97 protein-coding genes and 1 pseudogene are annotated in these 99,489 nt (G+C 67.2%); 49 read left to right on the top strand and 49 right to left on the bottom strand.

What is annotated here, in order from left to right:
• The first annotated feature begins 514 nt into the window (after positions 1-514).
• Positions 515-697, top strand: a complete 183-nt coding sequence (locus ON20_RS37900) for an alpha/beta fold hydrolase (protein WP_218002491.1) — start codon at positions 515-517, stop codon at positions 695-697.
• A 336-nt stretch (positions 698-1,033) separates the two neighbouring features.
• Here ON20_RS37900 and ON20_RS10435 read toward each other — a convergent pair whose 3' ends face one another.
• The gene (locus tag ON20_RS10435) at positions 1,034-1,546 is read right to left on the bottom strand and encodes an ArsI/CadI family heavy metal resistance metalloenzyme (RefSeq protein ID WP_218002496.1); all 513 of its coding nucleotides are present in this window, start codon (positions 1,544-1,546) and stop codon (positions 1,034-1,036) included.
• A 96-nt stretch (positions 1,547-1,642) separates the two neighbouring features.
• Between ON20_RS10435 and ON20_RS10440 the strand changes: the two genes are divergently transcribed.
• A complete protein-coding gene (locus tag ON20_RS10440) occupies positions 1,643-2,002 on the top strand; it encodes an Rv2640c family ArsR-like transcriptional regulator (RefSeq protein WP_040834943.1) in 360 nt (119 codons plus the stop codon).
• 183 nt (positions 2,003-2,185) lie between these two features.
• On the opposite strand, the gene ON20_RS10445 is transcribed toward ON20_RS10440, so the two are convergent.
• Positions 2,186-2,404, bottom strand: coding sequence for a hypothetical protein (locus tag ON20_RS10445; RefSeq protein WP_157228780.1), 219 nt, complete (start codon positions 2,402-2,404; stop codon positions 2,186-2,188).
• A 298-nt stretch (positions 2,405-2,702) separates the two neighbouring features.
• Here ON20_RS10445 and ON20_RS10450 point away from each other — a divergent pair, with 298 nt between their 5' ends.
• Both ON20_RS10450 and ON20_RS38705 read left to right on the top strand, forming a co-directional pair.
• Positions 2,703-2,930, top strand: coding sequence for a hypothetical protein (locus ON20_RS10450; protein ID WP_040834945.1), 228 nt, complete (start codon positions 2,703-2,705; stop codon positions 2,928-2,930).
• A gap of 328 nt (positions 2,931-3,258) precedes the next feature.
• Entirely contained in the window at positions 3,259-4,083 is an 825-nt protein-coding gene (locus ON20_RS38705; RefSeq protein ID WP_157228789.1) for a sugar O-acetyltransferase, read from the top strand.
• Positions 4,084-4,211: 128 nt separating this feature from the next.
• Here ON20_RS38705 and ON20_RS10460 read toward each other — a convergent pair whose 3' ends face one another.
• Positions 4,212-5,411, bottom strand: a complete 1,200-nt coding sequence (locus ON20_RS10460; protein ID WP_040834946.1) for an acyl-CoA dehydrogenase family protein — start codon at positions 5,409-5,411, stop codon at positions 4,212-4,214.
• A gap of 157 nt (positions 5,412-5,568) precedes the next feature.
• Between ON20_RS10460 and ON20_RS10465 the strand changes: the two genes are divergently transcribed.
• Entirely contained in the window at positions 5,569-6,468 is a 900-nt protein-coding gene (locus ON20_RS10465; RefSeq protein WP_086008957.1) for a TetR-type transcription factor C-terminal domain-containing protein, read from the top strand.
• 410 nt (positions 6,469-6,878) lie between these two features.
• The gene (locus ON20_RS10470) at positions 6,879-7,649 is read left to right on the top strand and encodes an SDR family NAD(P)-dependent oxidoreductase (protein ID WP_040834947.1); all 771 of its coding nucleotides are present in this window, start codon (positions 6,879-6,881) and stop codon (positions 7,647-7,649) included.
• On the opposite strand, the gene ON20_RS10475 is transcribed toward ON20_RS10470, so the two are convergent.
• The 13 genes from ON20_RS10475 to ON20_RS10535 form a co-directional block, all read right to left on the bottom strand.
• Positions 7,598-8,659, bottom strand: a complete 1,062-nt coding sequence (locus tag ON20_RS10475; RefSeq protein ID WP_040834948.1) for an MBL fold metallo-hydrolase — start codon at positions 8,657-8,659, stop codon at positions 7,598-7,600. The two genes, ON20_RS10470 and ON20_RS10475, sit on opposite strands and share 52 nt — an antisense overlap.
• The gene (locus tag ON20_RS10480; RefSeq protein WP_040834949.1) at positions 8,656-8,991 is read right to left on the bottom strand and encodes an EthD family reductase; all 336 of its coding nucleotides are present in this window, start codon (positions 8,989-8,991) and stop codon (positions 8,656-8,658) included. Before ON20_RS10480 ends, ON20_RS10475 begins: the two co-directional genes overlap by 4 nt.
• A gap of 71 nt (positions 8,992-9,062) precedes the next feature.
• Entirely contained in the window at positions 9,063-9,686 is a 624-nt protein-coding gene (locus tag ON20_RS10485; RefSeq protein ID WP_040834950.1) for a TetR/AcrR family transcriptional regulator, read from the bottom strand.
• Between the two features lie 48 nt (positions 9,687-9,734).
• On the bottom strand, positions 9,735-11,249 hold the full coding sequence (locus tag ON20_RS10490; RefSeq protein WP_040834951.1) for a class I adenylate-forming enzyme family protein: 1,515 nt from the start codon (positions 11,247-11,249) through the stop codon (positions 9,735-9,737).
• Between the two features lie 81 nt (positions 11,250-11,330).
• Positions 11,331-12,104 (bottom strand): SDR family NAD(P)-dependent oxidoreductase, encoded by a 774-nt coding sequence (locus tag ON20_RS10495; RefSeq protein WP_040834952.1) that lies wholly within the window; start codon positions 12,102-12,104, stop codon positions 11,331-11,333.
• 11 nt (positions 12,105-12,115) lie between these two features.
• Complete coding sequence (locus tag ON20_RS10500) at positions 12,116-12,871, bottom strand: SDR family NAD(P)-dependent oxidoreductase (protein WP_040834953.1); 756 nt, start codon at positions 12,869-12,871, stop codon at positions 12,116-12,118.
• On the bottom strand, positions 12,871-14,073 hold the full coding sequence (locus ON20_RS10505) for an acyl-CoA dehydrogenase family protein (protein WP_040834954.1): 1,203 nt from the start codon (positions 14,071-14,073) through the stop codon (positions 12,871-12,873). The genes ON20_RS10500 and ON20_RS10505 overlap by 1 nt, the downstream gene beginning before the upstream one ends.
• Positions 14,074-14,097: 24 nt before the next feature.
• Complete coding sequence (locus ON20_RS10510) at positions 14,098-15,054, bottom strand: phosphotransferase family protein (protein ID WP_040834955.1); 957 nt, start codon at positions 15,052-15,054, stop codon at positions 14,098-14,100.
• On the bottom strand, positions 15,051-16,193 hold the full coding sequence (locus ON20_RS10515) for an acyl-CoA dehydrogenase family protein (RefSeq protein WP_245547164.1): 1,143 nt from the start codon (positions 16,191-16,193) through the stop codon (positions 15,051-15,053). The genes ON20_RS10510 and ON20_RS10515 overlap by 4 nt, the downstream gene beginning before the upstream one ends.
• An 81-nt stretch (positions 16,194-16,274) precedes the next feature.
• Positions 16,275-17,426, bottom strand: a complete 1,152-nt coding sequence (locus ON20_RS10520; RefSeq protein ID WP_040834956.1) for a thiolase family protein — start codon at positions 17,424-17,426, stop codon at positions 16,275-16,277.
• Positions 17,423-17,806 carry a Zn-ribbon domain-containing OB-fold protein gene (locus ON20_RS10525; RefSeq protein WP_051162127.1) on the bottom strand — a complete coding sequence of 128 codons (384 nt, stop codon included), beginning with the start codon at positions 17,804-17,806 and terminating at the stop codon, positions 17,423-17,425. Before ON20_RS10525 ends, ON20_RS10520 begins: the two co-directional genes overlap by 4 nt.
• A 36-nt stretch (positions 17,807-17,842) precedes the next feature.
• The gene (locus tag ON20_RS10530; RefSeq protein ID WP_040834957.1) at positions 17,843-18,631 is read right to left on the bottom strand and encodes an enoyl-CoA hydratase/isomerase family protein; all 789 of its coding nucleotides are present in this window, start codon (positions 18,629-18,631) and stop codon (positions 17,843-17,845) included.
• 108 nt (positions 18,632-18,739) lie between these two features.
• Positions 18,740-19,882 (bottom strand): acyl-CoA dehydrogenase family protein, encoded by a 1,143-nt coding sequence (locus ON20_RS10535; RefSeq protein ID WP_051162129.1) that lies wholly within the window; start codon positions 19,880-19,882, stop codon positions 18,740-18,742.
• A gap of 95 nt (positions 19,883-19,977) precedes the next feature.
• On the opposite strand from ON20_RS10535, the gene ON20_RS10540 reads away from it, so the two are divergent.
• A complete protein-coding gene (locus tag ON20_RS10540) occupies positions 19,978-20,358 on the top strand; it encodes a nuclear transport factor 2 family protein (RefSeq protein WP_040834958.1) in 381 nt (126 codons plus the stop codon).
• A gap of 484 nt (positions 20,359-20,842) precedes the next feature.
• Positions 20,843-21,211, top strand: a complete 369-nt coding sequence (locus ON20_RS40500; RefSeq protein ID WP_368853927.1) for a DUF6300 family protein — start codon at positions 20,843-20,845, stop codon at positions 21,209-21,211.
• Here the strand turns inward: ON20_RS40500 and ON20_RS36255 are convergent.
• Positions 21,110-21,349 (bottom strand): hypothetical protein, encoded by a 240-nt coding sequence (locus ON20_RS36255; protein ID WP_157228781.1) that lies wholly within the window; start codon positions 21,347-21,349, stop codon positions 21,110-21,112. The two genes, ON20_RS40500 and ON20_RS36255, sit on opposite strands and share 102 nt — an antisense overlap.
• Positions 21,350-21,534: 185 nt before the next feature.
• Here ON20_RS36255 and ON20_RS10555 point away from each other — a divergent pair, with 185 nt between their 5' ends.
• Complete coding sequence (locus ON20_RS10555) at positions 21,535-22,602, top strand: NAD(P)-dependent alcohol dehydrogenase (RefSeq protein WP_040834961.1); 1,068 nt, start codon at positions 21,535-21,537, stop codon at positions 22,600-22,602.
• Between the two features lie 115 nt (positions 22,603-22,717).
• A complete protein-coding gene (locus tag ON20_RS10560) occupies positions 22,718-23,314 on the top strand; it encodes an NADPH-dependent FMN reductase (protein ID WP_040834962.1) in 597 nt (198 codons plus the stop codon).
• A gap of 378 nt (positions 23,315-23,692) precedes the next feature.
• Here the strand turns inward: ON20_RS10560 and ON20_RS10570 are convergent, their stop codons facing one another.
• Positions 23,693-24,310: a lipocalin family protein gene (locus tag ON20_RS10570; RefSeq protein ID WP_051162131.1), complete on the bottom strand. Its 618-nt coding sequence runs from the start codon at positions 24,308-24,310 to the stop codon at positions 23,693-23,695.
• A gap of 238 nt (positions 24,311-24,548) precedes the next feature.
• Between ON20_RS10570 and ON20_RS10575 the strand changes: the two genes are divergently transcribed.
• Entirely contained in the window at positions 24,549-25,394 is an 846-nt protein-coding gene (locus ON20_RS10575) for a MerR family transcriptional regulator (RefSeq protein ID WP_040834964.1), read from the top strand.
• Positions 25,395-25,675: 281 nt separating this feature from the next.
• Here the strand turns inward: ON20_RS10575 and ON20_RS10580 are convergent, their stop codons facing one another.
• Positions 25,676-26,578: a hypothetical protein gene (locus ON20_RS10580; protein WP_040834965.1), complete on the bottom strand. Its 903-nt coding sequence runs from the start codon at positions 26,576-26,578 to the stop codon at positions 25,676-25,678.
• 526 nt (positions 26,579-27,104) lie between these two features.
• Between ON20_RS10580 and ON20_RS10585 the strand changes: the two genes are divergently transcribed.
• Entirely contained in the window at positions 27,105-28,910 is a 1,806-nt protein-coding gene (locus ON20_RS10585) for an alkyl/aryl-sulfatase (RefSeq protein ID WP_040834966.1), read from the top strand.
• On the opposite strand, the gene ON20_RS10590 is transcribed toward ON20_RS10585, so the two are convergent.
• On the bottom strand, positions 28,866-29,867 hold the full coding sequence (locus ON20_RS10590; protein WP_051162160.1) for a helix-turn-helix transcriptional regulator: 1,002 nt from the start codon (positions 29,865-29,867) through the stop codon (positions 28,866-28,868). The genes ON20_RS10585 and ON20_RS10590 overlap by 45 nt on opposite strands.
• A gap of 62 nt (positions 29,868-29,929) precedes the next feature.
• On the opposite strand from ON20_RS10590, the gene ON20_RS10595 reads away from it, so the two are divergent.
• The 5 genes from ON20_RS10595 (at position 29,930) to ON20_RS10615 (ending at position 36,113) form a co-directional block, all read left to right on the top strand.
• Positions 29,930-32,170, top strand: coding sequence for an ATP-binding cassette domain-containing protein (locus ON20_RS10595; protein ID WP_040834967.1), 2,241 nt, complete (start codon positions 29,930-29,932; stop codon positions 32,168-32,170).
• Positions 32,171-32,278: 108 nt separating this feature from the next.
• Positions 32,279-32,860: a DUF2165 family protein gene (locus ON20_RS33005; protein WP_169332329.1), complete on the top strand. Its 582-nt coding sequence runs from the start codon at positions 32,279-32,281 to the stop codon at positions 32,858-32,860.
• A gap of 67 nt (positions 32,861-32,927) precedes the next feature.
• A complete protein-coding gene (locus ON20_RS10605) occupies positions 32,928-33,764 on the top strand; it encodes a class I SAM-dependent methyltransferase (RefSeq protein ID WP_083864830.1) in 837 nt (278 codons plus the stop codon).
• Between the two features lie 167 nt (positions 33,765-33,931).
• A complete protein-coding gene (locus ON20_RS10610; protein WP_157228783.1) occupies positions 33,932-34,678 on the top strand; it encodes a hypothetical protein in 747 nt (248 codons plus the stop codon).
• Positions 34,671-36,113, top strand: a complete 1,443-nt coding sequence (locus ON20_RS10615) for an alpha/beta-hydrolase family protein (RefSeq protein ID WP_083864817.1) — start codon at positions 34,671-34,673, stop codon at positions 36,111-36,113. Before ON20_RS10610 ends, ON20_RS10615 begins: the two co-directional genes overlap by 8 nt.
• A gap of 195 nt (positions 36,114-36,308) precedes the next feature.
• Here the strand turns inward: ON20_RS10615 and ON20_RS40505 are convergent, their stop codons facing one another.
• From ON20_RS40505 to ON20_RS10625, 3 genes are all read right to left on the bottom strand, one after another.
• Positions 36,309-36,695 carry a cytochrome P450 gene (locus ON20_RS40505; protein WP_157228784.1) on the bottom strand — a complete coding sequence of 129 codons (387 nt, stop codon included), beginning with the start codon at positions 36,693-36,695 and terminating at the stop codon, positions 36,309-36,311.
• Entirely contained in the window at positions 36,602-37,546 is a 945-nt protein-coding gene (locus ON20_RS36265; protein WP_051162139.1) for a cytochrome P450 family protein, read from the bottom strand. The genes ON20_RS40505 and ON20_RS36265 overlap by 94 nt, the downstream gene beginning before the upstream one ends.
• Positions 37,547-37,866: 320 nt before the next feature.
• The gene (locus tag ON20_RS10625) at positions 37,867-38,328 is read right to left on the bottom strand and encodes an antibiotic biosynthesis monooxygenase family protein (RefSeq protein WP_040834968.1); all 462 of its coding nucleotides are present in this window, start codon (positions 38,326-38,328) and stop codon (positions 37,867-37,869) included.
• Between the two features lie 388 nt (positions 38,329-38,716).
• On the opposite strand from ON20_RS10625, the gene ON20_RS10630 reads away from it, so the two are divergent.
• On the top strand, positions 38,717-39,148 hold the full coding sequence (locus ON20_RS10630) for an SRPBCC domain-containing protein (RefSeq protein WP_040835018.1): 432 nt from the start codon (positions 38,717-38,719) through the stop codon (positions 39,146-39,148).
• Between the two features lie 117 nt (positions 39,149-39,265).
• Here the strand turns inward: ON20_RS10630 and ON20_RS10635 are convergent, their stop codons facing one another.
• Together ON20_RS10635 and ON20_RS10640 are read right to left on the bottom strand one after the other, a co-directional pair.
• Positions 39,266-40,291 carry a Rieske 2Fe-2S domain-containing protein gene (locus tag ON20_RS10635; protein WP_083864821.1) on the bottom strand — a complete coding sequence of 342 codons (1,026 nt, stop codon included), beginning with the start codon at positions 40,289-40,291 and terminating at the stop codon, positions 39,266-39,268.
• A 45-nt stretch (positions 40,292-40,336) separates the two neighbouring features.
• Positions 40,337-41,722 (bottom strand): cytochrome P450, encoded by a 1,386-nt coding sequence (locus ON20_RS10640; RefSeq protein ID WP_051162144.1) that lies wholly within the window; start codon positions 41,720-41,722, stop codon positions 40,337-40,339.
• Between the two features lie 488 nt (positions 41,723-42,210).
• Here ON20_RS10640 and ON20_RS10645 point away from each other — a divergent pair, with 488 nt between their 5' ends.
• The gene (locus ON20_RS10645; RefSeq protein WP_040835020.1) at positions 42,211-43,935 is read left to right on the top strand and encodes a DUF3556 domain-containing protein; all 1,725 of its coding nucleotides are present in this window, start codon (positions 42,211-42,213) and stop codon (positions 43,933-43,935) included.
• A 298-nt stretch (positions 43,936-44,233) separates the two neighbouring features.
• Here the strand turns inward: ON20_RS10645 and ON20_RS10650 are convergent, their stop codons facing one another.
• The gene (locus tag ON20_RS10650; RefSeq protein ID WP_040834970.1) at positions 44,234-45,631 is read right to left on the bottom strand and encodes an amidohydrolase family protein; all 1,398 of its coding nucleotides are present in this window, start codon (positions 45,629-45,631) and stop codon (positions 44,234-44,236) included.
• Positions 45,628-46,860 (bottom strand): CoA transferase, encoded by a 1,233-nt coding sequence (locus tag ON20_RS10655; RefSeq protein ID WP_040834971.1) that lies wholly within the window; start codon positions 46,858-46,860, stop codon positions 45,628-45,630. Before ON20_RS10655 ends, ON20_RS10650 begins: the two co-directional genes overlap by 4 nt.
• Before the next feature lie 44 nt (positions 46,861-46,904).
• Here ON20_RS10655 and ON20_RS10660 point away from each other — a divergent pair, with 44 nt between their 5' ends.
• Positions 46,905-47,957, top strand: coding sequence for an enoyl-CoA hydratase/isomerase family protein (locus ON20_RS10660; RefSeq protein WP_040834972.1), 1,053 nt, complete (start codon positions 46,905-46,907; stop codon positions 47,955-47,957).
• 23 nt (positions 47,958-47,980) lie between these two features.
• Here the strand turns inward: ON20_RS10660 and ON20_RS10665 are convergent, their stop codons facing one another.
• Together ON20_RS10665 and ON20_RS10670 are read right to left on the bottom strand one after the other, a co-directional pair.
• Positions 47,981-48,682: a dienelactone hydrolase family protein gene (locus tag ON20_RS10665; RefSeq protein WP_040834973.1), complete on the bottom strand. Its 702-nt coding sequence runs from the start codon at positions 48,680-48,682 to the stop codon at positions 47,981-47,983.
• Between the two features lie 231 nt (positions 48,683-48,913).
• Positions 48,914-49,291, bottom strand: a complete 378-nt coding sequence (locus tag ON20_RS10670) for a PepSY domain-containing protein (protein ID WP_157228785.1) — start codon at positions 49,289-49,291, stop codon at positions 48,914-48,916.
• 120 nt (positions 49,292-49,411) lie between these two features.
• Between ON20_RS10670 and ON20_RS10675 the strand changes: the two genes are divergently transcribed.
• From ON20_RS10675 to ON20_RS10705, 8 genes are all read left to right on the top strand, one after another.
• Complete coding sequence (locus ON20_RS10675) at positions 49,412-50,089, top strand: response regulator (protein WP_040834975.1); 678 nt, start codon at positions 49,412-49,414, stop codon at positions 50,087-50,089.
• Positions 50,082-51,683, top strand: a complete 1,602-nt coding sequence (locus ON20_RS10680; RefSeq protein WP_083864822.1) for a sensor histidine kinase — start codon at positions 50,082-50,084, stop codon at positions 51,681-51,683. The genes ON20_RS10675 and ON20_RS10680 overlap by 8 nt, the downstream gene beginning before the upstream one ends.
• Positions 51,684-52,172: 489 nt before the next feature.
• On the top strand, positions 52,173-52,853 hold the full coding sequence (locus ON20_RS10685; protein ID WP_040834977.1) for an HAD family hydrolase: 681 nt from the start codon (positions 52,173-52,175) through the stop codon (positions 52,851-52,853).
• Positions 52,854-52,932: 79 nt separating this feature from the next.
• On the top strand, positions 52,933-54,612 hold the full coding sequence (gene ilvD / locus ON20_RS10690) for a dihydroxy-acid dehydratase (protein WP_245547160.1): 1,680 nt from the start codon (positions 52,933-52,935) through the stop codon (positions 54,610-54,612).
• A 135-nt stretch (positions 54,613-54,747) separates the two neighbouring features.
• Positions 54,748-54,927, top strand: a complete 180-nt coding sequence (locus ON20_RS36270; protein ID WP_157228786.1) for a hypothetical protein — start codon at positions 54,748-54,750, stop codon at positions 54,925-54,927.
• Between the two features lie 282 nt (positions 54,928-55,209).
• On the top strand, positions 55,210-56,136 hold the full coding sequence (locus tag ON20_RS10695) for a cyclase family protein (RefSeq protein WP_040835022.1): 927 nt from the start codon (positions 55,210-55,212) through the stop codon (positions 56,134-56,136).
• 49 nt (positions 56,137-56,185) lie between these two features.
• Positions 56,186-57,706 (top strand): long-chain-fatty-acid--CoA ligase, encoded by a 1,521-nt coding sequence (locus ON20_RS10700; RefSeq protein ID WP_040834978.1) that lies wholly within the window; start codon positions 56,186-56,188, stop codon positions 57,704-57,706.
• 578 nt (positions 57,707-58,284) lie between these two features.
• A complete protein-coding gene (locus ON20_RS10705; protein WP_040834979.1) occupies positions 58,285-58,956 on the top strand; it encodes a GAP family protein in 672 nt (223 codons plus the stop codon).
• Positions 58,957-59,237: 281 nt separating this feature from the next.
• Here ON20_RS10705 and ON20_RS10710 read toward each other — a convergent pair whose 3' ends face one another.
• From ON20_RS10710 to ON20_RS10735, 6 genes are read right to left on the bottom strand one after another with little or no spacing between them, the layout of a single operon-like run.
• Positions 59,238-60,623 (bottom strand): phosphotransferase, encoded by a 1,386-nt coding sequence (locus tag ON20_RS10710; protein WP_040834980.1) that lies wholly within the window; start codon positions 60,621-60,623, stop codon positions 59,238-59,240.
• Positions 60,614-61,801 carry an acyl-CoA dehydrogenase family protein gene (locus tag ON20_RS10715; RefSeq protein WP_174361878.1) on the bottom strand — a complete coding sequence of 396 codons (1,188 nt, stop codon included), beginning with the start codon at positions 61,799-61,801 and terminating at the stop codon, positions 60,614-60,616. Before ON20_RS10715 ends, ON20_RS10710 begins: the two co-directional genes overlap by 10 nt.
• Positions 61,798-62,187, bottom strand: coding sequence for a nuclear transport factor 2 family protein (locus tag ON20_RS10720; RefSeq protein WP_040834981.1), 390 nt, complete (start codon positions 62,185-62,187; stop codon positions 61,798-61,800). The genes ON20_RS10715 and ON20_RS10720 overlap by 4 nt, the downstream gene beginning before the upstream one ends.
• A 57-nt stretch (positions 62,188-62,244) precedes the next feature.
• On the bottom strand, positions 62,245-63,159 hold the full coding sequence (locus tag ON20_RS10725; protein WP_040834982.1) for a hydroxymethylglutaryl-CoA lyase: 915 nt from the start codon (positions 63,157-63,159) through the stop codon (positions 62,245-62,247).
• On the bottom strand, positions 63,156-64,421 hold the full coding sequence (locus ON20_RS10730) for a CaiB/BaiF CoA transferase family protein (protein ID WP_051162146.1): 1,266 nt from the start codon (positions 64,419-64,421) through the stop codon (positions 63,156-63,158). Before ON20_RS10730 ends, ON20_RS10725 begins: the two co-directional genes overlap by 4 nt.
• Positions 64,422-64,448: 27 nt before the next feature.
• Entirely contained in the window at positions 64,449-65,084 is a 636-nt protein-coding gene (locus ON20_RS10735) for a TetR/AcrR family transcriptional regulator (RefSeq protein WP_040834983.1), read from the bottom strand.
• A gap of 128 nt (positions 65,085-65,212) precedes the next feature.
• Here ON20_RS10735 and ON20_RS10740 point away from each other — a divergent pair, with 128 nt between their 5' ends.
• From ON20_RS10740 to ON20_RS10755, 4 genes are all read left to right on the top strand, one after another.
• The gene (locus tag ON20_RS10740) at positions 65,213-65,779 is read left to right on the top strand and encodes a VOC family protein (RefSeq protein WP_040834984.1); all 567 of its coding nucleotides are present in this window, start codon (positions 65,213-65,215) and stop codon (positions 65,777-65,779) included.
• A gap of 100 nt (positions 65,780-65,879) precedes the next feature.
• Complete coding sequence (locus tag ON20_RS10745; protein ID WP_040834985.1) at positions 65,880-66,518, top strand: carboxymuconolactone decarboxylase family protein; 639 nt, start codon at positions 65,880-65,882, stop codon at positions 66,516-66,518.
• A 66-nt stretch (positions 66,519-66,584) separates the two neighbouring features.
• On the top strand, positions 66,585-67,331 hold the full coding sequence (locus ON20_RS10750; protein ID WP_040834986.1) for a trimeric intracellular cation channel family protein: 747 nt from the start codon (positions 66,585-66,587) through the stop codon (positions 67,329-67,331).
• Between the two features lie 35 nt (positions 67,332-67,366).
• Positions 67,367-68,620 carry an amidohydrolase gene (locus tag ON20_RS10755; protein ID WP_040834987.1) on the top strand — a complete coding sequence of 418 codons (1,254 nt, stop codon included), beginning with the start codon at positions 67,367-67,369 and terminating at the stop codon, positions 68,618-68,620.
• A 138-nt stretch (positions 68,621-68,758) separates the two neighbouring features.
• Here the strand turns inward: ON20_RS10755 and ON20_RS10760 are convergent, their stop codons facing one another.
• Positions 68,759-70,402, bottom strand: coding sequence for an ABC-F family ATP-binding cassette domain-containing protein (locus ON20_RS10760; protein WP_040834988.1), 1,644 nt, complete (start codon positions 70,400-70,402; stop codon positions 68,759-68,761).
• 368 nt (positions 70,403-70,770) lie between these two features.
• On the bottom strand, positions 70,771-71,271 hold the full coding sequence (locus ON20_RS10765; protein WP_040834989.1) for a general stress protein: 501 nt from the start codon (positions 71,269-71,271) through the stop codon (positions 70,771-70,773).
• 226 nt (positions 71,272-71,497) lie between these two features.
• Here ON20_RS10765 and ON20_RS10775 point away from each other — a divergent pair, with 226 nt between their 5' ends.
• From ON20_RS10775 to ON20_RS10795, 5 genes are all read left to right on the top strand, one after another.
• Positions 71,498-72,472 carry an MsnO8 family LLM class oxidoreductase gene (locus tag ON20_RS10775; RefSeq protein WP_040834991.1) on the top strand — a complete coding sequence of 325 codons (975 nt, stop codon included), beginning with the start codon at positions 71,498-71,500 and terminating at the stop codon, positions 72,470-72,472.
• Between the two features lie 27 nt (positions 72,473-72,499).
• Positions 72,500-73,702: an ArsB/NhaD family transporter gene (locus tag ON20_RS10780; RefSeq protein ID WP_218002493.1), complete on the top strand. Its 1,203-nt coding sequence runs from the start codon at positions 72,500-72,502 to the stop codon at positions 73,700-73,702.
• Between the two features lie 250 nt (positions 73,703-73,952).
• On the top strand, positions 73,953-75,188 hold the full coding sequence (locus ON20_RS10785) for a PP2C family protein-serine/threonine phosphatase (protein ID WP_040835026.1): 1,236 nt from the start codon (positions 73,953-73,955) through the stop codon (positions 75,186-75,188).
• Positions 75,185-76,852 carry a sensor histidine kinase gene (locus ON20_RS10790; RefSeq protein WP_086008959.1) on the top strand — a complete coding sequence of 556 codons (1,668 nt, stop codon included), beginning with the start codon at positions 75,185-75,187 and terminating at the stop codon, positions 76,850-76,852. Before ON20_RS10785 ends, ON20_RS10790 begins: the two co-directional genes overlap by 4 nt.
• Complete coding sequence (locus ON20_RS10795) at positions 76,849-77,292, top strand: response regulator (RefSeq protein ID WP_040834992.1); 444 nt, start codon at positions 76,849-76,851, stop codon at positions 77,290-77,292. Before ON20_RS10790 ends, ON20_RS10795 begins: the two co-directional genes overlap by 4 nt.
• 21 nt (positions 77,293-77,313) lie before the next feature.
• On the opposite strand, the gene ON20_RS10800 is transcribed toward ON20_RS10795, so the two are convergent.
• The gene (locus ON20_RS10800; protein ID WP_051162150.1) at positions 77,314-77,676 is read right to left on the bottom strand and encodes an STAS domain-containing protein; all 363 of its coding nucleotides are present in this window, start codon (positions 77,674-77,676) and stop codon (positions 77,314-77,316) included.
• Positions 77,677-77,907: 231 nt separating this feature from the next.
• On the opposite strand from ON20_RS10800, the gene ON20_RS10805 reads away from it, so the two are divergent.
• The 3 genes from ON20_RS10805 (at position 77,908) to ON20_RS10815 (ending at position 79,388) form a co-directional block, all read left to right on the top strand.
• A complete protein-coding gene (locus ON20_RS10805) occupies positions 77,908-78,342 on the top strand; it encodes an ATP-binding protein (RefSeq protein WP_040834994.1) in 435 nt (144 codons plus the stop codon).
• Between the two features lie 176 nt (positions 78,343-78,518).
• Positions 78,519-78,932: an ATP-binding protein gene (locus ON20_RS10810; protein ID WP_040834995.1), complete on the top strand. Its 414-nt coding sequence runs from the start codon at positions 78,519-78,521 to the stop codon at positions 78,930-78,932.
• Positions 78,933-79,007: 75 nt separating this feature from the next.
• Complete coding sequence (locus ON20_RS10815) at positions 79,008-79,388, top strand: Rieske (2Fe-2S) protein (RefSeq protein WP_040834996.1); 381 nt, start codon at positions 79,008-79,010, stop codon at positions 79,386-79,388.
• A 33-nt stretch (positions 79,389-79,421) separates the two neighbouring features.
• Here ON20_RS10815 and ON20_RS10820 read toward each other — a convergent pair whose 3' ends face one another.
• A complete protein-coding gene (locus ON20_RS10820) occupies positions 79,422-80,270 on the bottom strand; it encodes a thioesterase family protein (RefSeq protein ID WP_051162166.1) in 849 nt (282 codons plus the stop codon).
• A 313-nt stretch (positions 80,271-80,583) separates the two neighbouring features.
• Positions 80,584-83,133: a DUF4132 domain-containing protein gene (locus tag ON20_RS10825; RefSeq protein WP_040834997.1), complete on the bottom strand. Its 2,550-nt coding sequence runs from the start codon at positions 83,131-83,133 to the stop codon at positions 80,584-80,586.
• A gap of 453 nt (positions 83,134-83,586) precedes the next feature.
• On the opposite strand from ON20_RS10825, the gene ON20_RS10835 reads away from it, so the two are divergent.
• From ON20_RS10835 to ON20_RS10850, 4 genes are all read left to right on the top strand, one after another.
• The gene (locus tag ON20_RS10835) at positions 83,587-84,732 is read left to right on the top strand and encodes an NAD(P)-binding domain-containing protein (protein WP_051162152.1); all 1,146 of its coding nucleotides are present in this window, start codon (positions 83,587-83,589) and stop codon (positions 84,730-84,732) included.
• Between the two features lie 767 nt (positions 84,733-85,499).
• Positions 85,500-86,087: an LppU family putative lipoprotein gene (gene lppU, locus ON20_RS10840; protein WP_245547161.1), complete on the top strand. Its 588-nt coding sequence runs from the start codon at positions 85,500-85,502 to the stop codon at positions 86,085-86,087.
• Positions 86,088-86,199: 112 nt separating this feature from the next.
• Positions 86,200-86,538: a hypothetical protein gene (locus ON20_RS10845; protein WP_040835031.1), complete on the top strand. Its 339-nt coding sequence runs from the start codon at positions 86,200-86,202 to the stop codon at positions 86,536-86,538.
• Between the two features lie 217 nt (positions 86,539-86,755).
• Positions 86,756-87,214 carry an SRPBCC family protein gene (locus tag ON20_RS10850; protein WP_040835032.1) on the top strand — a complete coding sequence of 153 codons (459 nt, stop codon included), beginning with the start codon at positions 86,756-86,758 and terminating at the stop codon, positions 87,212-87,214.
• A gap of 213 nt (positions 87,215-87,427) precedes the next feature.
• On the opposite strand, the gene cycA is transcribed toward ON20_RS10850, so the two are convergent.
• The 6 genes and pseudogenes from cycA to ON20_RS40240 all read right to left on the bottom strand — a co-directional run bounded on the left by cycA (position 87,428) and on the right by ON20_RS40240 (position 91,851).
• Positions 87,428-88,906 carry a D-serine/D-alanine/glycine transporter gene (cycA, locus tag ON20_RS10855; RefSeq protein ID WP_438803400.1) on the bottom strand — a complete coding sequence of 493 codons (1,479 nt, stop codon included), beginning with the start codon at positions 88,904-88,906 and terminating at the stop codon, positions 87,428-87,430.
• Positions 88,907-89,112: 206 nt separating this feature from the next.
• The gene (locus ON20_RS10860; protein ID WP_040834999.1) at positions 89,113-89,400 is read right to left on the bottom strand and encodes a hypothetical protein; all 288 of its coding nucleotides are present in this window, start codon (positions 89,398-89,400) and stop codon (positions 89,113-89,115) included.
• A 96-nt stretch (positions 89,401-89,496) separates the two neighbouring features.
• Complete coding sequence (locus ON20_RS10865) at positions 89,497-90,795, bottom strand: NAD-dependent succinate-semialdehyde dehydrogenase (RefSeq protein ID WP_083864824.1); 1,299 nt, start codon at positions 90,793-90,795, stop codon at positions 89,497-89,499.
• 404 nt (positions 90,796-91,199) lie between these two features.
• Positions 91,200-91,364: pseudogene (locus tag ON20_RS38710) on the bottom strand (FCD domain-containing protein); the annotation flags it as partial.
• Entirely contained in the window at positions 91,361-91,624 is a 264-nt protein-coding gene (locus ON20_RS38715) for a GntR family transcriptional regulator (RefSeq protein WP_245547162.1), read from the bottom strand. The pseudogene ON20_RS38710 and the gene ON20_RS38715, both read right to left, overlap by 4 nt.
• Complete coding sequence (locus tag ON20_RS40240; RefSeq protein ID WP_306306841.1) at positions 91,621-91,851, bottom strand: hypothetical protein; 231 nt, start codon at positions 91,849-91,851, stop codon at positions 91,621-91,623. Before ON20_RS40240 ends, ON20_RS38715 begins: the two co-directional genes overlap by 4 nt.
• Positions 91,852-92,254: 403 nt before the next feature.
• Between ON20_RS40240 and ON20_RS10885 the strand changes: the two genes are divergently transcribed.
• The 3 genes from ON20_RS10885 (at position 92,255) to ON20_RS37345 (ending at position 93,749) form a co-directional block, all read left to right on the top strand.
• Positions 92,255-92,935 (top strand): hypothetical protein, encoded by a 681-nt coding sequence (locus tag ON20_RS10885; protein ID WP_040835002.1) that lies wholly within the window; start codon positions 92,255-92,257, stop codon positions 92,933-92,935.
• 182 nt (positions 92,936-93,117) lie between these two features.
• Positions 93,118-93,558, top strand: a complete 441-nt coding sequence (locus ON20_RS10890; RefSeq protein WP_218002494.1) for a hypothetical protein — start codon at positions 93,118-93,120, stop codon at positions 93,556-93,558.
• A gap of 35 nt (positions 93,559-93,593) precedes the next feature.
• A complete protein-coding gene (locus ON20_RS37345) occupies positions 93,594-93,749 on the top strand; it encodes a DUF6131 family protein (RefSeq protein WP_086008960.1) in 156 nt (51 codons plus the stop codon).
• A gap of 200 nt (positions 93,750-93,949) precedes the next feature.
• Here the strand turns inward: ON20_RS37345 and ON20_RS40955 are convergent, their stop codons facing one another.
• Positions 93,950-94,123, bottom strand: coding sequence for an MFS transporter (locus ON20_RS40955; RefSeq protein ID WP_218002495.1), 174 nt, complete (start codon positions 94,121-94,123; stop codon positions 93,950-93,952).
• Positions 94,124-94,532: 409 nt separating this feature from the next.
• On the opposite strand from ON20_RS40955, the gene ON20_RS10895 reads away from it, so the two are divergent.
• Positions 94,533-94,976 (top strand): hypothetical protein, encoded by a 444-nt coding sequence (locus tag ON20_RS10895; RefSeq protein ID WP_040835003.1) that lies wholly within the window; start codon positions 94,533-94,535, stop codon positions 94,974-94,976.
• A 1,170-nt stretch (positions 94,977-96,146) separates the two neighbouring features.
• Here the strand turns inward: ON20_RS10895 and ON20_RS10900 are convergent.
• A complete protein-coding gene (locus ON20_RS10900) occupies positions 96,147-97,421 on the bottom strand; it encodes a CynX/NimT family MFS transporter (protein ID WP_245547168.1) in 1,275 nt (424 codons plus the stop codon).
• Positions 97,422-97,815: 394 nt separating this feature from the next.
• On the opposite strand from ON20_RS10900, the gene ON20_RS10905 reads away from it, so the two are divergent.
• Positions 97,816-98,568: a hypothetical protein gene (locus tag ON20_RS10905; RefSeq protein WP_245547163.1), complete on the top strand. Its 753-nt coding sequence runs from the start codon at positions 97,816-97,818 to the stop codon at positions 98,566-98,568.
• 19 nt (positions 98,569-98,587) lie between these two features.
• On the opposite strand, the gene ON20_RS10910 is transcribed toward ON20_RS10905, so the two are convergent.
• Positions 98,588-99,489, bottom strand: a 902-nt coding sequence (locus ON20_RS10910) for a penicillin-binding transpeptidase domain-containing protein (protein ID WP_040835004.1), incomplete at its 5' end; no start/stop codon positions are given.

Below are 99,489 nucleotides of genomic sequence, written 5' to 3' on the forward strand. Positions count from 1 at the left end.
ACCGAACCGCACAGAAATCCTCGGCGATCAGGTGACCGTGGCGCAGCCGAACAAGGAACTCGGCACATGCCTACCCGTCAGGGGCTCCTGGTAGTACTCGCCGAAAGGCCACGGATATGCCCGTTGCGCCTGGTCGAAGGAGCCCCCACCGAAGGTCCGGAGAAATCCGAGCAGCGTCCGAGGTGGACTGCCGGCGCAGCGGATACGCGCCGTGACGTCACCCCCACCGGCCGCTTGCCGGCTTCGGGCGGACCGCACCGGCGCCGGCTGCGTATTTCTTCGGCCTGCGGAGTGAGCTCGGCGGTCTGCTCGGCGGAAGGGCGCCGCTGATTCCGACTGTCGGAATTGTGGTCAGGACTGCGGCGTGGCCTCGCCGGCCTTGCGAGTGAGCATGGTGAGCGCATCGAGGTGAGAGTGGTAGGCGGTGCGACCCTTGTGAGTGAGGGCGAGCCAGGTTTCGGTTTGCGGCCGGTGTAGCCCTTGGTGATGGTGAGGTATCCGGCGGCCTCCAGCAGTGTCATCGCCTTATCAGGTGGTGGCGGGCAGGTCTCTGCTGATGATCTCGTTGGTGGGCCATTCGTGGGGTGGCGCGTGGATCCCGAACGCGACCGCCACGGTACTGCCAGGGTGCGGTCACACAGTGCATGAGGACTGCCCGGCCGAGACCATTCCGCTGATCGAGAACTTCCTCCGCTGAATCGACGATGATGGCCCATCCTCGCTGGGGTGGGCCATCATCGATGGGTGGCGAAGGCGCCTGATGGGAGCTGATCGGTGAGTCCTTCTTGCTGCCGGTAACGCCCGCTCGAGCGATCAGCGGTCGTCCGACGAAACCAGCGAACGCACCGGTGATCACCGGTGCCGACCAACCGGTCTTGCCGTGATCGACAACACCGGAAACACGTAATGCAGAACCCCCCAACTCGAGATGTGGGTCAGGCGCAGCACCGCCAACGCCCGGCCGCGCCCCGCCCGCGGCAGCCCACCCACAGCCGCGGGCGCGGTCTCCACATCGATCACGGACCCCGAGCTCTTATCCGGCGGCGGCCGGCGCGCAGCACGCCACCCCCGACCCCGTCTCGGCCTCGGATGCGGTCTCACCGCGGCCGTCGGTGCCGCAGCACGCCTGTACCGCCTCCTTGTCGCCCATCTCGGCCAGTTCTGGGGCGGCGCCGAAGTGCTCGGTATCGACCAGCACCGTGTAAACCTCCCACCGCTCCTGATTCGGGCCGGTCACCCACACCTTGTCCTGGGTGGCGAAACAACACGTCGTCGCGATCTGCTCCTCGGTGAACAGGCCGGCCTCCGACAGACGCGCGATCTCGGCGTGCACCTTCTCCGAGGACTCCACCTCGACACCGAGGTGGTTCACACTGCCGCCGTGACCAGGATTCTCGATGAGCACCAGCTTCAACGGCGGCTCCACGATCGCGAAGTTCGCATATCCGGGCTTGCGTTTCGCCGGTTCGGTATCGAACAGCGTCGAGTAGAACTCGACCGCGGACTCCAGATCGTCCACATTGAGCGCGAGCTGAACGCGGGACACCATGACCACCACCTATGTGACATATATCGAATCATTGACAGTGGTCAGTCTGCCACCTTTTCGACATAAGTCAACATCATCGGTAGGATCGGTTTCATGCCCAAAGCACTGCCCGTCATCGACACAACCGCTCCCGTCTGCTGTCCGCCGGTGGCGGCCGGTCCGGTCGACGACGAGGCGGCCCTGCACGTCGCACTGCGACTGAAGGCTCTCGCCGACCCGGTCCGGGTGAAACTGATGTCACTGCTGCTGGCCGGTCCGGACACCGGGCGAAACGGTGGCGACCTCGCCGCCGCGGTCGGGGTGTCCGAATCCACGGTCAGCCACCACCTCACCCAGTTGCGCAAAGCCGGCCTGATCGCCTCCGAACGCCACGGCATGAACGTCATCCACCACGCCCACCGCGACGCCCTGGCTGCACTGTGTCTCGTCCTCGATCCCAACTGCTGCCGCTGACGGCCCGCGCCTCTCTCCAGTGCGCGCAGACCTCCCCGTCAAGGCTCGTTCAATTGTGTCCGCAAAAGAGATTTTATGGACATACGAAAGGCTGGAAACGCCTCTGGCCAGTGGTGATCGCCTGCGTAGGTGTCCAAGAACGCATCGTTTTACGACACCGCTGTTACTGCGCGGGGCGGCATATCACCTGCCGCTACTCCAGCGCGCGTTCTCACCCAGCCGATCCCCATCGGCGTCCAACTCCTTGTCGAGCGCCTTGCCGCCGTCGGGCTCGGTCCAGAAGTCGAAGCGCCGGCCGCGGTCGCTCATGGCACACGTCTGCATCCACACCGCGTGGGCTATGCCGGAATGCAGCTCCGGCGGCAGCTCCTTATCGAAGGCGCTGGCGATCGTCTTGCGCACTGCCGGGACATCCTTCGTGGCGGATGGGTAGTGGCGTAGAACGTATCGGCCGGGAAACCTCAGCGAGACAGCTCCGAGCACCTGAGCCCACGCCATCGGACGAATCGGCACACCGATAGGACCGCAGCGGCGTACCGCCCGGCTTTGGGCCCGGTCACTGTTCGATGTCGCCGATCTGCCACCATGAGGGCTGTCCCATCCGAACGGCGCCGGTCCGACCAGATGTCCTGCGGGAGGCATCATCATGACCGGTACCGATTGTGACGGCGTGACCGCAGCGACCTTTCGAAGGAGAGTCATGTCCTTTCCCGAACTTCCCCGGTCGGAGCCCGGTGAAGTGCTGTTGGTCTGTACGTGCTACGAGGACGGCATCGCACTGTGGGGCGGGCTGCTCGACGAGATCGGGGGCCGCCGGGAAGGCGATGTGCTCGTCGTCGGGGACAGCGGGGTGCGGCTGCGACCGGTCGAGGACTGCATCCTCGAAATCCATGGAGACGAAAGCCGCCGGCCGACCCCGGTTCACTGATGTCTGTCTGCAGGACCAGAGGCGGTGGGGCGAAAGTGACGGTGCGGGGCCGCCGTAGTATCGATCGAAAGTCCGAAAACACTGGTCAGAAGTGGTTTCCGGCCGGGCGGGCGCGGCTCGAATCCGCCCAACATCGGCGAGTTCTACCGAGATCTCGTATGACCGGGCGCCCCGACCGTGGTATCCGGAGCGGCAGCGTATGCCGTTGCTCGAACCATTGCCGCACCGGGGGTGCCGGTCGGAACGACCAATGATTCCTCCCGGATCGTCGCGGGCCGGTCCGACCGGGCTCGGGCAGATGTCCAGGCAGTCTTCGGATACCCGGTCCATGCGCGAGCGCATGCTTGCCGGAGACCTCTACCTCGCCGACGACCCCGAGCTGATCGAGCAGAACTTGCGCGCCATGGACCTGATGGAAGCGTTCGATGCCACGCCGATGCGCGATGCCGCTCGGCGGCGGACCCTGCCGGCCGAGCTGCTCGGTGCGATCGGCGACGCCACGGAGATCCGGCCGCCTTTGCGAGTCGGTTACGGTCGCCATATTGGTATCGGGGCTCGTACGTTCGTCAACTTCGGCCCGGTGGCCTTGGATGTCGCGCCGATCACGATCGGGAACGACGTACAGATCGGCACCAATGTCCAGTTGCTTACGCCGACTCATCCGCTCGATCCCGCACAACGCCGAGCGAAATGGGAATCCGCCGCACCGATCACCATTGCCGACAATGTCTGGCCGGGAAGCGGTGCGATCGTTCTGCCCGGTGTGACAATCGGTGAGAACACCGTGGTCGGCGCCGGTTCGGTGGTCACCGGCGATCTGGCGCCGAACGTCGTCGCGGTGGGGAACCCGGCGCGGATGGTCCGGACCCTTACACCCCCCGATACGGTCCGAGGCTCCCCGGTGGAGCCGAGCAAAGGTGTAGACATCATCGCTTCGATGGGCGCGTCGGTCCCGCGTGGTCGGCGGATCCGGGAGCACGGTGAAACGGTCGGACCCGGTAACTTCTTGCCGCAGCCGGATTCATATACGCAACAGGCGCGTTCGGTTCCGGAGCGTGTCCACCGACCGGGTGTCACCGCTGTGCCGACCCTGATCGTCGACCGGACATACGCACTCGTATCCCCTCGAACGATCGGCCCGTCGCCGCGCTGACAACCGGGAGGCCGTGATCACCCGACTCGGGTGGATGCCGATGTTCGTCGACCGGCCCGACCACCACGGCCCGAAGGTCGGTGTTCTTCGGTCGGAGACCGTACCGTCGAAAAGGAGAGCGGCTCTTGTCAACGGGCGGCGTGGCGCGCGGCGCCCACCGCGCGTTTGGCGATGGCCCAGCGGTGTACTTCGGAGGGGCCGTCGTAGATCCGGAAAGGTCGGACTTCCCGGGAGAGGCGGGCCAAGGGCAGGTCATCGGAGACGCCGAGACCGCCGCACAGTTGGATACCGCGGTCGACGATGCGGAAGATGGCCTCGGCGGCGAAGGTCTTCGCGATCGATGTCGCGTTGCCCGCGTGTTCGCCGTTGTCGAGTTCCCAACAGGCGCGCACGAGCAGTGCGCGGGTGGCAGCGATATCGATCTCGTTGTCCGCCACCATTTTCTGTGCCAGGCCGAGGTCACCGATCCGCGCGCCGAAACCTTCGCGTTCGGCGACGCGGGCGACCGCGATATCGTGCGCGCGTCGGGAGGCTCCGAGCCAACGCATCACATGGGTCATTCGAGCGGGGCCCAGGCGGACCTGCGCGTATTCGAAGCCGCGGTCGACGGCGCCGAGCACCGCTTCATCGGGGACGAACATATCCTCGAAGAAGACCTCGCAGTGACCGCCGATCATGGCACGGTCGAGCGTGCCGATATGCCGGCCGACGCGCAGGCCGGGGGTGTCGGCGGGGGTGAGGAACATGGTGGCCCCACCGCGCTGCCCCGGCTCGCCGGAGGTGCGGGCCATGACGATGAAGAACCCGGCGCCATCCGCGCCGGTGATGAAATGCTTGTGACCGTTGATGCGCCAGCCGCCGTCCACCTTCGCCGCGCGGGTGGCCAACGCGGACGGGTCGGAGCCGGCGCCGGGGGCGGGTTCGGTCATCGCGAAGGCCGAACGCACCTCGCCACGGGCGAGCGGCTCCAGATACCGCGACTTCTGCTCTGGGTCGGCGATATGGGCGAGCATATGCACATTGCCCTCGTCGGGTGCGGCGATATTGAGCGCCGTCGGGCCGAACAGCGAGTAGCCGGCCTCCTCGAAGACCGGCGCGCGATCCGACATCGACAAACCCTGTCCGCCGTACTCGATCGGGGCATGCGGTGCGAACACTCCCGCCGCACGGGCCTGTTCCTGCAAGGTGACGCGTATCCGGTCCCCGCCGGCGGCGGTGATGTCACCGTGGTGCTCGTCTTCGACCGGCAGCACCGTGGTACGCACGAACTCGCGGGTGCGTTCCACCAGGTCCTGCACATCGGCGGAATAAGTCAGATCGATCGGCATCGCAGTCCTCCTCGGCATTCGGAACGACGCTGTGCCAACCGAGCGATCGCTCCGGAGGAACCTTCGCATCGTGCCGGCACGTTGTCAAAGATAGTCTCTTGTACTGTCCTGTCGTCAGAGCGGATGCTTGTAGGAGTGTTCGGATAGCCTGAACACCATGTCGGAGGAACCCATGGCCGCGCCGCTATCACCCCATGAGGCGATCAGGGCAGCGCGCAGCGCGGCCGGACTCTCACTGCGCGAGGTTGCCCGCCGCATCGGAGTGAGCCCGGCAACACTCAGCGCCATCGAGAACGGGCGGACCGGCCTGTCCGTCTCTCGGCTGACCGGGCTGGCCGCCGCCCTCGGAGTGCCCGCACACCGGTTGCTCGGTACCGCCTCCGCCGCCTCCGTGCCGGTACGCACGGAGGTCGTGGACACCGCACGCGGGTCCTGGCGGGAATTCGGGCCTCTCGAGGCCGATCCGGCGCTGACGGCGGCCATCGCCTCGTTCGTGGAGATCGGGTATCACGGCACCACCGTGCGGGCATTGGCCCGCCGGGCCGGCACCAGTGTGCCGGGCCTCTACCACCACTACCGTGACAAGCAGGGAGTCCTGGTGCGAATTCTGGATCTCACCATGGACGATCTGCACTGGCGGGTGCGCGCCGCCCGCGCCGAGGGGCATGACGGCCTCGACCGGGTCCGGCTGATCGTGGAGGCGCTGGCGCTGTTCCACACCCATCGGCGGGAACTCGGTTTCATCGGCGCCAGTGAAATGCGCAGCCTGGTACCTGTCGAGCGTGCGCGGATCGCACGGTCGCGCAGTGAGATCCAGCGAATGCTGGACGAGGAGATCGCCGCGGCCCGCGCCGACGGTCGGATCACCACCGCGCATCCCCGGGCCGCCGGGCGGGCGATCGTCACCATGTGCACCGGTATATCCCAGTGGTTCCGCGAGGGAGGAGCCGACTCTCCCGAGGGAATCGCCACGCAATACGGGGAGTTCGCCCTCGACCTGCTGGGAGCGAATCGGCTCGGTTCCGACTCGGCGCCTGAGGGTCCAACCCGCGCGTGAGCCTGCGCGGCGGGTTACCGACGGTCTTATCGGTGAGTGGGACACCGGGCGGCTGTGGTCTGCCCTGGGTCTTCGAACACCGCCTTCCGGTACGCCGGTCGAACCCGGGTCGTGCTCGCCGAACTCTGGCGCACGCCGCGGGCCCGAGATCGATCACCATCGCCGCGTCGCCCGCGGTGCAGCGGTGTCGGCAGGCGTCGTCCTGGCCGTGTCGGGCCCGCATTGCGGGGTAGGAGGCGGGGCGGGCGGTGATTGACACCGCGACGGAAGCCTCTTACTGTCAAACTGACATCAGTTCAGTTTGGTGAACTGCGTGGCCAGAGCCGCGTGGCGCCCGCTCGCCCACCGTGATGGCGGCGGACGTAATGCGCCGAACACCCTCTGATTTCCCGAGAAGAAAGGCGGACACGATGGCGCCGGGAGCGGATCGACTCCGGGACAAGACCGTGCTGGTAACGGGCGCCGGTGGCGGAATCGGGGTGGAGATCGTGCGCCGCCTCGCCGCCGAAGGCGCGGTGGTGATCGCCACCGACCGGCCCGCGGCCGCGGCGGACTGCGCCGATCTGGTGGCCGGACTGGGCGAACCGGATCGGCACCTGGCGCTGGGGTTGGACATCACCGACGAGGACGCCTGGCGGACAGCCACCGCCACCATCGCCGGGCGCTTCGGCGGCCTCGACGTGCTGATCAACAATGGCGCCATCGGCAGCCTGGCGGGCGTGGTCGACGAGAAGCTGGACCGATACAACCGGGTGGTCGCGGTGAGCCAGACCGGTACCTGGCTGGGCATGAAACATGCCGGCGCCCTGATCGAACATAGCGGCGGCGGGTCGATCGTGAACCTGTGCTCGATCCTGGGCACGGTCGGCGGGCTCGGCGACAGCCTGGCCTACGCCGCGGCCAAGGGGGCGGTGCGGACGATGACGAAGAACGCCGCGCTGCACTGGGCGCTGCGGGGAGTGCGGGTGAACTCCGTCCATCCCGCATTCATCGGCACCGAGCAGTTGCTGGAGCGGTACGAGGGCGGCGAGCGGCATACCGCCATGGTGGCGGGAACCCCGATGGGTCGGCTGGGTCGCGCCGAGGAGGTGGCCGCCGCGGTGGCCTTCCTCGCCGGGGACGACGCCACCTATGTGACCGGCACGGAGTTGTACGTGGACGGTGGGTGGACATGCGCCTGATGTGCGGTGAAGACATCCACACCGTCGCGGTGCTCGCGGCCGGCCCGGCCGCGGGACACCAGCACGTCCAGGTGGGCCATCGTCTCGCAGGTCGCGATCATCCGGTTGAAGATGTCCAGCTCGGCGAAACGGCGGTGCCGCCGGGTCCAGGTCAGCGCACCGGCCACGGCCAGGCCGGTGGCCGCACCGAGATCGACCAGTACGCCCTCGATCTCGGCGAAGCGGCGTTCGTGGTGGGCCAGAAGTTCCCGCGCGCGCTCGGCCGCACTGCCACCGGTCGGCCCGTGCGCGGGAAGCATGGCGCGCTCGCAGTCGCGCAGCAGCCGCAGTGATTCCAGGAAGCGGCCCAGCGGCAGATCCCATTCACCGATCTCGAAACCGATCGAGGGGGTGATGGTGGGCAGGAGATGGTCGCCGGTGTACAGCAGGCCATTGCGGCGATCGTGAAAAACCAGGTGGCCCTTGGTGTGGCCCGGTGTGGCCATGGCGTGCAGGTCGTGTTCGGGCAGCGGGAGCGGTCCCGGACGTAACCAGGTGTCCGGCGGCTCCCAGTCGGCGACGTCGAAGGGTTCGTCCGCCGCCTGGGCGTACGCCGCGGCGGCCAGTTCGGCGGCGCCCGCCCGGCGCAGTTCGCGCAGTGAGCTCTCCGGCATATTGCTCCCGAGCTCCCGGACGCCGATGAGGCCGGGGGCCTCGTCGGCTCCCAGATGCACCCGGCAGCCGTGTCGTCTGCGCAGTTCCACCGCGAAGGTGTAATGGTCGCGGTGGATATGCGTGACGAAGACATCATGGATTTCGTCCGGGCGGCGCCCGATTCGGGCCAACCCGGCGGCCAGTTCCCGGTAGGTGTTCCCTCGATTCCATCCACCGTCGATCAGCGCGAGGCCCGCCTCGGTCTCCAGGGCGTAGATGTTCACCGCTCGCAGGCCGTCCTGGGGCAGGGTCAGCGGAATCCGGTGCACCCCGTCGATGACGGGGTGGCAGCCGGGGTCACTCCAGTGGCCGCTCATGGCGCCGTGCCGGTGAGCGGAACCATGGTCCGTTCGTCTCCGAACCAGATCATCCGCCGCCCGCGCATAGCGCCCACATGTGCGACGGCCGCCTTCCATTCGGGGCTTGCCAGTGCGGCGTCGAGCGCCTCCTTGGACGCGAAACTCAGGACCGAGAGCCCGTCCCAGCCCGCGGAGCGCTCGTCGCCGCTCTCCAGGATCTCGGTGTGCTGCCAGCGCAGCAGGCCCGGCAGCGGATAGGTCACTTCGGCGTGTTCGCCGCGCCACCAGTCGATGAACTGTTCACGGGTCCAGTTGCTCGGGCGGGCGGCCAGCACGATCAGGTTGTACACGGCTCTCCTAACTGAATTCTGTTCTGTTTCGCGGGGCGTGCGGAATCCCCGCAGTGCGGGGACTCCGGGCCCTACTTTCGGGCGATGCGGACTGCGGCCTCGCGGACGGACTCGGTGATCTGCTCGAGCGTGAGCGGCCCGTCGGGTCGATACCAACGCCAGACGCTGATGATCATGCCCAGAACCAGGCGTCCGATCGTCCGCGGATCGCCGTCGGCGAAGGCGCCGGCCGCCATGCCGCGGGCGAACAGGTCCGTCCAGCGGGCCTCGATCTGCTGCACCAGCTCCCGGGAGCGCAGCCGCTCGGCCTCCTCTTTCTCCGATTGACGCGGGCCGGACAGCAAATCCATGTGGTTCTGCAGGATTCGCCGCTGCAACGCGTCGCTCGGGGTGGCGATGAGGGCGCCGGTGACCGCGGCGCACAACGCCTCGATCGGATCCTCGACGCACTCGGTCGCGTTATCGAAGCGTTCGACCGAGTCGGCCAGTTCGAGGCGCATGATGGTCAGCAGGCAGTGCGCCTTGGACTCGAAGTAGTGATACAGTGCGGTCTGCCCGATGCCGACCTCGTCGGCGATCGAAGCCCATTTCGTATGTTCGTACCCGACGCGCCCGAACTGTTCGATCGCGACCGCGAGGATATTGCTCCGCTTGGATCGCGGGCTTTCGCGGCGGGTTCCGGTATCGACGGTCATCAGCGATTGCCCTTCAGGCGCATATGGTTTGTGGTCGGTGTAGGACCTCTACCGTACCCGAGATGAACTCGGGTCAAGCGAGGTCAAGTGTGTTGCCAGTTGTACCGCGTCCGGGCGCGACAGCTTGCCCACCCGGTTCTGCGGCAGGTCGGGCACGGTGAACACGTACTCCGGCCATTTGGACTTGGGAAAGTCCGCCGCCGCGAGTTGTACGGTCACATCCTCCAGCGCCAGCGGTGCGCCGCCGGTCACCACCAGCGCGGCCGCCCGCTCGCCCAGAAGATCGTCGGGCACCGGCACGACGCATACCTGCACAACTCCGGGAAGGGCGGCGATGGCCGCCTCCATCTCGTTGATGTCGATATTGCGCCCACCCCGGATGATGATCTGCTTCTGGCGTCCCATCACCTGGATCGAGCCGTCCGCCGCCACCTCGACCAGATCGCCGGTCGACAGGAAACCGTCCGGTGTCAGTTCCGGTGGCACCGCCACTCCTCCGCGAGCGTACCCGACGAACAACGACGGACCCTTCACCTGTGCGTCGCCGATTCCGCCGGGCGGCAACGGTTTTCCGTTCGCGTCGACGGCGCGGACCACCGTTCCCGGGAACGGCCGGCCGTCCCGGCCGAGCCTGACCGAGGGCGGGTCGTCCGAACCGGGGGTGGTGTGACCGAGGCATTCGGACATGCCGAACACCCGCAGGAACGTGGTGCCGAGCACGGACTCGGCCTCTGCCAGGGCCCGCTCGTTCATCGGTCCGCCGCCGACCGTCATGGCCCGCAGCGACGACAACCGGCCCGCCGAACCCTCCACCACCGACAGTTGCAGCGCCATGGTCGGCACCAGCATGGTCCAGGCGACACGATGGTCGGCCATGGCGGTCAGCGCCTCCGCCGGCGACCAACGGCCGATCGAGACCATATGTCCGCCCAGATGGGCGGGCAGGTACATACCGAAGCAGAACGCGGCCACACTCGACAACGGCACGAACGCGCCGACCGCCTCGCCCGGACGCAGTCCGACCGCCTCGATGGTACGGTCGCAGGCGTAACGGATCGCCTCCTCGGACTGCACCACGCATTTGGGCCGGCCGGTGGAACCGGAGGTCATGGCGATCGCGGTACCGCCGCGCCAGCGGGTGATATCGCCGAAACCCCTGGGCTTGGCCCGCAGCACCAGCGAATCGAAGGTCACGCGCCGCACCGGGAACTCGGTATCACCGATACCCCAATGGCGCAGCGATTCGGTATCGCCGACCACCACATCCGGATCGATGTCCTCGACCGCCAACCGGAACTCGCCCGCGGTGGCATGCGGGCTGAACACGGCGATCACGCCGCCCCGCAACCCCACGGCGAGAGCCGCGGCCAGAGTGCGCCAGGTGTTGTCCGCCTGCACGAGCACCGTGGGCGCCCTCTCATCGATCTTCGCCAGCAGTGCGGCAAGGTCGTCGGCGGCCGCCACGACCTTGCCCAGGGTGTGCTCGCCGAGCTCGTCGCGTACCGCGAGCCGGACCGGATCACGCCGGGCCCGCTCGACCATGTCCTTGGCCAGTAGTCTCATCGTTGGTTCCTCGTACCGCTCATCCTGCTCGATATCCGGGAGGTTCGGGCGGAAATAACCATCGCCTGCCCGCGTCCGCCATCAGCGTGCCGTCCAACCGCCGTCGACGACCAGCGTCTGCCCGGTGATATAGGAGGAGGCATCGGAGGCGAGGAAGAGCACCGCGCCATCGACCTCGCCGGCCAGACCGCCGCGGCCGAGCATGGTGTTGCGCCGCACCCATCCCGCCGACTTGTCGTCGGCGAACAGACCGTCGGTCATCTCGGTGTCGAACCAGCCCGGTACCACGGCGTTCACCCGGATGCCGCGTCGCCCCCACTGGCCGGCCAGCTCCCGGGTGAGGCCCACGGTGCCCGCCTTGGACGCCGCGTAGCTCGCACCGCCGATGGGGGCGGTGGAGACCAGCCCGACCACCGACGAGATATTGATGAAGGAGGCGCGCTCGCCTTCGGGCAGTCGGGTCGCCGCGTAGGTGGCGAGATGGAACCCGGCCACCAGGTTCACCTCGAGGACGGCGGCGAACCCCTCGGCAGTCTCCTCCTCGGCATGTGGCGGGCCGGGGCGTCCGGCATTGTTGACCAGTACGTCGAGGCGCCCGGACTGTTGGTAGCACCGGTCCACCAGGGCGCGCCGGTCGGTGTCGTCGGTGATGTCGCAGCGCACCGGCACGATCCGCGGCTGTTCGGCAGCCGGCGCGGTCAGCCGATCGAACCGGCGGGCCGCGGCGTACACGGTGGCACCGGCGCCCGCGAGAGTGCGGGCGAAGCCGAGGCCGAGCCCGGAGGAGGCCCCGGTTACCACGGCGACTCGTCCGTCGAGCCTGAAAAGCCTTTCCGGGGTGTATGTTTCGCTCATGGGATGCCTCCTCAGTACACCGCTGTCCGGCCGCCGTCGACCGGAATGATCGCGCCGGTGGTGTAACCGGCGGCATCGCTTGCCAGGTGAACGACGATCCCCGCGATCTCCTCCGGCCTGCCCAGCCTGCCGGCGGGCAGACGGTCCACGATCTTGCCCACGAACTCGTCGTCCCAGTGCTCGGCCATATCCGTGGCGAAACCGCCGGGCATAACACAGTTCACCCGCACCGTCGGTGCGTACTCCTGAGCGAATGCCATGGTCAGCGCGTTGAGACCATTTTTGGCGGCGGCGTACATCGCCTCCGGCGGACTCGGCCGCTGCGCTCCAATACTGGAGATGTTCACGATCGCGCCGCCGCCTGCTTCGGCCATCCGTGCCCCCGCCACCGCCATCAGGCGAAACGGTCCCTTGAGGTTGACCTCCAGGGTCTTGTCCCACAGCGCCTCGGTGACCGAGACGAGGTTTTGTGCCAGGGGTGCGATTCCGGCGTTGTTGACCACGATGTCGAGGCTGCCGAACTCCGCGATGATGCCGTCGACGGCGGGTTCGATGGTGTCCCAGTGTCCGACGTGCAGTGCCAGCGGATAGGCCGCGCCGGTGGGGATGTCCGCCAGGGTGGCGACGGCCCGCTCGCAGGCCTCGAGCTTGCGGCTGGAAACGATCACCGTCGCGCCGGCCGCTTTCAACCCGCGCGCGATGGCCAGCCCCAGCCCCCGGCGGGCGCCGGTGACAAGGGCGACCCTGCCGTTCAGATCAGTGCTCATCATCGGTACCTCTTCACCTCGAGACGCGCCATGGTGCGCAGATGGACTTCATTGGGGCCGTCGGCGATTTGCAGGGCCCGGGTGACGGCGTGCATTCGGGCGAGCACGGTGTCATCGCTCACCCCGGCCGCGCCGAAGGTCTGTACCGCACGGTCGACCACCTTGTGCGCAACTTCCATCGCGGCCACCTTGATGGCCGCCACCTCCGACCGGGCCGCGGCATTGCCCTTGGTGTCCATGAGCCAGGAGGCCTGCAGCACCAGTAGTCGGATCTGGTCGATCTCCATCCGGCTGCGCGCGATCCACTCGCGCACCACACCGCGTTCGGCCAGCGGCTGCCCGAACGCGACCCGCACCAGCGAGCGCCGGCACATGAGTTCCAGCGCGCGTTCGGCCATCCCGATGGCCCGCATCGCATAGTGCATGCGGCCCGGTCCCAGCCTGCCCTGGGCGATCGCGAAACCGTCGCCCTCATTGCCGAGCATGTTCTCCACGGGCACCCGCACATCGGTGAACTGCACCTCGCCGTGCCCGAGACGGTCGTGGTAGCCGAACATCGGCAGGTCGCGCAGCACTTCGATCCCGGGTGTGTCGGCCGGCACCAGAATCATGCTCTGCTGCCGGTAGGTCGGCGCGTCCGGATCGGATTTGCCCATGAAGATCAGCAGCCTGCAGTCCGGATCGAGGATGCCGGAGATGTACCACTTGCGACCGTTGAGGACGTAGTGGTCACCGTCGCGGCGGATGGTGGACCCGATATTGGTGGCGTCCGAACTGGCGACCGCCGGTTCGGTCATCGCGAACGCGGACCGAATACCGCAGTCCAGCAATGGTTTCAACCACTGCTCGCGCTGCACCTCGGTGCCATACAGCGCCAGGATCTCCATATTGCCGGTATCGGGCGCCGAGCAGTTGAACACCTCGTTGCCGATGAGCGAGCGGCCCATCACCTCGGCCAGCGGCGCGTACTCGAGGTTGGTCAGTCCCACGCCGCAATCGTCGTGCGTCATGAACAGGTTCCACAGACCCTGCGCCCGGGCTTCGGCCTGCAGCTCCCGCATGACGGGCGGCTGCTCGTGCGGGTTGCTCGCGGCGGCGATCTGCTCGGCGTAGACCTTCTCGGCCGGATAGACGTGCTTGTCCATGAAGTACTCGAGCTCGTCGAGCAACTCGTCGGTGCGTGCGGAATACGAAAAATCCACGGTGCGGCTCCTGAAGGATGACGGTCAACCCGCGAGCAGCGCGGTGCCGGTCTCGATGAGGCGTTCGATGGTGGCGGGCAGCTTCTCCTGGTCGGGGTCGTGGTGCCTGCCCTCGTGGTGCCGCCGCAGGTTGTGGCCCATGATCGCGGCCATCTTGAGGCGGCCGAGCGCATCGAACCAGGTGAGATCCCCGGGGAGCGGACGCACGGCACGGTAGCGTTCCACCAGTTCGGCGGCGCCGGGTAGGCCGGGAACCTCCCGACCCACTCCGGGAAAGCACGAGCCGTCGGTGAAGACCAGGAACCAGCCGAGCTCCACCCGCGGGTCGCCGATACTCCAGATCTCCCAGTCGATCAGCGCGACCGGTTCGCTGCCCGCGCAGATGATGTTGCCGAGCCGGTAGTCACCGTGGACCAGGGTGGGCGGTGCCGGGTCCGGGATATCGCGGCTCAGCAGGTCGAGCAGGTGCCGCCCGCCCGTCGCCAGTTCGGGCGGAACGGCGTCGAGTGTGCGCGCCCAGCGGGCGAGTTCATCGGTCGGAGTGAGTGGCCGCTCGTCGCCCGGCAGACCCGCCGGGTCCACGGCGTGCAGCAGGGGGAGCACATCGGCGGCCCGACGCGTCCGAGTGGCCGCCAGTTCGGGGGCCACGGCCGGATCGTCCAGGACCGGTTCCAGCGACTCGCCCACTACGAGTTCCATGGCGAACCAGGCGGGCTCGGCGCTGTCCTCGGTGACGATCCGGGGGACCGGAACGGGGGTGTCCGCCAGGGCGCGCATAATCCCGGCCTGCCGCAACATATCGTGTCGGCCGATCGGTTTGCGGCCCTCGGGCACCGCCTTCACCACGTATGCCGCGCGATCGGTGGCGACCCGGTAGGTGAGGCCCGAGTGGCCGCCGGGCAGCCGTTCGAAATCCGTGAGTGTCTCGCCGAATTCGGTTCGGAACCGTTCGGCGACCCGCGATTGTACGGTGGCCGTCATGCGCGGGGCTCCTTGGGCAGGCCGAGTACACGCTCGGCGATGATGTTGCGCTGGATCTCGTCGGTGCCACCCGCGATCCGGTAGCCGGGCGCGCCGAGCAGGTGCTCGGTCCAGGCGAACCGGCCCCAACGGCCGGAATCGGCGCCCACCTCGCGGCCGAGCAGCAGCCGCACCACCTCCGAGGTGCGGGCCATGGTGTCGGTGGCCAGCAACTTCCCGATCGACGCCTCGGGCCCGGGGTCGTTGCCCGCCACCACCGCTGCGGCCACCCGCATGGCGGCTACCCGCTGCACATAGCCGCGGGTCACCAGATCGGCCACGCGGTCGCGCTCCAGTTCGGTGAGCTCACGGCCCAGGTTGTGGGCGAGCTCCACCGCCCGGTCGGCGTTGGCCAGGCCCAGATGTGCCCCGTCCAGACGTTCGGCAGCGAGCACGGTGAGCGCCACCGGCCAGCCCTTGCCGACCGGACCCAGCCGGTACTCGTCGTCCAGGCGCACCTCATCGAGGTAGACCTCGTTGAACGAACTGCCGCCGGTCATCTGCCGGATCGGCCGCACGGTGACACCCGGGACGTCCATCGGCACCAGGAAGGCGGTGAGCCCCGCGTGCTTGGGCACGTCCGGGTCGGTGCGACACACCGCGACGCCCAGGTCCGCGACCCGCGCCCCGGAGGTCCACACCTTGTGGCCGTTCAGCACCCAGGTCCCGTTGTCGGCGCGGACCGCGCGAGTCCGTACCGCGGCGAGGTCGGAGCCCGCCTCCGTTTCGGAAAACAGTTGGCAGGCAATGCGGTCCGTACGCAGCATGGCCCGCACCCAGCGGTCGCGCTGTTTCTCGGTGCCCCACTGCGCGATGGCGGGCGCCACCAACTGCTGGGTCACCGAGAACATCTCGGTGCGGCGCGGAACCGCGAACTCCTCCTCGGTGCGGCGGAAGGCCAGCACATACGACATGGGCAGGCTGCGTCCGCCGTACTCGGCGGGCCAGTCGAGCGCACCCCAGCCGGCATCGAATTTGGCCTGTTCGTAGGCGCGGGTCTCATCGGTATGCGCGCGCTCCTCCTCGGCCGTCCAGTTCTCGAACACGGCCACGGAATCGGAGCCATCACCCCACGGCGCGGCGGTCCGCGGGGCGGCCATCCCGGCCAACCAGGCCCGCGCCTGGGCGGTGAACCGCTCGAGGTCGGACAGGGCTTGTGTCTGCACGGCTTCTGTCTCCTCTCACACGGCCAGTACGGTGCACGCGCTGATACCGGGCGCGCCGTAGACGTGGGTGAATCCGACCCTCGGCGCGCCGGGCACCTGCCGTGCGCCCGCCTCGCCGCGCAGCTGGGTCACGATCTCGTGCACCTGGCGCAGCCCTGAGGCGCCGATGGGCTCGCCATTGGCGATACAGCCGCCATCGGTGTTGACCGGCAGCCGTCCGGTGATCTCGGTATCGCCGGAGGCGATCCACTTCTCCTGCTCGCCGTGCTCGCAGAAACCGCATTCGGCCATATGCATGATCTCCGCGCCGCTCTCGGTGTCCTGGAGCTGCGCGACCCGCACATCCTCCGGACCGATACCGGCCAGTTCGAAGGCGGCGCCCGCGGCATCGGCGCTCACGCTGGTGGGTTCGCCGGTGCCCTGTACGGCGGGGCCGAACACCTCGAAAGAGCCGAAGCGGCGGGTGCGATGGCTGATCGCCCGCAGCCCCACAGCCCGGTCGCCGACCCGCTTGGCAGCCGACGGCGAGGCGACGATCACCGCCGCGCCGCCCTCACCGGGTGAGCAGAACATGAACTTGGTGAGCGGGTCGTTCACCATTTCCGAGGCGGCGATCTGCGCGGCGGTCAGCGGTTCGCGACGCCAGGCGTTCGGGTTGAGCGCACCGTTGCGGTAGGCCTTCTCGGCGACGGCGGCCAGCGCCGCGGTCGGGATACCGTGCCGGCGCATATACCGGTTGATCTTGGCGCCGAAGAACTGGGTGGTAACCATCAGACCCTCGGTGCCGTACCCCTCGGGCAGGCCCCACTCGGCGGGTGCCGGGTCGAAGGCGCCACGCGGATGCTTGTCGAAGCCCACCGCGAGCGCGATCTCGGCGGCGCCCGCGCGAATGGCGTTGACCGCGGAGAACAGCGCCGAACCGCCCGTAGCGCACCCGTTCTCGACGTTGGTGAACGGTATGCCGGTGAAACCGAGGTCGGCCACCAGGGTGTCGGCCAGTCCCGAGCCGTCGCTGCCGCCGAAGGCGACCTCGATATCCGGCCAGGACAGCCCGGCGTCGGCCAGGGCGGCGCCGATCGCGGTGACGGCCATCTGCCGGCCGGTGACGCCGGGCTGTCTGCCGAACTTCGACAGACCTACTCCGATGATGGAGACGGGCTGATTCATCGAGTCGGGCTTCCTTCCGTTTCGGTACCGCCGGGTTCGGTGATCACGGCGAACCGGGGCACCGGCGCGGCCGCGACGAGGCGCACCGGTGCCCGGTCCAGTTCGGTGAGGTCCGGACCCTCCAGTACGGCCTCCACCCGGATGCCGTCGGGAAGTTCCACCCAACCCACGGCGTAGGGCGAAAAACCCTCGGCGGGAACGACATAGGGCGGCGATTTGGGTGCGAAACGTTGCACCGTATACGCCCATACCACGCCCTCGCGGCTCAGCGGCCGAGGTCGGGCGGTGGGTGTGGCGCAGCGGGCGCACATCGTGCTCGCCGGGAAGCCGACGGTGCCGCATACGGTGCACTCGCTGCCTTCCCATACCGGTTCATGCATGTCGTCTGTCTCCGAGGTGGTCGTCGTGTTTGTGGCTCAGCGGCCGACCCATTTGGGCTCGCGCTTCTCCAGGAAGGCGTTGACGCCCTCGCGGGCGTCCTCCGACTGCAGCGCGTTGCCCACCGCGAGGTGCTCCATGACCATGAGCGACTGGATATCGGCGTCCAGACCGCGGTCGATGGTCATCTTGGTGAGCTTCATGATGAAGGGGCTCTTGTCGACGATCGGCGCGATGAAGTCGGCCACCAGTTGGTCCAGTTCCTCGGCCGGGGCGGAGGCGTTGATCAGGTCGAAGGCCGCGGCCTCCTTGCCCGAGAGCAGTTTGCCGGTGAGCATCAGCTCCTTGGTCTTGCGGATGCCGATCATGCGGGGTAGCCGGTAGATCGGGCCCGCGCCGCCGAACAGTGCCCGGCGGATATGGAAGTCGCCGATCTTGGCGTCGTCCGCGGCCACGGCGAAGTCGCAGGAGATCATCAGCTCGAAACCGCCGGCGGTGACGTAACCCTCGAGCACCGCCACCGAGGGAGTGTTCATGGAGTAGAGCCGGTCGCAGACCTTCGCCGAGAGCACCGCGACGTCCATCGCGTTGGTCCTGCCGACGTAGTTCGCGCGCAGTTCGTCGAGGTCGAAGCCGGAGCAGAAAGTGTTCGCCCGGCCACGCAGCACCAGCACCTTCAGTTCGGGGTCGTTGTCGACCTCGACGATGATCTCGTCCAGGCGGTGCAGCAGTTCGACGGTCACCGCATTCTTCTTGTGCGGGCGGTTGAGCCACACGCGGGCGATCTCGCCGTCCTTCTCGAGCACGATGTGGTCGGTGTCAACCATCTTGGCCTCTTTCGGGTCTCTTCGTTCGTAATTGAACTGGATTCAATTCAGTTCTACTGGGTGAGGTGCATCGCCGTCAACACGAAGCGACATCCTTTTCGCCGACGGTTACAGTCCGAGCAGGGCGGCGAGCCGAGCCCGGTGTGCGCGGGCATCGCCGTGCGCGGCCTCGTTGCCCAGTGCTCGGCGGTAGTAGGAATGCGCGGGATGCTCCCAGGTGAAGCCGACTCCGCCGTGCAGTTGCACGGCCTCCTCGGCCGCGGTCACGGCGGCCTCGGTGCATACCGCGCCCGCTACCGCGATCGCGGCCCGAGCGGAATCCGGGTCCTCGGCATACGCCGCCGCCGCGTAGCGCGAGGCCGACCGGGCCCGCTCCGAGAGCACCAGCAGGTCGGCCAGTCGGTGTTTGATCGCCTGGAATGAGCCGATCGGGCGGCCGAACTGGTGCCGGGTCCGGGTGTAGGCGATGGTGGTCTCCACCAGTCGGTCCACCACACCCGTGTTCTCACAGGCGACGGCCAGTGTTGTCAGGTCCCGCCGCCGCGCGGTCGCGGTCGGGATGCCCGCAGGTGTGGTAAGCGCGAGCGCGGGGCATCTCCGCAGCGTTGTATCCGCCTGTCGGCGCGTGGGGTCGAGTACCGTCCGCGGGCTGCGCTCTGTCCACGGACCTGCCCGGAAGGCGAACAGTCGACTCCCGTCGGGAGTGTCCGCCGTGGTCACGACGATATCCGCGGTCGCGCCCCCGAGTAGGTGGGTGATGGTTCCGTCGAGAGCCCATTCGCCTCCTTCGCGCTCGGCGCGCACGCGGTCGGTAGCCGGGTCGAGCGCGCTCACTGTGGCGAGGGACTCGCCGGTCAACACGCTCTCCAGCAGTTCGGCCACCGGCTCGGGATCGTCGGCGAGCAGCAGTGCCTGGGCGCCCAGGACGGCCGAGGTGAGCACCGGTTCGCAGACCAGCGCCCGGCCGCACTCCTCCAGAATCGTGGCGAGTTCCGCGGTGCCGTAGCCGAGCCCGCCTCGATCCTCCGGCACGGCGATAGCGGCCACCGACATGTCTTCGATCAGCATGCGCCACAGATCCGGGGAATAGCCGAGTTCGGTGGCCGATGTGGTGCGCACCTGTTCTATATCGCTGTGTCGGGCGAACAACGCGCGCAGCGTGTCGCGCAGTTCGATTTGCTCGGCGTTCGGGTTCAACGCGGCGGGCTCCGTGCGCGGCCAGGGGGCTTCGAGAGTGCCGGCTGGGGTCATGGCGATTCTCCACAAAGGTGAGTTCAGTTCGGTTGACTTGAGCGTAGTGCGGAAAACTCTCGACAAGAAGGGCTAAATCGAACTAAGTTCATTTCATGGGCTACGAGATCGAAGAGTACTACGCGAGGATCGACAGTGGCCGCCTCGACGACGCGACGAAGATGCTGGCCGCCGATGTCGAGTTCGTGATGGCGCTGCCTACCGGGGTGAACCGGGACAGCGGTCGGGCCGCCATGCTGGCCTATCTGAGCGGCAGGCCGAAGGTCGACCGTAAACACCGATTGGTCCGGGTCGCCGCCGACGGTGACACGCAGTTCGCCTACGGCGATGTCACCGAACACGGTGGGACACTCACGGGCCATTTCCTCGGCGCGATGCACCTCGACCGGGACGGGCTGATCGACCGCTACCAGGTGAGCTTCATCCCGGACCACGCGCTCGTCCCGCAGGTCGGTGATATCGAAGACCTGGAATGACAACGCTCGGAACGGTTTTCCCGGTTATCCGCGCGCGGTTCGAATACCTGGATTTCGACAACCCGATCCACCGATGAGCCGTGTACGCCTATCGGGCGATCTGGTATTACCCCGCCGGGGAGATCCTCGTTCGGGTCGCTGCGTCACGGCGTCGCGTGGCCGACGTTCCGTGAGCGGATTTTCGGCTCCATCGATCGCGCCGAGTTGCCGCATTTTGCCACTGTGGCCGACCACTGGGGGGCTCACCGAACCCGATATCCACGAACCGGGTCTGCGGGCCATGGTCGACGGTCTGCTCGCCCGGCATCGAACCCCGTTCGTCACCCGGACATTCCGCAACTGTCGGTTGTCCATAGTAAAAGTCGCTTGTGGGGCAACGGGTTTGGCGACCGAGTCCAATCGGTAACCCGATACCCGAGATAGGCGACGAAAGGTGGCAACCGTGGAGCGCGCCGAGGACGGGCGATACCGCCCATCGATCGATATGACGGATGTATCCGTGCCGGTGGAGGATTTTCCGTGTCATCGGTGTGGGGATGCGCTTGTTCTATCGGTGGAGATCCCGCATTCATTTCTCCGTGCCGACGGCTTCCAGGTGCACGGGACACGGAATATCGGACTGTGCGCGAACTGCGACCGGGAGAGGCCGACCGCGCGGGCGGTGATCGACCATTTTTCGGAAAGCGACGATATCGCTGCCGGGGATATGCCAACCGTGGCCGCCTCGTTACACGAGTGGCTGAGCGAAATGCTACCCGCGCGAGTGGATGACACGCAGGCGGCGCAACTGTTGTGTCGGCGTCCGGATCAGGGTCGCGGTGGTGTCGAAATGCGGGACGAAACGGCGTGTTGAGTCATCACCGTGATACCCCGAGCGGCCCGCGATTCCCCCGACGGTGCCGAGCCGGCCGGGAGCGGACGTCTGTCGATCGAGGAGGTTGCCCCTGTCCTCCTCGAAGAGCGCGCCGATTTTCGCCGCGCTATCCGACATCGAATATTCGGTGTACATGTGCGGGCGGACGAACGACGCTACCGCGGCCTCCGCGGGCGCGGGGTGGGCTCGGCAACGGTGATCGCCGGGGGCAGTCCTTGACGAAAAGACTTCGAGTCTCTAGCTTTCCGAACAGAACTTGGTTCAGTTAAGGGTTGTGGCCCTGTTCCCGAAAGGACGCTGCGATGGCGCAGGCTGTCATGATGGCCGTGCAACTCACCGAGTGGGGTGCCGAGCCGGAGGTTCGGGAGGTGCCCGTACCCCGTCCACGTGGAGCGCAGGTGCTGCTGCGGGTCGCCGCGGCCGGACTGTGTCGCTCCGATCTGCACGTCATGGATTCCCCCGCGGGTGTATTCGACTACCCGCTGCCGCTCACCCTCGGGCACGAGGTCGCGGGGACCGTGGTCGAGGTCGGTCCCGACGCCGACCCGGGCTGGCTGGGGGAGCCGGTCGTAGTGCACGGGATCTGGAGTTGCGGTACCTGTCGCAACTGCCTGCGCGAGCGGGAGAACTACTGCCTGCGGACCCGGCCGCGTCCGGACGGCCGCTTGGTTCCCTTGGGCAACGGGCTCGGCCATCATGGTGGACTGGCCGAGGCGATGGTGGTGCCTTCGGCCCGGTGCCTGGTACGTGCGGGCGGGATCGACCCGGTGGACTGCGCCCCGCTGGCCGACGCGGGCGCCACCGCCTATCACGCCGTGCGCGGGCATATGGACCTGATCGATGAGCGCGCGGTGGCCTTGGTCGTCGGGATCGGCGGGTTGGGGCATCTCGCGGTGCAGATTCTGCGTGATCTCGGCGTGCGCGACCTCGTCGCGGTGGACGAGCGTGGTGAAGCCCGCGAACTGGCCGTGCGGCTCGGTGCCCTTGCCGCCTTCGACGATGTGGCGGGTGCCGTGCCGACCGTGACGGCGGCGGGCGGGGCGGACCTGGTCCTCGATTTCGCGGGCGCGCCGTCGACGGTCGGGCCCGCGGCCCGGGTACTCGCCCCCGGTGGCCGACTGGTGCAGGTGGGCGGTGCCGGCGGGCGTCTCGAAGTGGGTAAGGACGTAGGGCTGGCTTCCGGCTGGCAGGTGGCGGCGCCGTTCTGGGCGGCTCGCGCCGATCTGGCCGCCGTCGTGGACGCCGCCCGTCGCGGTGCGTTGCGCACCACCACCTCGACATTTCCCCTCGCCGAGGCGCCGGCGGTGTACCGCGCACTGCGTGCGGGCGAGATCACCGGACGGGCGGTGCTGCTTCCGCCCGGGGCGTAGGCGTCATTGCCGGTGTCGACCGTTTCCGCCGAGCGGGCTTGACCTAAACAATAGTTGAGGAAGCAGGGTGGTGTGCGGGCGGCCGACGAGGCCGCCGGACGAAGGGAAGACATCGATGACGACCACACCGACCGCCACCGATATGTCCGCGCTGCCGCTGCGGGTAGCAGTGCTGATCGGCAGCAGTAGAGAAGGGCGATTCGCGCCGACCGTGGCCGACTGGTTTCTGGGCCGGACGAGTACACGGTCGGAGATCGCGGTGACCGTCGTCGATGTGGGAGAGGTGGATCTGCCGCGTTCGTTCGGGGCGCCGATACCGGGGGCCGACAGTACACGCGCCGCTCTCGCCGCCGCCGATGCCTTTGTGATCGTCACACCGGAGTACAACCACAGCTATCCGGGAGCCCTGAAAGACCTCATCGATAGGCATGGGCAGGAATGGCATGCCAAACCGGTCGGTTTTGTCAGCTATGGCGGACTGTCGGGCGGGTTGCGGGCGGTCGAGCATCTGCGCGGGGTTTTCGCCGAACTTCACGCCGTTACGGTGCGCGATACCGTCAGCTTCCACAATCCGTGGGGACAGCGCGATGAGCATGGCGCATGGGTGGCCGACGCGGGCGCCGACGCGGCGGCGAAAATCCTGCTGGACCAACTGGTGTGGTGGGGCGATGCGCTACGCGCCGCGCGCGCCGCCCGCCCATACGGTCGGTGAGCTCCACGACGCAGGACGCGGCGGTGGTGGCCGGTGTGGCGTGGGACGTCCGGCCGCTGATCGTCTTTCGGGTCCCTCAGGGATTCGGCGGTGGCCGGTCCATCCGGATGGACTCGGATTCGGGTGCCATCCGCGGCGATGTGCGTGCTCCGGGCGTGCACCGGGGTCCCTACCCGGCCCATCTCTGTGGCCATGTCACCGCGCCGCGGTACGAACCCGCCGCCGACGGCCCGCGGTTCGGCATCCGATTCCGCGAGCGCGGCGGTCGGAACCGGATTATCGCGCACTCGCAGGTCGCGGGTGAACGATTCGATCGTGACGGTCACCGTAACCGATCCCGGTGGGCGGTGCGGCCCGCACGGCCGTCGAACACGCCCATCACCGTACGCACAAGGGAACGATGCTCGACTCTCCGCCCGTCGTCGGCGAGATCAGGTAGAAGCATGGGTTCTGTCCCGCCGCCGTGATGGCCGTACGCACCTGCTGCCAGGCGGCCGCGTCCAACGCGGGCCCGCGAGCGAGGACGAAGCCCGACAGTCGGCTCGGGTCGGTGACGACCGCCCACGAGTAGTCCGGGCCGAGGGCGGTGACGATGTAGTTGGTGGGTCCGTTCAAGCTGTCCTGGGTCGGTACGCCGGGAAAGCTCACGTGCAGTTGCGCCCCGGTCTCGCGGTCGTTGACCACCGCGGTGCCGGTGATCTCATTGACCGTGTTCGCCCAGGTGATGCAGGAATTGCGCACCGCGATGTTTCCCTGGGGGTCGAGTGAATAGTTCGCCTGGGTGTCGCGTGCGCAGGGCAGATTGAAGTACTGCGGCACGGCGGCGAGTTGCCGCCAGGTGCCCAGGTACCGGTTCAGGTCGAGCCGGGGTACCGGCGCCGGACCGGCTTCCGCGGCCGCCGGACCTGCCCCACTCACGGTCAGGGTCGAGGCGGCCAGCGCCGCCGTTACCGCGAACAGGCGAGTGAGCGTACGTGCTGTGCGTCGGCTGGTCACGTCGGCTCCTCGGGGTCGGTTACCCGCACCACACTAACATGAAATGATGCATAAACGATGCAACGATTCTTTTCGAGAGGAATGGGCGACAATGCCGAGCGGCGTGTGCCGGGATCGGATGGCGTGTGCCGGGATCGGATGAGGTCGGCTTACCCCGTCTCGGCCACGCGAACCCGTGATGAAGCACCCTCGCCCGGATAGGACGCACCCCGCCGAGAACGGTGGGCAGAATGGGGCGATGCCTTCCGGTCCCACTCCTGTGCCCGAGGTGGCCGGGTATACGGTGCGCGCGGTCGCCGAACGTCTCGGTATCCCCACCGCGACGCTGCGCAGCTGGAACCGCCGCTACGATATCGGCCCGCGGCAGCATCGGCCCGGCAAACACCGCCTGTACACCGAGGCCGATATCGCCGTGCTCGAACGTATGCTCGCCCTGATCCGCGCGGGCGCCGGCGCGGCGGGGGCGGCGGCCGCCGTGCGCGGGCCCGCGCCCATGCTCGGCGAACACGCGTCGCTACTGGCCGCGGCCTTCGCGCTGGATGCAAGGGCAGTGTCGGATCGGCTCGAGGCGCATGTGCGCGCGTTCGGCGTGGTGGACACCTGGGAACTGCTGTGCCGGCCCGCTTTCGCCGAGATCGTCGAGCGTCAGCTCGGTGGGGAGGGCTGTATCGATGTCGAGCACCTGCTGTCCTGGTGCATCGTCTCGGTGCTGCATCGCACGAATCCGCCGCAGGAGCCGAGCCGCGACATACCGGCGGTGCTGGCCTGTACCGGCGGTGAGACGCATTCGCTTCCTTTGGAGGTGCTACGCGCGACCCTGGCCGACCGCGGCGTCGGCGCATACATGCTCGGCGCCGATGTGCCCGCCGCGGCCCTGGCCGACACCTTGGCCCGGCTCGACCGGCCCGCCGCCGTGCTGCTGTGGTCACAGCAGGAGACCACGGCCCTGACCTCCGCCGTACGCACCTGCCTGGACGCGAACGCCAGAGTCCTGGTGGGCGGACCGGGCTGGGAGGCGGTCTTCCTGCCCGAGAATGTCGAGCGGGTCGACAGTCTCGGCGAGACTGCCGATCGGCTCATGTAGTCGCTGGGGTTGCCTTTCGCGCCATTCTTCGAAGCGGTGAGGCGTGAGTCCCGGTGCGGCCGCTCCCTGGCTTCCGCTCCTCGATGTTCATTCCGGCAGGCAATAAATAATTCATAAACGATGCATTTATCGGATGCCGTAGGGGTGGACCCTTCCATCCCGGTCACCATGACGGGTGTTGATGCCGGCCGTGCCGGCATGCCGGCGAGGAACCTATCGAGAACACGGGTGAAGACACGGAACCGCCTCGAACCCTGGGATGAGACACCGGTGTCATCCGCTCAGCCGTTGACCCCCTCGTCGGGGGCGGCGGTGTCCGGAGCCGGGCCGAGGGCCTGCGGTGGCGCGCTGAGGGCGTGCACCGCACCGAGACCGGCCCCGATCCCCGCCCCGATGGCCGCGAGGGGAACGGCCATGAGGGCCGCCCCGTATGCGGCGCCGACGGGGGCCGCGGCGAGACCGATCGGCGCGAACGGCAGGCCGATGGCCAGGCCGAGCGCGCCACCGACACCCGCGCCGATGGCCGCGAACGGAAGCGCCGTGGCGGCGCCCGCCGCCGCGCCGATCGCGGCCGCGCCGACGGTCTGTCCCGCGACGCGGTCGGAGCGGGTGCGTTCCATACCGACCGAGTCGAGGAACGTCGCCAGATCGGCCTCGGTGACCGCCGCGCCGTCGTTGAGTTGGATGGCCTGCTCCCGCGGTAGCCACTCCGGTGAATCGACCTGCACGTCCCCGAACCGCAGGACACCGGGCGGTGGCGCAATCGGGGGCACCGGGTCGACCGGGACGGGCCCGTGGAGTGCCTCCACCGGTGACAGATATTCGTTTTTCGGCATCGGCCGTGCCCACTGCAGGGAACTCAGTGTGTCGTCCGGGATGCGCATTCCCCGGTACGGGCGCACATTCGGAGCTTCGGCATCGGGCCACCGCGGGGTCCGGTCCGTCTGCACCGGCTGCCCTGCGCGGACCGGCTCGTCGGGTGGAACCGTGTCATCGGCAACGGGGTCGGCACCTTCGGTGTGGTCGTTGTGCTCGGTCCGGCTCACCAGGATGTATCGGTCGGGTTCGGCTTTGGCCGCGCTGTTTCCCACCAGCGAGAGAACCACGGGAACGGCTCCCGCCACGACCATGGACCCCATCCGCTGTCTACGCGGGCTGACTGCTCTGTGCTTGCCGGTGCCCATCTATCACCTTTCATCCCGAAAGAGGTGCTGCCTGGAAGAGATGTTGTCCCTTCACATTCGGACCCGGCGGACACCTCGGATGGGTGGAACGTGCGCTGCCGCAAGCCGTAAAGGCCTGCCACAGGGCTTTCGGGACCGTTCGGCACCGTGGAGATCCGTGCCCCGGGCCCGTTGCGGGGAGCTCCCGGAGTACGCCAATGCCACGCGGGGTCCGGCGAAGAAGGCCGTACGCACCTGATTTCCGGCACGTCGTCGGGGTTGTGGGGCAAGCCGCGTGCTGTCGCGAAGCGTTCGGGCACCCGAGCGAGGCTGCACCGACTGTCGGCGGTCGTCCAGTAGTGTCGACGGCAGGCCACCGGTTGGGGGCGACGCGATCGCCGCGGTCCCCGGCTCGGATTGCTCCGAATGCGTTGTATCCATACGGTCTCGTCGAGTGGGCATCGCCCATGGCGGGTGATGAGGGAGAGGCCGCGGGCCGACACGGTCGGTAACGACCCAGGACACCGAACTCTGAGAGGGGATCGTGATGGGTGTGGATTTCGCGGATCATACGGATTTCGACAACGCCGACCGAGGGTTCATCGCGACCGTGGATCCTTTGACCATCAAGACCGCCGAGGGGCGGGTGGCATTCGATCTCACCGGTTACGGATTCTTGGACGGCCCCTGTCCGGACACGGTGAATCCGAGCCTGTTCCGACAGGCCCAACTGTGCCGTAAGAACGGGCTGTTCGAGGTCACCAACGGGATCTACCAGATCCGCGGCTTCGATATCTCGAATATGACCCTGGTCGAAGGCGAGCGCGGTGTCGTGGTGATCGACCCGCTCATCTCGGCCGAATGCGCGGCGGCCGGATTGGCCCTCTACCGGGAGCATCGCGGCGACCGTCCGGTCACCGGCGTGATATACACACACTCGCACGCCGACCACTTCGGTGGAGTCTTCGGCGTTCTCCCCGATAGCGCCGGGAATATCCCGATCATCGCGCCCGAAGGGTTCATGCGCGAAGCCGTATCGGAGAATGTCTACGCGGGTCCTGTGATGAACCGGCGCGCCGCCTACATGTACGGCGTCACATTGGGAGTCGGACCGCAGGGGCAGGTGAGCGCGGGCCTGGGAATCCAGGTCTCGCGCGGCTCGCTCGGGCTGATTCCGCCGACCCTCGATATCACCCACACCGGGCAGCGGGAAACCCTCGACGGGGTGCATATCGTTTTCCAGATCACCCCGGGTACGGAGGCGCCGGCGGAGATGAACTTCCATTTTCCCGACCACCGGGCGTTGTGCGTAGCGGAGAACGCCACGCACAATATGCACAACCTACTCACTCTGCGTGGTGCCCTGGTCCGCGATCCGCGGATGTGGTCCCGCTACCTCGACGAAGCCATCGAGTTGTTCGCCGCCGACTCCGATGTCGCTTTCGCCTCCCATCACTGGCCCACCTGGGGCACCGACCATATTGTCGAGTTCCTGTCCCAGCAACGCGACCTCTACATCTACCTGCACGATCAAACGCTGCGCATGCTCAACCAGGGTCTGACCGGGGTGGAGATCGCCGAAGAGATCACCCTGCCACCCGCGCTCGAAAACGCCTGGCATGCCCGCGGCTACTACGGGTCGGTCAGCCATAACGTCAAGGCGATCTATCAGCGCTACCTCGGCTGGTTCGACGGTCACCCCAGTTCCCTGTGGCAGCATCCGCCGCAGGCCCGGGCCACCCGCTACGTCGACGTCATGGGCGGTATCGAGGCCGTCGTCGACGCGGCACGCTCCTATATCGCCGCCGGCGATCTTCGCTTCGCCGCCGAATTGCTCGGGCACGCGGTATTCGCCGAGCCCGGCAATACCGCCGTCCGCGATACGCTGGCCGAGGTCTACACCCGCCTCGGCTACGGCGCCGAAAACGCGACCTGGCGCGGCTTCTACCTCATGGGGGCCCGAGAACTCCGGCACGGCATCACAACACCACCGGTGAATCTCGGTACGGGGATCGCCGCCGCCCTCACCGTGGAACAACTGTTCGACTTCCTGGCCATCCGTGTCAACGGACCGAGAGCGGCGGCGGAACACTTTCGTATCGAATGGCATTTCACCGACCTCGACACCACCATCCGGCTGACCCTGTCCAATGGCGCGCTGGTTCGGACGCCCGACCCGAGATCGAAGGCAGCCGCCGATCTCGTCATCACCCTCACCAAACCCCAACTGCTCGAACTGCTCGCCGGCAAGGGATTGGACGGTATCGCCCACACCGGTGACGCCACGGTGCTATCGCGGCTCTTCGCGCTACTGGACAGCCCCGACCCGGCCTTCCCGATCGTCACCCCTTAGGTCGCCCACGGCTTTCCCCAGTCGAGCGCCGAATCGTCGGCACGCGGTCCGGAAGGCGGCGGGTTCGTGAATGGTGAAGTCGGCGTCGAGGAAAGTGAGATTCAGGACGAGCCACTGCCATGAGTCGAGCATGACGAGGGCGCGGGTGCTGCTCTGAGTGATGGGAGTGAGCTCGACATCCTGCTCTCTGAGGGCGTCCGCTACCGCGGTCATCGGGGCGTCGATGGTCAATACGACTCGCTGTCGGTGTCTGTCGAACCCGCGGCGGAGGTAGTCGAAGCCTGTGTCGGCGGGCAGGTCGCGGGATGTGAAGGGGCGGCTCAGGTCTCGGAGGTTGGCAATGCGGTCGGTGCGGAAGACGCGCCAGTCGTGCTTGTCGGTATCCCAGGCGAGCAGGTACCAGCGCAGGCGGTGGCCGATCTGCCGGTGGGGCTCGACCCGGCGTGCCGTTGTGGGGCCGGTGGTGGGGGAGTAGTCGAAGGTTACGAGATGCCGGTGGTGGATCGCGTCGGCGAGCATGCTCAACGTCTCGGCGCTGGGGCTGGGGGCCGGGATCCGGCCGGTTTCGAGACCGGCGCGCAGGGCGGCCGCTCGCGGGCGGAGACGCTTGGGCAGATATTGGTCGACCTTGCCGTAGGCGCGGGTCGCCGCGTCGCCGAGGCTTCCCTCGCCGGCACTGCCGGTCGACGCGAGGGTGACCAGTCCCAGTAGGGTCGCGATGGCTTCGTCGTCCTCGAGGAGAAGCGGTGGCATGGCGCTTCCGGCCGCGAGCCGGTAGTGGCCGCCCGGCCCCGGCCGGGTCTGCACCGGATAGCCGTAGCCGCGGAGCCGGTCGACATCACGTCGTAGGGTGCGCGGGCTGATACCGAGGCGGACCGCCAGTTCGTCACCGGTGAACGCCCTACCCGTCTGCAGCGCCGCCAGTAGGGCGAGTGCTCGTTGCGTGACGTCGGCCATGACCTCATTCTCGCCGGAATCGCGGACATTTTCCGGCCACATCCGATCGTAGCGTCGTACTCATGTCACATCGAAGCATCCGTATCCGGGGAGCCCGGACCAACAATCTGAAGTCTGTGGACATCGACGTGCCGCGAGGACAGTTGACGGTGTTCGTGGGACTGTCCGGATCGGGTAAGTCGTCGTTGGTGTTCGACACGATCGCCGCCGAGGCCGGCCACCAGCTCAACGAGACATTTCCCCCCTTCACCCGGAACCGGCTTCCGAAATGGGCGCGTCCCGAGGTGGACGAGATCAGCGGTCTCTCGTCGGCGGTCGTGATCGACCAACGGCGCCTCGGCGGAAACGCCCGATCCACCGTCGGCACGATCACGGATGCGTGGACCTACCTCAGACTGCTGTTCTCTCGCGTGAGCGCACCGCACGTCGGTGAGTCGAACCACTTCTCCTTCAACGACCCCGCCGGTATGTGTCCCACGTGCTCCGGCCTCGGCGAAGTGGTTGTCAGCGCCGTCGAGCGGTTCCTCGACCCGGACAAATCGTTGCGAGCGGGAGCCATCCTGTTGCCCGGCTTCGGTCACGGAGGCTACTGGTATTCCCAGTACGCCGATATCGGAGCTTTCGACGCCGATACACCCCTGCGTGACTGGACCCGGGCCGAGCGTGACGCGCTCCTGTTCGGCGGGGAACACGCCGCGCGCCTCGGTACCCGGCCGCCGAAGGACTACGAAGGTGTCGTCGAACGATTCGAACGGATCTATCTGCACACCTCCGACAACCTGTCCGAGCGCAAGCAGGAGACCCTCGCCCGGTTCACCCGCTCCGCGGTATGCCCCGAATGCCACGGCGATCGGCTCAATCAGGCCGCCCGCACCGCTACCGTGCTCGGCCGCACCATCGGTGAGATGGCGCGAATGGAAATCAGCGAGCTCGCCGAACTGGTGAGCACGGTGACCGAGGTGAACGTGGCGCCGGTCGTGGCGGCGCTGAAGGACAGGCTCGACGCCATGGTCACCATCGGGCTCGGCTACCTTTACCTCGGCCGCGCCACCACTACCCTGTCCGGTGGCGAGTCACAGCGCGTCAAGACCGTCAAACACCTGGGCAGCAGTCTGATCGAGATGCTCTACATCTTCGACGAGCCCACTGTCGGCCTACACCCCCACGACATCTCCGCCATGACAACCCTGCTCAAACGGCTTCGGGACAAGGGCAACAGCGTCCTCGTCGTCGAGCACGATCCCGCGGTCATGTCCATCGCCGACCAGATTGTCGAGATAGGCCCCGGCGCGGGCGATCAGGGCGGCGCCCTCGTCTTCCAAGGCACCTTCGCCGAGCTCCGCCGAGCCGATACACCCACCGCGACGGCGCTGTCGAAGTATCGGCCCATCAAGGACCGCCCCCGAACGCCGCGCGGGAGCATCAGAGTCGCCGAGACCACCCGCAATAACCTCGCGAATGTGACGGTCGATATCCCGACAGGGGTGATGACCGTGCTCACCGGTGTCGCCGGTTCCGGGAAGTCCAGTCTGGCCGGTGAACTCGTCGCTCGGCACGACGCCGTCGTGATCGATCAGAAACCTGTCGGCACCACCCGTCGGTCGACCACCATCACCTACACCGGCATCGCCGCTCCCATCCGAAAGCTGTTCGCCCGTCACAACAATGTCCCGGCCACCCTGTTCAGCGCCAACTCGGAGGGTGCCTGCCCGGACTGTAAGGGCCTCGGCGTCATTCACACCGACCTGGCCTTCATGGAAGGCCAGGAGACGGTCTGTGAATCCTGCCGAGGACGACGCTTCACTCCGGAGGTCCTGCGCCACAAGGTCGACGGGCTCTCCATCGCCGATATCGACGAGCTCGCGATCACCGACGCTATCCACCGGCTCTCCGATCCGGCGATCTCGAGGGCCCTCGCTCACCTCGACGAGGTGGGCCTCGGCTACCTGAGACTCGGCCAGCCCCTGACAACCCTCTCCGGCGGCGAATGCCAGCGTGTCAAGATCGCCAAAGAACTCCGTGACACCGCCGGGCCGGCGCTCTACGTTCTCGACGAACCCACCACCGGGCTCCATCTGCGCGATATCGACACTCTGCTGTATGTTCTCGACAACCTCACCGACCACGGTCACACCGTGGTCGTCATCGAACACAATCTCGACGTCATCCGCCAGGCCGACTGGCTCATCGACCTGGGACCGGGAGCCGGCAAGCACGGCGGACGGGTCCTCTACCAAGGGCATGTCGCGGGCATTACCGGCACCGCTACCGCACAGGCGCTCCGCGAGACCGTCGCGACCTGAACTCCTTGCCTCGGAAGCGCAGGTGGTGCGGGCCCGGGGACCGCGCCTCGACGGCGGGCCGAGCGCGGTGATGTTGTGGCGGTGCCTGTCACGGGGAAAGGTGCCACTGTGAAGGCCACGGCGAAATCGACGTCTTCGGGCCGGACCGGGTTCCTCGCCGTGGCGGGTGGCCGGCGCATGGCGGTCGCCGTGTTGTCGATGGAACGGACCATCCATGGCGCGGGCACGGACTGGCGAGCCATCGGCGAGGATACGGTCGCGTTGGTGGTCTACATCCTCATCCTCGTCTGGGAATTCCGCATCGTGTTCGTGTCGTTCGCCGCGGCCTTCCTCTGGTTCCGCGCGCCGGCCGCCCGTTCCGGCCGTACCAGGGTGGGTGCCGACCTCGCGGCGAAACTGGTCGGTATGGGTTGGACCATGGCGGTGCTGTTGTTCGCGGGCGGGTTCTCGACCACCGGCGGTGAATGGTTTCGGATGTGGGCCAACGAAGAGGTGAACGTCTCGTACGCCGTGCTGCAGAACTTCCTGATCGCGGTCGTGGGGCCGACCCTCTCGTGCACTGCCGGAGGATTCTCGGCGGGCCGGGATGTCGGAGTAGTCGGTGGCGCCGATGTGCAAAGCATTCGAATACCCGGCATTTCGGCGCGCCGATATGATAAGTTACCGAAAAGAAATATTTGTGTGGTATAATGCCGGCAGCATTGAGAATTCCTGTCTAGCACCGGTTCTCCAACCGATGCCGATGAAGGGTTTTCCGATGCAGAACGGCACTCCGAGCCGGACCGCGCTGATGGCGGCGGCGGCACGCGCGGCCCACCTGGTGATCGACCGCGCACCATTTCTGTTCCACGACACCATTGCCGCGGTCCTGCTGGGCGAGCGGGCAGAGGAGTTGATCGGCTACCACCGGCGATACGGCGACCACCCGATTCTCTCCGGCGCCCGCGCCCAGGTGACCACACGCAGCCGGTACACCGAGACCAGGCTCACCGCGTCGGGGCACACCCGGTACGTGCTGCTGGGTGCGGGTCTGGACACCTTCGCCTATCGTTCGGGCGGCCACATCACCGTCTTCGAAGTCGACCATCCCTCCACGCAACCGTGGAAGCGAGACCTGCTGTCGGCGGCGGGAATCGCGCCCACCGACGTCGGATTCATCGGTGTCGACTTCGAAAAGGGTTCCCTGGCAGAGGGTTTGGCGGCCCACGGGCTCGACACGGGATGCCCCGCCCTGGTGAGCCGGCTCGGCGTGAGCATGTACCTGACCGAGCGCGCCATCGAGCGCACCCTGGGTGCCCTGAGCCACTGCGCGCCCGGCACCGAACTGATCATGGAATACGCCCTGCCGCCCCACCTGCGCGATGAGCGCGGCGCGGCCTATGCCGAACTCGCCATCGCCGCCTCCGCGGACCACGGTGAACCCTGGCTCGGCTATTTCACGCCCGACAAGCTCTCGGCGCTACTGACCGAATACGGTTTCACCGTCCTGGAACATATCTCACAGCGTGACGCCGTCGCCTCGGCATTGTGGCAGCGCTCCGACGGCCTGCGACCCGCCGACCTCTGCCGACTGGTCCGTGCAGTCGTGCGATGAGAGACCCACGGTTGTGTACCCGTTGGCCACCGCATCTCATACCGGGGGGTGAGTTCCCGGCACTACACCGGGGGTAGCCGTCGACCTCCCTCGGCTCGGAGAAGGGCGGGGAAAGCCCTCCCGAGCGGGACGGCCACGACCGCCTCGGATCCATAGCGTCCCCGGTCATGGCTCCATCGAAGAATGCCACCCGACGGCTGCGTCACCGGACTTTGCTGCGGGTGGCCCTCGCCGTCGCCGTGCTCGCCGGGACGGGCGCGATTCTGTCCGTCCCCACGGCCACGGCCGCCGATCTCGTTCCCACGCTCACCCCGGCAGCAGTGGCCGTGCGGGCACTGACCTCCGACGCGCCGGAGGCGGCCGCGGTGATACCGGGCGACTTCCGGGCCGTAACCGGGTACAGCCCGGTAATGGTCGACGGCCTGCCGGCCGCCCCGCACGGCTCGTGCTCGTCGCCGGTGACCTTGCCGGTGGAATTCGAGCCGGCCTGCCAGGCACACGATCTCGGCTACGATCTGCTGCGCTACGCCGAACACCGCGGTGGTCCGCTCGGCCCCTGGGCTCGGCAAGCGCTGGACCGGACTCTCGCCGACCGAATGCGGGCGGTCTGCGCACACCGTCCGGACCCGCTACCACGGGCACGCTGCGTCGCAATGGCCGAGGTGGCCACGGTCGCCGTCGATCTCAACTCGAGGCGGCAGGGCTACGGCGTTCCCGTGGTGGAGCGTTTCAGCCCTTTCGAGACGGCCACCACCTGGCTACCGCGTATTCTCGTCATGTTCGTACCGGTCCTCGCCGCCCTCCTGTTGCTGCGCGGCACGGCCGGGCCGCGACTGTCCACGCGGGCTCTGGCGGAGCGTCGGCGGTCCGGGGCGCACCCGCTCACCCCGCACGGCGGGAATTCTCATGTCTGACACCGCGCCGACCCGGACTTTCGCCGCAACCCTCCTACCTCCGATCCGCCTACCGGGTCCGGGTTTCCGTTCGGTCCGGGTCCGGCCGCCGTGGCGATGGCCGCGGGTCGGAACCACTCTCGCCGCCGGCCTCGGCACCCTGGTGTCGCTGGCCCCCGGTCTTCTGCCCCGTACGCCGACAACCCAGGCCGTACTCACCGGTCTGCTGGTCGCCGTCGCGTTCGCGTTCGCGGGCCTCATCCGACTCGTGATACGACGACGCGGCAACCGCGCGGGAGATCCGACGGGCCCGCGGCGTCTCATCCTGGCCGTCGCGGTGATCGCGGTCCTCGCCATGGTGATTCACGCCGGGGCATGGCAGAACACGCTGCGAGCCGCCATGGGCGTAGCCTCCATCGGACCGGGGTACTGGGTGCGCTGGGGTGTCGGCACGGCCCTGCTCACCGGGTCGCTGATGCTGGTGGTTCGCGGTAGCCGACGGTTGCTGCGATGGGTTGGGTGGTCCCGGGTCGCAGTGACGGCCGTGGTCGCGGGCCTGCTGGTGGCGTTTTTCGGGGTGCCCGCCCTGGTGGATTGGGGAAGGGGGACATACGCTGCCGCGAACGCCTCGGTCGATCCGGATATGGTCCGACCGGCTACGTTCACCCGTTCCGGGAGCGCCGAGTCAATGGTGAACTGGACCTCGCTGGGCCGGGAAGGCCAACGGTTCGTCACGAGCGGTCCATCGGGCGCGGTACGGGTGTACGTCGGGCTGCGGTCGGCGCCGGATCTGGCCGGCCGCGCCGAGCTGGCGGTGCGGGAATTGGAACGGACCGGTGGTTTCGACCGGTCGCATCTGGTGATCGCCGTGCCTACCGGCTCGGGGTGGGTGGATGCCCGGGCGTTGGAGGGTTTCGGCATGCGTTTCGGCGGTGATGTCGCGGTGGTCGCGCTGCAATACTCCTATGCTCCGAGCTGGGCCACCTTTATCTTCGGCCGCCGGGCCGCCGCGGTCTCCGCACAGGCATTGTTCACCGCGGTCGAGAAATACGCCGCAACCCTGCCACGGCCGCCGCGGCTGTATCTGTACGGGCAGAGTCTGGGTGCACTCGGCGGTAGCGCGGTATTCACCGATCCCGCCGAACAGAACCGTCGAGCATGCTCGGTGCTGTGGGCCGGGAAACCGGGTGGTGGTGGCCCGGAGCCCGGGGCGCGCACAGCCGTCCTGGCGAATATCTCCGATCCGGTGGTGCACTGGTCCCCGGGGTTGCTGTGGCGTCCGCCGAACCTGAGTGCCACTCGCCGCGACGCTCCCATTCCCCGGTGGCTGCCGGTGGTGAGCTTCCTCCAGACCACGGCCGACCTGCTCGGGGCGCTGGACGCACCGCCCGGTCACGGCCACCGGTACGGCATCGACCAGGGCACCGTCCTGCCCCCCTGCGACCGAACCGGGTAACCGTCTCGCCCCCGCGGCCGGTGCCTCATGCCTCGGATCCAGGACTCGCGCTCCGGTCGTCGATGAATCCACGTCGCGTCATTTCCGGCCCGCGGCCCGGCCGTATCCCTTCGCCTGGTTCGGATCGGTGCGAATCCGAACCGTAGTAGCGTTTCGAATAACTGTGAGAGCACAGGTTCGACCCGGTCCGTCTCGTTATTGGTGCCGGTGGCTTCCGCTCGTCGGTGAGCGCTGGAATCGCAAGGGGAGGGTGAGGAAACCCGCGATGGCGGTACCGGGCCGACGACGAGGTTCGCCGTCGAGCTCGAACCAGGTGGTTCTGTCGATTATCTCCTGAAGCAGGATCTCCATCTCGAGTTCCGCGAGCGGTGCACCGATACACCGATGAATACCGACTCCGAACGCGACGTGGGGATTGGAAGAACGGTCCAGATCGAAGGTATGGGGGTCGGGGAATTTGTCGGGGTCGCGATTGGCCGACGCGTAATTCAATGCGACCAGTTCCCCATCGGGTATGGTCCTGTCGTGCAGTCGAACCGCCGTCGTCGTCGTGCGGGCGATCTGGTGTAAAGGGGTCTCCAATCTGAGGATCTCCTGGATCGCCGCAGTGCGCAGGGCAGGCTCCTCCCGGAGACGACGCTGGTCTTCCAGGTGGGTGGCGAGGTGAACAGCAGACTCGTGAGTGCGGCGTTCGTGGTATCCGACCCCGCGGCCAGAGACTGTACGAAGCAGGAAACGATGTCGTCGTCGGTGATGGGTTCGCCCGCGGCCTGAGCGGCGAGAAAGCCGCTCATCATGTCGATGTCCGGGTTCCGGGGGTGTGCCCTGCGCTCCGCCAACAGCTCGCTGCCCAGTCTCGCCCATACGGCGATGGATTCCGCTACCAGCTCATCCGCGTTTTTCGTCTCCCGCGCCACCTGTGAAACAACCCGCACCGACCGCACCAGCGGCGCGACGGCATCATCACCCATATCGAACAACGTCGCTACCGCGTATGGTGGGAGCACAGCGGTGATCCCTGGAACGACATCCGCGCTGCCATCCGCCAGTAGCGGCTCGAGAGCGTCGATCACGAATGCGCGGAGACGCGATCGGAGCCGCCCGATCTGCGTACGCGAATAGTATTTCATCATGATCTTCCGCCAGAAGGTATGTTCGGGCGGATTCAGCCCCAGCGGAATGATATTGCGAAACGAACCCCGCGCCTCCACGAACGGGATCTCACTCTTGAACGTCTCGGGGTCCTTGGCTGCGGCAACGACATCGCCGTAGCGGACCAGCATCCAATAGCCACCGAACGCATCGGTGCGTGCGACCGGGCACGAACGACGTAATGTCGTATAGACATCGTGGACTTCAGGGTGGTCGGTCGGCCGGAAATCCTGTTCGAAATCCGTGTGGCCGGCCGGACCGCCGGTTGGGGGAACAGTCATCTGAAACCTCTTCCCGTATATGGAGAGCGTTGTTTCCCGACCGTGTCAAGTGCGGCAACTCGGGCGGCGCTCGATCCAGGGACGGGACGATTCGTCCGGTCGGCCGATTCGAGGTCAGGAGCCGTGGGCGGACTCAGGGGCATCCGGAAACGGCTCCGACCGGCTCTCGGGGTGGTTGATGGATTGTCGGTAGAGCAGGGACCTTCAACGGGGTTTGAGGTGATATCGCTCGGAAAAGTGGTTCGCAGTGGGTGGGTATGTCGAATACGCCGTGATTCCCTGCGCGCCGCCGCTACGGGGAGCAGCGCGGAGGGGATACCTCATTCGTGAAGCCAGTGGATCTCACCCACCATCTCGGCGCCCGCCGGTACCAGGGCTGGGTGATCGGCCGACAATCGCCGTAGGATGTCCGCATCCAGGTGCTCAATGGAGGTTTCCGTCGAAACCGGGATATCGTAACGAATGTTATGCATCTGCCGGAACTCCCACTCGTAATCGCGCCGATTGGGATGCGCGGTCACGAACTCCTCACTTGTCCGCCATCTTTCGAAATGGTGAATATGGTCCCATTGGGTGATGGATATGAAAAGGCAGTGATCATGAGAGCCGGAAAGTCTGCGGAGGTGGAATTCACGGATTCCGGGTACACCGTCCAGAGTGGCGAAAGCCGACGCGAACGAGTCTTTGATCCAAGGATCGAAGTGGGCAGGCCCTGATATGCAGTTGGCCACCGCGACAAGGGCTTCGGGGTCGCTTTTCGACTCCGATTCGGATTCCGGCATCAAGTATATCGGCATCGGTTACCCTTGAGATAGAACGGCGTGGTCAACGGAATGGTTGTCGATCGGATACGAGGGGGCAAGTAGGGGAACCCCTACATCAAGGAATTGCCGGGAACCGGGCCGGCGACCGAGACGCGGCCGGTCGACCGGCTGAGGAGGGTTATGCTCTGCGACCGGAAAAACTCTGCGGCATCCTGCCGAATCCATCCACCTCGCGGTGTGGTCCGTGGCTCATGCTCTTCCGTGGAAATGTGCGAGCGGTGAGCGGAATGGGGCCGCTCGGTCTGCTGCGATGTCGGATATTGTGATCGAAACCGGTTCGGGTATACGTTTGGTTTCGTCACCCGATCGCGGAGCGAAGTCGACGAGTAATATATGGAGGCACCCGGTGCGGAGGATAGATACATCCATTCGGATTGCGGCGGAGCCCGACCGGGTGTGGCAGGTATTGACCGACTTCTCCGCGTACCCGGAGTGGAATCCGTTCTTCGTGGCCGTGGACGGCCACCTCGCGCCGGGCGCGAGACTGGCCATGCATACCAAAATCACCGCCACCTCGAAACCGCGCGTCTTCCGCGTAACGGTTCGCACTGTCGAAGCACCCCGCAGATTGGTATGGGATGGGGGCTTCGCGATGCGCGGCCTCGGCAACGGCGAGCACGGTTTCGAGCTCGCCTATGCCGACGACGCGACGATGCTGCGGAACTACGAGTACTTCTCCGGTCTCGCCGCCCCGTTGTTGGGCCGGTTGGCCACCGTGTTCGAAAGCCGGTACCACGAACTCAATCAAGCGCTTGCGGATCGGGTATCACGGTTATGACGAACCCGGTAACGCGCCGCGCCGAACGGTGAGGCGGCGCAATCGTGCCGGGAAGTCCGCCGAGGTGTCGATGCCGACGCCGGTAGCCCGCGGCGGCTCCGACCACGTGTGCAGTCCTCATTTATCCGCTCCTTCCGGATAGAACTGTCGGGTCCATTTGCGATAGGCGCCGATCGGTCCGTCACCTGCCGTCAGTGCCGGGCGCGGCACGTATTTCTTGTTGTCCCAGATCGGCTGGTCACGGCGCAGCTCCAGTACCACTCCCCGCAGAACGGCACGGCTCAGCAATGCTTCCACGGGCCACAGCAGGGCGCGTCCCAAACGCCCCCGGCCGCGTGAACGTACGGTCGTGCCGACATGGACATCCACTTCCCGTTCACCGGTCGGAGTCGTCAACACGAGTTGTCGCAGCGTCCATCCCAGATCGAGGCTCAGTTCGACAAGCGAGAACCCGAGGCCGTCCACACGAATGGAGATCTCGGTGCGGATACCGCGCGTACCGGGGAACGGACGTCGGAACGAATACCGGGCACGCAAACGCGGGCCGTCGGCGGTGAGCTTGTCGACCGTGCGCACCTCGTCGAATCGATGCAGGACCGCCAAATGGCCGATATCGACGCTGTTCTCGGTCACTTCTTGCGGATGGCTGCGGAACCGCATCTTCTTGGTCCGCCACCGGAGCCATTCCGGTGATTCGTCCGGCGCCTCGATTTCCCATGTCACTTCATCGGTGGGGCCATGCCAGGCCATTACCACTCCGCATACCTCACGCAGTGGAAAGACCCGCAGGCGGGCGCTGGGTGGCGGTGGACCGTAGGGCGTCGAGGTGCATCGGCCCGATGTGGAGAACTTGAAACCGTGAAAAGGACACCGTAGTTCCTCGCCCTCGACGCTTCCGCCGTAGGCGAAATGCGCCCCGAGATGGGGGCAATAGGCCGAGACGGCGGCGGCATCACCGGAATCCGTGCGATACAGCACGATTTCCCGGTCCATAAAGCGCCTCTTCACGATTTTTCCCGGTGTCAACTCGGAAGAGAAGGCGACGGCGAACCAACCGTAAGGAAAGGGCGGCGGGGTGTCGGGCAGCAGGTCTCGGTCGACGTGGCTGTTGCGCTCGGCGCGTAGAGGAGAAGAGGTAGGCATGGGCACCAATACAGTGGAGAAGGTGAACAGTTTCTGATGCGATTGTTACGGTGTGTTCTCTCGTGGTGAGAGGCGGACTGTGTATGGTTTTGCGGGTTGGAGTGTGAGGCTGGCTTTCGGTGGGATCTCTGTGGTATCGGTGGGGGTCATTCGGAAGCGTTGCAGTATCATCGCCATGGCCAGTTGCATCTCGGCCATGGCGAATGTGTTGCCGATGCACAGCCTCGGTCCCGCGCCGAATGGGTAGAAACCGGGTTTGTCGCCGATGATTCCATCCTGATCGGTAAATCGATCGGGGTTGAATTGTTCGGGTTGGTCCCAGAAGTCGCGGTGCCGGTGGATCAGATAGTAGCTCCAGAAGACCAGGGTGCCTGCAGATATGTGGTAGCCGGAGATCTCGTCATCTGTTTCGGCCCGGCGCAGCAGTTGCCATGCGGGGGGATACAGTCGCAGTGTTTCCAGGACGACTCGTCTGATGCAGGCGAGCTGGGTTGTGTCGGAGATATCGGGGTGGCGCCCGCCGAGTACGCGGTCGACTTCTTCGGTGAGGCGTTGTTCGGTTTCGGGGTGGCGGCCGAGTAGGTACCAGGCCCAGCACAGGGTGGTTGCACTGGTTTCGTGTCCGGCGAAGAGCATGGTGAGCACTTCGTCGTGGAGTTGGGTATCGCTCATGGCTTCGCCGGTGTCGGCGTCGCGGGCCTGGATCATCAGCGACAGCAGGCTGGTGTTGTCGCCGTCTTCGCGGCGCTGCCGTGCGATCATGTCGTAGACGATTTCGTCCAGAGTTGCCATGGCCCGGTGGAATCGTCGGTGGCCGGGGGTCGGTACCGACAGTGGTATCAGCGGGAACCGCATGTAGGTGGCCAGTTCTTCGGTGGAGGTCTCCACCGAGGTGGTGAACCGGCGGATCACCGTGTCCGGAGGGTTCATGCCGAACAGGGCGCGTACGACGATGCGTAGGGTGAGGTTGCTCATCTCGGCGCGCAGGTCGAGTGTGTCGTTTCGTGCGCAAACCGTTCCCCATCGCTCGAGGGTTTCGGCGATGGTGCTCGTCATGATCTGGCCGAAGGTGGTGATGTGCTTGCGGTGGAAGGCGGGTTGCAGCAGGCGGCGTTGGCTGAGCCATCCGGGCCGGGCGGCGGTTGCCAGCCCATTGCCAAAGAAGTTGCGGGCCATATCGAAGGACGGGCCGTGGCGGTCGTAGTTTCGATGGTGGCGTTTGAGGATGTGATCGACGTGGTCGGGGTGGTTGACCACGACGAACGGCAGTTTGGGTATGTCGACGGCGACCACGTCGCCGTAGGTTTGCACGGCGTGGGCCAAAAAGGGCAGGGGAGAACGCTGGAAGGAGATCGCCGTCCGAAACTTTCCGTGCGGTCCGGGGATGTTCTCCTTGGGCCGCTGGGCGGCCGGAGACGAGATGGAGGTCATCGTGAACCTTTTCTGACGGGACGAAGACCGGTCGTTCTACGCGATCTCAGGCTGGAAGCATTATGTACCCGCCATATTCTTGCAGGTCGAAACGCTGGAAGAAGTAGGGGAAACCCTATGTTTTAGTGCGGTCCCGACGGGCTGTGTGGGCGGCGACCGCGAGGGCGCGCTCGGCCTTCCCTGCCTCGATAGTGCCGGCGGCAGGCGGTTTCGGTGTGCAACCGAATCAATAGCAGGTCCCGTTTGCGGGGACGATGCGCCACATTTGCCCGGCGGGCGCATGGTTGTTCTCACCCGCCGGCGGTAGCAGGGTGGGATGATCAGGGAAGTCGGTTGGTCGGTCACGGTTGTGACCACTGTCCGCCGCTGCGTCCGCGGATGGTCTCCGAACGACGAAAAGACACCTTTGACAGCGCGAATTCGCTACAAAGGGTGTCCTTACATATGGGATCGGGTGCGTAGTGGGCGGAACGGATCGGTTGTTCAATATTCTCCGGCCGGAACTGCCGGTGGTCGACATCGCCGAGTGGAGCAAAGGCACCAGGGCGGAGAAGATCCGCCCGATGGCCCGGCACTGGGCCGAAGTGGGTTTCGGCACATCGGTGGCGCTGCACCTGTGCTACGTGGGCAAGATTGTCCTCTACATCCTGGGAGGGTGGCTGTTCGCGCTGACAACCGCGGGCATCGACGGGTTCACCGATATGGGCTCGTGGTGGTCGGAGCCGATCGTCTTCCAGAAGGTCGTGCTCTTCACGATGCTGTTCGAGGTCCTCGGACTCGGCTGTGGGTTCGGACCGTTGAACAACAGATTCTTCCCGCCGATGGGCTCGATCCTGTATTGGCTGCGACCCGACACCATTCGGCTGCCGCCCTGGCCGGAACGAGTGCCGTTCACCCGCGGCACGGCCCGCACGCGATTCGACGTACTGCTGTACGCGATGCTGCTGATCACGCTGCTGGTGGCGCTGGTCTCGGACGGGACCGGTCCGGTGCCGGTGCTCGGTACGACCGTCGGGATTCTGCCGGTCTGGCAGATCGCGGTTGTTCTCGGCCTGCTCGCGGTGCTCGGCCTGCGTGACAAGGTCATCTTCTTGGCGGCGCGCGGCGAGGTGTACGCCGCGCTCGCCGTCACCTTTCTCTTCGGCGGCGCGGATATGATCGTCGCCGCCAAGGCCGTATTCGTCATCATCTGGATCGGCGCAGCGGTGTCGAAGCTGAACAAGCATTTCCCGTTCGTGGTGTCGACGATGATGTCCAACAGTCCGGTGGTCCGGCCCCGTGCCGTCAAACGCCTGTTCTTCGAGCGGTTCCCCGACGATCTGCGGCCGGGATGGTTGTCGCGGCTGTTCGCCCACGGTGGCACCGCCGTCGAGATGTGTGCGCCACTGGTGCTGTTCTTCGGCCACGGTGGGTGGCCGACCGCTGTGGCCGCCACCGCCCTGATCTGTTTTCACCTGGTGATCCTCACGGCGATTCCGATGGGCGTGCCGCTCGAGTGGAACGTCTTCATGATCTTCGGTGTATTGGCGCTGTTCGTCGCGCATGCGGACGTGGGCGTGGCCGATGTGGGCAATCCGTTGCCGGTGGTGATTCTGCCGATCGTTCTCGCGGGGGTGGTGATCACGGGGAACCTGTTCCCGCGCGAGGTGTCGTTCCTGCCCGGTATGCGGTACTACGCCGGTAACTGGGACACCACGCTGTGGTGCATCAAGCCCTCGGCCGACGCGAAGATCCGCACTGGGATCGTCGCCGTCGCGGCCATGCCCGCCGCGCAGCTCGAGCGGTATTACGGCAGCCGGGAAGCGGCGCAGATCCCGCTGTATCTGGGGTACGCCTTCCGTGCCTTCAACACCCACGGCAAGGCGCTGTTCACGCTGGCTCATCGCGCGATGGCCGGTCAGAACGAGGACGATTACACCCTCACCGACGGTGAGCGTATCTGCTCCACGGCCCTGGGCTGGAACTTCGGTGACGGCCATCTGCACAACGAACAGCTGATCACTGCCCTGCAGCAGCGCTGCGGTTTCGAGCCCGGTGAGGTGCGGGTGGTGCTGCTGGACGCACAGCCCATTCACCGGCAGACCCAGCGCTACCGTCTCGTGGACGCGGCGACCGGCGAATTCGAGCGCGGTTATGTGCGCGTCGCCGATATGGTCGTCCGCCAGCCGTGGGATGACGACCTTCCCGTATACCCCGCCGAACGGCGGGAGTGAACGGTTTGAGCGGCGCGCCGCGCCCGGGTCATGTCGGTGGCCGATTCCGTCCCCGAGGGGGCATGTCCCGCACGGGCTCGGTGATGCGAGGGTACGAGGCCGGCTGTTCGGACGAGCGTCGATGAGGGGAGAGACCCGCGCTGTCAATTCCTCGCCGAGGGGGTCCTGATTCGCCCGAACACGGCATCGGTGGAGGTGGCGGCGTGGTGCTCGCAGCCGGTCCGGTATCGGTGGACCCCGGTCTGTCTCGCAGCGCTCGCGGTAGGCGCCTCCACGCAGAGGTGGAGAACCGCTCACGCTAGCGGTGGTATCGGATCTCACCGCGGAACACGGTGAGGCGCACCGCTTCCGCAGTGGGAGCCGACAGTACCTCGCCGAGTGGACGGTCGAGCAGAACCAGATCGGCCGGAGCGCCCACCCCCACCGTGCGGGGTGGAGCTTCCGGTCGCTCGAGCGGGGACAGATACCGTTCGAGGGCCGCGCGGCTCGTGATCCGTTCCGGTGACCCGACGATATCGCCGGTAGGTGCGCGGCGGTTCGTCGCGGCGTCGATCGCCGCCCACGGGTCCAGCGGACCGTACGGGGCGTCGCTGGACAGCGCCAACGGCACCCCACCGTCGAGCAGCGACCGGCAGCGGTACAGGTCGGGCAGGTCCCTGGGGTCGACTCGCCGCAGGTAGTCGTCACCACGGTGGGCGAGGAATCCCGGCTGGGTCACCACGCAGATCCGGTGCCGGCGCAGCCGATCGATCGTCTCGGCTGGTATCAGCGCCCCGTGCTCGATCCGGTCCCCGGCCGCGCCGACCTCGTCGAGTGCCGCGAGCAGCAGCAACAACGCCTCGCGGCTGACACAGTGCACGGCCACCGGGCGTTCCGTGGCATGGGAGCGGCGCACGGTATCGGTGAGGGCCTGGAAATCGAGCGTCTCCGAGTCGGCGAGCACGATCTTGTAAGGACCGATGGTCACCGTGGTCGGCGCACCGTCGAGCCCGGCACCCAGGGGCACCCCCAGCAGGTGCAGCCGCTGGGGTAGCGCGCCACCGACGTGCGCGTCGAGGAGCGCGGTCGACGAGCCGAGAGGTAGATCCGGCGTCGCGTCGGTCACTCCGGTGATACCGAACCGGGCCAGGTCCGCGCCCACCGTGTCCAGGGCGGGCGGACCACCGGTATCGGACAGGCGCTCGCGCAGCCAGGCATCGGCCCGCCATACCCGGCCGGTGGGCTGTCCGGTCTCGTCCCGCTCGATTCCCCGATGGTCCGCCGAGTCCAGCCGGGCCAGGGCCGTGGCGGTCGAATTGAGTATCCACAGCGCGCCGCTGCGGTGTTGTATCCGCACCGGCCGACGCGTGTGCAGCCGGTCCAGGGCCGTGACGTCGAGCAGGCCGGCCACGGTTTCGACGTAGCCCGTACCTCGGATCCAGCCGTCGCCGGGCGCGGCGGCCAGGGCCCGCGCCAGTTCGTCGGGTGTGTTCACCTGCGGCGGGCCGCACCGGATCGAGGCGGCGTCCGCCGCCGTAGCGTGCAGGTGCAGGTGGTGATCGTGCAGTCCCGGCAGCAGTGCGCCGCCCCGACCATCGATCACCTCGGCGCCACCGGCGTCGAGGCCCGGGCCGATCGCCGTGACACGGTCGCCGTGGACCGCGACATCGCACGGCCCGGCCGGAAGTTCGACGTGGCGGAACAACAGCCCGGTCATCGCGCGATTCCCAACTCGCCCAGCACCGCCGCCGTATCGCGGCCCGGGTCGGCGGCGATGCCGCGGGGCGCGCGTCGCCGCGGCTCGGTGATCGCCACGGAGCCGGTGGCGGTGGCGACATACCACCGATCGCCCATCCGAACGGGTTGTGGCGCAGCGTTTTCGGCCGCGTCCAGGGTGCTCGATACCACCGCCGTCATCGAGATATCCCACAGCTTTCCCGCGCCTCCCGGGGGCGCCGACATCGCCAGGGCGGCCGCGGTCAGACCGGTGAGTGGATCGGCGATCGCGTCGCCGACGAACATCGGCCCTTCGCCGTCGCGGGCGACGAGCCCAGCGGCGGCCGCGATATCGTCGCCGAAGCCCACCCGGTTCGAATCGCGTCCGTATGCGGTGATCGACAACCAGGTGCCACCGTGTGCGATGAACTCGGCGGCGTCCAGGCCGAAGCCGATCAGGGCACGCGGGCGCGACGCCTCGATCACGATATCGGCGGCGGCGACGAGCGCTGCCAGGGCGGCACGGTCACGGGGGAGCGCGGGATCGAGCAGGACGGACTCGTGGCCACCGTGCAGCAGCCGATAAAACTCGGGGTCGCCGCGGCGGGCACCGTCGGGCCGCGACGGCGTTTCGACCTTGATCACTCGCGCCCCGGCCAGACCGAGCAGATGCGCGCACAGCGGGCCCGCCCACAGGGCACTGAAGTCGACAACGCGCAACCCGGCGACCGGGCGGGGCACGCGGGGACGCGGCGGAACCGGTACGGCGATGTCCGGCACCATGACAGGACCGGCTGCCACTCCGAGCAGGTCGGCGCGCTCGGCGAGGTCGGCGCCGGTGTGCTCGCGCAGCCAGGCCTCGACCGCGGGCCACGGATCGTCTTCGACATCGGCGCCGACCAGCGCCGAGAGCAGCATCGGATCGTCAGGTCGGGCACACGACACGGCGGCCCACCCGTCGCCCGTCGGCAGCAGCCGGCATGCTCCGCCGGCCGATACCGCACCGGCACGGCGATGGCCGGTGAACGCGGCGCGTTCGGCGAGTAGACGTGCACCGTCGAGGCGCACGGCCCCCCCGGTGACCTCCGCGATCCACGCGCTCTGCGCGCGGGCGACAGTCGCGGCCCGGCCGGGCGGAACCACCGGTGCGCCGGTGCTGCGGCCGGTGAGTGAAACGGCTCCGCTCTCCGCCCAATCCCGGACCCGATCCGGGCGCCTGGGAGTCCACACGCGACCGATGCTACATTTCGCCCCGGGAGGTCTGGACGGCGAATATGACGATCGTGCGAACCATCACGGCGGCCGAACTCGCCGACGGTGCCGTGGAAACCTCGATTCTCGGTACCGGCGCCACCCTGCCCGAACCCGTTCTGATCGTCGAGCTCGACGGTGCGAACACCCGGGTGGCCGCGGCCGCGGCCACCCGGGTGCCCACGCTGGACAAGCTGGTCATCGGCCGCTGCGCCGGGCCCGTCCCTGCCGGCCTCGCGTCATTGACAGCCGCACTGGACCTGACCTACGCGGTGGGCCCGGACCCCACGGACCGGGCGGTGGTCGGCGCCGACGATATCGATACCGCGCTCGCCGAGTTCGTCGAGCGCGTGGCGCGCTATCCGCAGGCGGCGCTTATCGCCGGGCAGGTGGTGCGGATATCGGAGACATTGCCGGTGCCCGAGGCGATCGATATCGAATCGCTCGCCTACTCCACTCTGCAGGGCGGCGCCGAATTCCGCGGTTGGCTCGAACAGCGCCGCCACCTCGATCGGCCGCTGCCGCCGCCGGCCGCCGACCCGGTGCTGATCGACCGCGACGGTGACATCCTGCACATCACGCTCAACCGGCCGGACCGCCGCAATGCCTACGGCACCGCGCTGCGTGACGCCCTGGTCGACGCGCTACGGCTACCCCTGCTCGACGACACCATCGCGAAAATCGTGCTCGCCGGCGCGGGACCGTCGTTCTGCGCCGGCGGTGACCTCGACGAGTTCGGCCACGCCCCGGATACCGCCACCGCCCACCTGATCCGAACCCGCGGCGGCGCCGGCCGTCTGGTCGCGCGCCTCGCGGACCGGATGGAGGTGCGCCTGCACGGTCACTGCGTCGGCGCCGGGATCGAGATCCCCGCGTTCGCGGGCAGTGTCATCGCCACACCCGATACGGTCTTCCGCCTCCCGGAGGTGACGATGGGTCTGCTTCCCGGAGCCGGTGGCACCGTGAGCCTGCCTCGTCGGATAGGTCGGTGGCGGGCTCTGCACCTGTTCGTCACGGGGAGCGCACTCGAGGCGCGCCGTGCGCTGGAATGGGGGCTGATCGACGAGATCGTCTGATCGGTGGAGTGAGTGAGCGGCGGTCACCGTGTCGCGGGGGCTCTCAGGTGTTTGTCGAAGAAGGCGAAGACGCGGCGCCAGGCATCGCCGGTGGCCTCCTCGTCGTAGCCGAGACCCGTCACCCGCAGCAGCGATTCGACGGGTAGCCGGTTGGCGAAGGCATGGGTGACGCCTGGATAGGTCTTCACGTCGTGGTCCACGCCGTAGTGGTCCAGTACCTGCTCCAGTCTGCGGGCACGTCCGATATTGACCGGGTCCAGCCGGCCGTATGAGGCGACGATCGGGCAGCTGCCGCGCAGCATATCCGCATAGTTGCCGCGACCGCTCGGATAGAAAGGGGCGGCGGCGTCGAAACCGCGGGGTGCCGTCAACAGGGCGAATCCGCCGCCCATGCAGAAGCCGGCCACCGCGACCCGGCCCGTACACGAGGGGTCCTCGCGCAAGCGCCGAAGCGCGGCGAGGACATCGCGCACCGCTTTTCCGTCGCCGGTGAACAGCAGGTCGCGGAAGACACCGGGCACGCAGCGGGCTCCGCGAGCGAACAGATCGGGCGCGATGGCCAGGTATCCGTTGTCGGCGAGCAGCCGTGTGTTGCGGCGGATATCGGGGGACAGGCCGACCCCGTCGTGCAGCAGAACCACCCCGGGCCACGGTCCGGTGCCCTCCGGTGACTCCCATTGGGCCGCGATATCGCCGTCGGGTGCGGACAACTGGATCATCGTCATCAGCGGGTCGCCTTCCGTTCGGTCCGGAAATCTCGCAGACAACAGCGCTGGGAAGTCTACTGCCTCAACAGCTGCTCCGCGTCCACGGTGCGGCGACCGCAATGACGGAAACTCCGGCGGCAGCGTGGGTGTGCCGCGCCGGAGCTCTGTATGGCCGATCGCCCGTTCACCGGTGCCCGCCACCCCTCATCATGGCGGCCACCGGGCGAACACGCCCGCCTCTGGGACGGGTCAGTCGTGGTCGATGGCGCCGAGGACCTCGCCGGTGTTCGCGTCGATGGTCACCTCGTACTCCACACCGGCGGGAGACACCACTTCCACCTCCCATACCGCCGGGCGGTGTTCGGAATCGAACTCGGCCGAGACCGCCGTACTGCCCGGAACCGCCGCCTCCGCGGCGTCCATGGCCTGCCGCCGGTCGATACCGGGGTCGGCGGCCAACGACCACTCGCCGATCGGACGGTCGAGCGAGACGGTGCGGCCCTGCGGCTCGTGGCCGAGGGCGACCGTGGCGACGCCGATACCGGCGCCGCCGACGACGGCCGCGACCACGGCGCCGATGAGAAGCCAACGAAGTCCGGTGACCGCGTGGCGGAAGACGCTTGCCATGGTGAAACCTCCTGTGGGGGTGTCCTTCCCGAATGTGGCCACCACTGTGGCAGGGCGATGCTGAAGGCGACCTGAAGCCACCTGAAGAATGTTTCAGCAAGTATTTGACACTCTGGAGGGATGCGTCTGCTGATCGTGGAGGACGAGAAGCGTCTTGCTCTCGCGCTGGCCAAGGGTTTGACCGCCGAGGGTTTCGCCGTGGACGTCGTGCACAACGGCGCCGAGGGCCTGCACCGGGCCACCGAGTCCGACTACGATCTGATCATTCTCGACATCATGCTGCCCGGGATGAACGGCTACCGGGTGTGCGCCGCCCTGCGGGCCGCGGGCCACGAGACCCCGATACTGATGCTCACCGCCAAGGACGGTGAGTACGACGAGGCCGAAGGCCTGGACACCGGCGCCGACGACTATATCGGCAAGCCCTTCTCGTATGTGGTGCTGCTCGCTCGTATCCGCGCCCTGCTACGCCGTCGCACCCGCGGCGGTGCGCGGGTCCTGCGTGTCGGCGATCTCGTCGTGGACCCGGGTACCCACATGTGCCGCCGCGGTGATCGGGAGATCGTGCTCACCGCCAAGGAGTTCGCGGTCCTGGAGCACTTGGCCGTGCGGGCGGGTGAGGTGGTGTCCAAAACCGATATCCTGCAGCACGTCTGGGACTTCGCGTATGACGGGGACCCGAACATCGTCGAGGTGTACATCAGTGCTTTGCGCCGAAAGATCGACGCGCCTTTCGGGTGCCGGACCATTCTGACGGTCCGCGGCGCGGGATACCGGCTGGCGGCCGACCGTGGCTGAGCGGACGCGTGGACGGGGATCGTGGTGGAGTTCGGTGCGGGCCCGCACCACCACGGCGGCGACGGTTGTCGTCGCGGCGGCGTTGACGGCCACCGGGCTGGTCGTGCTCTCGGCGCTGCACGAGAATCTGGTCGAGAGCGCGAGCACGCAGGCGGAGAACACCGCGCGCGATATCGTCACCCAATTGGAGGCGGGAACCGACCTCGCGCGCTTACAGCTGCCCGATCCCGACGACGAACCCGTCCAGGTCGTTTCGGTCGACGGGCAGGTCCTGGCCGCCGATCCCGACCTGCGCGGCCCAGGCCCGATGGCGAACTTCGGGCCGTACTCGACCGCGGCGGCCGGCGGCCGTGACCACGTCACCGATGACGAGGATGACGACGAGGCCGACGATGATGGCGACGAGACCGACGATGACGACGAGACCGACAGCGCCGACGACGGCGTGAGCCCGAAAGGGCCCGTGGCCGGACGAGGTACGGGTGTCGACGCGAATACTTCCGCGGGTCCGGCGGCCGGCCGTTCGGCCCTCACCGTCCCCGCCGACGTCACCCCCTCCACCATCGAGGCGGTATTCGGCGACGTGCGGTTGAGTGTGGGCGATACCGCCCCCGACAACTTCCGCGTCGCCGCGCTCGCGGGCTCGACTCCCGACGGTCGACCGGTCACCGTCTACGCGGGCGCGTCCCTGGACACCGCCGACAGTGCGGTGGCCGATGTGCGACGGGCCATGCTGATCGGCCTGCCGCTGCTGCTCGCCGTGGTCGCCGTGGTGACCTGGCTGGTCACTCGCCGGGCGCTGCGCCCCGTCGAGGCCATTCGGACCGAGCTCGCCGAGATCATGCACGGTGATCTGTCGCGACGTGTCCCCGAGCCGGCCTCGCGCGACGAGATCGCCAGACTCGCCGCCACCACCAACGACACCCTCGCGGCACTGGAGGAATCCTCGGAAAGGCAGCGTCGGTTCATCGCCGATGCCGCGCACGAGCTGCGCAGCCCCATCGCCAGCCTGCGCACCCAACTCGAAGTGGCTCAGGCCCATCCGGGTCTGCTCGAGCTGGACGGCCTGCTCGGAGACACCGTCCGGTTGGAACATCTCGCGGCCGACCTGCTGCTTCTGGCCCGGCTCGACGCGGGCGAACAGCCTCGTGCGGACCGGGTGAACCTGACGGCATTGATCGCCGACGAGTTGTCCCACCGGGTAGGTGACCGCATACCGGTCGATACCGCACTGCCCGACGAGGAGATCGTGGTCGCCGGAAGCCGTACCCAGATCGCCCGTGTCCTGGGCAATCTCGTCGACAACGCGCAACGCCATGCCGTGACGACGGTACGGGTGGTGCTCGAGCGCGCGGCCGATACGGCCGTTGTCGAAGTCGTCGACGACGGTTCCGGGGTACCGGAGGCGGATCGGGAGCGGATCTTCCAGCGTTTCGTCCGTCTCGATGATGCCCGCAGCCGGGACGAGGGCGGTGCGGGCCTCGGCCTCGCCATCGTCCGCGACGTGGTCGAACACCACGGGGGCACCATCCGGGTCGACGCGGGCGTGTCCGGTGGCGCGCGCTTCGTCGTCGAATTTCCGCTGAGGCGGTGACACGGGCCGAACGCAACGACACGAGGGTCCGGGATATCGCCCACCGAGCGACCCGGCGCCTATCGCCCGGATATCCAGACCGACACCATCGTGAACGGATGTCCGCGTAGCGCGGACCATTTGAGTTCGGCCTCGATCAAGGATTCGTCGATCGGGGTTTCGGCGAGTTCCGCACAAAACATTCTCGCCGCCGGACGGGGGGAGGCCAAACGCCTGCGGAAGGACTGTGAGCCTTTCCGCCTAGCGGAAAGCGAGCCCCGGTGAAACAGGAACCCACCGAGATGCCGGCCAGCGGCATGGCAGGAATTCCGGGCCTTCAGACCGGGAGGACGTCAACCAAGGCCTGGAGAACACTCTCGACGCGTACGCGTGGCGGTTCACCGGTGAGAAGCGGGGCAAGGCGCTGGTCCAGGTCGGCGAACCCGTCGACCGAGCGCCGCTGCCCACGGGTTCACGATTGGGCATCGGATGGGCGGGTAATCGCCGATCATGCCTGACAGCGACCCCTCGGGTGCGGTGCTGTTCGATATCGACGGCACCCTCGTCGACTCCAACTACCTGCATGTCCACGCCTGGTCCAGAGCCTTCCGCGAGGTCGGCGCGGGGGTGGATGCCTGGCGGGTGCACCGCTGTGTGGGCATGGACGGGTCGCTCCTGGTGGACACGCTGCTCCCGGACGCCGACGAAGAGACCGCACAGCGAGCGAAGGACCTGCATCTGCGCTACTACCTGGATACCCGTCCGCTCATGCGGCGGACCGCCGGCGCCAGGGAACTGCTCGACCGTGTTGCCGCGTCCGGGCCGACCGTCGTATTGGCGACCTCCGCGCCGCAGGATGAGCTCGCCGCCCTGCGCGAGGTGCTCGGCGGGGAGGAGGTGGTGTCGGTGCAGACCTCCGGCGAGGATGTCGAGACGGCCAAACCGCGGCCCGATATCGTGCGCATCGCCCTGGACCGCTCCGGCGTCGACGCCGCCGGGGCGGTTTTCGTCGGCGACACCGTATGGGACGCCGAGGCATGTCGCCGTGCTGGGGTGTCCTTCGTCGGGTTCCGGTGCGGCGGGATCAGTGAGGCGGAATTGCGTGAGGCGGGGGCGCGGGCCGTCTACGACGATCCCGCCGAGCTGCTCGCGCGGTTCGAGCACAGCCCGATCGCCGGACTGATCCGATGACTCCGGTTGTCGGTCCGGCGGTTTTCGGTGCGGCGGGAGGATGATGGGCAGCGTGTCTCATGACCCGACTTCACCCGAGATGAAACCGCGTAGCCGTGACGTTACCGATGGCTTGGAGAAGACCGCGGCGCGAGGGATGCTGCGTGCGGTCGGTATGGGCGACGAGGATTGGGCGAAGGCCCAGATCGGTGTGGCGTCCTCGTGGAACGAGATCACTCCCTGCAATCTGTCGCTCGATCGCCTGGCCCGCGGCTGCAAGGAGGGTGTGTTCGCCGCCGGCGGATTCCCTATGCAGTTCGGCACCATCTCGGTCTCCGACGGTATCTCGATGGGCCACGAGGGAATGCATTTCTCCCTGGTCTCGCGTGAGGTGATCGCGGACAGTGTGGAGACCGTGATGCAGGCCGAACGGCTCGACGGGTCGGTGCTGCTCGCCGGCTGCGACAAATCGCTGCCCGGGATGCTGATGGCGGCGGCCCGGCTGGACCTGGCGAGCGTATTCCTCTACGCGGGTTCCATCCTGCCGGGTATCGCGAAACTGTCCGACGGCAGCGAACGCGAGGTGACCGTCATCGATGCCTTCGAAGCGGTGGGGGCCTGTTCGCGCGGGCTGATGAGCCGGGAGGACGTCGACGCGATCGAGCGGGCCATCTGCCCCGGGGAGGGCGCCTGCGGCGGTATGTACACCGCCAATACGATGGCGAGCGCGGCCGAGGCGCTGGGTATGTCGCTGCCCGGCAGCGCGGCGCCGCCGGCCACGGATCGGCGCCGGGACGGTTATGCCCGCCGCAGCGGTCGGGCGGTGATCGAACTGATCCGGCGCGGAATCACCCCCTCCGACATACTCACCACCGAGGCATTCGAGAACGCCATCGCGGTGGTGATGGCCTTCGGCGGGTCCACCAACGCCGTACTGCACCTGTTGGCGATCGCGCACGAGGCGAAGGTCGCGCTGAGTCTGGACGATTTCGCCCGGATCGGGCGGCGCGTCCCGCACCTGGCCGATGTCAAACCGTTCGGCCGGCACGTGATGACCGATATCGACCGGGTGGGCGGTGTCCCGGTGCTGATGAAGACGTTGCTCGATGCCGGGCTGCTGCACGGTGACTGTCTCACCGTGACCGGCCGCACGGTCGCCGAGAACCTGGCCGATATCGCGCCGCCGGACCCGGACGGCAAAGTGATGCGCGCCCTGTCCACCCCGATCCATCCGACCGGCGGTATCACCATCCTGCACGGTTCCTTGGCCCCCGAGGGTGCCGTGGTCAAATCGGCGGGTTTCGAATCCGACGCCTTCGTGGGCGCCGCACGGGTTTTCGACCGCGAGCGGGCCGCGATGGACGCACTGGAGGACGGGACCATCTCGGCGGGTGATGTGGTGGTCATCCGCTACGAGGGTCCCAAGGGCGGCCCGGGGATGCGGGAGATGCTCGCGATCACCGCGGCCATCAAGGGTGCCGGGCTCGGTAAGGACGTCCTGTTGCTCACCGATGGGCGGTTCTCCGGCGGCACCACCGGCCTGTGTGTCGGCCATGTGGCTCCGGAAGCGGTCGACGCGGGACCCATCGCGTTCGTTCGGGACGGCGACCGTATACGCCTGGACGTCGGTGCGGGCACCCTCGACCTGCTGGTCGATCCGGACGAACTCGCCGGCCGCCGCGACGGTTGGGCCCCACTGCCGCCGCGCTACACCCGTGGGGTACTCGCGAAGTATCAGCGGCTCGTGGGTTCGGCCTCCCGCGGCGCGGTCTGTGATTGAGTGCGGCCGGTCTTTCCGGTATCGAGGCCGGGTACGGAGGAGATCGACCGATCCCCCGGCGGACGGGGTCGGAGCCGGGGTCCGAGCGGTAGGCTCGTCGGGGGAATTCTGTGGCGTCACATAGTTGGGGAGACCGTGACGACCGATACCGGGTCGCGCGTCGGCCGAGTGCCGGCGGCGCTCACCGAACCAGCGGGGCATGCCGACCCTTATCCGTTGTACCGGGAACTGCGCGAACTCGGCCCGGCCGCATACGCCCTCGATGGGACACTCGTCGTCAGCGGGTATCGGATGGTGTCGGCTGCTGGTGCGTGATCACCGGTTGCCGAAACGGCCGGAGCCCCATCTGATCGCCTCCGGATTTCCCGATCGGCGTGAATATCCGGGCTGCGTATGGCTTTCACCGGCATGCCGGCGCCGAACCCGCCCGAAGCGTGGCCTTTCACCGGATGAGCGCGGTCGGTTCCCGCGGATAGCTCTTCAATTGCCACACCTTGATTACCGCGTGGTCTCCTATTGACACCGATAGTGCTGCCGATCACACTGAGGGAGAAAGATGACATGACTGTCACGTCATTAATGTTCGGCAAGGAGGCGATGGTGCCCGAAATTCCCGACATGCGCACACTGGGCCAGAAGGTCAGCAACTGGGGTCGATGGGGGACCGAGGACGAGCGCGGAACCACAAACCTGATCACCCCGGAGCGCGTGGTGGCCGCCGCGGGTTTGATTCGCACCGGTCAGACCTTCAAACTGGGCATTCCGCTCGACGGTGAAGGCCCGCAACCCGGCGGTGCGCGGATCAACCCGATACGGCTGATGTCGGAGAACGGCCAGGAGCAGGTGCTTCCGGGCGGGTTCAAATGGGCCGACGATTTCGTGTTCATGCCGCTACAGGCCGGCTCGCAGTACGACTCGCTGGCACATGTGCACTATGACGATCAGCTCTACAACGGGCATCCCGGTTCCGGGGTGACGGTCAAGGGCGCCGACAAGTGTGGGATTCATACCCAATCCGGCGGAATCGCCGGCCGCGGCGTGCTACTGGACGTTGCCCGGGCGCGCGGAGTGGACTGGCTCGACGCGGGAACCGCGATCGGACCCGATGAGCTCGACGCGGTCGCCGCGGCCCAGGGCGTGGGAGTCGGTGCGGGGGACATCCTGCTGATCAGGACGGGGTGGCGCAAGAAGTTTCTCACCGATCGTGACGCCGCGGGATTCATGGCCGGGGAGCCCGGACTGAGCCTGGCCTGTGCGACCTGGCTGCGCGAGCGTGACGTCGCGGTCGTGGGCTCGGACAACTGGGCGGTCGAGGTGATGCCCGGTGAGCATCCCGGAACCGCGTTCGAACTCCATATGGTGCTCATTCGTGATATGGGCCTGACGCTCGCCGAAATGCTCGATTTCGAGGATTTGGCCAAGGCCTGCGCGGCCGACGGCCGATGGGATTTCTTCTATGCCGGACCACCGCTGCAGTTCACGCGCGGAGTCGGCTCGCCGATCAATCCGCTCGCGGTCAGGTGAGCGCGGTGATGACGGTCGTGCGGAAGTCGAGACGGCAGGGAGACCGGGAATGCTGATCGGGGACATCGTCGAATACGGTGCACGCAAACATCCGGATCGGATCGCGGTGCGGTTCGAGAACGAAGCGGTCGACTATCGGCAGTTGCGCGACCGCAGCCGCCGTCTCGCCAACGCTCTGCTCGGTGTCGCCGAGCCGGGCGACCGGGTCGCGATCCTGTCGGGAAACTGCACCCAGTACCTCGACTGCTACTACGGCGTGCCGATGGCGGGTATGGCGTTGACGATCCTCAACTTTCGGCTGCATCCGGAGCAGGTCGTCGCGTTGATCCGGCATTCGGGCGCCCGGGTGCTGATCGTGGCCGCCGAGTTCGCCGATATGGTGGGCCGCATTCGTGACCGAATTCCCTCGGTGTCCACTGTGGTATCGATCGGAACGGCGCCCGATGCCGTCGGATGGGACGAATTCGTCGGCGCCGCCGTGGCCGAAGCTCCCCGCGTGCGTCCGGATCCCGGCGATGTCGCATGGTTGGTGTACACCAGCGGAACCACCGGCACCCCGAAGGGGGTGATGCTCTCCCATCGCAATCTGCTCACCGGTGTGACCTCCTCCGCGCTGCAGTGGGAGTTACCGGAGGAGACGGTATTCCTGTTCTGTTTCCCGCTGTGCCATGTCGGTGGGTACGTCACCCTGGTGAACCATCTGGTGGGCGCCACCGTCGGTATCCTGCGGGCCTACGACAACGCGACCTTCCTGCGTCTGGTCGACGACTGGCAGGTGACGCAAACGGGACTGGCACCGACGATGATCAACTTCCTGCTACAGGATCCCGAGCTGGACCGACATTCGCTCGACTCCCTACAAGCGGTCGGCTACGGTTCGTCGGCCATTCCCGCCACCGTGTTGCGGGAGGGACTGAAGCGTTTCGGATGCGATTTCTATCAGGGGATGGGCATGACCGAACTCGCCGGCAATGTGCTGCATCTGGACAGCGCAGCGCATCATCGAGCAGCGCTCGGTGAAACCGAGTTGCTCGCATCGGCCGGAAAGCCGATGCGGTTGGCCGATATCTGTATCGTCGACGACGATTTCGACGATGTGCCGGCCGGGCAGGTCGGGGAGATGGTCGTGCGTGGCGATCAGGTGACCGTCGGCTACTGGAACGAGCCGCAGGCGACCGCCGATGCCTTCGCCGACGGCTGGTTTCGCACCGGCGATCTGGTTCGGCAGGACGACGAGGGCTTCGTCTACATCGTCGACAGGAAAAAGGACCTCATTATCAGCGGCGGCGAGAACATCGCCTCGCTGACGGTCGAACAGGCCCTGTATCGGCACCCCGGCGTGGCCGAGGCGGCCGCGATCGGTGTTCGCGACGATACCTGGGGAGAAGTGGTGTGCGCGGTGGTGGTCCTTCGCGAGGGCGTCACCGCCTCGGCGGAGGACATCATCGCCAACTGTCGTGAACACCTCGGTGGATTCCAGGTACCCCGCCGGGTGGAATTCGTCGAGGCCCTTCCGAAGAACGTGACCGGAAAGATTCTCAAACGAGAACTCCGCGAAAGCTTCTCGTGAGGAGACGACCGCAGCGGGCATGTCTGCCCCGATCCGGGTGGGCGTGTCCGTGTCGGTGTTCCACTCGTGTGCCGAGTCGTGCGCACCCGGTTGCGCGATGCCCGGAGATCCCACGACGACCGGTTGGTCTCGGGCGAACGGGCAAACCGAGCGAAACAACGGTCCACGAGGACACGGGGTTGCGGTAGTTTTCGCGCAAAACCAACGGATATGGACGTATCTCTCTGATCGGAAAGGGGAGCTACCACAGATAAGGGTGCCGCTCGGCGCGCAGCCCGACAGCGTAGTTGCAGGTAGGTGCTTCCATTACCACGGGTAACGGGCTGTTATCCGCAACAGTGGACAACTTCGTCGGACTTTCCGGCGTTGCTACCGGGACCCCGACGACGGCGAATTCCCACTGGTCCGGCGCGGACGGCCGCATACACTGCTCGGGCGGCGTGGACATGGGATGAGTGCTCTCACAGGGTCCGGGGTGGCCGTCGAAAGCAACGACATGGGCTCAATACGTCAACGACACAGGGCTTCGCCTGCGTCGAAGGGCCTGTGAGCCGAACCGTGTTCCTACCCTTGGCGCAATGGGCGCTGTCATCGGTGATCTACTGCCACTCGCGGTGGGTGTGGCGATCTCACCGATCCCTGTGTTGGCCGCGATCATGATGATCCTGTCGAAGAACGCCGCCGGCGCCGGCCGCGGGTTCGCGCTCGGCTGGGTGGCCGGGATCGCGGCGGCGACGGTGATCATGGTTTTGTTGGCCGGCTCGATGGGTGGTCCGGCCGACCGACAACCGTCGACGGCGGGCTCGTGGCTGAAAATCGCGCTCGGGGTGCTGCTGTTGGGATTGGCGGTGCTGCAGTGGCGGGCCCGCGCGGACACGGCGATACCGAGGTGGATGCGGGCCATCAATGAGCTCACCGTCGGGCGAGCCGTCGGGCTGGGAGTTCTGCTGTCAGCGGTGAATCCGAAGAACCTACTGCTGTGTGTGTCCGCGGGTGTGGTGATCGGGGCCGGCGGCATCAGCGTGGGCGGCCAGGCCGTCGCGGTCGTCGTATTCACGCTGTTGGCCGCGGCCGGCGTGCTGGTGGTGATTCTCGGTTATACCCTGGCCGCCGACCGGCTGCGTGCCCCGCTGGGGCGGCTGCGGGCCTGGCTGCAGGACAACAACCACATGGTGATGGCGATCGTACTGCTCATCATGGGCGCTGTCGTGCTCGGGAAGGGCATCGGCGGATTCTGGCCTGCACGGTAGTGGCAGCACCTATCCGAGGATCGAGGCAGCTGCGGGAGTGAATCCATGAGCGACGAACAACCCGCTGGGAACTCGGGTCGGCCCCTCGCACGGCCTTGCGGGGTACGGACCATGGAGATCGCTGCGATCAGCGACTTCTACCGGCGTTCCACCTCCCCGGGATCGTCGCGTTCCTGATGGGTGCAAGGCGCGACGCTCGCCGAGACCGCCGACAGCGCTGTCGGCGGTCTCGGCGAGCGTTCGGGCGGTCGGTCGAGGGGACGACTCGCCGGCCGCCCGGATCAGGTCGGGTACCGGGGGTTTGTGACGCGTAAGCGGGAGGCAACCGCGACGGACACGACGTGGCGAACGTCGTCGTCGGCGTAATCCACTGCGCCCGCACGCAGAAGCGCGGCCAGTGCGGATTCCGATTCGCAGCCCATATCGCCGAGCAGTCGGTGGACCTCGGCGGTGGCCGCAGGGCCGGCGCGGAGTTCGCGTGCCACGGTGCCGAGCAGGTTGACACAGACACGGGAGAGATATCGCCGGCGCTGCTGTTCCGCGGGTAGGGCGGGACCGATCTCGGCGGCGAGCGTTTCGGCGACGAGATCGAGTATCTCGAGGGCGTCGGGCCGGTCGTGGACGGTGGGGTCGGGTCCCGGTGCCTCGGGCTCGGATACCGATTCGTCGAAGAGACCGAGGGCGGTGAGCAGGTCGTATTCGGATTCGCAGACGCGTCGCCCGATGGCGGCCAGTTCCAGCGAGCGTTCCGCCCCGCCGAGGTGGCGTTGGGCTTGGAATCTGCTCAGAACGAGCCATTTCAGTGTTCCGAACACCTCCCACCATCGCAGTTCTTCAGATGTGGGCCGAGTACCGGTGGCCCGCTCGTAACCGTCCAGGAGTTGTTCGCGGGTGCCGAGTCCGCCGACCGGCGCCGGTGCGCCGAAGCGCCAGGCGCGCACACATAGCCAGCCCAGATCCTCGATCGGGTTGCCGATATGAGCCAATTCCCAATCGAGCACCGCCCGGATACCGGATGGATCGATCAGGAAGTTTCCGAGCCGGAAGTCACCGTGCACGAGTGCCTTCGGTCGGGGGAGGGGAGGGTGGCCGCGCAGCCACCGCAGTCCCATTTCCACGGTCGGACGGGGTTCGTCGAGGTCGCGATAGATCTGTTCGATCGCGTCCAGCGGGTTGTGGTCGTCGAGTGCCTCCAGCGTGTCGATCGGGATGCGGTGAATCCGGCCGAGCACATGGCCGAGTTCGTCGGTGAGCCGTGCGCGTAGGTGCTCGAACTCCGGTTCCCGCTGTAGTCTCCGGGGAATCGACTCGCCGTCGACCATATCCATCAACAGGTAGGGAGCGTCGATTCCGGGTGCGGTGTCGCCGGAGGCGAGTACGGCGGGCACGGGAACCCCCGCCGCGGCCGCCGCCCGCAGACAGGCCGCCTCGGCGCGCATCCGGGCGGCGTCGCCGTGTCCGGGGGGATCACGGCGCAGGACGGCCCGCAGCTCACCGCCCGCCTGATCGCGGGCGGTGACCGCATAGACCTGCCTGCTGGCGCCGCCGGTGAACTGCCGCAGTTCGACCTCGACGATCCCGATACCGGTGGCCGCACCGAGCACCGCGCGGACACCGTCGGCCGGCGTGAGCGGACCGGGTGCCGTGGGTTGTGTCCTCACCGCCATGGTGCGGCCTCGGGGGAACGCAGGAGTCGACGCGCCGTGGACATGCGATGCACTTCGTCGGGACCGTCGTAGATGCGGGCATAGCGCGCCTGCCGGTACATGCGTTCGAGCGGGGTGTCGGCCGTGAGGCCGAGCGCGCCATGGACTTGAATGGCGCGGTCGACGACATTGTGCAGCATGCGTGCGCCCCAGAACTTCACCAAGCCGACCCGTACCCGATGGTCCGCCCCGGCATCCATCGCGCGGGCGGCATCGAGGGTCATCAGTCGGGCGGCATGGATCTCCGCGGCGGATTCGGCGATGTACCGGTGGATTTCGCCCTTGTCCGCGAGCAGCGAGCCGTGCGCGAACCGACTGTTCGCCCGGTCGCACATCAGTTCGTAGGCGCGCTGGGCCTGTCCGAGCCAACGCATGGCGTGGAAGATCCGGCCGGCGCCGAGGCGGTCCTGCGCCACGGTGAAACCCCTGCCTCGCTCACCCAGCAGGTTGGCGGCCGGAACGCGCACGTCGGTGAGCCGGACCTCGTAGTGGTCGCTCGGGTCGTGGCCCATTGTGGGGATGGAGCGGACGATCTCGAATCCGGGGGTATCGGTCGGCACGATGATCGCGCTGATCCTGGCGTGCCTCGGCACGGAGTCGGGCTCGGTCCGGGCGAATACCGTACAGTACGCTGCCTGCGCCACCCCCGTGGTGAACCACTTGTGTCCGTTGATGAGCCAACTGTCACCGTGGAGCTCCGCGCGGGTGGCGATGAGGGTGGGATCGGAGCCGGCGACCTCCGGCTCGGTCAGACCGACCGACGGCAGGATATCGCCGGCCACCATGGGAGGGATCCAGCGGCGCCGCTGTTCGTCCGTACCGTGCCGGTGCAGCATCAGGGTGTCCTGCATGGACACCGAACCGACTGCCAACTGGCCGAATTCCGAGCGGCCGATGATCTCGTTGAGGTAGACGAAATCGAGGAACGGCAGTCCGCCGCCGCCGAGTTCGGCCGGATGGCCGAGTGCCCACAGCCCGAGTCCTTTGGCTCGCTCCCGCAGCCGGTCCAGACTCGCGCGTGCGGCGTCATCATCGGCGGCCAACGCGGGCTCCTGCGGGATGACCTCCTCGTCGATGAACGACCGCATCCGCGCGGTCAATTCGGCGATATGTCCCTCCGGTCGGTTGATCGCCGTCATTGCCGCTCCCGAGCCGAGGTGGACATCGCACGTAGCGGTTGGGTCGCCGCCGAGTCGACATACTCGTCGATACGGGCGATCCGGCCGTTCCGCACCCGGACGAACAACGCGGCCGCAACCTCCAACGGTCCGTGCCCGGGCAGATAACCGCGCAGGACGTGCTGCTGGGCGAAACCGTCGGATAGCGGATAACGCCGGATCTCCTCGTAACGAAGGTCTTCCACCGTCCGTGACAACCACCGCAGCACTCGGAGATTCTCGGTGACGGTCTCCTCGGTGTTTTTGTCGTTGTGCCAGATCCGCGCGTCGGGCGCGTATATCTCGGTCAGGGCGGCCGTGTCGCCGGCGCCGACGGCGGCGAAGAAGCGGTCGGCAAGTTCGTCCATATGAGAGACCTCCTCCGAGGCGGTGTGAATTCTCGTTCCTGCTGGGCGTCGGGCGTGTCAGGCCCGCGCCGCGCTCCTGGGCATGGGTCGGCCACCGGCGACGAGCAGATCGCTGTCAACAGGTTTGCCGAGCAGACGGGAGATCAGTCGTGCGGCATCGAGAGCCTTGTCGATATCGATGCCGGTGGTTATGCCGCCGTCCTCGAACAGGTAGGCCAGTTCCTCGGTGGCGATATTTCCGCTCGCGCCCGGTGCGAAGGGGCAACCGCCGAGGCCGCCGACGGACGCGTCGAACCGGCGGATGCCGTGGTCATAGGCCGCCCAGGCGTTGGCCAGGCCTTGACCGCGGGTGTTGTGTAGGTGGATACCGAGGTCGGCATCGGGCGCGACGGCGCGGACGCGGTCGATTACGTCGCCGGTGCGGACCGGTGAGGCCGTGCCGATGGTATCCGCGATCGTGAGCGCGTCGGCTCCCGAGACCATCGCGTGCCCGGCGATCTCGGCGACGCGGGTGGGGGAGGTGGGGCCGTCGAACGGGCAGTCGAAGGCGATGGCGATGATCACCTCGAGGTGACCGCCCGCCTGGTGAACCAGTTCGGCGATCGGGGTGATGAGTGCGATCGATTCGGCGCTGTCGCGACCGACATTCGCCCGGCTGTGCCCGTCGGATGCCGATACGACGTACTCCAGGCGGGTGATATCGGCGTCGAGCGCCCGACGCACCCCGCCGACCCCCGCGACCAGGGCGGAGAACTCCACCTGTGGCCAACGATCGAGCCGGGCGGCGACCTGCTCGGCATCGGCCAGCGCCGGAATCGCGCGCGGCGAGACGAAGGAGGTGACCTCGATACGGCGCACACCCGTCGCGACGAGCGACTCGATGAACTCGAGCTTGGCCTCGGTGGGTATGGGGTGCTCGATCTGCAGGCCGTCGCGTGGTCCCACCTCACGAATATCGATGGTGGGGGTCATGCGATCGTGCCCTGGGCGCGCAGCCGGGCCAGCCGGTCGCGGTCGTAGCCGAGCAGCCCGCCGAGCACCTCGTCGGTGTGGGTTCCCGGACGGCTCGCGCCGCCCCACCGGACGCCGCCGGCGGTTTCGCTGAGCCGGGGAACCACACCGACGCCCTTGACCGGGACCGGGTCGAACCCGACGTCGTCACTTCCGAGCGAGGGATCGACATGATCGACGAAGATCCCGCGCGCGGTGAACTGAGGGTCGTTCATCACTTCGGCGACGGTGTTCACCGGGCCCGCGACCACCTCGTACCGGGTCAACAGCTCGATCAGGTCGGTGGCGGTGAAGTCTGCCGCCCAGTCGCCGATCATCTCGTCGAGTTCGTCCTGATGCTCACCGCGGGCGCTATGCGTCGCATAGCGGGGATCGGCTGCCAGGGCGGGCCGCCCCATGGCCGCGGCCAGCCGCCGGAACACCGTGTCCTGGTTGGCCGCGATGATCACCCACAATCCGTCCTTGGACCGGTACAGATTCGACGGTGCCACGCGATCCAGGCGCGTACCCGATGGTTGCCGTATATGCCCGGTCTTGTGGTAGTCCGGGATCGTCGACTCCTGGATGGCCAGCGCGGCCTCGGTCAGGGCGGTGTCGACGACCTGTCCGCGTCCGGTTCGTTCGCGGACCAGCAGGGCCGCGAGGACACCGTGGAAGGCGAATAGACCGGCCAGACTGTCGCCGAGGGACAGCGCCATCCGGGGTGGTGCCTGTCCCGGAAAACCGTTGAGGTACCGCAGGCCGCTGACGCCTTCGGCGACCGAGGCGTATCCCGGGCGGGAGGCATACGGTCCGGTTTGCCCGTACCCGGAGACTCGGGCCAGTACCGTCCGCGGATTCCGCATGCTGAGCACGTCATATCCGATACCCCAGCGTTCGAGTGTGCCGGGCCGGAAGCTCTCCACCACGACATCGGCCGTGCGCGCCAGTTCGAGAAAGATATCGCGGCCGTCCTCGGTGCGCAGGTCCAGGCTCACGCACCGCTTGTTGCGAGCGTGGACGGACCAGAAGTACTGGTGGCCGCCTTCGGCCTGCCCCCAGTCGCGGAGCGGATCGGGGCGATCCGGCGCCTCGATCTTGATGACGTCGGCGCCCATATCCCCGAGCAGGCGGCCACAGTACGGTCCGGCGATCAGTGTCCCGAGTTCGAGCACCCGGAAACCGTCGAGCGGACCGGGTGTGGGGCCTGCTTCCTCGGTGGTGGGCGATGGAACTGATGTCATGGTGCCTCCTGGCTCGGCGCCGGTGTGCTATTTCTGGTCCGGATCGAGCCCGAGTGCACTGACGGACATCCGATCGAGCGTGTCCAGCAGGGCCTCCTCATCGGCATCCTCGCCTTGGATCAACCACAGGTACAGCGTGTGATCGACCATCGCGGACATGGCGCGGGCCGCCAATTGCGGGTCGAGTTCCGGTCGGACCAGGCCTTCGCTCTGCCAGCGCGCGATCGCCCGTGCGGTGCGGTCGATGAGTTGGCGGCGGTGCTCGTGCCGTAACTGCCGGAATTCCTCGTTGAAGGTCGCGACCTGTTCGACGATCGCCATCATCCGGGCGTTGCGCCGGTACGCCTCGTAGTAGGAACGGTTGGCGGCGATCAGTTTGGCGGTCGGGGACAGATCCGCCGCGGTCTGTTCCCGGCGGTGCATGTCTTCGAACAATCGGGTGCTCAACTCGCCGAAGACGTGCTCCTTCGACTCGAAATAACGATAGAAGGTGCCGTAGGAGACGCAGGCCTCCTGCGCGATCTGCTCTACCCGGGTGTCGAGGAATCCGACGGTTTCGAAGACGGTCCGTGCGGCCTCCAGTAGCGCGTCGCGTGTTCTGCGTCCCCGCGGGGTCAGGGTATCGACTGCCGCGGGCGGGGTATTGACAGATGACTTCGCCACGGAACAAACTATCCAATAACATGACATGACTGTCAAGTCATGTTGCGGCCGTCGAATTCGCCCGCGTCCGTGGTGGCGGTACATGGACCGGATCCCGACGTCGAATCGTCACAGCAGTAAGGATTGCCATGAACGCCTCCAATCCGAAATACGACCTACGTGGGATCAACCACCTCGCATTGGTGTGTTCCGATATGCGGAGAACGATCGCTTTCTATTCGGGGAGCCTCGGTATGCCGTTGGTCAAAACTATCGAACTGCCCGGAAATCTGGGGCAGCACTTCTTCTTCGACTGTGGCGGCGGGAACACCCTCGCCTTCTTCTGGCTCGCCGACGCCCCCGAGGCGGCTCCCGGACTTGCGGCACCGAAGGGGCTGCCCGACGAGGGGGAACTGCTCAGTGCGGTGGGATCGATGAACCATGTGGCGTTCGCGGTCCCGCCGGAACTGTTCGACGAATACTATGAACGAGTCCGGACGGAAGGCATCGAAGTCAGCCGAATACTCAACCACGACGACAGTCCGGCAGGGGTGTCGCGGGATGTGCACGCCGGTACCTTCGTGCGTTCGTTCTATTTTCAGGACCCCGATGGTGTACTGCTCGAATTCGCTTGCTGGACACGCGCGTTCACCGAAGCCGACGTGACCCACGAACCGAAGACCATCGCCGATCGCCGTGTCTCGACCGGCCGCTGACACGGCTTGCTCGCCGAAGCCCCGGCAACCCCGCGCATACCCCACGCCGCACGCTGTGCGAAAGCGGCGAAACCCGTACCGCCCGAGAGGATTACCCACGATGCCGCGTCTACGCGAAGTGCCCCGCGCCGAAGTCACCGATGAGAAGATCCTGTTCTTCTACGACCGTCTGTTCGGCCCCGACAAGGACCCCGCCGTCGACCACGGCACCGTCCACGGCACTCCCGGTGACTGGTGGACCGTGTTCGCACAATCGCCGGACGTCTTCCGCCACGCCGTACGGGGCTTCGCCCTCTACCGCAACGCCACGCTGGACCCGATGCTGCGAGAACTGGGGCAGAGCCGCGCCGGGTACGCCCGCGGTAGTCAGTTCGTATTCTCCCAGCACTGCAAGCAGATGCGCTCGCTCGGCATGCCCGAGGAGAAGATCGCCGCCATCCCGCACTGGCAGATCAGCGAGTGCTTCTCCGAGCTCGAGCGGGCGGTCCTGGCCTATACCGACGGCCTCGTCCACGACGGTGGGCGGGTACCGGACGAGGTGTTCGCGGTGTTGAAAGCCCATCTGAGTGATCCGGAAATCCTGCAGCTGACCTACATCACGGCCCTGTACGACATGCACGCCACCATGTGCCGGGCGCTGCGTCTGGAATTCGACGACCGGCCCGAAATGGTCGCGGAGGTGCAGATCCCCGAAGGGGTCGAGGTGCGTGATCTGTCTGCCGATCTATCAGGGGAGTGAGTCGCTCCGCCGCCCGCGAGAAGCGGTCGGGGCGAGACATGCGGCTACGCGTGTTAGTTTGCTCCGGTGGCCGCCTTCATCGATGCTGTCGACCAGGCCACCCGCTACCTGGACCTGGCAGGCGTGCTCGCCTGTGCCATGCTCGGCGGCGCTGTCTCCCGCACCGAAGGCCTGGACCTGTTCGGTTTCCTCGTGGTCGGCATCGTGTCCGGGCTCGGCGGCGGAATCATCCGTGACACCCTGCTCCAACAGGGCCCACCGGTGGCGCTCACCGACTACGCCTACCTACCCACCGCCGTCCTCGGCACCCTGATCTCGTTTGTCATCTCGCTCGGTGAACATGCCTGGGACCGGTTGTTCACCGTGCTCGACGCCGCGGTCATCGGCTTCTGGGCGGTCACCGGTGCCCAGAAAACACTCGCCGCGGGGCTGGGCTGGTTACCGGCCGTGCTGCTGGGTATCACGACCGCGGTCGGTGGCGGTGCCACCCGTGATGTGCTGTTGCGGCGGGTTCCGGCTGTCTTCGGCGGCAACGGCCTCTACGCGACGGTGGCCGCGGTGGTAGCGGGCACCATGGTGGTCTGCACCTATCTCGGCGCCCCGGTGCTCGGCATCGTCGGTGGCGTGGTCTGCTCGCTGGTGCTGCGGTCGGCCGCGGTCCGATTCGGATGGGGCCTGCCCAACGGACTCGAATGGCAACCGCACACCCGGCTCGCCGCCGTCTTCGGACGTGGCGACCGTGGAACACGGCGCAAACGTGCCCGTGTCCGACGTGACCGACCGCGCGACCGCGGACCGGAGAAGGAGAACTGAACGCCCCGGTCCCACCGAGCAGAAAGGCACGCCCGATGAACTCCACCGCCTCGGCCGTCCTCGCCGGACTGGACGAAATCCGCGACGATATCGAGAACCTCTATCGTGACCTGCACGCGCATCCCGAACTCGGGCGTCGAGAGCACCGAACCTCCGCCGTGGCCGCCGCTGCCCTACGTGACCTCGGCTACGAGGTCACCGAACACCTCGGCACCACCGGGGTCGTCGGGGTACTCGGTCGCGGATCGGGCCCGACCGTCATGCTGCGCGCCGATATGGACGCCCTACCGGTGCGCGAGGCCACCGGTCTGCCCTACGCCTCGTCGGTTACCGCCATCGACCGCGGCGCCGAACAACCGGTCATGCATGCCTGTGGACACGACGTCCACGTGGCCTGTCTCATCGGGTTCGCCACCCTCATGGCCCGCGCACCGCATGCATGGCAGGGCACCGTCGTGACGCTGTTCCAGCCGTCGGAAGAGAACGGCGACGGTGCCCGCGCCATGATCGAGGACGGCCTGACCACCGCGGTGCCCACTCCCGATGTCGTGTTCGCCCAGCATGTGCTGCCCTATCCGGCGGGATATGTCGGCACCCGCTCGGGACCGTCCCTCTCCGCCGCCGACAGTCTGCGCGTGACGTTGCACGGACGCGGCGGGCACGGTTCCCAGCCCCAGTCCGCGGTCGACCCGATCGTCATGGCCGCGATGTGTGTTCTGCGGTTGCAGACCGTGGTCTCCCGCGAACTGCCCGCCACCACCCCCGCGGTGCTGTCCGTCGGCAGTGTCCATGCCGGCTCCGGTCCGAACGTCATTCCCGACCGTGCGGTGCTCGAACTCAACGTCCGCACCTACGAACCCGCTGTCCGGCAGCAGATACTGCGATCGATCGAACGAATCGTGCGGGCCGAAGCCGTTGCCGCCGGTGCGCCGAAGGAACCGGAATTCCAGCGGATCACCACCTTCCCGCCCACCGTCAACGACGCCGCCACCACGCGCACCGTCGCCGCGGCATTCGCCGACGCCTTCGGCCCCGACGCGCACACCATGGACCTACAGACCGCCAGCGAGGATATGAGCGAGATCCCCGCCGCCTTCGGGGTTCCCTTCACCTACTGGGGTATCGGGGGGACCGACCCCCGCCTGTACGCGGCGGCGGCGCGAAAAGGCACCATCTCCCAGGACGTTCCGGTCAACCACAGCCCCCACTTCGCTCCCGTTCTCCAACCCACCCTCGATACCGGCGTCAAGGCTCTTACCGTCGCCACCCTGGCCTGGCTCGGTACCTGAGCGAGCCCGTACCCGATTGTCGGACGAGGCGCGTCGGCTTCGCGCAGCCGCGGGTGGCAGGGGTGTCGCGACCGACGGTGATGATATGGCGAACGAGGCTCGACTTCTGGGCATCCGAAGCCCTGCTACAGACGGCGCTCAGTTGACGGAAGCAGGCCCGGAGACCTCCAGCAGACGACCTTCGGCAAGCCGCAGCCACCGTTCGACCCCTATTCGGGTCAGGAACCGTTCGTCATGGCTGACCACTACGAATGCACCCCGGTAGGCATTGAGAGCTCCCTCGAGCTGTCCGACGCTGACCAGGTCGAGGTTGTTGGTCGGTTCGTCCAGCAGCAGCAGTTGCGGTGCCGGTTCGGCGAACAAGACGCATGCCAAGGTGGCCCGCAACCGCTCGCCGCCGGAGAGAGCGCCCACGGGCAGATGGACACGAGAACCCCGGAAGAGGAATCGTGCCAGCAGGTTCATGCGTTGTGGGGCGGGCAGGTTCGGGGCGAACACGGCCAGGTTCTCGGCGACGGTTCGATCGAGGTCGAGCAGGTCCAGTCGTTGGGACAGATACGCGACCCGGCCCTCGGCGCGGGTGAGCAGTGTGCCGGCTTCGGGCGTCAGGCCGCCGTGGACGATTCGCAGCAGCGTGGATTTGCCCGCGCCGTTCGGTCCGGTCAGGGCGATGCGTTCGGGACCGCGGATCGTCAGGTCGGCTCCGTCCGCACCGAACAACGGCCGTTCGCCGAACCGGTACCGCATCCGTTCGCCGTGGAACACCGTGCGCCCGGCCGGAACGCCGGTGTCGGGCAGTTGCAGGGTGATCTTCTGTTCATCGCGCAGCGCTCGTTCGGCCTGGTCGAGCCGAGCTCTGGCAGCTTCGACACGGGCGGTGTGCGTTTCGTTCGTTCGGCCGGCCGATTCCTGCGCATTGCGCTTCATGGTCCCGGCGAAGATCTTCGGCAGGCCGGCGTTACCGAGACCCCGGGCGGCGTTGCTCGCCCGGCGCGCGGCGCGTTCGCGCGCCTGCTGTAATTCCCGCTTCTCACGTTTGACTTCCTGTTCGGCGTTGCGAATGTTCTTCTCCGCGACCTCCCGAGCGGCTTGCACCGCCTCTTCGTACTCGGTGAAATTCCCGCCATGGAAATGGATCTCGCCGTCGTGGAGTTCGGCGATGCGGTCCATCCGGTCCAGCAGTGCCCGATCGTGGCTGACCAGCAGTAGGCAGCCGTTCCAGTCGGCGAGCAGATCGTAGAGTTTGTGGCGTGCGACCAGGTCGAGGTTGTTGGTGGGTTCGTCGAGTAGTAGTACGTCCGGGCGGCGAAGCAGCTGGGCGGCCAGACCCAGCGAGACGATCTGGCCGCCGCTGAGGGTGTGTAGCCGCCGAGCGAACGACAGCTCCCCCACACCCAGCCGGTCCAATTGGGCACGGGTGCGTTCCTCGATATCCCATTCGGAGCCGATCGTGGTGAAGTGCTCCTCGGAGGTGTCACCGGATTCGACGGCATCCAGTGCCGCCAGTACCGGTGCGATGCCCAGGAGTTGGGCGACGGTCATCTCGCCGGTCAGCGGCAGGGTCTGGGGGAGGTAGCCGAGCACGCCGCTCACGGCCACACTGCCGCTGGGGGGTCGCAGGTCGCCCGCGATCAGCCGGAGCAGGGTGCTTTTACCTGCGCCGTTCGGGGCGACCAGACCGGTCCGTCCGGCGGGTACACCGAAGGACAGGTCTGTGAAGACAGGAGTGTCGTCCGGCCAGGAGAACGACAGATTGGAGCAGACGATATAGGCATCGGGCATGGATGAGAGACCTCGAGTGTCGTGCGGGCGCATAGAAGCTGCCGCGCAAGATGAATCGGTGGACGACGACATGGCCACGACAGCGGCGCCCACATGCGCCTACCGGTGGCCGTCAGAGCCGGGTGACCCCTGAGATGTCGAGTTCACCAACCATGGTCGATCTCCCTTGTTTCGATCACTCCCGATCGACGATAGCAGCCACCTGTCGGCCGGCCGCGGTGGGTTCCCGCACACCGTCGCCGCATTCCTCGGCAAGCGGAGCGGGGAACCGCTTTCCGGACGAGGGTGATGTCGGAGAGGCTCCACGGCCGACCGGTGCCGCCTTCGGCGTATCTCGGTGACACCGCCCGACTCGCCGGCGCCGTAGGTCATCCCGTGACGAAACGCTCCGCCTCGGCGGCATGTGTCTCCGTGACATAGATGTCGTAGCGTTGCGCCTCGAGGGTCTGCACGCTGGAGAAGTCGCGCCGGCCTCCCGTCGACCAATGCGCGACGAACCCGAAGATCGCGCCCCATACGGCGCCGATGATCACGGTCGTCACGAGCACCCAGACCCAGGCGACGGGACCGCTGGTGAACAATCCGAACAACAGACCGATCAGCAGACCGAACCAGGCGCCACTGGCGGCGCCCGCCAGCGCGGCCCGCGCGTTCGTCATCCGTCCGGTGACCTGCTCGACCGTTCGCACCCCGTCGCCGACGATCCGCAGATGCTCCACCGGGAAACCGGCGTCGGACATTCGGTCGACGAGTTGCTGCGCGGCCAGGTAGTTGTCGAACGAAGCGATCCGCCGACTACCGGGCGAGTCAACCGGCCGGGGCTCGGGCTCGCGGGGTTGCGACGAAGGCGACGGCTCGAAGTTCGTCATCGGTCCTCCACGGTTCGTGGGTTACAGGGAGATACGTCGCCGTGGTACCCCATCCTCATATCGGTATTCACCGGCCGCGGTCTCCGCGCATACCGTTTCCGGCCGGACCGTCGTGACCCGCTCGGAGGACGAGGTCGCGAGGTGGGACCGCAGACCGCCTTGCCCACGTCCGGTGGGGTCGGATGACCACGCGGAAGACAGCAGCCCCGTGTGGTGTTCCATCGGCGTGCGGTTATCTCTTCTCGACCGGTCGCGGACGCGTGCGGGTGAACCGGAGTCCGCGGCGTTGGCGCATACGGTCGAACGTGCGGTGGCGGCGGAGGGACTCGGGTACGGGCGGTTCTGGGTGGCCGAACATCACGCGGTGCCGGGGATCGTTTCCGGGTCACCGCCGGTGCTGCTCGGGGCGATCGGGGCGCGGACGTCCTCGATTCGGATCGGATCCGGGGGTGTGATGCTGCCGCACCATCAGCCCTTGGTGGTCGCGGAGCAGTTCCTGATGCTGGAGGCGCTGTATCCGGGGCGGATCGATCTCGGGCTCGGACGTTCGCTCGCATTCACCGCGCCGGTGCGACGGGCATTGCGTCAGGACAGTGCCGCACCGGATCGGTTCGAGGCGGATATCGCGCAGGTGCGTGATTATCTGGACCGGACAGCGCCGATCACCGCCCATCCGATCACCGAGACCACCATCCCACTGTTCGTCCTGGCCACCGGCCGGGGACTCACCGTGGCCGCCCGGCTGGGGATGCCGGTTGTCCTCGGGGGCCCTGTCCTGGACCGTCCGGACTTGGACGAGTTGCTCGCGAACCATCGGCGCGACTTCCGGCCCGGACCGCGAGCGGAGCGACCCACGGTGACGATCGCGGTGGACGTCATCGTCGCCGATACCGACGAGCAGGCGCGTGATCTCGCCCTACCCGAGGCGTGGGCGATGGCGCGGGCCCGCAGTACCGGCGAGTTCCGGGCCTTGGAAGCGGTCGCCGCGATCAAGGCGAAGCGGTGGACCGAGCAGGACCGTCGCCGAGCCGAACAGGCGGTGCGGCGTACGGTGGCGGGCTCGCCGGCGACGGTGCGGCGGCACCTGGAGCGGCTGTCCGAACGGACCGGCGCCGACGAACTCCTCGCGACGACATCGACATACGACCGCGACGCACTCGCGGCTTCCGACGCCGCCCTGGCTGGGATACTTCTCGGCTGAGCAGTGACCCTCGCGTGGTAAGCGAATGTGACCGAGGCCACGGCCCTGGCGGTGAGCGTTTGCCGCTGTCGCGGGCGGGAATCGACGGCCGGCATGCTGTGGCGCGTGTGGCTGTTTCTCGCCGTGCTCGGCGTCTTGGTGGTGGTGACGGGCAGGCTGCCCGTCGACGATGCCCTCGATATCGGTGTTCACCGGGCGGGGCCGATCCTGGGTTTCCTGGTCGCGGTGACCGTGCTCGCCGAGTTGGCCGACAAGGCGGGAGTCTTCGACATGGCGGCACACTACTGCGCCCGGCTCGCGCGGGGCTCGACACCACTACTGTTCGTGCTGGTGGCATCGCTCGCCACGGTGACGACCGTCACGATGAGCCTGGATACCACCGCAGTGCTGCTCACCCCCGTGGTGTTGGCAACGGTCGAACGGCTCGGCCTGGCGGCCGTGCCGTTCGCGCTGCTGGTGGTATGGCTGGCCAATACCGCGAGTCTGCTGTTGCCGGTGTCGAACCTGACGAACCTACTGGCCGCCGACCACACCGGACTCACGGCATGGGAGTTCGCCGTCCGTATGGCACTTCCCCAGCTCGTCGCGGTGGTGTTGACGGTGGGCTTTCTCGGCGCGGTCTTCGGACGAAGCCTGCGCGGGCGCTACCAGGTGTCGGCGTTCGCCGGGCCGGCAGACCGGTTCCTGTGCCTGGTCTGCGCATCGGCCTGTCTCGGTTTCGCGGCCGCGGTCGCTGTCGGTGTGCCTCCTTGGCAGGCGGCAACGGCGGGCGCGCTGGTCGCGGTAACCGCTTTCGTCCTGCGTGCCCGTGAATATCTGCGGCCGGCACTGTTGCCGTGGCGGCTGGTGATCACCACCGAGGGCCTGTTCCTGGTGGTCACCGCCCTACTGCATCAGGGCCTCGGCGATCTGCTCACCCAGTGGGTCGACGGTTCGGGCCTGCGCACCGTTTTCGTCTCCGCCGCCGCGGCCAACCTGGTCAACAATTTGCCCGCCTACCTGGCGATGGAGACCACCGTTCCCGCGGACGATCCGGCGCGGGTGTGGCCCGTCCTACTCGGCACCAATATCGGCCCGCTGGTCACCATGTGGGGGTCCCTGGCCACCCTGCTGTGGGCCGATCGCTGCCGGGCCCGCGGTGTACACATCGGAGCCGGCCGGTTCGCCGCACTCGGCCTGGTGGGGGTGCCGCTGATCCTGGGAGTCACATGGGCGACGGTGGTCCGGTGAGACCGGTGCCCGGCCGAACCCTCTCACCACGACAATCGTCGATCCGATACGATCACTGCTGCCTCTCGGTCCAGCAACCGGCCGCTGAGTCAGTGGACGTGCGCCATGGCGCCGTCGTTTCCTGTGTGATCGGAGGCAGTGGTGTCGATGCATCCTGACGAAATCCGTGTGATCCGCGTTTCCATGGTCGCCCCCGCATGGTGTGGCGACACGGTTGCTTCCGCCGTGCGAGAGTTTGTCGGCGGCGACCGTGCGTAGTGACGCTTTCGGCGCGGACATCGGTCTGGCCGCCGACGCGGGCTGGTTCGACCGGGAACCGTGCGTCCTGCTGGTCGAGGACGACCCCGGCGACGCCCTGTTGGTCGAGGAACTGGTCGCCGACGCGGCACCCGGCCTGCGCTTGGAATGGGTGCGCACTCTCGCCGAGGCGGGAGACCGTCTGCGGGTGGAGACCCCCGACTGTGTGCTGCTCGACCTGCATCTGCCCGATGTCCAGGGGCTGGAAGCGGTGGCCAGGATCCGTGAGCACAACGATCAGGTCGCCGTGGTGGTGATGACCGGACTCGACCAGGAGCGCACCGGTCTGGCAGCCTTGGCCTCCGGCGCGCAGGACTACCTGGTCAAGGGCCGGGTGGAATCGGAACTGTTCGCGCGTGCCGTGCGCTACGCCATTCAGCGCAAGCAGGTCGAACGCACCAGTGCGGCGCTGCAGGCGAGTCAGATGCGGGCACAGGAGAACGCCCGCCTCGAGCGTGGGCTGCTGCCGACCCCGCTGTTGGGCGCCGACCGCGCGGTGGACGTGGTCTCCCGATACCGGCCCGGTCGCGCGCATTCGCTGCTCGGCGGTGATTTCTACGATGTCGTGCAGGACGCCGACGGCCTCGTGCACGCCATCATCGGCGATGTCTCCGGTCACGGTCCCGATGCCGCCGCAACCGGTGTCGCGCTGCGCTTGGCCTGGCGCACACTGGTCCTCACCGGAGTGACCGGGTCGCGGCAGCTGCGGCTGTTGGAACGAGTGTTGCTGGCCGAGCGGACCGATCGACAGACCTTCGCCACCGCGACAAGCCTGGTCCTCGACCCGTCGACCAGGCAGGTGTTGGTACGTCGCGCCGGGCATCCGGGCATGCTGCACCACGCCCACGGCGAGCTGCGCTGGCTCGAGGTTCCCGGCGGAGCGGCGCTCGGATTCATGCCCGGGCGCGCGCAGTGGCCCGTCTCCGAGATCGAGTTGGCTGCCGACGCGAGGCTGATGCTGTTCACCGACGGACTGTTCGAGGGTCGAGCGGGTCGCGACGGTGCGCGGCTCGGCGAGGACGGTCTGCTGCATATCGCCAGGACGGTTCCCGCGGGACATCCCGAGACGTTTGTCGACGAGCTGATCGGCCGGGTGGAGGAGCTGGCCTCCGAGGCGGGCGGCCTGGACGACGACCTGGCCATTATCTACTTGCGTTGGAACGACACGCGGAGGGGCGAGCTTCCATGACGAACACCGACTCCGGGATGGTCGGCAGGCTGACCGCACAGGCCTGGTTCCAGTTGGTCTTCGCGTTGATGATCCTGGTTGTCCTGCTGGGCGCCGTTGCCGGCGCACAGGTCATCAACCACACCAACCACGTCACCGACCGGCTGGTGGAGCAGACGCTGCCCGCCTCCGCGGAGGCCTACCGGCTACAGAGCGCGCTGATCAACCAGGAGACAGGCCTGCGCGGCTATGCCATCGCCGCCGATCCGCAGTTCCTCGAGCCCTATGTGCAGGGCAGGCAGGACCAGGAGCGCGCGGCCGGGCGCCTGCGCGAGCTACTGGACGACCGCCCCGAATTGCTGGCCGACCTCGACACGATCGAACGCTGGGTGCAGCAGTGGCGCACCGAGTACGCCGACCCGCTCGCCGCGACCCCGAGCGCCGACGCGGCTCGCGAGCTGGACGCCGCGACGACCGTGCGCGCCAAAACCGTCTTCGATCGGCTACGCGCCGCGTTCACCACCCAGAACGATCATTTGGCGGCCACCCTCGCCGAGGACAACCGGGCATTGGACCAGGCCCGCACCACCCGCAATATCGTGCTGGTAGGCATGGTGATCGTCTTCTTGCTGACGGGCACCGTATTGACCGTGTTGTTGCGCAGGCTCGTCGTACGCCCGCTCTCCGAACTCACCGAATCGTCACTACGTGTGGCGAACGGCGAATTCGACCATCACATCGACAGTCACGGCCCCGCCGATGTGGTCCAGGTCGCCGAGGCGGTCGAGGACATGCGCACGCGCATCGTCACCGAGCTGAGTTCCTCACGGTCTCAGGGCCTGCTGCTGCAGCAACAGAAGACCGACCTGGATCTGCAGGCCGAGGAGCTGCGCCGTTCCAACGCCGAGTTGGAACAGTTCGCCTACGTCGCCTCACACGATCTGCAGGAACCGCTGCGCAAGGTTGCCTCGTTCTGTCAGCTGTTGGAGAAGCGCTACGGCTCCCAGCTCGACGAACGCGGTAAGCAGTACATCGATTTCGCCGTCGACGGCGCCAAGCGCATGCAGGTGCTCATCAACGATCTGCTCACCTTCTCCCGCGTCGGCCGGCTCAGTGAGGGAGCCGAGCCGGTCCGCCTCGACCGGCCACTGGAGAAGGCGCTGACCAACCTATCGGCCATGATCGAGGACAACGAGGCCGTTATCGAGCGGCCCGAACAGCTGCCCGAGATCATGGGCGAGGCAACGCTGCTGACGATGTTGTGGCAGAATCTCATCAGTAATGCGATCAAGTTCCGCAAGTCCGATCTCGCGCCCGTCGTGTATATCGCCGTCGAGCCGCTCGATGACGATCCGGCGGGTCGGCTATTCTCGGTGACCGACAACGGCATCGGTATCGCACCGCAATTCGCGGAAAAGGTGTTCGTCATCTTCCAGCGGCTACACGCGCGTGACGAATACAGTGGTACCGGAATAGGCCTGGCCGTCTGCAAGAAGATCGTCGAATACCACGGCGGTCGCATCTGGATCGATACCGATCACACCGAGGGCACCCGGATCTGCTTCACCCTCCGTGCCGTCGACCCCCCGGTCGCGGTCGAGAACGAGGCCGCCGCGGTATCCGCCGGCGCCGTACAAATGCCCACCACCACACCGGAATCCGCCACAGAAGGAGCCAACGCATGAGCATGCCGGGCCGGCCGATCGACATTCTGCTCGTCGAGGACGATCCGGGCGACGAACTGATGACGAGGGAGGCGTTCGAGGACAACAAGATCGGCAACACCCTGCACGTCGCCCACGATGGACAGGAAGCGCTGGACTTCCTCTACCGCCAGGGCGAGTACACGGACGCCCCACGTCCCGACCTCATCCTGCTCGACCTGAACCTGCCGAAATACGACGGCAGGCAGGTGCTGGAGAAGATCAAGGCCGATTCCGAGCTCGCGCATATCCCGGTGGTCGTACTCACCACTTCGGCCGCCGAGGAGGACATTCTGCGCAGCTACAAGCTGCACGCCAACGCCTATGTCACCAAACCGGTGGATCTCGACCAGTTCGTGGCCGCCATCAAGCAGATCGATGAGTTCTTCGTCCAGGTGGTCCGGCTGCCGCGCACCCGGTAGGCGCGCGGCGGATCGGCCGGATCAGCTCGCCGCGGTGTTGGCGCCCCCGGCGAGTGCGGCGTCCAGCGAGTCGTAGACGGCGAGCAGCTTGTCGAGAGCGGTCAGTTCGATGGGACGTCGCACGGCGTCGGAGGCGACCACGCGCAACTGGTCCTGCCGGCCTTCCGAGATCACAAGTAGCGCGCTCAGGCCGGCCGAGCCCAGGAAACCGACATCGGACATGTCCACGACCATCGGCTTTCCGCCGCGTTGGGCATCTTCGAGGGCAGTCTGCAACTGCGGTGCAGAGGCCATGTCGACCTCGCCGTGCACGGTGACGATCTCGGTGCCGTCCTCGGTGCGCACCTGCACATCGAGCATGCGGGACGCGCCTTCGCCGCTCACCGTAGACCTCCCAGCTCGCAATTCGCCACTTTCCACCTCTGCAGCATCGAGCCCCGCCGCGCGGAGCGCGATCGAGACTGTTAGCGGTCGTCACAGCCAACTTACCCGATCAGGGAAACCGTAGTCAGGGCACTCCCCGATCCGCGGCAGTGGCCCGCACCATGTGCCCGCACGGCGGGCGGGTACGCTTGCGATCCGGACTTGACAGCAGTGCACTCAGGAGCAGTCGGTATGGGCAAAGGCGAGAACGTTTTTCTCTCGTCGTCGGCGCGGACCAATACGATCGGGGTGCGCGTTCCCGCGGTCGACGAGCAGTTGATCATGCTCCGGGCGCTCGCCGAAACAGTGGCGTTGGTCGCCGATTTCGGCCTCGACGAGGTCGCCGATATGCGATTGGCCCTGGACGAGGTGGCCACCGCGCTACTGCAGGACGCGGTGCCCGGCTCCGAGCTGGACTGTGGGTTCGCCTACGGCGAATCCACCATGGACATCACCGTGTCCGCCGTCACTCTCTCCGAGACCGGCCCGGACAAGCATAGTTTCGGCTGGCATATCGTCTCGACACTCACCGATTCGGTGTCGACCACCATCGGTCCTCGGGACGCCGCTTCCGGCGGGTATCCCACCGTGGTGCGCTTCCGCTGGTCGCGCGGTGGCAAGGCGTGAGAACCGCCGGAAGGCCGGACTGAGGTGATCACCGTCGCTCGGCCGCATGCGGCATGAGCGAATGGGTATGGCCAATGACGAGTGTGCGGTCTACAGTGCGCATCATGTCGAACACCGCGGGCCCGTACGCCGGCACTGTCCGTTGGTGAGACCGTAGGGAGGCAGCCGAGGTGACGATGCCCCGCCCGTTCGGGCTGGAAAGTCCGCCGAGTCGGTTCGAGCTGGACTTTCCGGCAAAACCCGACCAGCTGGCCGAAGTCAGGTATGCGATGCGGGAGTGGCTTTCCCGCTGTTCGCTCGATGAGCGCCAAGTCTATGACGTGCTGCTCGCGGTGGGGGAGGCCTGCAGCAACGCGATCGAGCACGGACACCGCGGCGATGGCCGCACCATCCGGTTACAGGCCGCACTCGATGCGGGTGACCTGCGCATCACCGTCGCCGACCACGGCAGGTGGAAGCCCCCTGATTCCCGGCCGGACCCGATACGCGGGCGCGGTATGGCCATTATCCACGCCCTGATTCCCCGGGTGGAGGTCACCACTTCCGCCGGCGGCACGACCGTCGACATGCGGATACCGATATCCCGCTGAGTCCGCACCGACCGCCGACATCACATCATCGACACCGCGCGTGAGACGTACGACGTCGCCGACGCCACGGGCGCGGTGCCGCTCCGAACATCACCTTCTAACTGCGCGAACCGGACGCGCACCGTCCCTTTTCTCGAAGCGCAATCCAAGGTCGCCAAGCACTTTATCGGCGATCGGCTGCGCCGCTCCCATGTCGACTCTGTCGACGATATCGCCCCCGGTACCGGTGCGGTCGTCCGCGTCGCCGGGCAGCGGTGCGCGGTGTTCCGCGATGAGGCCGGCACCGTGCACGCGGTCTCGGCGACCTGCACACACCTCGGGTGCATTGTCGCGTTCAACGACGCCGAACGTGTCTGGGAATGCCCCTGCCACGGGTCCCGCTTCACGGTCGACGGTGCCGTAGCCCATGGTCCGGCAACCCGACCGCTCGAACCGTGCCGCGGGGTAGCCACCTGAGAGAGCCGGCCACGCCCGCCCGAGGCGTGGACGTCAGCGGCGGCCGAGGAAGAGAGTCTGGGTGCTGCGGCCCAGCGGCCCTTTGTCGTCGAAGAGCGCCGCCTCGGCCAGGCCGATACCGTGGGGCTGCGGATGTGTGACGGCGTCGAGGCAGATCCACTCGCCCGTGGGTTGGCGGTGCAGGATGACCGTCAGGTCGGTGTTGATGAACAGGTAGCGGTTCCAGTCCAGTACCGAGCTGACACCGTTGCCGGAATCGGCGGCGGCGAGGGTGCGCTCCAGCGGGCTGGGCGTGGTTCCCGCGACGATCGGGTATTTGAGCCGTATCCAGCAGACCGCGGGACCGGGTTCGGCGAAGGAGCCGGTGACGAAGCGGTATTCGATACCGGTGTGGAAGCCCACCGGTTGGGTGGACGGAAACGGTGCGGGTGCGGGCGCCTGTTCGGGACCGGGACGCGCGCCGGTCGGCAGGAGATGGTCGGGAAGGTCCAGTTCCGGTTCGGCCCGTTTGAACCGCCACGCGTTCGCCCGCATCACCGGCCCCCGGTCGGTGGACAGGGTTGCTTCGACGAGTTCGACGCTGCGTCCCGGGCGCACCAGGCGTGCCTGCGCGGTGAGCGGCACCAACGGCACCGGGCCGAGTATCTCGACGGCGACGCGGCCGATCCGGAAGTCCGGTCGCGGTTCGCACCGCTCGATCACGTGGCCGAGCAGCGCGGACGGCGGTCCGGCGTGCTGAGCGTCCGGCGACCACGGCCCGCGGGTGAGATCGGTGGAGACGAACCGCTGTGGATCTGCCGGGTCGGGGAGGTAGAAGGCCTCGTTCACGTCGGTGTCCGTTCTTCCGGTCGGCGGTCGCGCCGTCTGCTCGCTCTCTGCCATGACCGTACCGGCGGGCCCGAGCACGTCGTGTTCGGTGTCCTGTCACGGTCGTCCCCGGCCGGCCCGGAGGTCCGGTCCCATGTCGAGCGGTGCGGCCTGTAGTCCGCCTCGGGTTCTACCGGCCGGGACACTGCCGCCGACAGCCTCCCGATTCGGCGCACCACCGCCACCCCGAACAGCGGATGAGACAGCGCACCCAGGACGCGGAACACGAGGGCCGATATGCGAGCGGCCGTGATTTCGAGCGACGGCACCGAATGGGTGCACATCCCGTGCACCCATTCGGTGGATATCGGTTATCCGCTGGACCGTGTCAGGTAGTGCTCTTGCCGATAAAGGAGTCGAGCTGAGTCAGGATCGCCGGGTCCACGATTTTCTCGTCCTCGGCGAGCAAGAGCACCCTGTTCAGAATGACGTTCGTTATCCGGTCCTCGTCGGCGAACGGCAGAAACAGCCGGCGATGCGCCGTGGCTCCGAACGAGTCGGGCACCACACACAGATGGGCGCCCGGCTCGACGTGGATGCTGCCACTGGACAGATGCACCCGATAGGTCGCCCGGCTTCCGCGTATCACGGCCGAGCGCTCTTCGACGGTGACCCCGGCGAGCCCCAGATCGGCCACGAGGGAGGCAAGGACTTGCGCTCGACTTCCCGCCTGTTCCGGCGACCGGAATTCCGCCGGCCCGGCGCCGGCGACCGATACCACCAGGTCCAGGTCTCGCATGACTTCGGAGAACACCACCGGTGGTACGTCGGTCATCGGCACCGGTTTGCCGCCGATGGCCGGGTAGCGGTCTGGAGCACGGTGTCCCTTGGTCAGGAAACGAACCTCACCGACAATGGCGTTTCCCTTACCGAGGTGACCGTGGAAGTCACAGCGCAGCGCCGCGATGAGACCGTCGCCGACGTCGCGGGTTGCCTGATGGTTGTCGTACTCACCGTGGGTGAGCCAGCCTCGGCCGGACAGCAGCCGGCCTGCAACCCTGCCGTCGACCGTATGCCCGGCGAACCGATGCGACACGTCTGCCATCTCGCGTTCCGCCGGACCGACAAGGTACACCTCCCGAAACGCCTGTTTGACCGGCTGCCGGATGCGGCGTCGCATGATCTCGGCCTGCCAGTCGGCCAGCACCCGCCGCTCGAGCAGTTCGACAGGGTGAACGGCGGTGACCGGCCCGGTGATGTCGACTCGGTCGAGCAGATCGATCACACCCGCCCTGTCCCGCCACAGCAGCGCGGGCAGCATCGCCGCGGCGGCGGGCAACGACAGCAATCGGGCCAGTTCGTCCGGCGCCAACGTCCCGGCGGTGGCGACCAGTCGCTCCACCAGCCCGGTTCGCATCCGACGAGCCTGGTCCCGCAGCCGCTCCTGATGATCACGCAGGCGTCGGTAGCCGGGGTCCGCGCGGACGGCGGGCGGTACCGACTTCAGCGCTTTACCGGCCCGACCGACCGACAATGCCGGATCGGCGCCATCGAATCGCAGTGTGATCCGGTAGTCGCCGACCTCCGACTCCCCGGGTATCTCGGTGGCGATGCGTGCCTCGCAGTCCCATTCGAGGCGACTCGCGTCCGAAAAGCCTGTCACCTGCGCCAGGTGCTCGAGAGCGACCGTGATCGCGGCGGCGTGGCTGTGTCTGCGGTTGGGGCCCAGCTTGGCACCCCTTTTCGCCGACTCGCACAATGCCAGGTATCTGTCCAGGACCGTCTCCCCCGGAGCGAGAGGCAGCATCCCGAAGGCGGCGATGCCGTGCAGCGCATTGTGTTCGACGCGTTTCACCACTTGGTCACGGTTCCACCCCATGACCGCGGAGACCAACTCGTTCGGTTCGAGTTCCAACAGGCGGCGGGCAGTGTTCACTCCGACGGTCTCGATCGCGGAGAGAAGGACGGCACGGTTCTGGCGGGTGACCTCGCCTACCGATACAGCCCGGACCAGATGCCACAAGGGCGCCGCATGTTCCAGGCCGAACAACGGGAGCAGCGTGTCGGCGTCACCCGCGCACAATCGCCATCGGTACGCCCGGCGCTGCTCCTTCACCGGCCGGTCCTGCAACAGGTCGAGCAGGGCGACGCGTTCCTCGTCCGTCAGCTTCGCCGCCCCGAGATGATCGGCTATCCGTGGATCACCGGTCCAGGTCAGCGCCGTTCGAACGAACCGCAGGCCGCGCGGTACCGGCACCTTGGGTAGCATGTCCCAGTCCACCGGGGCCGGTTCGGACACGAGCCGCCAGATCAGCGAATCCACATGCTCCTGTACGGCATCTGCGCAGGCGAGGGGAGCGGACATGTCGCCGGACGGAGACCGGCCGCCGATCGCGTGGCCGAGATAATGGTCGTCGGTGAAAGCCTGTTCGACCACAGCGGCGTCCAGAGCGCCGGCACCGTGCAGTGCGTCGAGAACCCTCGCCACGGTCTCTCGGCGCAGAGCGCCGAGGGGGGTGAAGATGAGCACCCGCAGCAGATCGGTATCGGTGGCGGCGGTGGCGCGCTCCGCCACCTCGTCCAGCGCCAACAGGTGCCGGACGTCCTTCCCGAGCAAGGTGGCCAGCAATGCCTTCCGGCGAGCCGACGCCCACGGAGTGGCCAGCAGGCCACCGATGTCGTCCGATCGGTCCACCGGAAAGCAGGCATCATAGAGCTCATCGAGCTCTGCGACGATATCGCCCACGTGCGGAATCAGGTTACCGATCGTCTGGTCGTCGCCCCGTTGGATCCGGAGCCGGATCTCCTCGGCAATATCTCGCAGACCCGCCTGGTCGTCGGCCTTCGCCACCCCCCGCGCCCGGTCGACCAGCCGCCACAGCTCCTCGCGCTGTTCGCGAACGGCGTCGACGTAGATCTCCGGTATGGATCGTTCCACCGCGATCAGCCTCCCGCCTTCGCGACCGGCCGGAACACAATCGGCTCGCCGAACCGAACTGCACCCCCATCATCCAAGTCGAGGATCCGTCGACCGCGCACCAGTTCAGGGCGCAACTCCGGGATCCGTTCCTCGGTCGCGTGCCGGAGCGGTTCCCGCGCTGCCATACGGTCCTCGCCCGATCGCGCCGGCAGTGCCGACGAAGAGCCACCGGATATGACGGGAACCCGGCCGTGCACCTCGATGTCTACCATGGTCGCACCGTAGACGATGGGTCCGTCAGCACACCGTCGCGCACGGACCCGGGCAAGGTCACTTTTGGCCATGCGCATTCGACGGACACATCCGGCTTTCGAGCCACCGGCACCGGCTCCACCGCTCATCCGCCGATGATCAACCCGCCACCCGGCCGTACAGCACCAACCTTCCCGGCGCGGCACTAGCATCGCATTCGTGGCGTCCGAGGCAGCGAATCCGGCACATCCGGACTTCCAGATCCTGGTGATCGGCGCCGGGCAGTCCGGATTGTCGGCGGGCTATCACCTCCAGCGGCGTGGACTCGTTCCCGCGCGCGATTTCCTCATCGTCGACCATGCTCCCGGTCCCGGCGGTGCCTGGCAGTTCCGCTGGCCGTCGCTGACCCTCGGCACGGTGAACCGAGTACACGATCTGCCCGGTATGCCGTTCGCCGAGAGCCTGCCGCCCCCTTCCACGGGGCTCTCCCACGTCGACGTACCGGCCGCAACGGCGGTACCACACTATTACCGGCGCTACGAGGAGCGTTTCGAGCTGCGGGTACGTAGACCGGTCACCGTGCGAGTGGTCTGCGACCGGGCCGAACGTGACGGCCTGCTGCACGCCGAAACCGATCATGCGGGCACCTTCCGTGTCCGCGGTCTGATCAACGCCACCGGAACGTGGGAACACCCCTTCATCCCGCACTATCGCGGTGCCGAAACCTTCGCGGGCCGGCAACTGCATACCCGCGACTATCGCCGCCCCGAGGAGTTTGCCGGCAGGCACGTGGTGGTGGTCGGCGGCGGTATCTCGGCGGTACAGCTGCTCGAGGAGATATCCCGGGTCACCGGCACCACGTGGGTGACTCGATCCGCACCCGTATTCCGGGATACGGCGTTCGACGAGAACGCGGGCCGGCGCGCGGTGGCGATCGTGGAGGACCGGGTGCGGCGTGGGTTGCCGCCGGGCTCGGTGGTGTCGGTGACCGGGCTGCCGCTGGACGAGCGCATCCGGGCTGCCCGGGAGCGCGGTGTCCTGCACCGGCGACCGATGTTCGACCATATCGAACCCGAGGGTGTGCGCTGGGCCGATGGCAGTTTCCAGTCTGCACAGGTGATCTTGTGGGCCACCGGTTTCCGTAGCGCCCTCGACCATCTGGCACCGTTGCGGCTACGCGGATCCGGCGGCGGTATCGCCATGACCGGCAGACTGGCGACCCAGGTCGCGGTCGATCCGCGGATCCACCTGATCGGATACGGACCGTCGGCGAGCACCATCGGCGCGAACCGAGCAGGCCGAGCGGCCGCGGCGGAACTCACCGGCTACCTGAACCTGTCACGGCGGTGGGAAGAACACGAATGAACAGGCCGCGGAGCGCGGTCCGGTTCGCCGATGATTTCAGAGACAGGTTTCGACACTGCCGAAGACGACTGTGCAGGGGCACCGAGCGAGGGTCCCGTGCGACAGTTCCGGTCTCGTGACCGCCGATTGCCGGTTAAGATCACCGCGGGCATTGGCCGGCAAAGAGGAGTGGATACCGACGTGGGAAACTTCGGTCGAACGTCACGGGAACAGCGGCGAGCCGTGGCGATGGAAACGGCCGAGGCGGTCGCTGCAGGTCGGAGGCCCGGCCGGTAAAGCTCATCCGAGTATTCACGGGTAGCGACCGCACCGACACGGTGATCATACCACCGGTTCGGTGAATCGAGCTGCCCATACCGCTCGGTCTTGTCGACACAAGGGTGTCCACTCACACGGTCATCACCGTCTCATCGCAGGACATGGCACATACGAGCGATAACCATCCACGTGGCTCTTGTCGCCGACCTCGATGGTCGACGGATTACTGTGCGGCCGCCGGCGCCGGAACCCGATTTTCGTCGGGTAGGAGAGTCGGTCCGACGGTCGAGAAACCCTCGGCCCGCGGAACTCGCTTCTACGCAGGGTTGGCGCGTCGTCGGTAGCCGCCGCGCACAGTGAGCATGGGCACGTCTCGAAATCCGCGTTCGCGAGTGCCGACTACTCGCAGGCGTCGATGTGTCGACGTATCCACCTCCGATGGGACAACTCACGGGTCCCGCACTGCTCTGCCACTGTTCACGATCACCTATTTCGATGGAGGAGTTGTTATGTCCAGACATGCGCACGGGTTCCGGATCCCCGGGCTGGCCGCAGGTTTTGCTGTGTTGAGTTGTGCCGTACTGATGCTGACGGCGTGTAGCGGCGAATCGTCGAATGCGCCGAGTTCGTCGGCTCCCGCTACCACGATCCCCGGCCAGAACGGAGCGGACGAGGGTGGAGACGTCGACTTCGACGCCAATATCGGCGACTGCGTGGCGTTGTCGGGAACGATGATGGACGCGGAAATCGACCACGCGCAGTGCGGCTCCGCACAGTCGAACTACAAGGTGGTCGCCAAGACGGCCACGAAGGAAGGCTGCGCTTCCGATGTCGACCAGACCTACTACGTGACCCTGGGCGGTGTGGAACAGGGCGCGCTGTGCCTCGACATCGATTGGGTCGAAGGCGAATGCATGACGGTTCCGTCCGGAAGCGAAAGCCCCACTCACAGCCCGTGCACCCCGGGCAAACCCGATACCGTTCGGGTGCTGAAGATCCTGACCGGTACCACCGACGAATCCGGATGCCCGGAAGAGACCACCAGCTACTACACCTACGACGAACGTCAACTCGTCACCTGCGTCGCCGAGGTCTGACGAGAATCACATCCTCCGCCGGCCGGCGACCGCCGGCCGACTGCTAACACCTTGGTGGACAGGGCGATACGTTGTTCAACTGATGTTTCCGGACATTTCGAAGGAGAATCTCGTGACCTCGAACGCCAAGCGTGTGCTGGCCGGCGTGGCGGCCGCAGCGGCCCTCACCCTTGCCATGGCCCCGCAGGCCGCGGCCTATCCGGTGGGGCCGTGGGGAGTGGAAGGCCCGTGTAAAGGTCTGGAACCGAACCAGTGTCCGTGGAGTGCCTCCGAAGACGGCCTCACCTGGTCGTACAAGGGTCATTCCTCGCACTACGACAAACTGGGCAACTACGTCTGCAACACCAACCAATGGGAACCGGCGCGCAGCGCATACTGCACCGCTGTGATGACGCTGGTTCGTGCGCTGCCGCCGCTCCCCGTCGGCCAACTCCTCGGCAGTCAAAGCTGAACGGCGCGCCACGGTTTCCCGGCCGGGACCGGGTACGCCGGGCGCCGGTGTCACCCACGATGTCCGATCGGGCGGCCGCGCCGGGCGTGGCGATGGCCGCGGCAATCGGCGGGACCGATGGCGGTCGGGTAGGGTGCAGCCCTGCGCACGGTCCCTGTCCGGTGGATCGCCACCGGACAGGGGACACAACTCGGCGGCGGAAGGTATGGACCAGGCCATGGCGGACGACACCGGGGTTCCCCGCATAGTGACCGCCACCCGGGTGATCGCCGCCGAGGCCCGGGAGGTTTTCCGGTGGATCGCCGATCCGGCGCAGCATCCTCGCTGGGACGGCAACGACAACCTGACAGAAGCGCCGGCCGGGCAGACCGTGTGCAAGGTGGGCGACGTATTCACCATGACGCTCACCACGGGCAGCGTCAGGGAGAACCACGTGGTGGAGTTCGAAGCGGACCGACGCATCGCCTGGCTCCCTTCGGAACCGGGCCGGCGACCGCCGGGTCACCTGTGGCGGTGGGAGCTCGAGCCGGTGGACGTGGCGTATACCCGGGTCACGCACACCTACGACTGGTCGCGGTTGACCGACGAGACACGTGTGGCGCGCGCCCGAGCCACCACCGCCGACAAGCTCCGTGCCTCCCTCGACAGACTCGCGAAGCTCGCCGAGCCCTCCTGATCGGATCCGATGCCGCGATCGATCGCGTTCGAGGTCGGCCGGCCAGGTCTGTGCGCGAGGATCGCATTCACGACGTCCTCGTCCTCGCGCAGCGCGATCCGCCGGAGGCCCCGGTCTCATCGCGGTACCGCCCGCGCGACCATTGGCGGGATCTGTCCGGTCACCTCGAGCGGGCCCGCCGGCGCCGACGGTCCCGCCCGGGACCGGGCCGGGTCAGCGCCGGGCGGCCGCGGTCTCGGCGAGAACCTTTTCCCGATGCTGTGCCCGCAGGGCGCCGTGGCGGGGGCTGCGGCGCACGACCAGATAGGCGACGGCCAACACGGCGAACCAGACCGGCGTCACCAGGAGGGCGGTCAGTGTATCGCTCTCCTGGGTGAGCGCCCAGACCAGGAAGACGAAGAACGCCAGCACGGCCCAGACCATCGGGATCCCGCCGGGAAGTTTGAACGTCGACGCGGCGTGCAGGTGCGGACGCCGGCGGCGGTACACCAGGTAGCTCACCAGGATCATCGTCCAGACGAACATGAAGCACAGCGACGAGATGGTGGTAACCACCGTGAACGCCTCGACGATCGACTGTCCAGCGTAGAGCAGCACCACACCGATCAGCAGGAACGCACACGAGAAGCGCAGCGCGTTGGCCGGAACCCGGCGTCGGGACAATTTCCCGAGCAGAGTGGGCGCGTCGCCGTCGCCGGCCAGGCCGTACACCATCCGGGAAGTCGAATAGATCCCCGAGTTCGCACTGGAGGTGGCGCTGGTCAACACCACGAAGTTGACCACGCTCGCGGCGATACCGAGCCCGGCGAGGGAGAACATCGCCACGAACGGGCTGGTGTCGGGGGAGACCTGGCGCCACGGGGTCACCGCGCAGATCACGATCAGCGCGCCGACATAGAACAGCAGGACCCGCACCGGAATGGAGTTCACCGCGCGGGGCAGGGTGCGTTCCGGATCCTTGGCCTCGGCGGCGGTGGTACCCACCAGTTCGATCCCGACGAAGGCGAAGACCGCGATCTGGAATCCGGCCACGAAACCCATCGGGCCGGTCGGGAAGAAACCACCGTCGTTCCAGAGATTGGCCAATGAGGCCGTGCTTCCGCTGTCACCGGTGAAGCCCGTGAGTACCATCACCAGACCGGTCACAATCAGCGCGCCGATGGCGAGCACCTTGATCAGCGCGAACCAGAACTCGGTTTCGCCGAACGCGCGCACCGTCGGCAGGTTCAGCAGCAGCAGGACGACGATGCAGGCCAGCGCGGGGATCCACAGCGGCAGATCCGGCCACCAGTACGCGACGTACCCGGCGATCGCCACCACGTCGGCGATTCCGGTGACCACCCAGCAGAACCAATAGGTCCAGCCGGTGAAGAACCCGGCCCACGGCCCGAGCAGATCGCCCGCGAAATCGCTGAACGATTTGTACCCCGAGTTCGACAGCAGCAGTTCTCCCATCGCCCGCATGACGAAGAAGAGGAAGAACCCGATGATCATGTAGACGAGGATCACCGAGGGACCGGCCAGCGAGATCGTCTTACCCGAACCCATGAACAGCCCGGTTCCGATCGCCCCGCCGATCGCGATCAGCTGGATATGGCGATTGGCCAGCTGACGGCTCAGGCCCTCCGGACCGTCCCCCTGGGGTCCCGCCTCGGACGCCTTGTCTCCCGAGCCCCCGTCGCTCTGCAGCACCGCCATAACTCTCCCTCCGGAACCAGATCGCGCTACGCCCATCCGACCATCATTCGATGGATTCTTCGCGGGCAGGTGGGGCCATCGCCCGGCAACGCAGTCGACAGACTATGCCCCACCATCCGCCCTCGCCGGCGAGGGGGTGGTGCGATGGTCGCGACCACACCGGGGAGAAAGCCCTGCTACCTGGATCGAAGTTCACCGACCTACGTATGACGGGTGGTGCGCCGGGCGGCTTTCCTCGGTGGCGCGGCCGGTGTTTCCGGCCGCGCCCCGACGGTGCCGTTGTGGTCTTGTTCGCGTCCTGGGAGGGGTAGGTCGCGCGGTTCGGTCCGGCGGTTCGGAGACGGTCCCGTATCCGGGTCCAGGTCGGCGTCCTCCGCCGCCCGCGTCCCGCCGTCCTCGGGCATATCGACGTCGAGGTCTTCGGGCGGAAGAACGTCCGGGGAGTCGGCGATGCCGGGTTCCGGCGGGATGTTCTCGGAAGATGTCATGGTGTCCGGCTGCCCGCTACCCGGATGCCCATGCCCGGCTGCACCGCGCCGCTACCACCCGAAGCGGCCGGCGGGCCGCACGGTCGCGGCGAACGGTCAGCTGTTCGGGATGAGGGTGTACTTCGTGGAAAGGAACTCGTGGATGCCCTCGAAGCCGCCCTCGCGGCCGACGCCCGACTGCTTGACGCCTCCGAAGGGTGCCGCGGCATTGGAGACCACACCGGTGTTCAGACCCATCATGCCCGTCTCGAGCCGGTCGATCATGCGATGGCCGCGCGCGAGGTCCTGTGTGTACACATAGGAGACGAGACCGTATTCGGTGTTGTTCGCGAGTTCGACCGCCTCCTCCTCGGTGGAGAATGTCGCGATCGCGAGAACGGGACCGAAGATCTCCTCACGGAGGATATCGCTGACGCCGGTGACGCCGGTGACGACGGTCGGCTCGTAGAAGCTGCCGGGACCGTCGATCTTCGCGCCACCGGTGAGCACCACCGCACCACGGGCCGTGGCGTCGGCGACGAGTTCGGCGGCCTTGTCCACCGCGTCGTCATCGATGAGGGGGCCGATCGCCACGCCTTCCTCGGTGCCGCGACCGACCTTCATCGTCTCCACTCGCGCGGTGATCCGCTGCGCGAACTCGGCCGCCACCGCCTCATGCACAATGAACCGGTTCGCGGCCGTGCACGCCTGTCCGATATTGCGGAACTTCGCCGTGAGCGCTCCCTCGGCGGCCTCGTCGAGGTCGGCGTCGGTGAACACGAGGAAGGGCGCATTGCCGCCGAGCTCCACCGACACGCGCAGCACATTGTCGGCGGCCTGGGCGATGAGCCGGTGGCCGACCTCGGTCGCCCCGGTGAACGAGAGCTTCCGTAACCTGGGGTCGGCGATGATCGGCGCCGAGACGCGGCTCGACGAGGCGGAGGTCACGACATTCACCACGCCGGCGGGCAGCCCCGCGTCCACGAGCAGCTGTGTGAAGAACAGGGTGGTCAACGGGGTCAGCTGCGGGGGTTTGGTCACGACCGTGCACCCCGCGGCGAGCGCGGGGGCGATCTTGCGGGTCGCCATCGCGAAGGGGAAGTTCCACGGGGTGATGAAGAACGAGGGTCCCACCGGCCGTTGCGAGACGACCATCCGCCCGGTTCCCTCGGGATTGAGCCCGTACCTGCCGTGGATGCGGACCGCCTCTTCGCTGAACCAGCGCAGGAACTCGCCGCCGTAGTCGACTTCGCCCGGGCCTCGGCCAGCGGCTTGCCCATTTCCACCGTCATCAGCAGCGCGAGATCTTCCTTGCGCTCCCGCACGAGTTCCCATGAGTTCGGCGAGGCGGGGGTCACGGGACTCGACCAGGTCGGCGATGCGGTGCAGCACGCGCGAGCGCTCGCGGGGCAGCAGCTTCGGCCACGGGCCGTCGGTAAACGCCTTCCGGGCCGCCGCGCCGCGACGGCGCGATCGATATCGGCCTTCTTACCCGCGGCGGCCCGCACGTAGGTTTCGTTCGAGACCGGGTCGAGCACGTCGAAGGTATCGCCGTCGACGGAGTCGACGAACGACCCGCCGATGTAGTGGCGGATGCGGTCGGGGAGACCGGCGGGGACGTGATGCCGGCGCGGTGCGCTGTCGGCCATGGGATTCCTCCTGAGTGAGGTCGGGTAGGGATCAGTCGGGGGCGCGGCGAGCCCGAGGCCGTCCGTGTCGTGGTCGCGCCGGCCGAGATAGGCCTCCATGGTTCGCCAGCGGTGCCGGCGTGCGGCCATCTCGATCTCCAGCGGATCGGCCCGGCGGCGGATGAGGTCGATGATCCGGTCGTGCTCGTCCACCGATTCGCGGGCCCGGCGGGGAACGAAGGCGAAGGTCGACGAGCGCAGGCCGGACATCCGGGTCCAGCCGCGGTGCACCAGGTCGCGGATATGCGGGTTGGGGCAGGGCTCGAACAGCACGGCGTGGAACTGCTCGTTGATCATCGTGAACAGGTTCGGTCGAAATCGTCGAGCAGTTCCCGCAGCCGTCTGTTGACGGTGGCGGCGCGGTCGAGGTCGGCGTCGGTGAGATGCGGCACCGCCAAGGCGGTGGCGATCCCTTCGACGACGCCGAGTGTCTGCATCGTGTGCAGGTATTCGGTCCGGTCGATCTGCGCGACGCGGGCGCCGACATTGCGTTCGAACTCGACCAGGGCTTCGGCCTCGAGGCGTCGGATGGCCTCCCGCACCGGTACGACGCTCATGTCCAGTGATTCGGCGATCGACCCGAGGACGAGCCGGTAGCCGGGGACGAACCGCGGTCGGCGATGTAGCCGCCGCCGTGGCTGCGGAAGAGGTCCTCACGATTCGGTATGAAGCGCAATGTCTTCGCCGTACCGACCAGCTTGGTCCCGGGTCGAATGGGGCGTACGTCGTCGATGGAGACGTTGTCGAGGCCGCGCTTGCGCAGCGCTTGCGACAGGCCCGCCACCGGGGCCTTCATCAGTTTCGCGCGGAGTTCGGGGGAGAGGGCGGGGGTCCCCGGTTCGTCGGGCAGGCCCGCGGCGGTGCGCGATCCCCACGCCTCCTCGCGTTGCCGGTCGTCGACCGAGGGCAGCGAGCCGAGCAGCGGGATCGAAGGAGCCGGGGCCTTCGATCCGGGACGCGGGTCGGGACTCGGCGTGAACGCTCGTCGCAGGAGTTTATGACGGTAGTCTTATCCGAGGTTTTCGTCCTTGCATGCCGTGGCACGAATTAGAGTGGTTGCGCTGTGGAATATCAGGTGCCGGCGTGGGTTCGCGCTCGACGAGGTGCCCGAGGCGCCGGCGTACGTCGGTGAGGGCGCGCCCTCGGCAAGGTGGTGGTCGAGGTCGATCGGGAATAGGTTGTCACGCATGGCCCTGTGGTATGAGCCCGATATTTCGAAAGCCCGCTGGTTCACCGACAGTGGTGATTCGTGGTCGCGGCTGTGCTCGACCGGGCCGAGTGGTTTCGCACGATATGCCCGGCTGTTCCATCCGCCCGACCCGGACGACGATCCCGCCGACCCGGATCCGATCTCCTACCGGGAGGGCGACCTCCCCGAGGACGCGCTGCGGCGGTTGATCGGAATTCTCGCTTGCCACACCGATACACCGGACGACTGCTACTTCGGGCTGTGGGACGGTTTCGGCGATATCCACGGTGGTTCCGCGGTCATCATGGCCACCCTGTCGGACGGTCTCGACGATCCGCCTTCCGCGCCCACCGTCCCGCCGGCCTTCCCACCCGAAGTGATCGAGGGGCCGCGGTTGCGGATTCCGGCACGTGATTACATCTTGTTCCGCGGACCGGTGAGTGAGGCCGGGCAGTGGGGTGCCGCCGAGCTGCTACCGGGTCTGCGGCGCCGGATCAACAGTCCCAATCTCATATGGCCCGCGGATCGGAAGTGGTTCGTCGCCACCGAGATCGACCTGCCCTGGACCGGTGTAGCCGGCAGCGTCGAACTCGTCGACACCTTGGCCACCGATCCGGTACTGGATGTGGAGGACATCGACCCGGCCGCGAGCCCGACCTACTGGCGCAACGAATCCTGATTTCCCGCCGGCCACCCCACGCGTGGCTCTCGGAATCGGGACACCATCGGCGCGGGACGGGACCGACCACAAGACAGCGCCTATCTCCGCCGCGGTCGGCGTATTTTACCGGCGGGCAGGAACTTCGCCGGGTTTGACATTTCTCTTGCCGGGAATAGCGAGAGCATATTGTCCCTCGACCCATGGGAATTGCCATGTTCATCATTCTCGGACTTGTCGTCACCGTCGCGGCTGTCGCGGCCGGTGTTGCCGGTGTCGCGGCCAATACCAGCGAGACCAACCAGCTGAACAGTGAGTTCTCGGTTTTCGACTACGGCTTCGCCGGAACCACCGGCGAACTCTTTCTCATCGGCATCATCGTCGGTGTAGTCGGCGGCCTGGGAGCGAGCATGCTGTTCGCCGGCGCCTGGCGGTCCACCCGAAAGGGGGTGGAGACCCGGCGCGAACTGCGGCAGTCGCGGCGGGAAGTGGCCGCGGCGCAGCGCGATCTCGCAAAACAGCAGGAACCGACGAGGAAATCCGCGGTAGCGGGCCCCCGCACGCGCGAGCCGGCGTGGTCGGTGAACCGCTTCCTGCGTAAGTCGGACAAGGGCGCGCCCCGCGGCGCGGCCACGGCCGAGTAAGTACCGGCCGGATATCGAAAAAGGAGAAATTCGTCATGATCGTTCTCGGACTTGTGCTGCTCATCGTCGGTTATCTGCTTCACATCGGATTGCTCAGCACCATCGGCGTCGTCCTGCTCGTCGTCGGTGCGGTGTTGGCCATCGCCGGAGCGGTGGGTCGCCCGATCGCGGGCCGCCGGCACTATTACTAACCCTCGAGCGACATGCGGCGGTGTGGATGGCTCCTGCCGAGCCATCCACACCGCCGCGGGCTGTCGCGCTGCTCCATTCGTTTCGGTCGGTCGGCCCCGATCGTCCGGTCCAGGTCCCATTGAATGCTGTTCGTAGCGCAACGAGACCGTCAGCGTGTTGGGCAGACCAACGCCCAGGATTCCGGCGATGCCCGAGAAGATCAGCAGCTTTCGGCTGCCGATACGGTCCGACAGCGCCCCGGTCGCCGCACGACCAGACATTCCCGTGGATAGCGCAGCAGTATCCGCGGGGCGCCGCGTTCCTCGGCGGTCGCGGTCGTCGCGGCTTCGGCCCGGTAGGACGAGGATTCGTCCATGCCGCGGCGCAGCCACATGATGAAGGGGGCACCGAATGCGCCGACCGCGTACGGGATGCGCCTGCCCCCAGCTGTGCATCTGCTCCGACGTGAGGAACTGTTGCAGCATGATCGGCACCCCCAGCGCCACCGATTGACCCGCCACCAGCGTCATGTACCGGAAGCTGGAGTAGAAGCCACGCATACCGGGAGTGGCCACCTCGGACAGATCGTCGAGCGATCCGCGCACGATATTGCCGACAACGCGACGCTCCACAGCGAATTGTGCCGATCTCATCGGAATACCCTGCGAGTATCCCCAAAACCGGTCGTACCCATGAGGCGAGGTCCGTCGGCCGTCCTCCCTCGGCCCTCGTGGCGGCGATTCGGCTCTTCCGAAGCGGGTATGCCCGCACCAGGCGGTTCACCGTACCGAAGGAGAGAGAGTATGCCGCACTCCAACCGCACCCCTCGTCTTGCCTTGCTCACGGCCGCCCTGCTCGTGGGCGCAATTGCGACAGGGTGCTCCGATAACAACGACAACGGCTCCGAGGCCGCGCCGTCGACGAGCAACCCCCTCCCGACCCTTACCATGAGCCCCGAGGCGGAAGACGACACCATCACCCCCGAGGCCTCCCGGCAATTGTGCGACATGATCGGCACCGAGATCGACAATTGGCATGATCAGGGCCCCATCGTGGCCCGGGTCAGCTTCAACGGCACCGTTCAGAACTGGGCGGCCCGCAACAATGGCCTCAATGACGAGGTTATCGCCGATAATTCCATCATCGACACCGTCACCACCCAGACCTGCCCGGACGTACGCAATCAAGCACTCGGTGTGCTGGATGTGCCCGACCTGGCCTCGGCCCTGGTCGGCTTCGGCGGGTAACCCCGCACAAGTCGGCGGTCCCGATCGGTGAGGTCGGCGATCAGGGCGGTGGCTTCGATCGCGATCCGCCTGTCGGGTCCGCCGGTGTGACGCGGTCGATGGCTCGACCACGCCTACCGGGTAGGGCATTCGCACGGCGTGTCGACCTGGGAAACTCTGACCGGCAGGGTATTTCGATCTCTCGATCGTCGATCTCCAGTCGCCGCGGGAAGCATGGCCGACGGGCAAATCCTCTCCATCCCTCGAAGTATCGTGCGAGTGAGGATGGCGTCGATATGCCAGGTCTTTCGTCGCCCGCTTCTCGTTCCCCTCGGCGCGGAGACCCATCGGGGGTCTGCCGAGTGGCCCACCGACAGGTCGCAGAGCGCCGATGGCCCTGTGTGCCGCTGTAATCCGAGGAGATCACCTGATCGTCGTGCCGCGCCTACCGGGAATGCGCGTCGATACGACTCGCCGGTACCGGTCGAACCGGTTCCCGGAGTGCTCGCCACCCTCGTGCTCGGCTATCGCACCGCTGTGCGAGTCCTATACGACCCCGAGCGCTTTCCGAAGGATCCGTATCGGGCAGTTGTGGACCTGGAGTCACTCGACAGCCTGAGCCGGTAGCGCCCGCCAACCCGGTCGCGACGGGCGAACCGAGCGCACCGTGTTCGAGGAGAGGGGCGGCGACCCGCCGACCGTCGAATGGTTCTGCCGGAGACGGCCGCGGCAGATCACCGCCGCGGCCGTATCTCGCTCAGCAGGCCCCGGAACCCGCGCCGGCGGACGACTGCGCGCCGGTTCGCATGACCTTCGCCCACCAATCCGCGAGCGGGCTGGGATCCGGCCAGACGGCCGCCGGTTCCGGGTCGGAAGCGTTCGCATGGGCCACCCGAGGCCGAGTCGAATCCATAGATATCGTCATCATCGATCGTCTCCCCAATCAGTCCCGGTATCGCCACCGGTCGCGAGCCGGATTCCCCGGTCGGGCGAAGATAAACAGTGTGGTGCGCCGTGGGGAAAACGTACGATCGCCGACCCGTCACATATTCGACCCATCGATGGGAGCCCACGCTGCCGTGAAGGTTTCTCGAAGCCGAGCGTCAGTCGCCGCAGGCGATATTGACCAGCGCATGGCTGCGGCCTTCCGTCGCGTCCGCGAGCAGACCGTTTATCTCGGTGCGCTCGTCGTCACGCCCCACCAACATGGGCGTCAGTATAACGACCCGCGGTGTGCCGCGGCCGGTTCCGTGACCCCCCTCCCGGCCCCCTGTGGAAGCGATTGCGGCCGGGTTGGTTCCAGGTGTCTTCGAGCATGCGCGGCTTGCATGCCTGCCAGGCGCCGGCGAGCATGACGAACGCGGTGACGATGAGGAAGGCGAACGGAAGCCCCCAGGCGCCGGTCGAGGAGTGTAGCAGGCCGAACAGGAGGGGGCCGATGCAGGCGACGGTATAGCCGACGCCCTGGGTGAATCCCGACAGGGCGGCGGAACCGGCTGCTGTCTCGGTACGCAGATTGATCAGCGTCAGCGCCATCGGGAAGGTCGACGGCCCTACCCCGATCAGCAGTACCCACACCAGCGGGGCGCTCATCGGTGCCCACAGCAGGCCGGCGAAGCCGACGAAATAGCAGAGGGCGCAGACGATTGCGACCGGGAACGGATTCGCGACCCGGCCGACGATCAGCGGCGCGGTCAAGGCGGCCACCAGGCCGATCAGGGCGAAGATGCCGACCATGGTGCCGCCGAACGACGCGCTCGCCCCCGCGTCGGTGAAGATCGTCGGCAGCCAGGTGAAGACCGAGTAGGTGGTCAGCGAGGTCATGCCGAACATGATGGCCATCCCCCACGCAACCGGCGACCGCCAGACCTTGCCGGCCGGTCGCTCGTGCACCGGCAGCGCGGTGGTGTCGGCCTTGGCGTGACCGCGGCGATCACGCAACACGCCCCACCACGGCAGGACAGCGGCGAAACCGAGCAATGCCCACAGGCCCAGCGAGATCCGCCAGCCATGCGCCTCGGCGATCGGCACCGCGACCAGGGCCGGCACCATGGTTCCCAGCTGCACCATCACGATGTAGATCGAACTCAGCAGTGCCGGCCGATCCGGAAAATACCGCTTCACCAGCGGTGGGATCACCACATTGCCGATACCCATACCGGTTAGGGCCAGCGCCGAGAAGACCAGCAGTTCCCAGGTGTCCGGCACCAGCGCGCGGGCGGCGGAGCCGATACCGGTCATGAGCATCGCGAGCAGCGCGGTCCCCTCCAGCCCGAAACGCCGCACGAAGACCGGGGTCAGCAGGCCTGCGAGGGCGAACATGGCGGTCGGGATCATGCCGAAGACGCCGACGACGGCGGTGGAATAGCCGATATCCTCACCGATTCGGGTGGCCAGCGGCGTGAAGGCGGTGACGGCGACACGCAGTGTGAGCGCGGATACGATGATCGCGGCGAGAACCAGCAGCCGTCCCTCGGTGAGGTGGCGTTTTCCGCCGAGTTCGTTTGCGGTCGTCGGCCGGTCGGAGGAATGAGTCGTTTCGTCGCAAGCCAGGGTCACCGAAAAATCATAGGATGAATGACCGGTGGCAGGAAAAGATGTGAGGCGCGTTACGCATTCGTCTCGGTATCGGAGTCGCTGAACGCCCGCCCGTTTGACCGCCGGCAGAGGGGGAATGCGCGGTCTGGCACCGTGATCCCCAGCAAGGCAGCAGGAACCGACCCGACCTACGGTTGAGCGCCCGCATGTCCACGGTGGCTCCGGTGGGTGATTCCGCCGGGCCTCGTGCCGGTGGTGCCGTACTCGGAATGACCTCTGGGCGCTCGACCTACCCGTCGTATCCGAAGCCGAGGAGAAGATCATGAGCTACCGAACCGTAGCGCCCGCTGTCCTGATCGCCGCCGCCTGCTTCGCAGCGGTACCCGCGCCGGCATTCGCGCAGCCGGGCCCCGGACAGGGCACCGCGATAGCATCGTCGGACAGCGTGCCTCCGCGCAGCGCCATATCCCTGCGCACCCCGATCGGTATCGAATGGGGTACGGCGAACGAGAACGAACCGCGCAGCGCGCTGTCGATGTCCAAGCTCTATCTGGCCGATTACGCCCTGCGTCACGGCGACGGTTCCGCCGAGGACCGCGTCAACGCCGAACGGATGATCCGCTACTCCGACGATGCCGCCGCGGATGCCGTCGAGGCCAAGTACCCGCAGGCCATCGCCGTGATCGCCGCCGAGTACGGTCTGGAGCAGACGAGCCCCGGCGCCGGGTGGGGCACCTCGACCACCAGCACCGCCGATCTCGCCGACTTCCTCACCGCCAAACAAACCACCGACCCCACTTCCCCCATTCTCGGCTGGATGGCCATCGCCGCACCGACCGCCGCCGACGGCACCCGCCAGGACTGGGGGACCGCCACCCTTCCCGGTGTCCAGGGCAGCAAATGGGGCTGGTCCGATATGGCGCCGCCGGAGGTCGCCTCGGCGTCCTTCGGCCCCGGTTTCTCGGTGGCCGCGCATACCCGCGGCGGCCCGGCGGACCAGACCGCCGATGTAATGGGCGCGTTGTCGGAGATGATCCTCGATGTGCTGGGCATTCCACCCGTCATGGTTCGGTAGCCCGACCGTTGCCCAGGGGTTATCGCGTCGCTCGCAACATCCGCCCCGCCGCCTCGACAGCGGGCCCCGAGCTGCCCGCGTCGGCGACGAGGACCGCGAACGCCAGATCGTCCCGGATTCCGACGAACCAGCCGTGCGCGGTGCTGTTGTCGCCGTACTCGGCGGTGCCGGTCTTGCCCAGCAGACCGGGGATATCGGCCAGCTGCGTGGCCGTTCCCGCGGTGACGGTTTCACGCATCATGGTTTTCAACCGGTCGGTCACCGCGGTGGGCAGCGGCTGCGGGGTGCGATCGGGTTTGCCCGGCGAACCGGACACCAGCACCGGCGCGGGGGTGGAGCCGTGTGCGATCGATGCGGCGACCAGAGCCATACCGAATGGCGATGCCGTCACCTGTCCCTGTCCGATACCGGCCTCCACCCGTTGCGCCGGATCCTGCGCGACAGGCACGCTGCCGGTGACGGTGGTCAGGCCCGGTGTCACATAGTCGACGCCGAGGCCGAGGCGTTCGGCGGTGCCGGTCAGCGCCTGTGACGGCAGCCGGACGGCGAGTTCGGCCATGGTGGTGTTGCAGGAGCGGGCGAACGCCGTGTGCAGCGGCACCTGCCCGAGATCGAAATTGTCGTCGTTGGGGATGCGGCGGCCCTCGATATCGGCCACACCGGGACAGGGCAGCACGGTATCCGGGCCGGCGAGCCCCGCGTCCAGCGCCGCGGCGGTGGTGATGGTCTTGAAAGTGGAACCGGGGGGATACAGACCGGTGAGCGCGATCGGCCCCTCACCGTCGGCGGCCGCGTTCTGGGCGACGGCGACGATCTCGCCGGTGGAGGGCCGCACGGCCACGATCGCCGCGGGCCGGTCGACCGGGCCGAGCGCCGTTTCCGCCGCGCGCTGCAGTCCGATGTCGATGGTGGACCGGATAT

It is taken from the genome of Nocardia brevicatena NBRC 12119 (assembly GCF_000308495.1).
Taxonomy (GTDB): domain Bacteria; phylum Actinomycetota; class Actinomycetes; order Mycobacteriales; family Mycobacteriaceae; genus Nocardia; species Nocardia brevicatena.

Excerpts from the sequence above, each read along its gene's own strand:
- ON20_RS10590 (WP_051162160.1), bottom strand. The coding sequence starts at position 29,867 with ATGGCCGACGTCACGCAACGAGCACTCGCCCTACTGGCGGCGCTGCAG.
- ON20_RS38705 (WP_157228789.1), top strand. The coding sequence starts at position 3,259 with ATGCGCGAGCGCATGCTTGCCGGAGACCTCTACCTCGCCGACGACCCC.
- ON20_RS10470 (WP_040834947.1), top strand. The coding sequence starts at position 6,879 with ATGGCGCCGGGAGCGGATCGACTCCGGGACAAGACCGTGCTGGTAACG.
- ON20_RS10700 (WP_040834978.1), top strand. The coding sequence starts at position 56,186 with ATGCTGATCGGGGACATCGTCGAATACGGTGCACGCAAACATCCGGAT.
- ON20_RS10560 (WP_040834962.1), top strand. The coding sequence starts at position 22,718 with ATGACGACCACACCGACCGCCACCGATATGTCCGCGCTGCCGCTGCGG.
- ON20_RS10860 (WP_040834999.1), bottom strand. The coding sequence starts at position 89,400 with ATGACATCTTCCGAGAACATCCCGCCGGAACCCGGCATCGCCGACTCC.
- ON20_RS10535 (WP_051162129.1), bottom strand. The coding sequence starts at position 19,882 with ATGACCCCAGCCGGCACTCTCGAAGCCCCCTGGCCGCGCACGGAGCCC.
- ON20_RS10685 (WP_040834977.1), top strand. The coding sequence starts at position 52,173 with ATGCCTGACAGCGACCCCTCGGGTGCGGTGCTGTTCGATATCGACGGC.
- ON20_RS10905 (WP_245547163.1), top strand. The coding sequence starts at position 97,816 with ATGAGCTACCGAACCGTAGCGCCCGCTGTCCTGATCGCCGCCGCCTGC.
- ON20_RS10465 (WP_086008957.1), top strand. The coding sequence starts at position 5,569 with ATGTCGGAGGAACCCATGGCCGCGCCGCTATCACCCCATGAGGCGATC.
- ON20_RS10595 (WP_040834967.1), top strand. The coding sequence starts at position 29,930 with ATGTCACATCGAAGCATCCGTATCCGGGGAGCCCGGACCAACAATCTG.
- ON20_RS10810 (WP_040834995.1), top strand. The coding sequence starts at position 78,519 with ATGCCCCGCCCGTTCGGGCTGGAAAGTCCGCCGAGTCGGTTCGAGCTG.
- ON20_RS10485 (WP_040834950.1), bottom strand. The coding sequence starts at position 9,686 with ATGACCGTCGATACCGGAACCCGCCGCGAAAGCCCGCGATCCAAGCGG.
- ON20_RS36255 (WP_157228781.1), bottom strand. The coding sequence starts at position 21,349 with ATGTCGGATAGCGCGGCGAAAATCGGCGCGCTCTTCGAGGAGGACAGG.
- ON20_RS10460 (WP_040834946.1), bottom strand. The coding sequence starts at position 5,411 with ATGCCGATCGATCTGACTTATTCCGCCGATGTGCAGGACCTGGTGGAA.
- ON20_RS40500 (WP_368853927.1), top strand. The coding sequence starts at position 20,843 with ATGACGGATGTATCCGTGCCGGTGGAGGATTTTCCGTGTCATCGGTGT.
- ON20_RS10805 (WP_040834994.1), top strand. The coding sequence starts at position 77,908 with ATGGGCAAAGGCGAGAACGTTTTTCTCTCGTCGTCGGCGCGGACCAAT.
- ON20_RS10695 (WP_040835022.1), top strand. The coding sequence starts at position 55,210 with ATGGTGCCCGAAATTCCCGACATGCGCACACTGGGCCAGAAGGTCAGC.
- ON20_RS10710 (WP_040834980.1), bottom strand. The coding sequence starts at position 60,623 with ATGGCGGTGAGGACACAACCCACGGCACCCGGTCCGCTCACGCCGGCC.
- ON20_RS10580 (WP_040834965.1), bottom strand. The coding sequence starts at position 26,578 with ATGGGCACCGGCAAGCACAGAGCAGTCAGCCCGCGTAGACAGCGGATG.
- ON20_RS10615 (WP_083864817.1), top strand. The coding sequence starts at position 34,671 with ATGTCTGACACCGCGCCGACCCGGACTTTCGCCGCAACCCTCCTACCT.
- ON20_RS10660 (WP_040834972.1), top strand. The coding sequence starts at position 46,905 with ATGACGATCGTGCGAACCATCACGGCGGCCGAACTCGCCGACGGTGCC.
- lppU (WP_245547161.1), top strand. The coding sequence starts at position 85,500 with ATGTCCAGACATGCGCACGGGTTCCGGATCCCCGGGCTGGCCGCAGGT.
- ON20_RS10725 (WP_040834982.1), bottom strand. The coding sequence starts at position 63,159 with ATGACCCCCACCATCGATATTCGTGAGGTGGGACCACGCGACGGCCTG.
- ON20_RS10720 (WP_040834981.1), bottom strand. The coding sequence starts at position 62,187 with ATGGACGAACTTGCCGACCGCTTCTTCGCCGCCGTCGGCGCCGGCGAC.
- ON20_RS10510 (WP_040834955.1), bottom strand. The coding sequence starts at position 15,054 with ATGACGGCCACCGTACAATCGCGGGTCGCCGAACGGTTCCGAACCGAA.
- ON20_RS10675 (WP_040834975.1), top strand. The coding sequence starts at position 49,412 with ATGCGTCTGCTGATCGTGGAGGACGAGAAGCGTCTTGCTCTCGCGCTG.
- ON20_RS38715 (WP_245547162.1), bottom strand. The coding sequence starts at position 91,624 with ATGAGCGTCGTACCGGTGCGGGAGGCCATCCGACGCCTCGAGGCCGAA.
- ON20_RS37345 (WP_086008960.1), top strand. The coding sequence starts at position 93,594 with ATGATCGTTCTCGGACTTGTGCTGCTCATCGTCGGTTATCTGCTTCAC.
- ON20_RS10495 (WP_040834952.1), bottom strand. The coding sequence starts at position 12,104 with ATGAGCGAAACATACACCCCGGAAAGGCTTTTCAGGCTCGACGGACGA.
- ON20_RS10820 (WP_051162166.1), bottom strand. The coding sequence starts at position 80,270 with ATGGCAGAGAGCGAGCAGACGGCGCGACCGCCGACCGGAAGAACGGAC.
- ON20_RS10755 (WP_040834987.1), top strand. The coding sequence starts at position 67,367 with ATGAACTCCACCGCCTCGGCCGTCCTCGCCGGACTGGACGAAATCCGC.
- ON20_RS10850 (WP_040835032.1), top strand. The coding sequence starts at position 86,756 with ATGGCGGACGACACCGGGGTTCCCCGCATAGTGACCGCCACCCGGGTG.
- ON20_RS10745 (WP_040834985.1), top strand. The coding sequence starts at position 65,880 with ATGCCGCGTCTACGCGAAGTGCCCCGCGCCGAAGTCACCGATGAGAAG.
- ON20_RS10890 (WP_218002494.1), top strand. The coding sequence starts at position 93,118 with ATGGGAATTGCCATGTTCATCATTCTCGGACTTGTCGTCACCGTCGCG.
- ON20_RS10610 (WP_157228783.1), top strand. The coding sequence starts at position 33,932 with ATGGCTCCATCGAAGAATGCCACCCGACGGCTGCGTCACCGGACTTTG.
- ON20_RS10585 (WP_040834966.1), top strand. The coding sequence starts at position 27,105 with ATGGGTGTGGATTTCGCGGATCATACGGATTTCGACAACGCCGACCGA.
- ON20_RS10515 (WP_245547164.1), bottom strand. The coding sequence starts at position 16,193 with ATGGCCGCCCCGCGGACCGCCGCGCCGTGGGGTGATGGCTCCGATTCC.
- ON20_RS10730 (WP_051162146.1), bottom strand. The coding sequence starts at position 64,421 with ATGACATCAGTTCCATCGCCCACCACCGAGGAAGCAGGCCCCACACCC.
- ON20_RS10530 (WP_040834957.1), bottom strand. The coding sequence starts at position 18,631 with ATGGTTGACACCGACCACATCGTGCTCGAGAAGGACGGCGAGATCGCC.
- ON20_RS10440 (WP_040834943.1), top strand. The coding sequence starts at position 1,643 with ATGCCCAAAGCACTGCCCGTCATCGACACAACCGCTCCCGTCTGCTGT.
- ON20_RS10605 (WP_083864830.1), top strand. The coding sequence starts at position 32,928 with ATGCAGAACGGCACTCCGAGCCGGACCGCGCTGATGGCGGCGGCGGCA.
- ON20_RS40955 (WP_218002495.1), bottom strand. The coding sequence starts at position 94,123 with ATGTGGCTGCGCCGCGGCATGGACGAATCCTCGTCCTACCGGGCCGAA.
- ON20_RS10500 (WP_040834953.1), bottom strand. The coding sequence starts at position 12,871 with ATGAGCACTGATCTGAACGGCAGGGTCGCCCTTGTCACCGGCGCCCGC.
- ON20_RS10715 (WP_174361878.1), bottom strand. The coding sequence starts at position 61,801 with ATGACGGCGATCAACCGACCGGAGGGACATATCGCCGAATTGACCGCG.
- ON20_RS10885 (WP_040835002.1), top strand. The coding sequence starts at position 92,255 with ATGGCCCTGTGGTATGAGCCCGATATTTCGAAAGCCCGCTGGTTCACC.
- ON20_RS10575 (WP_040834964.1), top strand. The coding sequence starts at position 24,549 with ATGCCTTCCGGTCCCACTCCTGTGCCCGAGGTGGCCGGGTATACGGTG.
- ON20_RS10520 (WP_040834956.1), bottom strand. The coding sequence starts at position 17,426 with ATGAATCAGCCCGTCTCCATCATCGGAGTAGGTCTGTCGAAGTTCGGC.
- ON20_RS10705 (WP_040834979.1), top strand. The coding sequence starts at position 58,285 with ATGGGCGCTGTCATCGGTGATCTACTGCCACTCGCGGTGGGTGTGGCG.
- ON20_RS10665 (WP_040834973.1), bottom strand. The coding sequence starts at position 48,682 with ATGACGATGATCCAGTTGTCCGCACCCGACGGCGATATCGCGGCCCAA.
- ON20_RS10635 (WP_083864821.1), bottom strand. The coding sequence starts at position 40,291 with ATGCCTACCTCTTCTCCTCTACGCGCCGAGCGCAACAGCCACGTCGAC.
- ilvD (WP_245547160.1), top strand. The coding sequence starts at position 52,933 with ATGAAACCGCGTAGCCGTGACGTTACCGATGGCTTGGAGAAGACCGCG.
- ON20_RS10790 (WP_086008959.1), top strand. The coding sequence starts at position 75,185 with ATGACGAACACCGACTCCGGGATGGTCGGCAGGCTGACCGCACAGGCC.
- ON20_RS10540 (WP_040834958.1), top strand. The coding sequence starts at position 19,978 with ATGGGCTACGAGATCGAAGAGTACTACGCGAGGATCGACAGTGGCCGC.
- ON20_RS10450 (WP_040834945.1), top strand. The coding sequence starts at position 2,703 with ATGTCCTTTCCCGAACTTCCCCGGTCGGAGCCCGGTGAAGTGCTGTTG.
- ON20_RS10795 (WP_040834992.1), top strand. The coding sequence starts at position 76,849 with ATGAGCATGCCGGGCCGGCCGATCGACATTCTGCTCGTCGAGGACGAT.
- ON20_RS10650 (WP_040834970.1), bottom strand. The coding sequence starts at position 45,631 with ATGACCGGGCTGTTGTTCCGCCACGTCGAACTTCCGGCCGGGCCGTGC.
- ON20_RS10670 (WP_157228785.1), bottom strand. The coding sequence starts at position 49,291 with ATGGCAAGCGTCTTCCGCCACGCGGTCACCGGACTTCGTTGGCTTCTC.
- ON20_RS36265 (WP_051162139.1), bottom strand. The coding sequence starts at position 37,546 with ATGACTGTTCCCCCAACCGGCGGTCCGGCCGGCCACACGGATTTCGAA.
- ON20_RS10625 (WP_040834968.1), bottom strand. The coding sequence starts at position 38,328 with ATGCCGGAATCCGAATCGGAGTCGAAAAGCGACCCCGAAGCCCTTGTC.
- ON20_RS10555 (WP_040834961.1), top strand. The coding sequence starts at position 21,535 with ATGGCGCAGGCTGTCATGATGGCCGTGCAACTCACCGAGTGGGGTGCC.
- ON20_RS10640 (WP_051162144.1), bottom strand. The coding sequence starts at position 41,722 with ATGACCTCCATCTCGTCTCCGGCCGCCCAGCGGCCCAAGGAGAACATC.
- ON20_RS10760 (WP_040834988.1), bottom strand. The coding sequence starts at position 70,402 with ATGCCCGATGCCTATATCGTCTGCTCCAATCTGTCGTTCTCCTGGCCG.
- ON20_RS10525 (WP_051162127.1), bottom strand. The coding sequence starts at position 17,806 with ATGCATGAACCGGTATGGGAAGGCAGCGAGTGCACCGTATGCGGCACC.
- ON20_RS10895 (WP_040835003.1), top strand. The coding sequence starts at position 94,533 with ATGCCGCACTCCAACCGCACCCCTCGTCTTGCCTTGCTCACGGCCGCC.
- ON20_RS10740 (WP_040834984.1), top strand. The coding sequence starts at position 65,213 with ATGAACGCCTCCAATCCGAAATACGACCTACGTGGGATCAACCACCTC.
- ON20_RS10475 (WP_040834948.1), bottom strand. The coding sequence starts at position 8,659 with ATGAGCGGCCACTGGAGTGACCCCGGCTGCCACCCCGTCATCGACGGG.
- ON20_RS10765 (WP_040834989.1), bottom strand. The coding sequence starts at position 71,271 with ATGACGAACTTCGAGCCGTCGCCTTCGTCGCAACCCCGCGAGCCCGAG.
- ON20_RS10490 (WP_040834951.1), bottom strand. The coding sequence starts at position 11,249 with ATGAGACTACTGGCCAAGGACATGGTCGAGCGGGCCCGGCGTGATCCG.